The following is an 83659-nucleotide window of genomic DNA, read 5'->3' as shown; positions in this document are numbered from 1 at the left end:
GTGTCGTTCCCACGACTCTCAGCGCCCTCTTGAGCGCGGAGCCCGCCGGTGCGCAGAGCGCCGCGCAGCCCGACGAGGAGGCCGCGACGCGTCTGGACACGCTGCTGGCGGGTGAGACGAGCATCGCCGAGTTTTCGTCGATCATCGACGACCCGTCGCTGCTGACCGCGCCCGAACGCTCCGACCTCTTGCAGCTGATCGGCGCCGGCTGGCGCGACGAGCCGAACGCGTGGCAGGCCGCGCTCACCGCACACGCCGAGGCGACAACGACCACGCTGACGTCGGTCGCGATTCAGGAGCCGAGCACGGTGCAACTGGTCAGCCCCGAAGCGGTGCTGCCGTTCTTCGTGCGAAACGATCTGCCGTTCGCCGCCAATGTCGTCCTCGTCTCGACTCCCGACAATCTGCGCCTCGATGTCGAACGGACGCTCACGGTTCGAGCCGAGCCCGGCGTCAACACGCGGGTCGAGGTTCCCGTCCGCGCGCGGGTGGGCAGCGGCGAGGTGACGATCGAACTGCGGCTCCTGAGCCCCACTTTCGAGCAGGTCGGGCCCGTCCAGCGCGCTCAGGTGACCGTGCGCGCCGAGTGGGAGCGCATCGGCATCATCGGACTGGGCGCCATCATCGTCCTGCTGCTGGGTGCGGGTTTCATCCGGACCATTCGCCGACGTCGCCGCACACGCGCCGCCGAGGGTGTGGACGGGCCGACGATCGACCAGGGCACGACCGAAGAGAACACGGCACGCGAGCCGGAGCCTGATCGACCCGTGGACCGCCGCGATGAGTAGTCTCGGGCGCGCCAGCGCGATCCTCGGGGCGGGCACCCTCGTCTCGCGTCTGACCGGGGTCGTGCGCTCGATCGTTCTCGTGGCCGCCCTCGGCTCAGTCGGCAGTGGTGCCGCCGACGCCTTCACCATCGCGAATCAGCTCCCGAACAACATCTATGCCATCATCTCCACCGGCATCCTCACCGGGGTGCTCGTTCCCCAGATCGTGCGCGCGGCCAAGCACGCGGATGGTGGGGGAGCTTTTGTCTCCAAGCTGCTGACGCTCGGCACCGTCGTCCTCGTGGTTGTGACGGGCCTCGCCACCCTGGCGGCCCCGTTGCTGATGCAGCTCTACGCGAGGTTCACCGACGAACAGTTGGCTCTCGCCATCGCCCTCGCGTACTGGTGCATCCCACAGCTCTTCTTCTACGGTCTCTACGCCCTGGTCGGCGAGACACTGAATGCCCGCCGCGTGTTCGGTCCGTACACGTGGGCGCCGATCGTCAACAACATCGTCTCGATCGCCGGTTTCGTCACGTTCATCGTGCTGTTCGGGCCTGAGCGCAACGACGTCCTGACATGGACGCCCGACATGATCACGCTCTTGGGAGGCACCGCGACTCTCGGAATCGCCGTACAGGCGGGCGTTCTGCTGCTGTTCTGGCGACGTTCGGGCCTGCGCTTCCGCCCAGACTTCGCCTGGCGCGGGATGGGCCTGCGAACGATGGGCACCCTCGCGTGGTGGACGTTCTGGATGGTCGTAGTGGGGCAGGTCGCGGGCCTCATCCAGACCCGCGTGGTCAGCGCGGCCTCCGACGTCGCTGCTTCCGCAGCGACCATGGCATTCGCGTGGTTCATCTTCATCCTCCCGTACTCGGTGATCGCCGTATCGATCGGGACCCCGTACTTCACACAGCTCAGCGAGCATGCCGCGGCCGGACGAGAAGACGACGTTCGTGCCGACCTCGGCACCAGCATCCGAACGATCAGCTTCTTCCTTGTGGGCGCCCTCGCCGCGGTCGTGGCGGCAGCAGTTCCCGTATCGCGCATATTCAGCAACAGTGCCTCGGATGCCGTGGCCACCGCTTTGGTGCTCGGTGCTTATCTCGTGGGTCTGGTTCCGCTGTCGATCCTGTACGTCGTGCAGCGGACCTTCTATGCGTATGGCGACACGTTCCGCCCGTTCGTCTTCACGCTCGTGCAGGCCGTTCTCGTCGTCGTGACCGCACTGCTCGCCGGCGCCATTCTGCCGCTGGAATATCTCGCCGCGGGAATCGCGCTGGGCCAGTCTCTCGCCGGCATCGTTCAGCTCGTGATCGCCGTCTTTCTGCTCCGCGGCCGGCTCGGCCGGCTCGGCCTTCGTGCACCCGCGCTGGCTCTGGGACGATTCTTTGTCGCCGGGGTGCCGGCGGCCGCCATCGGTTGGGTTCTTTTCCTGCTTCTCGGGGGCTTTGATGGGTGGACGACCTCGTCCATCTATCTTGGCGTCGGCGGCGCCGCGCTCGTCGGCGGGGTGACGCTGGCGGTGTACATCGCGATCCTGGCGGTCATGCGTGCGCCCGAGCTCGCGGTGGTTGCGCCTCTCCTCCGCCGGTTGCGTCGGCGTTGAGCTAACGAGTACGGCGATCACGCCGCGTTCCAGCACGTGGAATTCACCGAGGGCTGGAATGCTGCCGGTCTACCATGGGTTGAAGCCCAGAGACAAGCAAAAGGGAGAAACACAGTGCGTCACGTGATCATCATCGGATCGGGTCCTGCGGGCTTCACCGCGGCTACCTATGCGGCACGCGCAAACCTCTCACCCCTCGTTGTGGCGAGTTCGGTCGAGGTCGGCGGAGAGCTGATGAATACGACCGAAGTCGAGAACTTCCCGGGCTTTCCCGAGGCTATCCAGGGCCCCGAACTGATGGCCAAGATGCAGGAGCAGGCCGAAAAGTTCGGCGCCGAGATCCTGTACGACGATGTCGTCGAGCTCTCGGTCGACGGACCCGTCAAGCGTGTGAAGCTTGGCAGCGGCGCAGAGCACGAGGCCGCCGCCATCATCTACGCCACCGGTTCTGCGTATCGCAAGCTCGGGCTGCCGGGTGAAGAGCGACTCTCCGGGCACGGCGTCTCCTGGTGCGCCACGTGCGACGGCTTCTTCTTCCGCGACCGCGTCATCGCCGTCGTCGGTGGCGGGGACTCCGCCATGGAAGAGGCCACCTTCCTGACACGCTTCGCCTCCAAGGTGTACGTCATCCACCGGAAGGACACCCTGCGGGCGTCGAAGATCATGCAGGAGCGCGCCTTCGCGAACCCCAAGATCGAGTTCATCTGGAACGCCGAGGTCGCGGATATCCTCGGTGACGAGGCAGTTTCCGGCGTCGTGCTGCGCGACACAACGGATGGCACCACCCGCGAACTGCCCCTCGAGGGTTTGTTCGTCGCGATCGGCAACGACCCGCGCACACACCTCGTTCACGACAAGCTCGAGCTCACCTCCGAGGGAACGATCTGGGTCGATGGACGGTCGTCACGCACCTCCGTGCCCGGTGTTTTCGCGGCCGGTGACGTCATCGACCCGACCTACCGACAGGCAGCAACAGCCGCGGGCTCGGGAACTGTCGCCGCGCTCGACGCGGAGCACTACCTGGCTGCGCTCGACGATGCGGGAGCACCCGAAGAAGATGTCGCGCAGATCGATGGGCTGCCCGAGGCAGACCCCGTCAGCGTCGGCTGAGTCGAGCCGCGGAACATTCGAGGGCGTCTCGACGTTCCTGTACCTGAGACTTCCGAAAGAAGGAGAAGAGTATGACCGCCAAAGCCACGACCTCCAGCACGTGGGAGCAGGACGTTCTCAATGCCGAGGGCCCCGTACTAGTCGATTTCTGGGCCGAGTGGTGTGGTCCGTGTCGCATGGTCGCCCCGGTTCTGGATGAGATCCAGTCCGAGCACCCCGACAAGATCACCATCCTCAAGCTGAACGTCGACGAGAACCCCGATCTCGCCATGAAGTACCAGATCACGTCGATTCCGGCGATGAAGGTCTTCCAGGGTGGCGAGGTCAAGACAACGATCATCGGTGCCAAGCCGAAGTTCGCGCTCGAGAAGGATCTCGCCGCGTTCATCGGCTGATATCTGCTTCAGCAGCTACGAGAAAGGCCCCGGCTCTCAGAGTCGGGGCCTTTCTCGTAGCTATGACAGCAGTGCTGATTTCATCAGTCCGATCCGAAGCCGTCGACACCCATTTCACCCAGGATTCTGTTGAGATCCTGAATGGTCGAGAAATCGATTTTGACCTGGCCTTTACGTGCGGTCAATGAGATCTGGACGCGGGTATTGAGCCGGTCTCCCAGGCGACCGGCGACCTCGTCCAGATGGCCACGGCGGGCACCGGCCTGAGGCTTCGTGGCCCGCTGGGGAGCGTCCGGGCGCCCCTTGACGATGGCCTCCGCGGCGCGAACCGAGAGGTCTTCGTTCACGATCTTGTCAGCGAGGCGCTGGATGGCCTCGTCATCGGGAAGGCCCAGGAGCGCGCGAGCGTGTCCCGGGCTGAGAACGCCCGCGGCCACCCGCTGTTGCACCGGCACCGGCAGGCGAAGGAGCCGGATCGTGTTGCTGATCTGGGGACGCGAGCGGCCGATGCGGGTCGCGAGTTCTTCTTGCGTAATGCCGAAGTCCTCGAGGAGCTGCTGGTAGGCGGAAGCCTCTTCCAGGGCGTTCAGCTGTGAACGGTGCAGGTTCTCGAGCAGTGCGTCGCGCAGAAGGTTCTCGTCGGCGGTGTCTCGGACGATCGCAGGGATGCTCACCAGGCCCGCCTCGCGAGCCGCACGGGTTCGCCGCTCGCCCATGATGAGCTCGTACGTGCCATCCTCGGCGCGGGGCCGAACCACAACAGGCTGCAGCACGCCGAACTCGCGCACACTATGGACGAGTTCTGCCAGGTCATCTGCGTCGAAGTGCGTACGAGGCTGCCGCGGGTTGGGGACGATTTCTTGCGGGTTGATGTGCGCCAGGCGGGCGCCCGGCACTGCCACGAGTTCTGCGAACCGCTGCTCCTCGACGACCTCTTCTTCTGCGGGGAGCGCTTCGACAGCCTCCATGCGACGAGCTCCGGGGAAGAAGACGTCGACCGGGCGACTCTCAGCCTCACTGGTCGGGATGAGCGCACCGATTCCGCGGCCCAGTCCCGTTCTCTTCGTGGACATCAGAGCGTGCCTTCCTTATTGGTGTTCTCAGCGCCGGACGCCGCGGGAACATGCTTGCTGATCTCGATCGCGGCCTCACGGTAGGCGACGGCACCCGCCGACTGCCCGTCGTACGCGATGACGGTCTGTCCGAAGCTCGGGGCCTCCGAAACACGTACCGACCGGGGAATCACCGTCTGCAGCACCTCGCCGGGGAAGTGGGCGCGGACCTCATCGGCAACCTGCTGCGCGAGGCGGGTACGCCCGTCATACATGGTGAGCAGAATGGTGGACACCTGAAGACCCGGGTTGAGGTGTCGCTGGATCATGCCGACGCTTCCGAGAAGCTGTGTAAGCCCCTCCAACGCGTAGTACTCGCACTGGATCGGGATGAACACCTCGTCCGCTGCCGTGAATGCGTTGATGGTCAGCAGCCCCAGCGACGGGGGGCAGTCGATCAGCACGTAATGGATCGGAAGAGCACTCGTTGCGAGGTAGTCCTGAAGTGCGCCGCGAAGTCGGTGCTCGCGGGCAACCTGAGACACGAGTTCAATCTCGGCACCCGCAAGATGAAGCGTGCTGGGCGCGCACAAAAGATTGGGAGACTCGGGGCTGACCTGCACGATGTCTGCGAGGGGAAACTCATCGATGAGTACGTCGTAGACACTCGGCGTATCTGCGTCATGGGGGATACCCAGGGCGGTTGACGCGTTTCCCTGCGGATCAAGGTCGATCACCAGGACTCGTGCACCCAGGGAGGCGAGCGCGGCCGCGACATTGACCGTGCTGGTCGTCTTACCGACCCCGCCCTTCTGATTGGAAACGGTCAGGACGCGTGTCTTGTTCGGTAGTTCGATCGCGACTCCCTCCAAAGCTCTACGCCGTGCGCTGAGGTCTGCAATCTCTCGTGCCAGCGGGGTGTCATCTATCAGTTGCGCGGATGATCGGACATCCGAACGTCGGGCATGTTCCACGTGAAACGCTCCACTCGCGGCAGGGGGACGACCTCTACTCTAGGTGCGCACTTCAGCCGGAAATCACATCCGTGCATCATGAGACTTCCCTCATGAACGTCCTCCCTGGTCGCACGGCGTTTCACGTGAAACGCGGCGTGTCGATGTTTTTCGGTAGGTGCACCAAGCCGGCCTGCTGTTTCACGTGAAACGCAGGCACCATCCGATATGCGCGCCGCTGGTTGAGCGAGTGAAGCGCGAAGAAAGAGCCGCCACATCCTCGGCTTCACGTTTCTGACTCGCGCTGCACGATCACTCACCAGCGAGATTCGGATAACTCTGACGTCCGGGCACCAAAGGTCGGCGTTCTGTTTCACGTGAAACGCAGGGCCCATTCGACAGCATCGCCGCCCGTTGGGCAAGCGGAGCGAAGCGAGAAAAAACGACGCCGTGAGATACGGGCGGTTCGCGTTTCGACGTGCGCTGCGCGTTGACTCACCGACCTAGGCCAGGAATGGCTACGTCGTTTCACGTGAAACGCAGGCGCCTTTCGACAGCAGGGCCGTCCGTTGAGCGAGCGAAGCGAGACGAAACGCACCTGCATGAATCTTCAGGTTCGCGTTTCGACTCCGGTCACACCCTCGCTCAGTGAGCAAATCCGTCCGTTGAGCGAGCGAAGCGAGACGAAACGCACCTAGACAGATCCCCCGAGCAGTCGCGTCGACCCTCCTAGGTCCACGTTTCACGTGGAACATCGCACGAACCTACCGCGCGGCGGTGCCCACGGTCCCACGGAACAGCGTGGTTGGCTGATCCAGAACGCCGTCGCCCCACGACTCAACCCTCGCCTCGCTGATCCGAAAGCGTCGAATCTGCTTATCCGCTGCATCGATCTCAGCCTGAACCGATGCGCCCTTCATGAGAATGAGCTGCCCACCCGGCGCGACCAGGGGAGCGGTGAGAGGGATCAGGGTACGGAGGGCGGAAACGGCACGCGCAGTCACCGCGTCGAAGCCGGCCTTCGCCGGGTAGTCCTCCGCGCGTGCGCGCACGACCTCGACGTTATCGAGACCCAGCAGACCCACTTGCTCGTCAAGCCAGGCAACGCGACGCTCCATGGGCTCGATCAAAACCCAAGAGACGTCAGGGCGAGCGATTGCCAGAACGATGCCCGGAAGTCCCGCGCCTGAGCCGATATCCGCAACACGACTCTGTGCGTCGAACGCACCCGCGGCAATCGCGCTGTTCAGAATGTGTCGCGACCACAGCCGCGGAGGTTCCAGCGGACCGATCAACCCCCGCTGCTCACCGTGTTCTGCGAGCTGCTTCGCAAACACCCGCGCGAGATCTATGCGATCACCGAAGACATCCTCGGCGGCCTGCGGCTCCGCTTCTACGTCGATCACCGTTTCACGTGAAACGGCTCAGGACCGGCGAATGACAGTGTGCCGATCGGCACCCTCGCCATACGATTCCGACACAAACCCGCGATCGGCGACGATGTCGTGGATGAGCTTGCGCTCATAACTCGACATCGGGGGAAGCGAAGCCTGCCCGGCTCCATCTTCGAGGCGCTCAATGGCACGGTTCACCAGCTGCTCGAGTTCGCCTTGGCGTGTGTCGCGCGAACCTCCGACATCCAGGATCAGACGGGAAAAGCGACCCGTCTTGTTCTGCACGGCCAAGCGAGTCAGTTCCTGAAGGGAACGTACGGTCTCGGGGTCCGACAGAACGGAGAGCGTCGTGCTGCCCGCCGATGCCTCGACAGAAACGTAGGCGCGACCCGCACGAACATCGAGTTCGATGTCGCCATCGATGTCAGCGATGTCGAGCAGCTCTTCAATGTAGTCCGCTGCGACATCGCCCTCCTGCTCGAGGTGCGCGAGTGAGGCAATCTCGTCGGGAGCGGATTCCTGAGGGATCTGTGCGTCAGATGTAGTCGTCATGTCGTGAGCTCCTCGCGCCGTCAGCGGCGCTTCTTGGGGTTCTGCTTGGCGTTCTTCGTCGAAGATCCCGCCTGTCCTGCTGCCGGGGGCGGCGTCAGCGACGAGGGCTCGTCCGATGCATTCGCCTTCTCGGACGCCGATCCTGTGGATGCGCCACCCACGGTCGCGCCGGCCGGAGCCGAGGTTCCGTTGGCAGAGGACGATGCCGGGGGAGCGGATGCCGTGGCCGGGGTGCCCGGACGCGTCTGCTTCTTCGCGCGCTGCTTACCCACGGGCTGCTGTCGCTTGGGGGCGACGGCCTTCTTCTTCTCGGCCTCGGCCAGAAGACGTGCCTGCTCTTCGACGTACCGCTCCATCGAGACGATCTTGCCCTCGGAGTTGATGGCCTTACCCTTGCGCGCGAGACGCTCCTCGCGGGCCTTCGCGGCATCCGATCCCGGGGTCGGCATTTCGCGGATGACGATGAACTGCTGGACCATCGTCCACACGTTGCTGACGAACCAGTAGATGACGACACCCAGCGGAAAGAAGACACCCGAGAAGATGAAGGCCAGCGGGAGGATGTAGAGCATGATCTTCTGCATCTGATACGCCTGGCCGGTCTTGGCCTCGGGCGACAGGTTCTTCGAGATGATCTGCAGCTGCGTGAAGAACTGCGACGCGATCATGAGGATCACGAGAACAACCAGGATCCCGACGGTTGCTTCCCAACCATCCGGTCGTGTCTCCCACGCACCGGCGAGAGTGTCATGCAGGGAAGCGACGCCGAACAGCTTGGCGTCGAAGAACTGTTGCGTCAGCTCGGGAGTCAGCACGCCCACGCCACCCACGCCATCGCGAACGTGCTGTCCAATCGACGACAGCACGGAGTACAGCGAGAAGAAGATCGGCATCTGTACCAGGAGCGGTAGACAGCTCGAGACCGGGGTCGTGCCGTGCTTCTTATACAGCGCCATGGTCTCGCGACTCATGGCCTCACGGGAGAGCTGATCGCGCTTGCCCTTGTACTTCTCCTGAACTTTTCGCAGTTCAGGGGCAATTTCCATCATCTTTCTCTGGCTCTTGATCTGCCTCACGAAGAGGGGGATCAAGGCAGCACGCACGACGATCACCAGCCCGACGATCGACAGCACCCAGGTGATGCCATCCGCAGCGCCGAACCCCAGCGAGGTCCACACCCAATGCCATGCGACGAGGATCAGCTCGACCACCCATTTGAGTGGCCAGAGGACGATTCCGATGAGATCCGGCACGGATCAGTCCTTTCTTCGGGGCGACGGAACGACGAACCCGTGAAGGGTCAGCTCATCCCGGAAGTCAGTGCGCGGGCGGACATCGTCGATGCCACCCTGCGCCCACGGATGGCATCGTGCCAATCGGGTTGCAGCCATCACGGACCCACGAACGACGCCGTACTGCTGGATGGCACCGACCGCGTAGGCCGAGCACGTGGGGTAGTACTTGCAGACATCCCCGTAGATCGGAGAAATAGTTGCGCGATACGCGATCAGTGCAGCAATCGCGGCATTGCGGGGGACCAGGCAGGTGGCTCGCCAGCCGCGTGCCACATCAAAGTGGCCGTCACCGGTCATCGCCGTGGGGAGGGGGGCGCTCATGCCCGACCTCGTCGTAGACACCGCAGTACTTCGGCTCGCAACGTCGCGAAATCAGCATCCGCCGAGACGTTCAAAGCACGGATCACGACGTCCCGACCCGGATCGAGCTCAGCGAGAGCTTCGTGACAGACGGCCTTCAGCCGACGTCGCACCGTGTTACGTACGACCGCGTTGCCAACGGCCTTGGAAACGATGAATCCGAAGCGCACGTCGTCATCCGATCGCGCCATGATGTGCGTCACCGTGTGCGCCCCGGCGCAGCGAGTGCCCCGACGGACGACGGATCGATAGTCGACACCGAGGGTGAGGCGATTCGCTCGGGAGAGCACCAGGATGGGTCAGGCCGAGACTGTGGTGCGACCCTTGGTGCGACGCGCCGAAAGGATGGCGCGTCCCGCGCGGGTGCGCATCCGAGCGCGGAAGCCATGCTTCTTGGCGCGACGACGGTTGTTGGGCTGGAAAGTACGCTTGGTCATAAGAGTCACTCCGGGAGACGAGTCGCCGGGACGTGGCGACCGGAGACGATGCTAGGCGGAAGAAGGATGCCGCGAGGGCATAAGTCAACCTGGTAAGAATACGTCCTTCGAGAGTAGGTCACAAACCGAGCGTGAGCGCGAGGCATTATCCCCACCTCGAGAACTCCGGCGTGGCACCGACACGCCGCCAGGTCCTACAGTGGATTTTGCTCCGCCGCACCGCCTGGCTAGCGTGGGCGCGACAGTTATCCACAGGTCCGAAGATGGCGCTACCGCCCCCGGACAAGGTTGCTGACAGATAGCCGCGAATCCCCGGGGGACCCATGTCACAGCACGATGTTCCAGACATCTCGATCTGGGCGGCCGTGCTCGACTCGCTCACGGAGGACGACCGGATCACTCCACAGCTCTATGGATTCTTGAGCCTGGCCGTCCCTCAGGGGGTCATGGCCGGGACGCTGTATCTCGACGTTCCCAATGATCTGACGGCCGCACAGTTCAACAAGAGGATGCGTCCCTCCATCCTCGAGGCGCTCTCACGCATCGATCATGCATCCGGCGCCGTGACATTCCGGGTCGTCGTCAACCCCGATCTCGCCGAGGCCCACGTCGTTCCCCGCTCGAGCCCCGCCGTTCAGACGGCTCAGGACGCCCCGGCGCCGGCGCCGGTTCAGTCAGGTTTGCGTTCCTACGTCGACGCGCCGCCCGAGACTCCCGCTTCGGCCTCGCGCAACGACACCCGCCTGAACCCCAAGTACACGTTCGACAACTTCGTCATCGGGCAATCCAACCGTTTCGCCCACGCCGCGGCCGTCGCCGTCGCCGAAGCTCCGGCCAAGGCCTACAACCCGCTCTTCATCTATGGAGAATCGGGTCTCGGTAAGACGCACCTCCTCCACGCGATCGGCGACTACGCCCTCAATCTCTATACGGGCATTCGTGTTCGCTATGTCTCGAGCGAAGAGTTCACGAACGACTTCATCAACTCGATCGCCAACAACCGCGGATCCGCGTTCCAGGCGCGATACCGCGACGTCGACATCCTGCTGATCGACGACATCCAGTTCTTGCAGGGCCGAGCCGAGACCCAGGAAGCCTTCTTCCACACCTTCAACACGCTTCACGACCACGACAAACAGGTCGTCATCACGAGCGACCTACCGCCCAAGCACCTCACCGGGTTCGAAGACCGCATGCGCAGCCGCTTCGAGTGGGGCCTCATCACCGACGTTCAGGCGCCAGACCTCGAAACGCGTGAGGCCATCCTGCGGAAGAAGGCTCAAAGCGAGCGACTGCAGGTACCCGATGATGTCCTCGAGTACATCGCCACCAAGGTGTCGAGCAACATCCGAGAACTCGAGGGTGCGCTCATCCGGGTTTCGGCATTCGCCAACCTGAACCGCTCATCCCTCGATGTGCAGCTGGCTCAGACCGTTCTGCGCGACATCGTCGATCAGGATGATGCGAACGTCGTCTCGCCGACAGACATCATCACGGCGACCGCGCAGTACTTCAAGCTATCTGTCGACGACCTGTACGGCTCGAGCCGCTCGCAAGCCGTTGCCACCGCACGACAGATCGCAATGTATCTGTGCCGCGAGCGGACGAGCCTTTCCCTGCCCAAGATCGGTCAGCTTTTCGGCAACCGCGACCACACCACCGTCATGTACGCGTACAAGAAGATCAGTGACCTGATGAAGGAACGTCGCTCGCTGTACAACCAGGTCACCGAGATCACGACGATCATCGGCCGCGCGGGCCGCTGATCCACGGATGTGACCGACGGATGCCTTGTCGGTCACGCTTCGCGCTGCCGTATATGCCGCGATACGCGCTTGACACGCGACGATCCGAACCGCCAAGATGCCGATTTCACATTGTGGATAACCTGTGGATAAGCCTCACGGAATACGTCCAGACTGTGCACTCTTGGGGTTCTCCTGTGGAGAGTGCGCGAAACTCCACGAGGCACCGCTCCCGCGTAAACCCGGGCATTCGCAGCTCGTCCACAAGTCACACGCGTGTAGTTCCATACTCCCGACAGGCAAGTCAGGAGTTATCCACATGATCCACAGGCGTTAACACCATTAACTACTTCTTCTTCTGAGAGATCGATTCCCCTCACCTTTACGGCGCAGGCTGTGGGACGAGCGACGACTCACGACATCGATGGCCCGGCACTAGCATGGGTAAGCCCAGACCTGGGACGACAAAACATCCACAGGACAACCTTCCACAGGACAACCTTCCACAGGACAAAGGAGTGACCGTGAAGTTCCACGTGAATCGCGATGTCTTCAGCGACGCGGTCTCTTTCGTTGTGAAGCTGCTCCCGCAGCGGAACCCGCAACCGATCCTGGCGGGTGTTCTGATCGAGGCGGGTCCTGACGGACTCTCCCTCTCCGCATTCGACTACGAGGCCTCCGCCCGTACCGTCATCGAAGCGACTGTCGACAGCCCTGGCACGATCCTCGTTCATGGTCGCTTGTTGTCCGAGATCGCCAACCGCCTTCCGAATGCGCCGATCCAGGTCGTCGTCGACGATGACGGCGGAATCGTTCTGAGCTGTGGTTCCGCACGGTTCACGCTCCCCGGGATGCCCGTCCAGGAGTACCCCGCAATTCCCGAGGTCACGGCCGAGCCGGGTCTCGTGCCCGCCGAGGATTTTGCGACCGCCATCGCTCAGGTCGCGTTCGCCGCCTCGCGCGATGACGTGACTCCTGTGCTGACGGGTGTGCAACTCGAGGTTTCGGGAACGACCCTGAGCCTCGTCGCGACCGACCGCTACCGCGTGGCACTACGTGAGATCCCGTGGGATGGTGCCGCTGCGCGGGATGGCGAGGCATCCGCACTCGTCCCCGCCCGCACCCTGCAGGAAGTGGGCAAGACATTTGCGCACGGGGGGGACATCCGCATCGCCTTCTCGGGTTCGGGCGACCGCGAGATCATCGCGTTCTCGTCGGGTGACCGCACCGTCACCTCGCTCTTGATCAAGGGCAACTTCCCGCCCGTCCGTCGGCTTTTCCCGGACCAGAATGCTCACCACGCCGTGGTCAACACGGGCGAACTCATGGAAGCCGTCCGGCGCATGCAGATCGTGCTCGATCGTTCCGCTCCTCTCCGCTTCACGTTCTCGTCTGAGGGCGTGACGATGGATGCCTCCGGAGGAGACCAGGCCCGTGCATCCGAATCCGTCGACGCACACCTCGACGGTGAAGACGTCGTTCTCGGCCTGAATCCGCAGTATCTGCTCGAGGCGCTGACCGCCGTCCGCAGCGAATTCGTCCGCATCACGTTCACGTCGTCCGACAACGCCAACAAGCTGAGCCCGGTGCTCATCACGAGCCAGACGTCGGTCGATAAAGCGGGCGCCGACACCTTCAAGTACCTTCTGCAACCGAATCTGCTGCTGCGCTGACGTGATCGTCGAGCACGTCAGCCTGGTTGATTTTCGTAACTACGCGACCGCGGAAGTCGCGTTGGTCGCGGGACCCAATTTGTTCGTCGGCCGGAACGGACAGGGCAAGACGAACCTCGCCGAGGCGATCGCCTATGTCGCCACCCTCGGTTCGCACCGGGTTTCGGGTGATCAGGCCCTTGTCCGCGCGGGCGCGGAATCGGCGATTCTGCGGATTCGTGTCGCGCACGCCGAGCGAAGCGTCCAGCTCGAGGCGCAGCTGAACCGGACCGGACGCAATCGCGCGCGGGTGAACGGCGTCGATGTTCGCCCGGCCGAGCTTCCGCGCTACGCGCAGGTTGTCGTCTTCGCTCCCGAAGACCTGGGTATCGTGCGCGGTGATCCGTCCGCCCGACGCCGCTTCGCGGACCAGCTGCTCGTGCAGCGTTCTCCGCGGATGGCCGGGGTCCTTGCGGACTATGACCGGGTCCTGCGTCAGCGCGGGGCACTCCTCAAGTCCGCGCGAGCGCGCGGAATCCGGGGGGATGCGCTGTCGACACTGGACGTGTGGGACGACAAACTCGTCGCGCTCGGGTCGGAGATCATCGACGCGCGTCAGGTGCTCGCGAGCGAACTCGCGGCACCGATCGAGGCCGCATACGCCGCGATTGCCGGCGAGGACCACCACCCGGAGCTCGAATGGGTGCTGTCGGTTCGCGGCGCGGACCCGGAAGATGGCGACGAAGCCGGAAGTACGACGCCGATCGGGGCAACGGCGGAACTCTTCCGCGAGGCGTTGGCGCAGAAGCGCACGGCGGAGCTGGAACGTGGGCTCACCCTCGTCGGTCCGCATCGCGACGACCTCCGTCTGAGTATTCGGGGTCTGCCGGTCAAGGGCTACGCCTCGCACGGTGAATCGTGGTCGGTCGCCCTCGCCTTGCGGCTCGCTTCGGCGCAACTGTTGCGCGCCGAGTCGCGCAGTGGCGATCCCGTGCTGATTCTCGATGACGTTTTCGCTGAGCTGGATGCCCAGCGGCGCGCGCGGCTGTCCGACCTCACGGCCCAGTTCGAACAGGTCATCGTGACCGCAGCCGTCTGGGAGGACGTGCCCGAGGCACTTCGGCTTCGGACGGTCCGGATCGAGAACGGGCGCATCGTTCCCGATCCCTCCGTTCCGCCCGATGAGGCATCCGGTGTCTGAGGAGGACTCTCCGCCGGCGGGGGAGGAGACGGTCGAGGCCCCTTCCCTGACGGTTGCGACGTACTTGCGATTGCGGGGGATCGCGGCACCGAGATCACGCAAGCGTCGCAGGATTCGGGATGCCGAGGGCGAGAACGTTCCGTTTGCGCCGGGACGCGATCCCCATGGTCTCGGGGATGTCATGGCCGATCTGACCCGGGAGGCCGGCTGGAATACGCATCTGGCGAGCGAGGACGTACTGCGACGCTGGGCGGATGTCGCGGGATCTCAGACCGCGGAACACGCTCGTCCGGTCTCGCTCGAGGGCGGAATCATGACGGTTCAGTGCGATTCGACGGCGTGGGCGCGGCAGCTCTCGAGTCTGCGCGCCGAGATCCTGACGCGGATCATCCGCGAGCACCCGGATGCGGGCATCACGGCGGTGCGCTTTGTGGGGCCGGACGTTCCCTCGTGGAAATGGGGCCCCAGGACTATTCCAGGGCGCGGTCCACGCGATACCTACGGCTGAATGAGCATTTGGGGTGCCGCAAGCGATTTCATCCCCGGAGAGAGGCGTGTGATGCGAAATATCGGTCCTCGCTCCGATAGACTGAGAGAGACGACTTTCCCTATTTGGAGCGCTTCTTCTCTATGATTTCTGACTCATTCGATGGCGCTCAATCCGGCAGCAAGACCTCGCCCGAACCTCACGCGTACGGCGCGGACGAGATTCAGGTTCTCGAGGGGCTCGAAGCGGTACGCAAGCGCCCCGGTATGTACATCGGTTCGACGGGTCCCCGAGGGCTGCATCACCTGGTGTACGAGATCGTCGACAACTCTGTGGACGAAGCACTGGCCGGCTACTGCGACACGATCGATGTCACGATCCTGCCCGACGGCGCGGTACGCGTGATCGACAACGGGCGAGGCATCCCCGTCGACATCCACCGCACCGAGGGAAAATCGACCGTCGAGGTCGTGCTGACCGTTCTGCACGCGGGTGGCAAGTTCGGCGGCGGCGGGTACGCGGTGTCCGGTGGTCTGCACGGTGTCGGATCGTCGGTCGTCAACGCGCTTTCGTCGCGCCTCGAGGTCGAGGTTCGACGTCAGGGATATGTCTGGCGCCAGTCTTACGGCGGAGGCGGTGTACCCAAAGCGCCCCTCGAACGCGCTGAAGAGAGCTCCGAAACCGGGACGACGATCACGTTCTGGCCGGACGAGACAATCTTCGAAACGGTCGACTTCGACTACGACACACTCCGCACCCGCTTCCAGCAGATGGCCTTCCTGAACAAGGGTCTGCGGATCGACCTGCACGACGAGCGGCCCGAGAAGGCGTACGACGAAGAGGTCGAGGGTCAGCTGGTCCTGCAGCAGCCGACCGATAGCTTCCTCTACGAGCGCGGCCTCGTCGACTATGTCGAATATCTCAACAAGGTGCATAAGGCCGAAGCGGTCAACGACGTCATCATCGACTTCGAGTCCGAGGCTCCGGACAAGAAGATCGCCATGGAGATGGCGATGCAGTGGACGACGAGCTACACCGAGAACGTGTTCACCTACGCGAACACCATCAACACGCACGAGGGTGGCACGCACGAAGAGGGTTTCCGCGCCGCTCTGACGACCCTCGTCAACAAGTACGCGCGTGCGAACAACCTTCTCAAGGAGAAGGACGAGAATCTGTCGGGCGATGACGTCCGCGAAGGCCTGACGGCGGTCATCTCGGTCAAGCTCTCCGAGCCGCAGTTCGAGGGTCAGACGAAGACCAAGCTCGGTAACACCGAAGCCAAGGCCTTCGTGCAGAAGGTCGTCGGCGATCAGCTCGGCGATTGGTTCGACCGCAACCCGACGCAGGCCAAGAACATCATTCGCAAGGCGATCGACGCGGCGACCGCCCGACTCGCTGCGCGCAAGGCCCGCGAGACGGCACGACGCAAGAGTGTGTTCGAGTCGGCGTCGATGCCCGACAAGCTCAAGGACTGCACCAGCAAGGATCCCTCGATCAGCGAGATCTTCCTGGTGGAGGGTGACTCGGCCGGCGGTTCCGCGGTGCAGGGACGCGACCCCCACACGCAGGCGATCCTCGCGCTCCGTGGAAAGATCCTGAACGTCGAGCGCGCGCGCATCGACCGTGCTCTCGGCAACAACGAGATCCAGGCGATGATCCAGGCGTTCGGCACCGGCATCGGCGAAGACTTCGACATCGCCAAGTCGCGGTACCACAAGGTCGTTCTGATGGCTGATGCCGACGTCGACGGCCAACACATCACGACCCTTCTCCTGACCCTCCTGTTCCGCTACATGCGCGGGCTCATCGAGGCGGGGTATGTGTATCTCGCGCAGCCACCGCTGTACCGCCTGAAGTGGTCGAACTCGGCACACGAGTACGTCTATAGCGACCGCGAGCGCGACGCGCTGCTGACCGCCGGTTTGGCCGAGGGCAAGCGAATCCCGAAGGACAACGCGATCCAGCGCTACAAGGGTCTCGGTGAGATGAACGACAAGGAGCTCTGGGAGACCACGATGGACCCCCAGACCCGCACGCTCTTGCAGGTGACGATCGAGGATGCCGCGGCCGCCGACGAGATCTTCTCAACCCTGATGGGCGAGGACGTCGAATCCCGACGCACATTCATTCAGCGGAACGCCAAGGATGTCCGGTTCCTCGATATCTAGATCCGCCATCTAGGTCCGACATCCGGATCCCGCCGAACCTGACGCAGACGAAGAAAAGACGACATGACTGACGAAGACCGCCCCGACGCAACGCCGGTTCACGATCACGGCCGGATCGACCAGGTCGACCTGCAGTCCGAGATGCAGCGCAGCTATCTCGACTACGCGATGGCCGTTATTGTCGGCCGCGCACTGCCGGACGTTCGTGACGGGCTGAAGCCGGTCCACCGCCGCGTGATCTATGGCATGTACGACGGCGGCTTCCGTCCTGACAAGGGCTTCTCGAAGTGTGCCCGTGTTGTCGGCGAGGTCATGGGTCAGTACCACCCACACGGTGACTCGCCGATCTACGACGCGCTTGTGCGTCTCGTGCAGCCGTGGTCGCTGCGCTACCCGCTCGCCGACGGTCAGGGCAACTTCGGGTCTCCCGGCAACATGGGGGCGGCCGCGCCCCGCTACACCGAGACCAAGATGGCGACGCTCGCGCTCGAGATGGTGCGCGACATCGAAGAAGAGACCGTTGACTTCCAGGACAACTACGACGGTCGCACGCAAGAGCCGACGGTTCTGCCCGCGCGTTTCCCGAACCTGCTGGTCAACGGCTCCGTCGGTATCGCGGTCGGTATGGCGACGAACATCCCGCCGCACAACCTGCGCGAGGTCGCCGACGGTGTGCTGTGGTCGCTCGAGAACCCGGATGCCTCGCGAGAAGAGCTTCTCGAAGCCCTGATGCAGCGGGTGCACGGTCCAGACTTCCCGACCGGCGCGCAGATCCTGGGTGTACGCGGGATCCACGAGGCGTACCGGACGGGACGCGGCTCGATCACGATGCGCGCCGTCGTTTCGGTGGAAGAGATCCAGGGCCGCACGTGCCTGGTCATCACCGAACTGCCGTACCAGGTCAACCCCGACAACCTCGCTATCAAGATCCGCGACCTCGCCCGCGACGGCAAGATCTCGGGCATCGCGGACATCCGCGACGAGACCTCGGGCCGTACGGGTCAGCGTCTCGTGATCGTGCTCAAGCGCGATGCGGTCGCGAAGGTCGTGCTGAACAACCTGTACAAGCACACGCAACTGCAGGAGAACTTCGGCGCGAACATGCTCGCGATCGTTGACGGTGTGCCCCGCACGCTCTCGCTCGACGCTTTCGTGTCGCTGTGGATCACGCACCAGATCGAGGTCATCGTTCGGCGGACGACCTACCGCCTGCGTAAGGCCGAAGAGCGTATGCACATCCTGCGCGCCTACCTGAAGGCGCTCGACGCTCTCGACGAGGTCATCGCGCTCATCCGTCGTTCGCCGTCGGCCGACGAAGCGCGTGTGGGCCTTCAGAAACTCCTCGACATCGACGACCTGCAGGCTCGTGCGATCCTCGAGCTGCAGCTGCGGCGCCTCGCGGCCCTCGAGCGTCAGGCGATCATCGATGAGGCCGAGAAGATCACGGCGCAGATCGTCGACTTCCAGGACATCCTCGCCAGTCCCGTTCGTCAGCGCACCATCGTCCGCGATGAGCTGACCGAGATCGTGGCCAAGCACGGCGACGACCGCCGCACCGAGATCCTGATGGGCTTCGACGGCGACATGTCGATGGAAGACCTGATCCCCGAAGAAGAGATGGTCGTCACTGTCACCCGTGACGGCTACATCAAGCGCACTCGCAGTGACAACTACCGCGCCCAGCATCGCGGCGGCAAGGGCGTGAAGGGTGCGCAGTTGCGCGCAGACGATGTCGTCGAGCACTTCTTCGTCACCACGACTCACCACTGGCTGTTGTTCTTCACGAACAGAGGCCGCGTGTATCGCGCCAAGGCGTACGAGCTGCCCGAGGCCGGACGCGACGCCAAGGGACAGCACGTCGCCAACCTGTTGGCGCTGCAGCCGGGCGAAGAGATCGCGCAGGTGCTCGACATCCGCGATTACAGTGTTGCGACCCACCTGGTGCTGGCCACGCGCGGCGGCTTGGTCAAGAAGACGCGTCTGACCGAGTACGACACGAACCGCCAGGGCGGCATCATCGCGATCAGCCTGCGCGAGGGCGACGAGCTCGAGAGCGCGCTGTTGGTCGAGGCGGACGACGACATCCTGCTCATCTCGCGTCACGGCATGTCACTGCGCTTCACGGCGGACGACGATGCGCTGCGTCCCATGGGTCGCTCGACGGCCGGGGTCAAGGGCATGTCGTTCCGCGGAAACGACAGCCTGTTGTCGGCGAGCGTCGCCCCCCAGAACGGCGGCGCTGCCGGTCACTACGTCTTCGTTGTGACCGACGGAGGCTACGCCAAGCGCACCGCGGTGGCCGAATATCGGGGTCAATCACGAGGCGGACTCGGCATCAAGGTGGCCAAGTTGAGCGACGATCGGGGTGTGCTCGCGGGCGGTTTGATCGTGGGTGAGGACGACGAGGTCTTGGTGGTTCTTGCCAGCGGCAAGGTGGTACGCTCCTCCGTGGCCGAGGTGCCCGCCAAGGGTCGCAACACGATGGGTGTCGTGTTCGCCCGTCCCGGCGACGACGACCGGATCATCGCGATCGCCCGTAACGGGGAGAGGAGCGTCGACGTGGAGCAGCCGGTCGAATCCATCCCCACCGACATCGCCGAGTCGACACCCGTTACGCCCACGGAAGAGAGTTCTGACGCATGAGCACCGTTGCCGACAAGCTGGCCAAGAAGTCGAGCCGACAGGGGAGCTCCAAGCAGGTCCGCCTGCGACTCGTCTACATCGACTTCTGGTCGGCTGTGAAGCTGTCGTTCCTTGCTGCTGTCGCGATCGCCATCGTGACCGTGGTGTCGTTCTTCCTGATCTTCATGGTCGTGCAGACGACGGGCCTGATCGGACAGTTCGACGAGTTCTTCCAGAGCTTCTCCGAGAACGGAGTCCGCATCTCCGATCTCGTGGGCCTACCGCAGGTCATGGCGTTCGCCGCCGTGGTTGCGATCCTCAACCTGATCGTCGTCACGGTGCTCGGTGCTGTGGTCGCGGGTATCTACAACCTCGCGGTGAAGATCACGGGCGGCCTGCTCGTCGGATTCACCTCGAACTGATCGCGGCGGATCACACCACCCCGCTGGTTCCCAGCAGGGAACCGATCAGCCACGTCACGGCCAGCGCGAGCGTTCCTCCGACGACCAGTCGGAGGACGGCGCGGCCGCGGCTCGCACCACCGAGGATGGCGGAGACCCATCCGGTGATGGCGAGTGCAATCAGCACTGCGCCGAAGGTGACCGGCACTCGCCAGTCGGGCGGCGGAAGCAGTATCGCCAGCAGTGGCAACAGGGCGCCCACGGTGAACGCCACGGCCGAAGACAAGGCGGCCTGCCAGGGGCTGACCAGATCATCCTGGTCTATGTGCAATTCGACTTCGAGATGAGCCGCGAGAGCGTCGTGCTTCGTCAGCTCCTCGGCCACTCGCCGGGCCGTCTGGTCCGTCAAACCTCGCGACCGGTAGAGGCCCACGAGTTCTTCGAGCTCTTCTTCGGGCATATCGCGCAACTCAGCCGTCTCTTTGGCGATCAGGGCGCGTTCGCTGTCGCGCTGGCTACTCACCGAGACGTACTCGCCGAGCGCCATCGAGATCGCGCCGCCCACGAGCCCCGCGATTCCGGCAATGAGGAGGGCCGACGAGTCCGTGGTTGCACCGGCAACCCCGACCACAAGCGCGGCGACAGAAACGATGCCGTCGTTGGCTCCGAGCACGCCCGCGCGGAGCCAATTGAGGCGCTGACCGATACCGCCCGAATGTGCCTCGCCGACGTGACCGGCTACCTCATCTGTCATGGGCTCAGTCAATCGCTTCGGCATGCAAACGACAACGCCACCCGCGATTCGCGCCGAGCGCGCAGGTCGGGTAAAGTCTTGGAGGTTGCGGGGCTATAGCTCAGGCGGTTAGAGCGCTTCACTGATAATGAAGAGGTCCCAGGTTCAAGTCCTGGTAGCCCCACCAATCCGTCCCCGCGGGGCCTTAGCTCAGTTGGTAGAGCGCCTGCTTTGCAAGCAGGATGTCAGGAGTTCGATTCTCCTAGGCTCCACAGTTTTTCTGGTCAACAGCGACTGAGGATGGTGCCGTGGCCATGGACATCCGAGTCGCGGCCTATGGCGTCATTCTCGACTCCTCCGGCCGCGTCCTTTTGGCCCATTGGAACGAGGGTCGTCGCGCCGCGTGGACGCTGCCGGGCGGAGGGCTCGAAGAGGGCGAAGATCCGACGGATGCCGCACGCCGCGAGATCCGGGAAGAGACGGGCTACCGCGTAGCGGTCGGCGACCTCTTGGGTATCCACTCCCGCGTCATCCCGGCCTCGCGCAGGATCCCGTTGGGACCGCCGGATCCCCTCCACGCTTTGCGCATCGTTTACCGGGCGCGAGTCACGGGTGGTCGACTGCGCAATGAGGTGGGCGGATCGACCGATCGAGCGGACTGGTTCACGCTCGCGTCCATTCGCTCGCTGCATCGCGTCAAGCTGGTGGATATAGCGCTCGGCATGGCCGGACTGATCTGACTCGTCAGCCGTTCGGTTGCGAGATGTCGGCCACGGTTGCACCGAGCGCACGGAGCAGGGCGTCTGAGTCGGCGAAGAGGCTGTAGCCGTGAGCGCCGGCTCCGAGAGCCACGCGCCCCGAGATGTTCTCGTCGGCGTAGACGGGCCACGCTGTCGAACTCCCGAGGGGAACGATCGTGCCGCGTTCATATCCGGTCGCAGCGAGGGCTCGTTCCGGATCCGGCAGTTGCAGCTTGTTCACGCCCACGACGGCGCGCAACTTCGCCCACGCGATCTGCCGATCCCCGGGAATCAAAGCGAAGAGGTAGGTGTCGTCACTTCGTTTCACGACGAGAGTCTTGACGATGTTTCGTGGCTCAACGCCCAGCAAGCCGGCAGCCTCATGGATGCTGCCGGCTTCCGGACGCTCGCGGATCTCGATGTCGAGACCCAGATCGGATGCCGCCGACCGCACACGTGCGGTGGCGGCATCCGGATCACTCATCGGGGGAGCGAAGCGGGTCGTCCGCGACCCAAAGCTCGTCGTCGGCACGCAGTGTCTGCCACGCGGCGTACAGCACACCAGCAGCGGCGATCACTCCGAGGACGATCGCGATGACACTGCCCGTGCTCATGCCGGGCTTCTTGGGCTCCAGCACGGCGAGCTTCTTCGACAGGGCCTTGGTGGCCTTCTTGCTGTACGAATCCGCATTCTTACCGAACGTGCGGGCGTCAGGTAGCGAGAATCCGCGGCCACTCGCCAGGCGGGAACGGGTGTCGTTCGCGGCGTCCCATACGGAAAGCGCGCCCCCCACGACTCCGCCGACCGCCGGCACGACGCGGTGTTCGAGGACGTCACGACTGACCTTTGCGCTCTTGTGAACCACGGGCATGACGCGCTGTTCGTACGTCGCCTGGACGGCGGGGCCGACCTGCTCACGTGAGTAGTTTCCGAGCTGACGGCTCGCTTCACGGGCGATACCTGCGGCTTCTCCTACGAGCACCTGCTGCGTCTGCCACACTTTGTTGGCGGAATCCTGCAGCTTGCGGAGCTCTTTCTTGCGCTTACGACTCAGGCCCACGGCTGCCTCCTTGTTCGTCGGGGGCGACGATGCGCCCCTCCCCATCTTGCCACGGTGAGCCCGCGAGGCCAGAGTTCGCGGCAAACTCCTATGCCAGAATGGATCAATGCCGCATCACACCGCTGTCGCCACACTCCACACCAACCACGGCGACATTGTCGTCAACCTTTACGGTGACCACGCTCCCCGCACGGTTCGCAACTTCATCGGGCTCTCCGACGGAACCGGCGAGTGGACCGACCCCGCCACGGGCAAGCCCGGCGAAGGCGCCCTGTACACCGATGTGGTCTTCCACCGCATCATCCCCGGTTTCATGATCCAGGGCGGCGACCCGCTCGGACAGGGCACCGGAGGACCGGGGTACAACTTCGACGACGAAATCAGCCCCGAGCTCAACTTCAACGCGCCCTACGTGCTGGCCATGGCCAACGCGGGCCTGCGTCGCAACGCCATCACGGGCAAGGCCGAGGGCACGAACGGCTCGCAGTTCTTTATCACGACCGACCCGACCCCGTGGCTGCAGGGCAAGCACACGATCTTCGGGGAGGTCGCGGACGACGCTTCGCGCGCAGTGGTCGACGCCATCGGTGCCGTCCCCACAGCGGGCGGCGACCGGCCGATCGAGCCCGTCGTGCTGCAGTCGGTCGACATCGCTACGGTCTGACGCATCGCGTGAGCACTGACGGGGCACATAATCCCGAGGACTTCTGCTACCGGCATCCCGATCGCCGGAGCTACGTGCTCTGTCAGCGCTGCCTCCGCACCATCTGCCCCGAGTGCCAGACACAGGGAGCGGTCGGGGTCATCTGCCCCGAGTGCATGAAAGCACAGCGGGCGGACACACCGCCGGCCGTCCGGCGCGCACGCGCATCGGTCCGCGCAATGAGCGGTCGTCCGTGGGTGACGTATTGGATCATCGGGGTGACGGCCGCCCTGTTCGTGCTCGACTACATCCCCGGGCTCGACCTGAAGAGCGCGTTCTTGTTCAACAGCGCCTACCTCGATCCTTCGCTCGGGTTCTTCCAGCCGTGGCGAGTCTTCACCGACATGCTGGCGCACTCCGGGCTCTGGCACGTCGGTCTCAACATGCTGGCCGTCTGGATGATCGGACGAAGCCTTGAGCCGCTGCTCGGCCACATCCGATTCCTTCTGCTGTACCTCCTCTCGGGCCTCGCGGGTTCGGTCGCGGTCGCGCTGCTCGCGCCGCTGACGTCCGTGATCGGTGCATCGGGAGCGGTCTTCGGATTGCTCGGCGCGCTACTCGTGATCGGTCGGCACATCGGCGCCAACATCACCGGCATCCTGATCATCGTCGGCATCAACCTGGTGATCGGGTTCTTGCCGGGCTTCTCGATCTCGTGGCAGGCACATGTCGGCGGTCTCGCCGCGGGGGCGCTCGCGGGTCTGATCTTCGCGCGAACCCGTCGTGCCGATCAACGTGGGTTGCAATACGGTCTGCTCGCCGGGCTCGCCGCGGTGCTCCTGGCGCTCTGCGCGGTGCCCGCGCTCATCGGCTGAGAGCCGTTGTCCACAGGGTTCTGCACAGCTGTGGAGAATTACACGCGTGTAAGTAGTTCTCTCAGCGCCAACGTGTCGTCATCAAAAAGCCGATGAGGGCGATGCCGAAGCCGATGGCCAGATTCCATGCGCCGATACCAGGAACGGGCAGTGTGCCGTTACTCAGGTAGAAGACGAGAACCCAGGCGAGGCCTAGGAGCATAAAGCCGACCATGACCGGCAGGAACCAAACGGGATTGGGGGCGTCGACGTCGCGACGGGGCGCGCCGGGGTCGACGTCGTCAGATCGGGACATGAGGGCCATTGTAGCGGGGAGGCCGTGCACAGCACTCAGCCCCACACAGCACAGTGGCCTAGGATCGGCGCGTGGATATACGCGAACCGGGGGGACAGCGAGCAGCTGCCGATCCGGCGAGCTCGGAGACGGTCGTACCCTCGGACGCGGCCACACGGCGGGGTCATGCTCGGCGCGCTCGCAAGATCAGTGTCATCGGGGTCGCCGGCGAGTTGCTTCTGACAGCGGGCGTTGTCGTGCTGCTGTTCGTCGGGTGGCAGATGTGGATCGGCGATCAGATCGCGGCGGCCCAGAACAGGGCGGATGCGCTGGCACTCGCGGAAGAATGGCAAGACTCTCCGCCACCCATTGCGGACCCGAGCCCGTCTGCGACAGTGGCGCCTGACGAGCCTGAAGAGCCCGCCGCACCCATCGAACCCGTCATCGCGGCCGAGCCCGACGATGGCGAAGAGTTCGGCATCATGTATGTCCCGCGCTTCGGAGCGGACTTCGCTGCGCGCATCGGTGGCGGCGTCTCGCGTGCCCGCACCCTCGACACGATCGGAATCGGGCACTACCCGGGCACCCAGATGCCGGGCGAGGTCGGCAACTTCGCCGTCGCCGCCCACCGCACCGGTTTCGGCGGGGCGCCGTTCTACGCGATAGACGAGCTGCGCGTCGGTGATTCGATCATCATCGAGACCCAGGACGGCTGGTACACGTACCGCTTCCGCACGCTCGAGTACGTGCGGCCTTCGGCGGTGGACGTACTGGCCCCGGTGCCGCAAGACACGCTCACGGGTGCGGGTGGGCGCTACTTGACCATGACGAGCTGTTCGCCCAAGCACACCATCGCCGAGCGCATCATCGCGTACTCGGTCTTCGAATCCTTCCACCCTCGGGCGGACGGGCCTCCCGAGGGTGTACCTGGGGCGCCTGTCTCTGAATCGGCGGTGTCCTGATGTACGGCGCACTGTGGCGTGTACTGCCCGGTCCGTGGTGGATCCGGACGCTGATTCTGCTCGTGGCTGCTGCGGCGATCGTCTACGCGTTGTTCTTCTACGTCTTCCCCGTCGTCGCGGTATGGATCACGCCCGAAGAGGTCACGGTCCAGTGACGTTCCGCGTTCTGGTCGTCGACAACGACGACAGCTTCGTCTTCACGCTCGTCGACTATCTCGCCCAGCTCGGCGCGCGGGTGGAGGTCGTCCGGAGCCGGGACATCCCGGTTGGATCCGTACGAGACATCGTGGGCAAGCACGATGCGGTTCTGCTCTCGCCGGGACCGGGGTCACCGGGCGAGGCCGGCGCCTCCATCGAGATCGTCCGCGCCGCGGAAGAGATGCGGATGCCCCTGCTCGGTGTCTGTCTCGGGCACCAGGCCATCGCCGAGGCCTTTGGTGGCGTCGTGTCTACGGCCGCCGAGCTGATGCACGGCAAGACCTCGACCGTCGTGCACGACGGCAGCGGTCTGTTCGACGGCATCGTGCAGCCGTTCACCGCGACGCGGTATCACTCGCTCGCCGTGCTGGAGGGTTCTCTTCCCTCCGAACTCCGCGTGACCGCGCGAACAGATGGCGGCGTCATCATGGCGCTCGAACATCGCGAAGCGCCGCTCCGCGGCGTTCAGTTCCATCCCGAGAGCGTGCTCACCGAGGGAGGGCACCGTCTGCTCGCGAACTGGCTCGCCGAGTCGGGCATGCCTGATGCTGTCGCCGCGGCGGACGGCAAGCATCCGCTCGTCGGCTCTGCGTAGCCGGCTCTTCGCTCTCAAGTCGCGGCCCGCTCCGCGGAGCGTGGTTACGGGGCGACGCCCGTGCAGACCGTCAGCGCGATCGTCGAACCGACCGCTGCTTCGCCCGGCGGAATCGACTGCTGCGTGACGATCTCGGGATCCGTCGCTACACAGCTCGGGTCTTCGATGCGGCTGACCGTAAGCTGGATGCTCGGCCCGGTGATGCTGTCCGTCGCCGCCTGCAGTGTGAATCCGACGTAGTTGATGATCGGCACCCGCCCGGTCGCGGTCACGAGGTTGACCGTCGACCCGACGATGACGCTCTCTTCCGCGACGGGCGATGACGAGATGACCGTGCCCTCGCCCTTGCCCGGCACGCTTCGCGACGTGATCTGCCCGACCGTGAGCCCGGCTGCTTCTATCGCGGCGCGGGCGTCTGCCTCGGACAAGCCCTCGAGGGGCGGGACAGGTGTCGTTTCCGCGCCCGTCGAGACGTACACGGTGACGTCCTGGCCCACGGTGACGCCGACGCCCGCCGCCGGGACGGTGCGCACGACCGAACCCTCGGAGACGGTGTCACTCGCCTCATCACGGCGGACCGCATTCAGGTCTGCTTCGGCGAGGGCGCTGTTCGCTGCCTCGTACGTCTGACCGACGACGGAGGGGACGACCCGGGCCGTAGAGGGAACCTCCGATTGCGGCTGGATCGTGACGATCCAGAAGAAGAGAGAGATGATCACCACCGCGAGCACGGCGACCCCGGTCCAGATCCAGGCCGCGGGAGGTCCGCTCTGCGTGCGGGCCATGGTGTCGTCGGTGCTCAACTGACGCAGCGAGCGTGCGGTCTCCGCCGCCTGGCGGGGGTTCGCGCCGTACAGCTCGGTGGTCAGTGCGCCGAGCTGACGCTTGCTGGGTGCGGCGCCGCCGACAGCCGCCGACAAAGCGCCGCGGAACTGCTCGGCAGACTGGTATCGCTGGAACGGATCCTTCGCGAGTGCACGCAGCACGACCGCATCGAGCGCGCGTGAGACGTCGGGATTGAGTTCGGAGGGAGCATCCGGTGTCTCGCTCACGTGCTGGTAGGCCACCGCGACCGGGGACTCGCCCCGGAACGGAGCGCGACCGGTGAGGAGCTCGAACAGCACGACGCCCGTCGAGTACAGGTCGGCGCGTCCGTCGACGGCCTCACCCTTGGCCTGCTCGGGAGAGAAGTACGCGGCCGTACCGAGGATCGCGGTCGTGTCGGCGACGGTGGACGACGAATCCGAGACCGCTCGCGCGATGCCGAAGTCCATCACCTTGACCTGTCCCGCGTCGGTGATCATCACGTTGCCGGGCTTGATGTCGCGGTGGACGACACCCGCGCGGTGCGAATACTCCAGCGCCTCGAGGATCCCGTCGACGTAGCGCACGGCGTCGGCCTCGGGAACCGGGCCGGCGTCGATGACATCCTTCAGAAGGGCGCCCTCGACGAGTTCCATCACGATGTACGGGACCGGATGCGTCGATCCGTCGCCGTCGCGCTCGGTTTCTTCTCCCGCGTCGAACACGCGCACGATCGTCGGGTTCGCCATCCGCGACGCCGCTTGGGCCTCCAGGCGGAATCGCGTGCGGAAGGCCGCATCGTCTGCCAGCTCGCGCTTGAGCATCTTGATCGCGATGGCGCGACCGAGTGTCAGGTCGTAGCCGCGGTAGACGGAAGCCATTCCCCCGCGCCCGACGAGCTCGTCGATGCGATATCGACCGGACAGCACGCGTGGCTCATTCGTCACGGGGTACTCCTCGTCGATGGGGAAGGGGGACTTCCTAGCCTAGGCGGCGGCTATGGATCGGATTGCGGCGACGCGACGGAGCGGGTCAGGGCGCCGGTGGAGTCGGCGTGGCCTCGGCCGCGGTGATCGTTGCCGCGGCTTCCGGCGAATCCGGGGAGTTCCGGTCGCCGCCCGGTCCGCCCGTGCACGTCACCGTGTACTTGACGATGAGCGACTGGCCCGTGTTCTCGCTGACCTCGATCGGTGCGGTCCGCTGGTTGGCGGCGATCACGATCGACGACTGCCCGTTCGAGAACAGGCCGTTCGAGGCCGTCAGGTTGTACGAGAGTACCGACCCGGTACCCGCGGCGCAGCTGTACCCCGACCACTGGACGTCGACGGTGTCATTTGCCGTGACGGTGGTGACGGGTGCTCCGCCGTCCTGGATCGTCGGGGCGCCGGGAGTGTTCATCGGGGTGATCGAGGCGTACCGCGTCAGCTCGATGGTCGTGCCCTGGGCGACATTGGGGCCGGAGGGGTTCACGTCGTAAACGAGCCCCACTTCACCCTCCGTCGTCGCCGCGTTGCCGTCGACGCACGAGGAGTTCATGCCGGCGTCCGTCAGGATCTGACGCGCCGCCTCGCACTCCTGGCCGACGAGATCGAGCGCGTCGACATTCACCGTCGTGGGCGTCGGCACGGGCTCGGTGCTCGAGGTGGACGGAGTCGGCGCGGTTGACGAGGGTGAGCCTGTCGGATCCGCGCCGCCGCCCTGGTTCGCCAGCAGCGCCCAAACGGCACCGCCCAGTACGAGCAGCAGCAGAACGATCAGGGCGACCAGGGGCCAGGTCCACGGGCTGCGCTTGCGCGGCGGGGCTTCGTCGACCGCCGTCGCCGTGGCTCCCGTGGCATCACCCGGCGTGAGAAGGCGCGTGGCGGCATCGAGGGGTGCCGCAGCGGTCAGCAGTTGAGTTGCCTCGTCCGTCGCGACGACACCCGTGGCGATCGCCGGGATCGCGGCGGCGGCCGCCGCGATGTCCCCGCGACGCAGGGCGGTGGCGGCGCGCGCGACGACGGCGGTGGAGCTCGGGCGGTCGTCCGGCTTCTTCGCGATCATGGCGAAGACGAGGTTCTGCACCGGGACCGCGACGGTGGGCGGCAGCGGAGGTGCCTGCTCGTTGATCTGCGCCATCGCGATCGCGACCTGCGACTCGCCCGTGAAGGGACGCTTGCCGGCCAGGCATTCGTAGGCGACGATGCCGAGCGAGTAGATGTCGGTCGCCGCTGAGGCCGGGTGGCCCGAAGCCTGCTCGGGCGAGAGGTACTGCACGGTTCCCATGACCTGGCCCGTGGCCGTCAGGGGCACCTGGTCGGCGATGCGGGCGATACCGAAGTCGGTGATCTTCACGCGACCGTCGGGCGTGATCAGCAGGTTGCCCGGCTTGATGTCGCGGTGCACGAGGCCCGCCGCGTGGGCGGCCTGGAGAGCGGCGGATGTCTGAGCGACGATATCGAGCGTCTTGTCGGTCGACAGGGTGCCGTCGCGCTCGAGGATCGTCGACAGGGCCTCGCCGGGAACGAGTTCCATGACGAGGAAGGCGCTGCCGTTCTCTTCGCCGTAGTCGAAGACGCTCGCGATGCCCTCGTGGTTGACGAGGGCCGCGTGCCGAGCCTCGGCGCGGAAGCGCTCGAGAAAACCCGGGTCGCCCATGTACTCGTCTTTGAGGATCTTGATCGCGACGGTGCGGCCGATGACGTGGTCGGTGGCCTCCCAGACCTCGCCCATGCCACCGATGGCGATGCGCGAGATCAGTTCGTAGCGGCCGCCGAAGGACACTCCCTGTGTGGGTCTCATCGCTCCAGCACCGCCTCCATGACCGCCTTGCCGATCGGGGCCGCGAGCAGATTCGATCCGCCTTGCTGGCCCCGCCCTGCGCCGTTCTCCAGCACAACCGCGACCGCTACCTGCGGGTCATCCGCGGGCGCGAAGCCCGTGAACCAGAGGGTGTACGGAGCGGTCGCACCGTTCTCCGCCGTGCCGGTTTTTCCAGCCACCTCTACGCCGTCTATTCTTGCACCCGACGCCACGCCGTTCTGGACATTCGCCACCATCATCTGGGTCATGGTTGCTGCATCCTCTTCACTCAGGGCGGTTGCAAATTCGGTGTCATCGAAGGTCTGTTGCACCGACAGGTCGGGGCCGATCACGCGGTCGACCATGCGGGGGTTCATCACGACGCCGTCGTTCGCGATTCCGGCCGAGACCATCGCCATCTGCAGCGGGGTAGCGCGGACATCGCCCTGCCCGAAGCCCGTGAGAGCCGTCGGGGCGTCCTCGAGCGCACGCGGGTACGTCGACGCGGTTGATTCGAGCGGCATCGTGAACGACGAGTTGAAGCCGTACTTCTCGGCCTCTTCGCGGATCGCGTTGTCGCCCAGTTCTACCGCGAGCTGCGCCATCGGGATGTTGCACGAGAGGCGGAGGGCGTCGGCCAAGGTGACAGTCTCGCCCGGCCCGCAGGTGCCGCCGCCGGAGTTGTTGATGAAGTCGGACGATCCGGGCAATTGCCATTGCGCGGGGTTTGCGAACGTCGATTCGGGCGTGTAGCGACCCGAAGACAGTGCGGCCGAGGCGACGACGAGCTTGAACGTCGAGCCCGGCGGGTTGAGTGTCCCCGCGATGGCGCGGTTCGAGAGGGGACGCAGAGGGTCGAGGTCGAGCACGTCGAAGGCTTCATTGACCTCGGACGAGCTGTGCGCGGCGAGCAGGTTGGTGTCGAAGCTGGGGGTCGTGACCATCGCGAGGATGCGGCCGGTGGACGGCTCGATCGCGATCACCGCACCCTCGTAGCCCTGCAGGGCATCCCAGGCGGCCTGCTGCGCGCGCGGCAGAAGACTGGTCGCGACATTGGAGCCCTGAGGCTTCTGGCCCGTGATGATCTGATCGAGGCGCTGCAGGAACTGCGACCCCGACGTGCCACTGAGCTCCTGGTTCATCGCGCTCTCGAGCCCGGTCCGGGAGTTCAGCAGCGGGTTGATGTACCCCGTGACGGGGGCCCACATCGCCGCATCGGTATAGACCCGCTGGAACGAGTAGATGTCGTCCGAGGGCACCGAATACGCGATGGCCGCACCATCCGCGATGATCGCGCCGCGCTGCACCTGGTAGGCGTCGTACAGCGCACGCGTGTTCGCGGGATTCTCGGCGAGGGCGTCGACCTGAACGACCTGGATCCAGCTGGTCGCACCGAACAGCGCGAGGAACATCGCGAGGATGACGACCGATAGGCGGCGAAGTTCTTTGTTCATCCGATGACCACCCGGGGACGTGAGCGCACGGCGTCCGAGATGCGCAAGAAGAGAGCGACGATGAGCCAGTTCGCGACGAGGGACGAGCCACCGGCAGCGAGGAAGGGCGTGGTCAGCCCCGTCAGCGGGATCAGGCGGGTCACGCCGCCGACCATGATGAAGACCTGCAGGGCGATCGTGAACGCCAAACCGGTCGCGAGGAGCTTGCCGAAGTCATCCTGTCCGGCGAGTCCGATCCGGATGCCTCGGCTGACGAAGAGCATGTACAGGCACAGGATCGCGAAAACACCGATGAGACCGAGCTCTTCGCCGAGGCTCGGGACGATGTAGTCGCTCTGCGACAGCGGCGTCAGATAGGGACGACCCTGGCCGAGCCCCGTGCCGATCAGGCCGCCCTGCGCGAGTCCGAAGATGCCCTCGACGAGCTGGAAGCTGCCCCCGGTGCGTTCGATGACCTCGGGATCGAAGGCGTGCCACCAGGCCGAGATGCGCGACCCGACGTACGTCATGACCTGCGAGGCGATGAACACACCGGCGAACGCGAGGCCCAGCCCGATCACGACCCAGCTGGTGCGGCCCGTCGCGGTGTAGAGCATCGCGATGAACATGCCGAAGATCAGTACGCCGGTGCCGAGGTCGCGCTGCAGCACGATGATCGCGAGCGAGACGACCCAGATGATCAGCAGCGGCCCGATCTCGCGTGCACGCGGCCAGGTCATGCCGAGAAAACGGTGGCCGGTTGAGGTGAGGCTCTCGCGCGTGCGGACGAGGTAACCGGCGAAGAAGATCGCCAGGGCGATCTTCGCCAACTCAGCGGGCTGGAAACTGAAGAAGCCACCGATCGAGACCCAGACTGCCGCGCCCGTGCCTTCCCGAGCCAAACCGGGGATTGCCGGCAGGAGCAGCAGAACGAGCCCCACGAATCCCGAGACGTAGGTGTATCGGAAAAGCACGCGGTAGTTGCGCAACAGGATGACCACGGCCACGGCACCGGCGACGGCGATGCCGGTCCAGGCGATCTGGCGGGTGGATGCACCATCCCAGCCCTCGGCGTCGATGGCGATATCGATGCGGTAGATCATTGCGAGGCCGAGGCCCGTGAGGGTCGTTGCAATCGGTACGACGATCGGATCCGCGTTGGGTGCCCGGAACCGCAGCACGATGTGCAGCGTGAGTACCAAGACGGCGAGGGCACCGAAATAGTAGAGGATCGTCCACTCGATGCCACCGATCGCACCCAGCTGCACGAGGGCGACCGCGGATCCGCTCACCGCAAAGGCGAGCAGCAGCAGACCGAGCTCGCGGTTGCGCTGGGTCTGAGGCATCCGGAGCGTGCGGAGCGCCTTCATGACGGTCGTGTCGGCCTTGAGTTCGGCGGTATCGCCTTGTTGGGTCGAGGTCACGGGTTCACCCCCAATGGCTCGGTTGTGGCGCGCAAACGTTCGACGATCTCACGGGCCTCGGTCAGCGTCTCCGCCGAAACGGTCGACTCGACCGCCTGTCGCGTGAATTCGTCCAGGTCGTCGAGATCGATGCCCGTCTCTTCGTAGACCTCGGACAGCGAGATCGGGCCGATGTCCTGCTGAATGCCCCGGTAGACGACGACCATCTCATGATCGGCACCGACGAAGAATCGCGTCTGCGTCCACGAGTATGCGAGGAATGCGCCGACGACGAGCAGCGCGGCCACGACCACGGCGCCGACGATCCAGCCGATCCGGCGACGACGGGCACGGCGACGGTCTTCTTCGATGAGTTCTTCGAGAAACTCGGCCGCCGGCTCGAAGTGCGTCGGTTCGTTCGCAGCCTGACGATTGGGGTGCAGCCAGCTGCTGCGACCCGGGCGCGCGGCGGGAACATCGAAGTCGAGCGGGGTCGACGCCGAGCCGACGATGGTCGGCGTTCCCACCACGACGGGATGAGATCCGCCCACGTCGACGATGACGATGGTGACGTTGTCGGGTGCGCCGGCGTCGAGGGCCTGCTTCAGCAGCACGTCGGCGGTGCGCTGGGGTGTGAGCCCCTGCGCGAGGGCCTTCGCCGTGTGGGGATCGTCGACGACGCCGGAGAGACCGTCCGAGCACAGCAGCCATCGGTCACCGGGCTGAGTCGCCATGATGAACGTGTCGACGTCGGGGTGGGCGTCCATATCGCCGAGCACGCGCATGAGCACGGAGCGCCGGGGGTGGAAACGCGCCTCTTCGACGGTGATGCGGCCCGAATCGACGAGGCGCTGGACGAAGGTGTGGTCGGTCGTGATCTGTGTGAGCTGATCGTCACGGAAGAGGTAGATGCGCGAGTCCCCGATGTGGGCGATGACCGCATGGTCGTCGATCATCAAGAGCGCGCTCACCGTGGTGCCGAGCCCCGAGAGCTCGGGCCGCTGCTCGACCGTATCGATCAGAGCGGATGCCGTTTCGGTGATCGTGTCGCGCAGCACGCGCTCGGCTTCGGCGGTGCTCGCGAAGGGCCGATCGAGGTCTTCGAGGTGCCGGATCGCGATGGATGATGCGACATCGCCGCCCGCGTGACCACCCATGCCGTCGGCGACGACATAGAGGTTGGACCCGGAATAACCCGAGTCCTGGTTGTTGGAGCGCACCTTGCCCGTGTGGGACAGGGCCGCCGCGGAGCCCTCGAAGACCATCAACTACTTCCGCAGCTCAAAGGTGGTCGCGCCGACCTTGATCGGCGCGCCGATCGTCACCGGGGTAGGGGCCTGTACGCGGGCGCCGTCGTGCCAGGTGCCGTTCGTCGAATCGAGGTCCTGAATCATCCACTGCTCGCCCCACAGCACCAGGCGCGCGTGATGGCTGGAGGTGTAATCGTCGCGGATTACCAGGCCCGATTCGCTCGAGCGACCGATCGTCAGCGGTTCGTTCGTCAGGGGGAGTTCGAGCCCGGCCTTCGGCCCGGAGGTGATCACGATGCGTTGGACCGATTCGGTGGTCGCGGCGCCGCCCTTCTTTCCGGGACGTGAGGGAGAGGGTGGCGCCGCCGGGGCGGGCGTCGATGGGGCGCGTGGCGCGGCGGGGGGAGGGACCTGCGCGGTGGCTGAAGCAGCTGCCCCCGCGGCGCCTGCTCCTGCGACGGCGGCTTCATCCGCGGGCTCAGGCATCCGTCGCACGCGAACGCCGAAGAGATCCGCGCGCATCGAATAGACGACGACGAAGACGAAGGCCCACAGCAGGAGAAGGAAGCCGATCCGCAGCAGGAGGAGTGTGAGCTCGCTCATCGCGCCCCGTTTCCGCCGAGCGCGTCGAAGGCTCGGGTCACATCGGCGGGCGGCGGTGGCGGCGGCTTCGGGGGTCGCGCCTGCGCGACGACGCGGAAGACGATGTCGGTGCGTCCGATCCGAATCGTCGAGTCCGGCTCGAGCGCGGCCTGCGTGACGCGTTGCCCGTTGAGGGAAGACCCGTTGGTCGATCCGAGGTCGCGGACCATGGCGCGCTCGCCGTCCCACAGGATCTCGACGTGCTTCCGGCTCGTGCCGGCGTCGGGGATCGTGATGTCGGCGTCGCTGCCGCGGCCGATCACCGTTCGGCTCGAGGTCAGGGGGTGACGTTTGCCATCAATGTCGACCACGGCACGCCACGAAACGCGGCCCTCTTCGGTGGTGGAGCTGACGCGCAACGTTCCCGCCGCGAGATTCGGGTCGATGCCAAGTCGGATGCTGACGGCACCCGCAAATGTGTAGCCCTGTGCCTTCGCGTGCTTCTGCACGAGCGTGTCGAGCTCGGTCAGCAACGTGTCGCCGAGCGCCACCATCTTGGAGTGGTCGTCGGGCGAGAGCTCAACGATGAAGGTATTGGGTGCGAGGATGCGGTCGCGGCTGACGACCGCGGCCTTCTTGTCGAGCTCGCCGCGCAGGGCGGAGGCGATCTCAACGGGTTGGATGCCACTGCGAAAGGTGCGCGCGAACGCACCGTTTACGGCGCGCTCGAGACCCTTCTCGAAGCTGTCAAGTAGACCCACGGGGCTCCTCAGGCGGGGCGGATGGTAGGCCCATCGTAGTCAGCGAGGCTGGATAGGCCCCGACGATCGGGGAGTTGTGCACGATAGGGCTGTCCGTCGCGGGAGGAGATCGGCGCGAGAGGAGGGCTCTACTGCGTTCATGGTCCTCCTCAGCCGCCGGAATCCTCGTCTCGCGCTGCCGTAGACCCGTGATATTCTCGCAAGGTTGAGTTTTGGGGCGTTCGTCCCGAGATTCGCGCGAGTGGCGGAATAGGCAGACGCGCTGGCTTCAGGTGCCAGTGCCCGAAAGGGCGTGGGGGTTCAACTCCCCCCTCGCGCACCAGAGATGTCGAGAGGTTCGAGACATCCGGTGGCGCAGCTGGCCCAGAGTCCTTCGGGATTACTGGGCCAGAGTCGTATCAGGCGAGCGGATGCTGCTCGCGCACGATCCGCTCTGCCTCATCTGCGTCGCGCGCAAGGAATGCGTCGCGCAGGCGCACGAACGAATCGGCGCGCAGGATCGGATCATCGGGGTGCGGGGTCCACCCGACGAGTAGGCGCGCGACGGGCAGGTGGATCTCGCGGAGCGTCTGGATGAGCATCCGATTGCGCGATACATGCGTGATTCGCCGGAACAGCGCGACCATGAGCGTCGACAGCTCACGCGGATCGGCGTCGGCGGCCGCGACCGCGACCTGATCGAGGATCTCGCTGATCTCCGCGAGCTCCTCATCCGTCGCTCGCATCACGGCAAGACGGGCCGCGACTCCGCTGAGCTGACCGATGTACTCGATGGCTTCCGCGCGGCTGGAATCGTCGGGAATCGTCACCCGGGTATAGCGGTGGGCTGCAATCTCGAGCAGGCCCTGATTGGCGAGGCGTTGGATGGCCTCACGTACCGGGGTGCGGGAGATCCCGTACAGGTCGGCGATCTCGACATCGCGGATGCGCTCGCCGGGCGCCAGGCGCCCGTCGAGGATGGCGCGAGCGAGCAAGGCATATACGTCGTCGGCCAGCGCGGAACCGCTGGCCTCGAGGCGTTCAGCGGGTGCATCAAGGGGCATTTCGGGTGCCTTTTTCGGGTAAGGCACGGCGGAAACCCGCCGCTTGAATAATTCGAGTCATCTTACGCACGGGCGCAAGGTACCGGCAGTGAGGGTCGCCTTCCTCGCGAGGAGCGGGGCCCGCGAGAGGACCTCCGTGGTCACGTTCGGGCAACGTTTGTGTCTCCTTCTTCCGAAGGCATTGCGCGATGTTGCCCTGATCGGGGTAGCGTGGTACCACAACCCCGCGGATCTTCGGACTCGCGGACTATACCCGCGTGGCTCCGGCTAGCGCGGCTGAAGAGAATGGCAAGGCATGTCTAGCACGGGAACCGTCAAGTGGTTCAACGCCGAAAAGGGTTTCGGCTTCATCGCCCCCGATGAGGGTGGCGCCGACGTCTTCGCGCACTACACCGCTATCCAGGCGGGCGGCTACCGCTCGCTCGAGGAGAACCAGCGCGTGGAGTTCGAGACGGCTCAGGGCCCCAAGGGTCTGCAGGCCGAGAACATCCGCCCCGTCTAAGGGCGAATCACACAAGGACGCACTCCGGAGCTCACGCTCTGGGGTGCGTTCTGCTTTTCCGGCGTGGTCTCAGTCGTGGCGGAGCATGTCGACTCCGGCAGCGGCGAACTGGCGGAGGGTCGCGTCCGGCAGGAACGCGCGCGTGAGCCCCGCCGCGATCCGGGTCAGGTCTCCCTCGTCGCGGTACAGCAGGTAGATGGGCTCGTAGCGCGGATTGAACTTCGTCTTGAAGCGGTGCAACGACCGGAACCCGTAGACGGGCTCGAGCGCGCTCGAAAGCGAACCCAGCAACTGGGCGATCGCGCCCTCGTCCGGTGTCACCTCGTGCGCGAGAGGTGCGCCCGATAGCGAGAGCGTCAGCGCACCCTCCGCCGCGAAGTCCCGCGCGGACGATCCGATCAAGAACTCCATGACCGGCCCGAAGCCGCCCTCGCGGCGACGCATGAGGTCCAGGGTCCAGCCGTGCACAGCGCCGCCGGGTCCGTAGACCGGCAGCCACGACAGAAAGCCGTCGACGTCGCCATTCGGGGCGATCGCGAGCGCCAGACGCACGTCGGGATCCGCAGCCTCTTGCAGGGTGCCGAGCGTGAACCGCATTTCGGGCAGGCCCTTGTCGCCGACCCACGACTCCGAGATCGCGCGCAACTGCTGACGCACGCCCCAGGGCTCCTCGGCCAGCGTCGTGAGTCGGAATGTCATCCCGTCGCGCTCGCCCCTGTTGAGCGCCTGGCGCACGTACGACCAGGCTTTGCCGGTGAACTCTAGCCCGGGCAGATCGACGATCGTGTCATCCGCGATGATCAGCGCGCGCCATCCGTCCGGCATCGCATCCCGGGTGACCTGGCTGCAACTGAAGAAGCACGGGATGAGTCCCTGGCCTTCGGTTGTACGGACATACGTGCTCACAGAATCGGGGACGGATGCCGGGGGCCCGAGCGGATCGGCGAGAGCGATCGCGACCCCGAGCCGCGGCTGGAAGGCGACCATGCCGTCGCCGGTGCGCAGGTAGCGAAGCCCCTCCCACGTTGCCATCCACGAGAGGTTGCCGCCGCCCTCCGCGCGGATCAGTGCGCGGACATTGTCGGTCGATACCGCGGATCCCTCACCGATGCGTCGGCGGCGGGTAGCGCGGAACGCCCGACGGGCCATGATGAGGTAGACGAAGAACAGCGCCCACAGCAGCGAGGTGGCGAGTGCGACATCCGGGTCGCCATAAACGTCGTAGACCTCGGCGGGGAAGAGCGCGAACAGGGTGATGATCGCGGCGGCGACCAGCAGGTTCACACCGGCCCACAGGACGGTGAGAATCCATGCCCACCGACGACCGAGACGGAGCCCGCGCGACACGAGCAGCACCACGACCGTGTCGATCGCCACGTCGAGCCACGGACCATCGAGCGGCGCGGTCGGCCCGAACGGCCCGTTCGTGGGCAGCAGCAGCGACAGGATCTGGATGACCGCGAGCGAGAGGATCACCGCGAACGCCAGCAGCCGCTGTTCGCGAACGGTGGTGCGCTGGATGCGGAACGAACGGTCGATCACGAGCACCAGCGTGATCGCGAAGGCGTGTTCGACATCGGCGAGTGAACCCAGCAGCAACAGGCTGATCGCCGCATACGCGAAGACGATGACCCAGCCGCGCTGGCGCCACGGCGCCGCGAGCAGACCGATGGAGGCGGCGATGCAGGCCATCGTTCCGCCGGACGCGCCGACATCGAGCTGCCCCGCGAGGGTTATCGCCCAGGGCCAGGGCAGGAGGCGGCCGAACATCAGGAACGCCGCCGCGGCGAAGATCGCGAAGAGCTGACCGAAACCGAAGTACAGCAGCGCGATGCGCGTACCCCGCTTCATCTCCAGGAAGCCGAGGCCGGCGAGGCTGAGAAGCGTGGGGATGTAGACGACGGGATGCGCGACGAAGAACGTGCCCGTGAAGGGTGTCCACCACCGACCCGCTTCGAGCGCGGGCAGACCGTACGCGACCGCCTCGAACCAGGGCTGTTCGGTGACCGGGCGCCAGAGACCCTGCCCGACGATGCCGACCACGACGATCAACACCAGCAGCGTCAGCGTCCCGGGCATGGCGCGGACGAGCCGCGCGAAGGTGCGTGCGGGGTGCGGATGTTTCGGGTCGCTCACGCTGTCAGGGTAGCGAGGGATGCCCGCCCCGGCGCCCTACGCGCCGGGAAGCAGGAGCGCGCGGAGGGCGTCCATGTCATCCGCGACGGCGGAGGCGCCCTCGGACTCGTGCGGCCAGCTGAAGCCCCAGCGCACGAAGATGACAGGCACGTCATGCACCGCGCCGCCCTCGACGTCGTGGTGTCGGTCGCCGATGAGCACGGGTCGGGACGTGTCGACTCCCGCGGCCTCGAGCCGGCGCAGGGCCTCGGCCACGATGTCGGACTTGGCACTCAGTGTCCGCTCATCGGGGGTTGCGCCCACGATGGTGGTGAAGTCGTCCGTCAGCCCGAAGAACTGCATCAGCTCTCGCACCTGGTTCTCGGGCTTGCTGCTCGCGGTCGCCTGGGGAACCCCATCGCGGTGCAGATCGTGGATCAGGTCGACGATGCCGGGGAAGGTCCGCGCCCCTGTCGTGTAGCCGTCGCGGGCCCCGAGCTCGCGATACCACGAGACCGCCGTCGTCGCCTCTTCGGGCGACATCCCGGCCTGGGCCTGGAAGGACTCGAACATGGGCGGACCGATCCAGTGCACCAGCTCGGCGCGCGTCGGCGCGGGTCGGCCGAAGTGCTCGAGCGTGATGGTCAGTCGGCGCAGGATGCCGTCCGAGGCATCCACGATCGTTCCGTCGACATCCCAGAGGATGCAGGACCAGGGGCAGATGTCGGGCATGAGATTCAGCCTACGGGGAGCCGCTGATCCGCCCGGACGGGTCAGAACAGGCGGGGGACCCCCGACTCGATGCCCTTCATGTCGTCGTAGTCCAGGGTGACGCAGCGGATGCCTCGGTCCGTCGCGAGGACGCGCGCCTGCGGCTTGATCTCTTGCGCGGCGAAAACGCCCGTCACCGGTGCCAGGTGAGGGTCGCGACCCAGCAGGGCGAGGTAGCGCGTGAGCTGCTCGACGCCGTCGATGTCTCCCCGACGCTTGACCTCAACCGCGATCGTTCCGCCGGCGGGGTCTCGCAGCAGCAGGTCGACCGGCCCGATCGCCGTCGGGAACTCCCGTCGAACGAGCGTGACGCCGTCACCGATGAGTTCGACCTGCTCGGCGAGCAGCCGCTGCAGGTCGGCCTCGACGCCATCCTTCTGCAGGCCAGGATCGGCGCCGAGCTCGTGGGACGTGTCGTGGATGATCTCGTAGATGTTGACCAGCAGGGCATCGCCCGACTTGGCGTGCGTGACACGCCACTGCTCGATGACGCCGGCTTCGCGGGCATCGTCGCCCGGCTGTTGCGATACCAGCGAGCACGGCGGACTCATCCAGTTGAGCGGCTTGTAGCTGCCGCCATCCGAGTGCACCAGCAGACTCCCGTCGCTCTTGTGAACGAGAAGACGGGTGGCGAGGGGTAGGTGCGCGCTGAGACGGCCGGAGTAATCGACGGAGCAGCGGGCGATGACGAGACGCACCCGTCCACGGTACCCGTCGGTGCCCCCGTGCCTTGCCACGAAGGTGCCCGGGGGGCGGGCTGAGAACCCGCCCCCCGGCGATGGCTACTGTGCGTCGATCGGCAGCAGGATGTCCTTGACCGACGGGTCGGTGCGGAGGAACTCCTGCACGGCCGGGTCTTGGAATGCCTGGACAAGTTTCTTGATGTTGTCGGTTTCGGCGTAGTCCGAGCCGATCGTGAGCTGTCCCGCGAACTCGTCGGGTGCGGCGGGGGCGTAGATCTGCTTGTCGATGTCGATCTGCGCCGCGAGGTAATACTCGGTGTAGCCCACTGCCGCGTCGAGATCGGGAAGCGCTCGCGACTGGGCAGCGAAGTCCAGCAAGACGAACGTGAGGTTCTTGGGGTTGGCAACGATGTCGTCCTGCGTGGCGTAAGCCTTGTCGACCGATGGATCGAGGGTGATCAGGCCCGCGCGTTCAAGGACCCAGAGACCCTGTGCCTCGTTGGCGGGGTCGGAGTAGAGCGAGATCTTTCCGCCATCCGGGATCTCGCTGATGTCGTCGTACTTGTCCGACCACACGCCGAAGCCCCATCGGAAGACGGGAACCGCGGCCGTCTCTCTGAAGTCCGGGTTGGCCTCGAGAACCTGGCTGAGCCAGAGCTTGTGCTGGTAGATCGTGCCGGCGACCTCGCCCTCGCTCACGGCGCGGTTGATGGTGTTGCTGTCGGCCAGACCGCGGAAGGCGATCGTGAGGCCGTACCGGGGAGCGACCTCTTTCGCGATGAACTCCACGAGCGCCTGCTCCGAGGCGTTGCCCTCGGCGGTGGCGATCTCGAGCGTTGCCCCAGCGATCTCGTTGGGGGACTGGGTCGGGTTGAGAAGCGGCACCACCACGGCGGCGCCGATCACGGCCACAACGGCCGCGCCGCCGACGATCCATGGCCAGCGCCGACGGGTTTTGACCGCGAACCCGTGGTCGTTGTCGTTCGGCGGTGTGGTGCGGGTGTCCTGTGTCGTTGTCATGGCAGATATCTCCTGGGGTGTTGTGCGAGTTTGGGGCTAGGGGGTGGGCTGAAGACGACTCGGCTGAAGAGAACGCCGCGTGCGGGCGTGGGGCGTCGTGAGGAAGACGAAGGTGTCGCCGAGCTTTTGCACGGCCGCGACGAGCAGAACGAGCACGATGATCGTGGCCAACATGACCCCGTTGTCGAAGCGCTGATAGCCGTAGGTCACCGCGACGTATCCGATTCCGCCCGCCCCGATGCTGCCCGCGATCGCGGAGTACTCGATCATCGCGATCGTGTTGATCGTGATGCCGCCGATGATGCTCGGAACGGCCTCGGACAGCTGCGCGGTGCGGATGATCTGGAGGGGGGATGCGCCGCTCGCCGTCGCGACGCGCGCCAGGTTGGTCGGGACGCCCCGCAGCGAGTTCTCGACGATGCGGGTGAAGAAGGCGATGCCAGCGATCGACATCGGGACGACCGCGGCGGCGATTCCGATGTTGGTGCCCGTGACGAATCGCGTGAACGGAACGATCGCGGCCATCAGAATCAGGAACGGCAGCGAGCGACCGATGCTGACGATTCCGCTCAGGACGGCGTGCAGCCGCGGCCGCGGGAAGAGGCCGTGTGGCGCGAGATTGTGCACGAGCGCGCCGAGCGGGATTCCGACGAGGACCACGATGGCCATGACGATCCCGACCATGATCAGTGTGTCGAGAAGCGCCGGGAAGATGAGGGCGGGAATGTCCGCGAGGGGGACATTGTCGATACGCCTCATGACGACACCGCCTCGGGGGCAACCGCCCCGGAGGGGACACCCGCGCGGACCGGTTCTTCCGGTCGAGCATCCAGGCCGAGGTCCTCCAGTGCTTGCCGCACACGCTCGCCGTCGGAGTGGGCGACACCGATCACCGCAGAACCGACGGTCGACTGATGAAGCACCTCGACGGACGCGCCGAGCAGCGACACGGGAACGCCCAGAGTCTCGCCGAGCCGCGACATCCAGTCCGTCGGGACGTGCGCGGAGCGATACGACACGACCCAGGTCGATTCGGACTCTCCGGCGACCGCGTGTGCGCGGCGGGGTTGGAGCGCGCGCCCGAGTTCTGAGTCGGCGTCGTGCAGGAGTTCGACGAGGCGCCCGGATTCGACGATACGTCCGTGATCGAGACGCGCAACGGAGTCGGCGATGCTGCGAACAGTGTCCATCTCGTGCGTGATGAAGATGATCGCCAGGTCTAGGTCGTCGCGGAGCTCTTTGATGAGCTCGACCACGGACGCCGTCGCCTCGGGGTCCAACCCGCTCGTCGCCTCGTCCGAGATCAGCACACGGGGGCGGAGCGCGAGGGCACGTGCGATGCCGACCCGTTGGCGCTGGCCGCCCGACAGCTCGTGCGGGTAGCTGCCCGCTTTGGCGGCGAGACCGACGCGATCGAGCAGCTCGGCCACTCGGCGCTTCGACTCGACAGGGGTGACGCCCAGATACTCCAGAGGCAGCGCGACATTCTGGGCGGCGGTGCGACGGCTGAAAAGACCGTCGTGCTGGAAGATCGTGCCGATCCTGCGACGGGCGACGCGCAGTTGCTTGGCGTTCAGGTGGGAGAGATTGTCGCCATTGACGATCACGGCCCCCGAGGTCGGCGCCTCGAGCAGGGTCGCGCACTGGGCGAGGGTGCTCTTGCCCGCGCCGCTCGGGCCGACGACCGCGAAGATCTCGCCGGACGCGACGGCGAAGTCGAGGCGGTCGAGCACTGTCGCGGTCCCGAAGGTCTTGGTGAGCTGCTCGAGACGAATCATCGCGTCGCCGGCCCTGGTTGGTTGATAGGAGGCATGCCGCCGACCGTAAGGGCGCCACGCAACGTCGGGACAGCCGAAACGACGCCGTAGGTAACCATGTGACGCAGTGCGTAGCCGTGTGACGTTTTGTGTTGTCTGCGCTGGCGTGAGCTGCCGGCGTGCCCGACGATTGCCCGATGACTCGACAGATCCGTTTCAATGCCTTCGACATGAACTGTGTAGCCCACCAGTCCTCGGGCATGTGGCGCCATCCGGACGATCGCTCAGCGAACTACAAAGATCTGAGCTACTGGACGGAGCTTGCCCAGCTGCTCGAGAGCGGAAACTTCGACGGCATCTTCATCGCCGATGTCCTCGGCACCTACGACGTGTACGGCGGCACGAACGAAGCCGCGATCCGGCATGGTGCCCAGGTGCCCGTGGGCGACCCGGTTCTTCTCATCTCGGCCATGGCCGCGGTGACCGAGCATCTTGGATTCGGCGTCACGGCCGGCACCGCGTACGAGCACCCCTATCCGTTCGCTCGCCGGATGTCGACGCTCGATCACCTGACGAAGGGTCGCGTCGGATGGAACGTCGTGACCGGTTACCTGCCATCCGCTGCTCGCAACATGGGCAACGACGATCAGCTCGAGCACGATGAGCGTTACGAGCACGCGGACGAGTACCTCGAGGTCCTCTACAAACTGTGGGAGGGGTCCTGGGAAGACGACGCGGTCATTCGCGACCGCGAGTCAGGTGTCTTCACCGACCCGCAGAAGGTCCACGAGATCGGCCACGAGGGCAAGTACTTCACCGTCCCGGGGATCCATATCTCCGAGCCGTCGCCGCAGCGCACGCCCGTGATCTACCAGGCCGGTGCCTCCTCACGCGGCATCGAGTTCGCCGCGGGCAATGCCGAGGCGATTTTCGTCGCCGCCCCCACCAAGGCCGTTCTGAAAAACACCGTAAGCAAGATCCGCGACGCCCTCGAGGCCGCTGGTCGCGATCGATACTCGGCTCGGATCTACACGCTGCTGACGATCATCACCGACGAGACTCCCGAAAAAGCACAGGCCAAGCACGAGGACTTCTTGCAGTACGCGAACCACGAGGGCGCCCTCGTCTTCATGTCCGGATGGATGGGCATCGACCTGTCGCAGTACGAGCTCGACGAGCCGGTGGGCAACGTCAAGAGCAACGCCATCCAGTCCGTCATCGCGAACTACCAGGAGTCGGCGGAGAATGGTGAGACATTCACCGTGCGGGATATCGCTCGCATCAGCGCCATCGGTGGGCTCGGCCCCACGCTCGTGGGGTCCGGCACAGAGATCGCGGATCAGCTTCAGGAGTGGGTCGCCGAAACGGATGTGGACGGGTTCAACCTCGCCTACGCGATCACGCCGGGCACCTTCGAGGACATCGTGACGTACGTGATCCCCGAGTTGCGCGCCCGCGGTGCGTACCCGACCTCCTACGTCGAGGGAACGCTGCGCCACAAGCTGCACGGCAACGGCGATCGCTTGCCCTCCGAGCACAAGGGTGCGGGCTATCGGGTGGGTGCTCTCGCGATCTCGTGAGAGTCGCTACAGCGTGGACGGGTCGTCGGATGCCGCCGGGCTTTCGTGGCGCCGACCCTCGCCGACGTGCGCTCCCGGAAGTGGGCGGGTGGCTCCGGACGCGAAGCCGGATGCAACGATGAGCGCGACCAGGATGTAGAGGGTGTTGAGTAGACCGATGTGCTCGCTGACGAACCCGAGCAGCGGCGGCCCACACAGGAACGCGATGTAGCCGATCGTCGCGGCGGCGCTGACGCGGGCCGCGGCGCGGGCTGGGTCGTCGGCCGCTGCCGACATCCCCAGCGGGAAGCCCAGCGAAACGCCCGCGCCCCAGAGCGCCGCACCGACGAAGACGAGGGGGATCGACGGCGCGAGGATGAAGAGCAAGAGACCGACCGTTGCCGCGGCCGCGAGAACGCGCAGGGTCGCGACGCGCCCGAACCGATCGACCAGCGGCCCGCCCGCGATGCGCACGACGGTCATGCTCACCGAGAACACCGCGAGCCCCGCCGCACCCAGCGCCTGGCTGGCGCCGTGGCCCTCGACCACGGTCAGCGCGAGCCAGTCGTTCGCGCCGCCCTCGGCGAAGGCCATGCCGAGCATCACGATGCCGAGCGTGTAGGTGCGCGGTTCGCGCCACGCCGACAGGGACTCGTGCAGGCGTGCACGCCAGTCGCGGCGCGGTTCACCCGACGGCGTCGGGTCCATGGCCACGATCCGGGCGGGCACGTTGGCGATGCTGACGAATGCGATGACGAGGATCACCCCGGCCATGGCCGCGGTGTGGACCAGGACGTTCAATCCCCACGTCACGGCGAGCACACCGATGCCCGCGCCCAGCACGGTTCCGAAGCTGAAGAAGGCGTGGAAGAGCGGGAGGAGTGTCTTGCCGAGTTGCTTCTCGATCACGGCGCCGTCGACGTTCATCATGACGTCGAGCGATCCGTTGCCGAGGCCGAAGAGGGCGAGGCCGAGTACGACGGCCCCATAGGAGCCCAGGGCATCCGTGCCGATTCCGATGATCGCGACGCCGATCGCGATGACGATCATCGCGACGAACATGCCGCGGCGTGCCCCGAAACGCGCGAGCACGATCGAGCTGAGCGACAGCCCGACGATCGAGGCAATTCCCGCCATGAGCAGGACGAAGCCGATCTGGATGTTGTCGATCTGGAGGGCTTCTTTGATGGCCGGAACCCGCGACGCCCACGTGGCGATCGAGAGTCCGCTCGCCGTGAAGATGGCGAAGACCGCCGTGCGCCAGCGCAACAGGGCGCGGTGGTCGAGGGGTGCGGCGAGTTCGGACATGGGCAGAGTCTATCGAATCGATTCGACGCTGCCCGGCCCGTACGGGGTACCATCGGTGGACCAATCCCGAACCCGGAGGAGCGATGGCTGCCGGAAGGCCCACGATCGCCGATGTCGCGCGTGTTGCTCAGGTGTCGCCGTCGACCGCGTCCGTGGTCTTCAGCGGCAAAGCCTCGGTGACGGATGCGACCCGCGCCCGTGTTCTCGAGGCCGCGGCGTCGCTCGGGTACACGGGCCCGGACCCTCGAGCCGCGTCGCTCCGTCGCGGGAGTAGCGGCATCGTCGGCGTGGTCTTCGAAGAACACCTCGGCGCAGCCTTTCGTGATCCGATCAAGGCGGTCATGATGGACGGGCTCGCCGAGGGGGTCTCGCCGCTCGGAGCCGGGTTGCTGCTGCTTCGCGATGATGCCGGAATCTCTCCGGACGTCGATGGGTCGGGCGCGGGCGCCGCGCACCCCGCACAGTCGGCGCCGAGTCTGCGCTCTGCCCCCGTCGACGCCGTCGTGCTGGTCGGATGCAGCGGACGTCTCGCAGACTCGCTCGAGGCCGTTCGCGGCCGGGGAATCCCCGTCGTCGTCATCGAAGGTGATGCCGGCCCCGGTATCCCGCGCGTCGAGTTGGACAATCGTGAGGCCCAGCGCCACGCCGCGCGCCACCTGCGCTCGCTCGGTCACGAGAACGTCGTGCTGCTGACCCTGCCCTTCGACGCGCGACGCTGGCGGGGATGGGTCGCTCCGGATGACTCCCGCGTCCCCGTCGTGGATGTCACGCGCGAACGACTCGCCGGTGCCCGAGACGTCTTCCCCGCGGTTCGCGTCTACGCGGCGGGCGGCAGCCTGATCGACGAAGGGCTCGCGGCCGGCCGAAGCATCCTGTCCGACGCGCACAATCGTCCCACCGCTGTCATCGCGCAGAGCGACCTGCTCGCGGCGGGCGTCGTCCGCGCCGCGGAAGAACTCGGTCTGTCGGTGCCGGCAGATGTCAGCGTGACGGGATTCGACGGCATCACCGTCGACGGATTCGCCCCGTACGAACTCACCACGCTGGTGCAACCCGCGGCGGAGAAGGGACGTGCCGCGGGCACGATCGTCACGCGGATGATCGAGGGTTTGGATGCCGCGTCGATCAGTTTCACCTGCACGTTCCGGCAGGGCAACACGACGGGTCCTCCGCCGGGCTGAGGGATTCCCGAGGACTTGTTCGAGGTCCGCGCGTCGTAGCACCGTAAGATAGGACCACTGTCCATTCCCTGAGCCACCCCGGCCGACATGACCGAGGAGACGCCCGTGCTGCTGATCCTCGCTGCGTTCGCCGTCATCTCGTTGGCAATGCCGTGGCTCGTTCGGACCCTCGGATCGCGGGCGTTCTACATCGCCGCAGCGATGGCGGCGGTGGCGTTCGTCGAGGCGGTTCTGAGGACGCCCGACGTCATCGCGGATCGGACGCCCTTCGAGTCGTTCGAGTGGATTCCCGCGCTCGGCATTTCGCTGTCGATGCGCATGGACACGCTCGCGTGGGTCATGACCCTCGTTGTCACCGGCGTGGGCGCGCTCGTGCTGCTCTATTGCCGCTGGTATTTCCGCGACAAGCCGGAGGGCCTCGGACAGTTCGCGGCGGTGCTGCTCGCATTTGCCGGAACGATGTACGGCTTGGTGCTGACGGACGACATCGTCGTGCTGGTGATGTTCTGGGAGATCACGAGCATCCTGTCGTACCTGCTGATCGGGTACTACCACCGCCGGGCCTGGAGTCGCCGCGCCGCCCTCCAAGCCCTCCTGGTCACGACCCTCGGCGGACTCGTGATGTTGATCGGGGTCGTGCTGCTGGTCGTCGACACGGGTACGTCGAGCCTGTCCGGCATCCTCGAGATCGCGCCGAGCGGGCCGGTGGTCGATGCCGCGCTCGTGCTGCTCCTCGTCGGCGCACTCAGCAAGTCGGCGATCTTCCCCTTCCACTTCTGGCTGCCGGGCGCGATGGCCGCCCCGACCCCGGTGAGCGCGTATCTGCACGCCGCCGCGATGGTGAAGGCCGGGATCTACCTGCTTGCCCGCCTCTCGCCCGTGTTCGCGGATGCCCCGCCGTGGCGGCCGATCGTCATCTCGCTGGGCGTGCTGACGATGCTGATCGGAGGCATCCAGGCGTTGCGCGAACGTGACCTGAAGCGCATCCTCGCCTTCGGTACCGTGAGCCAGCTCGGGTTCCTCACCGTTGTCCTCGGCTTCGGAACGCGCGACGCGGCGCTCGCCGGCCTTGCGCTGCTGCTCGCGCACGCGCTGTTCAAGTCCAGCCTGTTCCTGATCGTCGGTGTCATCGACCGCCAGCTCTCCACGCGCGATATCTCGGAGTTGTCGGGCCTCGGCCGTCAGGCTCCCGTGATGGCGACCTTCGCGTTCATCGCGATCGGATCGATGGCCGGGGTGATTCCTACGCTCGGCTTCGTCGCGAAAGAGGGCGTGCTCACGGCCCTTCTCGATGAGGCTCAGGGCGGCTCGGCCTGGGGCCTCGTTGCTCTGATCGGCATCCTGATCGGATCCGTGTTCACGGTCGCCTACGGCATCCGATTCCTGTGGGGCGCGTTCTTCCGTAAGCGGGACGTGCCGGTGACCGAGTGGCCCGACCCGCCGATCGGCTTCCTCGCGGCTCCCATCGTCCTCTCGGGTCTGTCGATCGTCGGTGGTTTTGCCGCACCGTGGCTGGATGTCGCGCTGCAGGGTTACGCCGACACCGCGCCGGCTTCGACGCCCGGAGTCGCGGCCCCCGAGTACGCCTACCACCTGGCGCTCTGGCACGGGCTCGAGCCCGCTCTGTTCCTCTCGCTCGCGACGCTGGTCGGCGGTGCGCTGGTCTTCGCTCTCGCGCAGGCGACGCGGTGGGATACCCGTCGGAGACTCGTGCGATTCACGGCGTCGGATGTCTATTACGAGGTCGTTCGTCAGGTCGACCGCCTCTCGGTCGCCACGACGACCCTCACGCAGCGCGGTTCGCTCCCGATCTATGTCGGCACGATCTTCGTGGTGCTCGTCGCCGCCGAGACGACCGTGATGCTCGCCTCACCGACGTGGCGCGCGCAGCTCGATGCGTGGCAGTCGCCCATCCAGCTCGTCGCCGCGCCCCTCATGATCGCCGCGGGTATCGCCGCGGTGCTCGCCCGCAAGCGGTACACCGGTGTTGTGCTCGTGTCGGTGACGGGGCTCGGCATGGTGCTGCTGTTCGCCACGAGCGGGGCGCCCGACCTCGCCCTCACGCAGATCCTCATCGAGACCGTTACGCTCGTCGCCTTCGCCCTGGTGCTGCGCCGCCTCCCCGCGCAGATGGGCGATCACAACGCCTCCGTCGCCCGGGTTCCGCGAGCCATCCTGGCTATCGGTGTCGGCGTGACGATGGCCATGGTCGCCGCGATCGCGACCGGCGCGCGCATCGAGGCACCGATATCGGAATCGTGGCCGCCGCTCGCCTACGAGCTGGGACACGGGCGCAATGTCGTGAACGTGGCTCTGGTGGACATCCGTGGGTGGGACACGATGGGCGAGCTCTCGGTGCTCGTGCTCGCGGCAACGGGAGTCGCATCCCTCGTCTTCGTCACCGATCGCGCCGACAATCTGCAGCGGCTGACCTCGGGCGTGCCCACGATGCCCGCTCGCCGCCGGCGTCGTCCGCTGGTCGAGACGCTCGCCGGCCCGCGCCCGCAGTCCGCGGCTAACGCGGGCAGCCCGCAGACGTGGCTTGTCGGTGGCCAGCGGATGCGCCCCGAAAATCGCTCGATCATCCTCGAGGTCATCGTGCGCGTGCTGTTCCACACGATCATCGTCGTCTCGATCTACCTGCTCTTCGCCGGCCACAACCTGCCGGGTGGCGGGTTCGCGGGCGGGCTCGTCGCGGGCATGGCGCTCGTCATGCGCTACGTGGCCGGTGGACGGTACGAGCTGGGAGCGGCCGCCCCGACGGATGCGGGCCGCCTGCTCGGGGCGGGCATGGCGATCGCCGTCGCCTGCGCCGTCGTCCCCCTCTTCTTCGGTGCTCCGCCGCTCACGAGCGCGTTCGTCGAGGCCGAGCTTCCGATACTCGGACACGTCGAATTCGTGACGACGACGATCTTCGACGTCGGCGTGTACCTCGTGGTCGTCGGTCTCGTGCTCGACGTGCTGCGCAGCCTGGGTGCCGAGGTCGACCGACAGAGCCAGCCCGCGCGCACCGGGGAGGTGGTCAGCTGATGGATGTTTCGCTGACCCTCATCATCGTCATGGGCGCGCTCTTCGCGTGCGGCGTCTACGCGATGCTCGAGCGCAGCCTGACGCGCGTCTTGATCGGGTTCCTGCTTCTGGGGAACGCGGCGAACCTGCTGCTGCTGATCGTGATGGGACCCCCGGGAATCGCCCCGTTCTTCGGGTCGGGCGAGACATCCGAGATGTCCGATCCCTTGCCGCAGGCCCTCACGCTCACCGCGATCGTCATCACCTTCGCCATCTCGGCGTTCCTGCTGGCCCTGATCTATCGGTCCTGGCAGCTCGGTCAGGCCGACACGGTCATGGACGACGAAGAAGATGTCGCCCTGCGCGAGCGCGGTGTCCAGTCCGAGGACGCGATGGATGACGAGGGATCGACGGATGCCGAGGCGCCCACCGATTTCGTGGGTGTCGAGACCGCCCCGATCACGGTTCTGCACAGCCGCGACTTCCCGGGTCTCGTGGACGACGCACCGACCGACAAGCCTGCCGCGCGACGTCAACGCGAGGGGGGTGAGGACTCGTGAGCTCGCTGGTCCCGCTCCTCGTCGCGCTGCCGCTCATCGGTGCCGCCCTCACGCTCGTGTTCGGGCGTCGTCGACGCCTGCAGGTGATGGTGTCGGTCGTCACCCTGGTCGCGGTGCTCGTCATCGCCGCGATCCTGCTGTACACCGTCGATCAGGGCGACCCCATCGCGGTCTCGGTCGGCGGGTGGCCGATCCCGTTCGGTATCGTGCTCTACGTCGATCCCCTCGCCGCGCTGCTCGTGCTGGTGTCGAGCATCGTGCTGATCGCGGTCCTGCTCTTCTCGATCGGCCAGGGCGCGGCGGACGGCGACGAAGAGACGCCGGTCTCGATCTTCTACCCCTCGTACCTGATCCTCGCGGCGGGCATCTTCAACGCCTTCATCGCGGGCGACCTGTTCAACCTGTACGTGGGGTTCGAGATCCTGCTGGTCGCGTCGTACGTGCTGATCACGCTCGGCAGCACCGAGTCGCGCATCCGGACGGGCGTCGTCTACATCGTCGTCTCGCTCGTGTCGTCGATCCTGTTCCTCTCGGCGATCGCCGCGATCTACGCATCGCTCGGCACCGTCAACATGGCGCAGATCGCGGCCCGGATGGGCGAGCTGCCGCAGGACGTCCAGCTCGTGCTGCACATGCTGCTGCTCGTCGCCTTCAGCATCAAGGCCGCGGTGTTCCCGCTGTCGTTCTGGCTGCCGGACTCCTACCCGACCGCGCCCGCCCCCGTCACGGCCGTGTTCGCGGGCCTGCTGACGAAGGTCGGCGTCTACGCGATCATCCGAACCGAGACCCAGATCTTCCCGAACAGCGACATCAACATGCTGCTGATGGTGATCGCGTTGGCGACCATGATCGTCGGGGTGCTGGGCGCGGTCGCGCAGGCGGAACTCAAACGCATCCTGTCGTTCACGCTCGTCAGCCACGTCGGGTACATGATCTTCGGGCTGGCGATCGGCACCGCTGCGGCCTACGGCGCGACGATCTACTACATCGTCCACCACATCATCGTCCAGACGACCCTCTTCTTGGCCGTCGGACTGATCGAACGCCGGGCCGGCAGCACGTCGATCCTGCGCGTCAAGGGTCTGATGAGGGCCGCACCTGTCATCGCTGTGCTCTACTTCATCCCCGCCGTGAACCTCGGCGGCCTGCCACCCTTCTCGGGGTTCGTCGGCAAGTTCGCCCTCTTCGACGCGGCCGCGCAGGTCGGTACGCCGGTCATGATGGTGCTCATCGTCGGCGGCATCGTCACCTCCCTGCTGACGCTCTACGCGCTCATGCGCGCATGGAACCTGTCGTTCTGGCGAGAGGAAGAGGATTCGACCGAGACCGAGGCTCGCATCGCGTACCTCGGGCGGTCGACGGGGGCGGCCGTCGAGACCGAACGGCGCGTCATCCCGCGCATCATGACGGCGGCGACCGGCGGGATGGTCGCGGTCACGCTCGCGCTGACGATCTTCGCCGGGCCACTGCTTGACATCTGCATGCGCGCCGGCGAGGTGCTGACGCATCCGGTGACCATCACTCAGATCGATGAGGAGGCCGCACCGTGAGCCCCGACTCCCGCGCCTCGCACGCGCGCCACATCTGGGCGCAGCTGCCGTTCTTCGGGTGGCTGATCGCGCTGTGGATGTTGCTCTGGGGTCAGTTCACGTGGCTGGCGTTCTTCTCGGGGCTCATCGTCGCGATCGTCGTCACGCGCATCTTCCGGTTGCCGCCGGTCGACCTGTCTGGGCGGCTCAACCCCTGGTACGGCCTGGTCTTCGTCACGACGTTCCTCGCGGCGCTCGTGCGCGGCTCTCTGCTCGTCGCGTGGCAGGTGCTGGACGTGCGCCGCCAACCGGGTGTCGCCGTCATCGCCGTCCCGCTACGCACCGACGATGACCTGATCATGACCCACACCGCGGTCACGGCATCGCTCATCCCGGGCTCGATCATCCTCGAGGCGGACCGTGATCGTCGTGTGCTCTACCTGCACGTGATCGGGGTGCGTAACGAGGCGGATGTCGAGCACCAGCGACGAGCCGTGCTCGGCTGGGAGGCGCGGATCGTCCGAGCCGTCGGCTCGCGCGAGCAACTGCGCGTCATTCGTGACGCCACCGTCGACACCCCACGACAGGGCGGGGCCACCGTATGAACGTGCTCGTCGTCATCATCCTCGTGGTCTTCGCGATCGCGGCGCTGCTCGCGCTGATCCGCATCGTGATCGGGCCCTCGATCCTCGACCGCGTCGTCGCGAGCGACGTCCTGTTGACCGAGATCATGTGCATACTCGGGGCCGACATGGTGATCAATCACCACACACGGTCCTTGCCCGTGTTGCTGATCATCGCGGCCGTGGGTGTGTTCGGGTCGATCTCGATCGCCCGCTTCGTCGCGCGAAGGGACAACCCGAGATGACGGACCTCGACTGGCTGGCGATCGCCGACACCACCGCCCTCGTGCTGGTCCTGATCGGCGCCCTGTTGTGCCTGACCGCATCGATCGGTCTGCTGCGCTTCCGGGACGTTCCGAGCCGCCTGCACGCGGCCACCAAACCGCAGGTTCTCGGGCTGCTGCTGATCTGCATCGCGATCGCGCTGTCTCTGCGGGCATGGCCCGTCGCGGCGTTCGTCGTCCCGGTATTTCTGATCCAGCTCGCCACGGCACCGCTGTCGGCGCACATGGTGGGCCGAGCGGCCTACCGCAACGGCACGCTGGACGAGGGTGCGCTCGTCGTCGACGAGCTGCGCGACTCGCGCGAGACGCCCCCGGCCGCGGGCGGCTGACGACTCAGTCGGTGCCGGAGTCGAACGCGGCGGCCTCGGATGCCTCGTCCACCGCGTCGGCGAGACGTTCGCGGTCGGCGTCGAAGGGCGCCGCGTGCTCGGTGATCTCGTCCGCTTCGCCGGCCTTCAGGTTGCCGACGAGCGCCGCCGTTGCTCCGCCGATCATGCCCATGGCGGCGTACTGCTCGAGGCGGGTACGCGAGTCGGCGATGTCGAGATTGCGCATCGTCAACTGGCCGATGCGGTCGGTCGGACCGAATGCGGCATCGCCGACGCGTTCCATCGACAGCTTCTCGGGACCGTACGACATGGCGGGGCCGGTGGTGTCGAGGATCGTGTAGTCCTCGCCGCGACGCAGGCGCAGCGTGACGGTTCCGCTGATCGTCGACCCGACCCACTTCTGGATCGACTCGCGCAGCATGAGCGACTGCGGCTCGAGCCAGCGGCCCTCGTACATCAAGCGACCGAGGCGGCGACCCTGCTCGTGATACGTCGCGAGGGTGTCCTCGTTGACGATCGCGTTGACCAGGCGCTCGTAGGCGGTGAAGAGCAGCGCCATGCCGGGGGCTTCGTAGATCCCGCGACTCTTGGCCTCGATGATCCGGTTCTCGATCTGGTCGCTCATGCCGAGACCGTGGCGTCCGCCGATCGCATTCGCCTCGCGGACGAGCTCCACCGGGTCGCCGAACTCGCGGCCGTTGATCGCGACGGGCCGTCCGGCCTCGAACGTGATCGTGACGTCCTCCGTGGCGATCGCGACGGATTCGTCCCAGAACCGCACGCCCATGATGGGCTCGACGGTTTCGAGCGACACGTCGAGGTGCTCGAGGGTCTTCGCCTCGTGCGTCGCGCCCCAGATGTTCGCGTCGGTCGAATAGGCCTTCTCGGCGGAGTCGCGGTACGGGAAGCCGTGGGCGACGAGCCATTCGCTCATCTCTTTGCGTCCGCCGAGCTCGGTGACGAAGTCGGCATCGAGCCACGGCTTGTAGATGCGCAGGCGGGGGTTGGCGAGCAGGCCGTAGCGGTAGAACCGCTCGATGTCGTTGCCCTTGTAGGTGGAGCCATCGCCCCAGATGTCGACGCCGTCCTCCTTCATCGCGCGCACCAGGAGGGTGCCCGTCACGGCGCGACCGAGCGGCGTGGTGTTGAAGTACGTGCGGCCGCCCGAGCGGATGTGGAAGGCGCCGCAGGCGATCGCGCTGAAGCCCTCTTCGACGAGCGCGGCTTTGGCGTCGACCAGGCGCGAGACCTCGGCGCCGTACTCGAGGGCCCGACCGGGGATCGCCTCGACGTCCGGCTCGTCGGGCTGGCCGAGGTCGCCCGTGTACGTGCAGGGGATCGCGCCCTTGTCGCGCATCCACGCGACGGCGACGGAGGTGTCCAAGCCACCGGAGAAGGCGATGCCGACGCGCTCGCCGACGGGCAGGGACTGAAGGACCTTCGACATCCTTCGAGTCTACTGAGAGGCGCGGTCTGCCCGAGACGACGCCCGTCGGCGACCGACCCACACCACGAGCAGACCGACGGCGATGATCGCGAGGGCGATCGCGACGACGTACACCGCGACCCCCGCGTAGCCGGGAGGCTGGAGCGCCGGATTGTGGGGATTGAGGAACGGGTAGGGGTACCAATACGGCTCGCCGTTGGCGGGAGAGGTGACCAACGGGCCGCGCACGAGGGTGTAGACGACCCACGCGATCGGATAGACGACGATGATCCACACAGCACGCCACGGCAGGGCTCGTCGCCGCGGGGCGAGGAACAGGTCGAGCACCAGCACGATGGGCACCGCAACGTGCATCACCTCGTTCGACCAGGCAACCGTCTCACCCTGCGGCAGCTGAATGCCCCGCAGCAGCAGGTTGTAGACGATGCCGGTGATCACCATGTAGGTGGTGACGCAGGCGAGCAGAACGGCGAACCAGCGCGGCTCGACATCCGTTCGTGCGTGACGCGTCCAGAACAGGATCGCCCCGATCGTGAGCGTCACGGCGGCGGCGACGTTCGACTGGATCGTGAAGAAGCTCAGGAAGTTCGCAATGACCGTGCCGATCTGGTGGCCGTATTCCGTCGTCGCGGCCTCGGCGTTCGAGACCGTACGGACGAGTTGGGCGATGACGGCGGCGATGCCCACGATGGCGGTCAGGATGCGGACGACCGCCCAGGCCTGAGACCAGGCCGCGGATCGGAGCAGGGTGGAAGACATGGCCAAACACTAGCGGCGGCCTCGCGTCCCCGATCGGTGCCGGACGACCTCGATAGGATGGTGTCTTACCGTCCTGACAAGAAATCCGGGGGCCCACCATGCCAGGAATCGTGATCGTCGGCGTGCAGTGGGGCGACGAAGGCAAGGGCAAAGCCACCGACCTGCTCGGTGAGCGTACCGACTGGGTCGTGAAATTCAACGGCGGCAACAACGCCGGCCACACCGTTGTCATCGGCGACGAGAAGTACGCGCTGCATCTGCTGCCCTCGGGCATCCTCTCGCCCGGCGTCATCCCGGTGATCGGCAACGGTGTCGTCGTCGATCTCGAGGTGCTCTTCGCCGAGCTCGGCGCGCTCGCCGCCCGCGGCGTCGACACGTCGAAGCTCCGGGTCAGCGCCAACGCGCACATCATCACGCAGTACCACCGCACGCTCGACAAGGTCACCGAGCGCTTCCTCGGCAAGCGCCAGATCGGCACCACGGGACGCGGAATCGGTCCGGCGTATGCCGACAAGATCAATCGCGTGGGCATCCGCGTGCAGGACATCTTCGACGAGAACATCCTGCGGCAGAAGGTCGAGGGAGCGCTCGATCAGAAGAACCACCTCCTGGTGAAGGTGTTCAACCGTCGCGCGATCTCGGTCGACGAGGTCGTCGAGGACATGCTGTCGTACGCCGACCGCCTGCGGCCCATGGTCGCCGACACCGGACTGCTGTTGAACGACGCGCTCGACGCGGGCGATGTCGTCGTCTTCGAGGGCGGCCAGGCCACGATGCTCGACGTCGACCACGGCACGTACCCGTTCGTCACGTCGTCGTCCGCCACCGCCGGCGGCGCCGCCACGGGCTCCGGCGTGGGCCCCAACCGACTCGATCGCATCGTCGGAATCGTCAAGGCGTACACGACCCGCGTCGGCTCCGGACCCTTCACCACCGAGCTGTTCGGCGACGAGGGCGACTGGCTGCGCTCGCGCGGCTTCGAGTTCGGCACGACCACGGGTCGCCCGCGCCGCGTTGGCTGGTACGACGCCCCCATCACGCGATACGCGACGCGGATCAACGGCATCACCGACCTGGTGCTGACCAAGCTCGACATCCTCACCGGTCTCGAGCAGGTTCCCGTTTGTGTCGCGTACGACGTCGATGGCGAGCGATTCGACGAGGTTCCGGTCAACCAGTCGGACTTCCACCACGCGACGCCGATCCTCGAGTACTTCCCGGGTTGGTCGGAAGACATCTCGAAGGCGCGCACGTTCGAGGACCTTCCGGTTGCGGCGCAGGATTACGTGCTGGCGCTCGAGGGCATGAGCGGCACGCGCATCTCGGTGATCGGTGTCGGCCCCGCGCGCGACCAGGTCATCGTGCGACACGACCTCGTGGACTGACATGCGGTTCTGGGTCGGGGGGTACTCCTCCGACATGGAAGGCACTGCCGAGGGCATCGGCCTGCTGACCGCGGGCGAGGATGGCTCCCCCTTCGCATCCGGCCCGCTCTCGTTTCGCGGTGCGGTGCGTCCGGCGCTCGCGTCGCCGTCGTGGATCGCGGCCCACCCCCGCCTGGACGTCGTTTATGCGGCGCTCGAGGGTGAGGGGCGGGTGGCCGCGCTGGCGCGAACCGGGGACACGTCGTTCACCGGCCTCGGTCCGTCTGTCGAGGCGGGCGAGGCGGTGTGCCACATCGCGGTCAGCCCTGGGGGCGAGTACTTGCTCGCGAGCTGCTGGGGCGATGGCCGGGTGGTGCGGATCGCTCTCGATGGCAGCGGACGCCCGACCGGACGCGCGGTTGCGCAGGCGGCGCGCGATCCGTACGGCGTCGTGGGCGCTGACCCGCGCGATCTGCCTCGCGAGGATGTCGACGACGAACCCCAAGACCCGCGGGTGGCGGCGGAACGACGCGAGGAGCGGATGTCGGGGGTGCCGGCCGACCGGGATGCCGACCGGCGCCAGGCCGCGATCGGACTCGCCGACGCCGCGGCGGCCTTACGGGCGGCTGCCGGCGCCGAGTTCGCCCACCTGATCCCTGATCACGACCGACCGACCGAGCCCGATGTGCATGGTGGCACACTGCTGACCCGCGCGGTCGACGCGGATCAGCCCGCACGAACCTCCCGTGCGCACGCGGCGGCATTCCTCCCCGACGGTCGAGCACTCACGACCGACCTCGGTTTCGACCTGGTGCGGGTGTGGCGGACAGCCGCGGGTCGCTTGGTGGCCGATCACGACGTCACCCTGCCGCGCGGGTCGGGCCCGCGGCACCTGGTCGTGCACCCGAGCGGCTTCGCCTATGTGCTGACGGAGCACTCGGCCGAGGTGTTCGTGCTGGGCGCCGACCGGGCAGGACGGTGGAGCGTGCGCGGCAGCGTCCCGGCCGCGGCGCTCACGCTTCCGGATGACGCGGGTGCTGAACTCGCGGCATCCCATGATCGTGCGTTCTTGTATGCCGGGCTGCGGGGGAGCGACACGATCGCGGTGCTGCGGGTCGTGGGCGACGGCAGCAGCCTCGAGCCCGTTGCGCTCGCCGAGTCGGGGGTCACCTGGCCCCGGCATCACCTGGTCGTGCGAGACACGTTGCTCGTCGCGGGGCAGCGCTCGGACGATGTCGTGTCGCTCTCGCTCGACATCCGCACTGGTGTGCCCAGCAAGGTGCGGCAGCGGGCGAGCGTTCCGTCACCGACCCGCATCCTGCGCGTCCGCGACTGAGGCCCCGCGCCCGTCCGCCCCGCCAACCCGCCCGGGCCAGCCCGCCCCACACGCCGAAACACCCGATTTGCCCCGAAACACCCTGTGTCGCGGGGTGTTCCGGGGCAGAATGGGTGTTTCGCCGGGGTAGAGCGAGAGCGGCTAGAGCTTGGCGTCCTGGCGCGGCACCCACACCTGCTTGATGATCAGCAGGATCGACGCCGAGACCGGAATCGCGACCAGGGCACCGATCAGGCCGAGCAGCGTGCCGCCGACGAGCGCGCCGATCACCACGAGGGCGCCCGGGATCTCGATCGTGCGGTTCATGACGCGGGGCGTCAGTACGTAGGCCTCGATCTGGATATAGGCCAGGTAGAACCCGGCGAACAGCAGTGCTGTGAGCGGGTCGGAGAACAGGGCGATGACGCTCGCGATGATCCAGTACAGAACGGGACCGATCAGCGGGATCAGGGTGATCAGGAACGCAATCACGGCCATCAGCGCCGGGAAGGGCAGGCCGAGGATCAGATGCAGGATGAAGGCGAAGATGGCGTTGGCCGTCGCCAGCACGACCATGCCGATCAAGTAGCCGCCGATCGACCCGGTGATCTGCTCGGTGAGGTCGCGCAGGCCCGGGCGGTTGCGGGCAGGCGCCAGGCGGTAGAACGCGGCCTTGATCGCCGGCATCGACGCGATGAAGTAGAGGGTCAGCACGAGCGTGATGAACGCGCCCGAAATTCCCGAGACGATGCTGATCCCGACCTGAACGGCGCCGCCACCGATTGCGGCGATGTTGCCGGGGTCGGTGATGAACGACTCGAGGTTGTTCAGCAGGTCGGGCACGGCCGCGCCGAACTGGCCCTGCAGGTAGGCGAACCAGTCGGATTGCTCGGCGGTGCTGATCAGACCCGGGATGTCGCGCACGAACTGCGAGATCTGCTGCACGACCGTCGGGATCACGAGCCACAGGATGCCCACGAGCAGCAGCGCGATACCGAGGAACACGATCGCGATCGCCCAGCCGCGCTTGACCCCGCGACGCATCAGCCAGTCGACGACCGGCTCGAGACCGAGGGCTGCGAAAAGGGCGAGCACGATGTAGATGATGACGGTCGCCAGGTTGCTGACCGCCAGGCCGAGCAGAAGGGCCGCGAGGCCACCGAGCGTCAAGGTGAACCCGACCGTGAAGGGCTGGTCGATGCGTGCCCAGAACGATCGGATCCCCGACGCGGGCGTGTCGGATGCCGGGGGCACGGGATCGGTCGTGGCGTCGCTCATGGTCACACCATACTGGGCGGTGTCAGGGGATGGTGGGCGGTGTCGTCGGACGCCAGGATCGCCGCAGCGAACGACTGGTGGGGCCGGTAGCCTCATGGGGAAGGAGGGCCCCGTGACCCACGAAAGCGATCCGCGAAACGAGCTGCTGCGCCTGCGGGCCAGCATCGACAACATCGACGCCGCGCTCGTCTACATGCTGGCCGAACGCTTCCGCTGCACCAAGCAGGTCGGCGTGCTGAAGGCGACCCACGAGATGCCGGCCTCCGACCCCACGCGCGAGATCGAACAGGTGGCTCGTCTGCGGCGTCTCGCCCTCGACGCCGATCTCGACCCCGCCTTCGCCGAGAAGTGGTTCAACTTCGTCGTGGCCGAGGTCATCCATCACCACGAGCAGGCGGCTAACGGGCGCTGAGTCGGCCGCCTCGGTCTAGCATTCGTGTCATGTCCAGCGATCTGCCCATCGGCACCCTGATCGGTACGGCCGAACCGACGACCGCGAACGTTCTCGCGACCCGACTGAACCGACACACGTTCTGGTGCGGACAGAGCGGGTCGGGCAAGACCTACGCCCTGGGCGTCCTGCTCGAGCAGGTGCTGCTGCATACGCGCCTCCCGCTGGTGATCCTCGACCCCAACTCCGACTTCGTTCGCCTGGGCGATGTGCGCGAGGGTGCTCCCGCCGAACAGGCCGCCGAACTCTCGACCCGAGACATCCGGGTCTTCCGCCCCGGACACCCGGACCATCCGTTGCACGCGCGTTTTCTAGGCATGCCCTTGCGCTCGCGCGCCGCGCTCATGCAGATCGATCCGATGGCCGACTTCGATGAGTACAACGCGATGCTGCGCTTCGAGCCCGAGATGCCCTTGGTTGAGAACGGCGATCTCGTCGGTCATCTGCGTTCGGGCGAGGGCGCGATACGGCACCGACTCGCGACGCGACTCGAGAATCTCGGGGTCGCCGACTGGGACCTCTGGGCGTGGGGCAAGCGGGCCGTCACCGACGACATCGATGAGCGTCCGGATGCGACGGTGCTCGATCTCGGTGGGTTCTCGACGCAGGCGGAGTCACGGGCCGCGGCCCTTGCCGTGCTGGATCACCTGTGGGAGCACCGCGAGGAGCGCATCGGACGCCTTGTCGTGATCGATGAGGCTCACAACCTGTGCCCGCCAGACCCGACAACGCCGGTCGAGCGATTGCTCACCGAACGGATCGTCCAGATCGCCGCCGAGGGACGCAAGTACGGTATCTGGTTGCTTCTCTCGACGCAGCGTCCGACGAAGGTCCACCCCAATGCACTCTCGCAATGCGACAACCTGGCGCTGATGCGCATGAGTTCGCCCCGGGATCTTGACGATCTGTCGGCGGTATTCGGCTACGCGCCGCAGTCGCTGCTGGAACGCTCGCCCGGTTTCGCGCAAGGCCAGGCACTGTTCGCGGGCGGTTTCGTCACCGCGCCGACGCTGGTGCAGATGGGCGAGCGTCTGACCCATGAGGGCGGCAGTGACGTGCGGGTGCCGCTGCGCTGACGAGCCGGGCCCTGGCGCGCGCTACGGAACCGCGCGCCGCAGCGGGATGAACGACGTTCCTGCGAGCACCGCGATGACGAGGATCGACCACAGGGCGAGGCTCAGCGCAGTCTGTCCGGCGAACCAGCCGAAGATCGCACCCCACGAGTCGGTCCGCCCGATCAGCCACATCGCGGCGACCAGCACCGCACCGATCGTGATCAGCGTCGCGGTCAGCCAGAAGGCCCCGAACCGCTTGTAGAGCGTGGCCGACCAGAAGCCGATCGAGAAGAACGTCATCGCGAGCAGGAAGTAGAACGCGAACGCCGCCAGCGGCCCGCCCTGCCAGATCTCCACGCCGTAGAACATCCAGCCGTTCATGCCCCAGCCATCCGTCGCCCGCTCGATCAGACCACCGATCACGAAGACGACCGAGAGGATGGCCGCGGTGATCGCCGCGGTCAGGTACGTGCCGAGGAAGAACTCGCGTCGGGTCACGCTCATCGCCTGCGAGAACGGGAAGGTGAGGGTGAGCGATTGCACGCCGACGACAAGGAAGTACCACAGTGGCGCCTGGGCACCCCCGCCGACCTTGACCCCGTCGCCAGGAATGAGCGCATATACCGCCAGCGAGAGGACGAAAGCTCCCGCGAGCACGAGCAGCGGGATCCAGATGTACGTGTTGCGGTTGATCAGCTGCATCCGGACGACGTTCAGTGTGCGGCTCATCGCAGGGCTCCCTCATCGATCGGGGCGGCGGCGGACTCCGCCGCGTGCTGGGTGATACGGACGATCAGCTGCTGCAGCGAGACGGGTGCGGCATCGAGCCCTGCCGCCGCAAGATTTTGACGATCCTCCGCTGTCAGCGCGCCGAGCACGGTCACCGAGCTGACCCGGCCGAGGCTCTCGCGATGGATGACCTCGCGGCCCGCGACGAATGCGTCGACCGCCGCCGAGTCGCCCACGATGTTGGCGGCGCGGTCGCGCACGGCATCCGTCTCTTCATCCATCACGATGCGCCCACGATCGATGACGAGGACGCGCTCGAGCAGGTTCGAGACCTCGTCGATCAGGTGCGACGACAGGATGACGGTGCGCGGATGCTCGGTGTAGTCCTCGATCAGACGGTCGTAGAAGATCTGCCGCGCGACCGCGTCGAGCCCGAGGTAGGGCTCGTCGAAGAACGTGATCTCGGCGCGCGACGCCAGGCCGATGATGACCCCGACGGCCGAGAGCTGCCCGCGCGAGAGCTTCTTGATCGCCTTCTTCTGCGGTAGCTGCAGCTCGTCGATCAGGCGGTCGGCGAGGTCCTGGTCCCAGTTCGGGAAGAAGAGTCGGGCCGCACCGAATGCGTGCTTGGGGAGAGCATCGTCGGGGTACTTCTGGCTCTCGCGCACGAAGCACATCCGCCGCAGCACCCGGGCGTTCTCATAGGGGTGCTCGCCGAACACGCGGATCTGCCCGCTTGTGGCGAAGTTCTGCGCGGTGAGGATCGACATGGCGGTGGTCTTGCCGGCGCCGTTGCGGCCGAGCAATCCGTAGATCACGTCCTTCTCGATCGTGAACGACACGTCGTCCACCGCGAGGGTGTCTCGGTATCGCTTAGTCAGGTTCTGCACCTCGATCACCGGGTTCATGGCATGGTCCTTTCGGAAGGCGCGGGAGTGCTGTCGTCGGCGCGCTCGCGGATGAGCGCGACGAGGTCGTCGGGTCCGAGACCCAGTCGGTGAGCTTCGGCGAGGAGGGGTTCGAGGTAACGATCCGAGAACGCTCCCCGCCTGACGGCGAGGACGCGTTCGCGGGCGCCGGCGGCGACGAACATGCCGATGCCCCGTCGCTTGTAAAGCACGCCCTGGTCGACGAGCATCGAAACTCCTTTCGCCGCGGTCGCGGGGTTGATGCGGTAAAACGCCGCGAGTTCGTTTGTCGACGGGGCCTGGGATTCTTCTGCAAGACTGCCGTCGACGATCTGGTCCTCGATGCTCTCGGCGATCTGCAGGAACAGGGCCCGGCCTTCTTCGATCACACATTCCTCCGGCCAGTGGGTTAGTTAGTTACATGAGTAAGTAACCATATGACCCCGAATCTGTCAAGATATGACTGAAATCGACCGTTTTGCGCCCGCTCAGATTTGCCCCATTTGCCCATGTCTGATGGTCTGGAACCAGAGGCCATGTGGCCTTCACGACCAGTCCGCGCTCGTTAGACCCCAACCCGATGGGTGTGTCAGCGAAGCGTACGGTCGGCGATCTGGGCGGTAGACCCGATGTCCACCGCCGGTGTCGCGAGAGTCCCGAACGGGATGCCCGCAGGCCGAGGATCGCCCACCCGGGCGTGACCGATGCGATCCCGTGAGCGCTGGGACGCCGAGGTAGCAACACGTGTCAACCGCGCATGCCATCGAGGCTCAAGGTCTCTACAAAGTCTTCGGCCGCAACCCCAAGCAGGCGGTCAAGCGTTTAGCCGCCGGCGAGAGCCGCACCGAGGTCGAGGACGCCGGCACCGCCGCCGTGATCGACGCGAGCTTCACGGTCGAGCGCGGCGAGATCTTCGTGATCATGGGGCTCTCCGGCTCCGGCAAGTCGACCATCATCCGCATGCTCAACGGTCTGCACGACGCCACGGCCGGCACGATCACCGTGCAGGGCCAGGCGGTGACCGACATTCCCGCCGGCAAGTTGCGAGACATCCGGCGCGATCGGATGTCGATGGTCTTCCAGCACTTCGCACTGATGCCGCACCGCACCGTCGCCGCGAACGTCGCCTACCCGCTCGAGCTCCGAGGCGTCGCCAAGGCCGAGCGCCTCGCGAAGGCAGAAGAGATCCTCGCGATGGTGGGTTTGAGCGGGTGGGGCGACAAGCTTCCCTCCGCACTCTCCGGCGGGATGCAGCAGCGCGTGGGTATCGCGCGCGCGCTCGCCGCCGACACCGACATCCTGCTGATGGACGAGGCGTTCAGCGCGCTCGACCCATTGATTCGCCGCGAAATGCAGGAGCAATTGCTGTCGCTGCAGCAGAAGCTGCAGAAGACGATCGTCTTCATCACGCACGACCTCAACGAGGCGATGTTCCTCGGCGACCGGATCGCCGTCATGCGCGACGGCCGCATCGTGCAGATCGGCACGCCCGAAGACATCCTCACCGACCCGGCAAACGACTACGTCGAGCAGTTCGTGCAGGATGTCGATCGGGCCCGCGTGCTCACCGCCGCCAACGTCATGGAGCGTCCGCGACCCACGGTCAGCGACAGCGGCGGACCGCGCACCGCGCTGCGTCAGATGCGGGATGCGTACTCCTCGGCCGCATATGTCGTCGGCCGCGATCGGCGCCTGCTCGGCATCGTCACGGACCGCGACGCGGTCAAGCTCGTGCGCCGTGGCGAGAATTCGCTCACGTCGGTCCTGTCGCCGGTGCCGCAGAGCGTCTCGCAAGACGAGGTCTTGATCAACCTGTTCGTCCCCGCCGTCGAGTCGCAGCTGCCGCTCGCCGTGACGGATGACGAGGGGCGCCTCGTCGGCGTCATCCCGCGCGTCACCCTGCTGGCGGCCCTCGGTCCCGGCATGAATGAGACCTCGGAGATCACGATCCTGCCGCAGCCCATGCCCTCCACCGAGATCGATGCGCTCTTGGCGAGCTCGACCGACGGAGCGCCCGCGGTCGAAGCGCCGGCCGGCAACAGTGAGGCGGTGCGCTGATGGATGGCTTCCGCATTCCTCTCGGAGACTGGATCGATACGGGCGTGGACTGGTTGCGCGACAACCTCGCGTGGCTCTTCGACATCATCACCGTGGTCGTGCGCTTTCTGGTGGACAGCCTCACCGACGGCCTCGTCGCGATCCCGATCTTCGTCGCGATCGCTCTCTTTGCGCTGCTCGGCTGGTTCTTCCGCTCGTGGCAGATGGCGCTCGGTACCGCGCTGACCTTCACGCTGATCGTCGCGATGGACCTCTGGGAGCCCGCGATGCAGACGCTCTCGCTCGTGCTGGTCGCGACGCTCGTGGCGCTGGCCATCGGAATCCCGCTGGGGATCTGGTCGGCTCGCAACGACACGGTACGGGCCATCCTCAAGCCGGTGCTGGACTTCATGCAGACGATGCCCGCCTTCGTGTACCTGATCCCCGCGATCACGTTCTTCAGCATCGGCGTCGTGCCGGGTCTGGTCGCAACGGTCATCTTCGCGTTGCCCCCGGGTGTGCGCCTGACCGAGCTCGGTATCCGCGGCGTTGACTCCGAGACCGTCGAGGCGGGGCATGCGTTCGGTGCCACACCGGGACAGATCCTGCGCGGCATCCAGCTGCCCCTCGCCACGCCCACCATCATGGCCGGCGTCAACCAGGTCATCATGCTGGCCCTGTCGATGGCCGTGCTCGCCGGCATCGTCGGCGCGGACGGCCTCGGCAAGATCGTCGTGCAGTCGGTGTCGACGGTCAACCTTTCGCAGGGCGTCGAAGCAGGACTCGGTGTCGTCATCCTCGCGGTCTTCCTCGACCGCGTGACGGCAGCGCTCGGCAACCCGGGCGATTACCCCCGCTCGCTGCGAGGTGTCTGGCGGCGTCGCCGCACGGCACAGAGCAGCGACTCTCGCCGCGATGCAGGCGGCGGCTCGAATGCCGCAGCAGACCAGGCGGAGCGTGAGGTCGCTTCACCGCGACGCGCTCCCGTCGGTGGCGGCGTCCTTTGACCCGCCGCCAGAAGAAACACAACTGAAAACCCATACGAAACGCATGAGAACACGCATGAAGATGAAGGGAAGCACCATGAGAAATCGCAAGCTGACAGGAATCCTCGCCCTCGGCGCGGCCGCAACACTCACGCTCGCCGGATGCTCGGGAAGCGCCGGTGACAACGGTGAAGGAACCACGGGCACCGAAGAGGACATGGGCACGATCACGCTCGGGTTCCTCCCCTCGTGGACCGACGGCCTGAGTACCGCCTACCTGCTGGAGAACCAGCTCGAGAAGATCGGCTACACGGTCGAGATGCAGGAGCTCACCGAGGCGGGTCCCCTCTACGCCGGCCTCGCGCAGGGTGACGTCGACATGTACCCGTCGGCCTGGCCCGAGGTCACGCACGCCGAGTACATGGAAGAGTACGGCGACAGCATCGAAGACATCGGCGCCTACTACGAGGGCGCTGTGCTGACGATCGCGGTTCCCGACTACGTCGACATCGAATCGATCGAAGACCTCAAAGGCAACGCCGACATGTTCGGTGGACAGATCATCGGAATCGAGCCGGGCGCAGGCCTGACCGGCGTGACGCAGGACGCGATGATCCCCACGTACGAGCTGGGCGACGAGTACGAGCTCGTCACCTCGTCGACCGCGGCGATGCTCACCGAGCTCGAGAACGCGATCGCCGCCGAAGAGAACATCGTCGTGACGTCATGGCGCCCCTTCTGGGCCAACGACGCCTACAACCTGCGCGACCTCGAAGACCCCCTGGGCGCCATGGGCGAGACCGAGGGACTGCACTTCCTCGGCACGAGCGACTTCTCGGAGCGCTTCCCCGAGGCGGCCGAGCTGATCGCCGGCATCCAGCTCGATGACGAGCAGTACGCCTCGCTCGAGGACATGGTCGTGAACGAGTACGAAGAGGGCCAGGAGCCCGAGGCCATCGAGGCGTGGCTCGAGGCCAACCCCGACGCGTTCTCGACGATCATCACCGACTGATCTGTTCTGGTCTGTTGTCGAATGAGCGGGTCCCGGCTTCGGTCGGGGCCCGCTTTCGTGTTGGATGATGTCCCACTTTGCCTCGGAATGCGCCCGATATAGCGGTGGGAAGTGGGACACGATGGCGGGAAAGTGGGACATGGGCCGGAGGTGGGCGCGGGTGACGGTCAGTCGGTAGGGGGTCGGCGGAGCCTTTTGACGTCCGTGCGCTGCTTCTTCGCCGTGAGACGGCGCTCCTTCGCGCCTCGGCTGACCTTCGTTGCGCGTCGCGGCGGTGCGGGTGGGCGCAACGCATCGGCCACCAGGGTGGCCAGCCGCTCGCGCGCCGCATCCCTATTCCGCAACTGGGCGCGGTGCTCGGATGCCGCGATCGTCAGGACACCATCGACCAGGCGACCGCCCAGGCGCTCGAAGAGCCGCTCGCGTTGCAGAGTCGGCAGGATGGCTGAGTTCGCGACATCCCACACGAGTTCCACACGCGAGTCCGCCGTGTTGACGCCCTGACCCCCGGGTCCCGACGACCGCGAGAAGCGCCACGACAGTTCGGACTCGGGGATGATGAGCGCTGCGTTCACCCGAAGACCGGGTCGATGGGCGGCGGACATGGTTCCATCTTCCTCCCGCCGGCCGACCCGACGCCCGACGGCTCAGCTCGAGATGACCACGGCCGTGCCGTAGGCGACGACCTCCTGGAAGTTCTGGTCGAGCTCGTCCGAGTCGTAACGCATGGCGAGGACGGCGTTCGCGCCCTTCGCCTGCGCCTGCTCGATCAAGCGCTGCACGGCTTCGGCGCGCGTCTGCTCGAGCTGCAGGGTGAGCCCTTTGAGCTCGCCGCCGCCGAGCGCCTTGAATCCGGCACCGATCTGCGCACCGATGTTGCGGGCGCGCACGGTCAGGCCGCTGACCTCGCGGAGGTGATCGTGGCGCCGGGGACGTCGTTCATGGTGGTGACGAGAATGGGGAAGGCTCCTGCCGTGGCTGGGGAACGAATATGCGCCCACGCTAGCGCGAGCCGTTTGCCGGCGCGTGGATACGATGCTGAACATGCTGGGATTCGCCGACCGCTTGGAGTCCCGGCCCCGGCGCATCCTCGTCGCGGGCGTCGCGGGAGCGGGCAAGACGACTCTCGCAGCCCGGATCGCAGCAATGGTGGAGGCGCCGCACACCGAGATCGACGGATTGTTCCACGGCCCGGACTGGACACCGCGCCCCGTCTTCATGGATGACGTGCGAGAGCTCGTGAGTGCGGACACCTGGACCACCGAGTGGCAGTATTCGTCGGCACGGCCCCTGCTGGCTGAGCACGCGGACCTCGTCGTGTGGCTCGATCCTCCGTTCCTCGCGGTGACCCTGCCGCGCGTCGTTCGCCGCACCCTGCGCCGTCGCCTCCGCCGCGAGGTGCTGTGGAACGGCAACGTCGAACCGCCACTGCACACCTTCTTCACGAATCGTGAGCACATCGTCCGGTGGGCGATATCAACGCGGAACAAGCACCGGATGCTTGTCGGTCAGCTCGCTCTCGACCGCCCGGACCTGCGCATCGTGCGCTTGCGCTCGCCGCGAGAGGTCGAGGCGTGGCTGTCGGGGCCGCTGGCGGAGACGACGCGCTGAGCGCCACGGGGCGGTTCAGCTCCTCATGGCTCGTCCGGGCCGCCGGAACGTCGAAGTTGGCCCGTCGCGGCGATGTGGCCGGGAGGGGGCTGGCGAGAGGCTGAGCATGTCCTCGAACGCGAGGAACCGACACGAGGAGGAAGCCATGCCGCTCATTCAGGTCAAGCTCATCGAAGACGTCTTCACCGCGGAACAGAAGCAGCGGATCGTGCGCGAGCTCACGGATGCGATGGTCGCCATCGAAGGCGAGAACATGCGTCCGGTCACGTGGTGCATCGTCGAAGAGGTGCACAGCGGAGATTGGGGAATCGCCGGCAACCCTCTCACCACGTCGGATGTGAAGGCGCTCGCCGCGGGCGTCGCGGCCTAGTCGAACGGCGCTGGCGGTGTCATCCTGAAGCGTGGCATCCCAGGAGCCGGTCGATGAGGGACGTGTGGCCGCCGTCGCGCCCCGTGGTCGCGATCTGATCACTCCGCGAGAGCGCGAGGTGCTTCGACTTGTGGCGACGGGCATGACCACGGGCGATGTCGCGTCAGCCCTGGTGATCAGTGAGCACACGGTTCATCGGCACGTTGCGAACATCCTGACCAAGCTGGATGCGCCGACGCGCGCCGCCGCGGTCTCGATCGCCGCTCGAAGCGGGCTGATCTAGCCGAGACCGGTTCGCTCTTCCCGGCCTCCGATCAGGGCATTGAGAGCGGCCACAAGTTCGTGAGTGGGCTTCTCGCCGACGGCGGTGCTCAGGGGCTCGCTGAACCACTCATGCCATACGGCGTCTACCTGATCGGCGGTGACGCCGCCGTTCTGCGCGAGCAGGACGGCGATCGGACGCGCCTCGAACGCGTATTCATCGGCCGGGACTCCGTCCGGCCCGCCCGGTTCGAGAGAGTACGGGTCCAGCCGGGTGAGCAGACGAAGCACTTCACCGAGGAGCGCTACGTCGGGATCGCTCCCATCCGTCATGCGTGCGGGCGGGGCCGCGTCACGCGGCCGGGGGGCGGCGTCGAGGCTCGCGACGGAACGGGCCACGAACCGGTGGGGGGAGCGGATGCCGGGGCGACCGCGGGTTCGGCAGTGTCGGCGGGATGCTCGGGGGGAGGGGGCGGCGGTACCGAGTCATCCGTCGTGTCCACTGCCCCGGACTCCGCTGCCGGCGGCTCGCCCGCTGTCAACTCGAGGGCGACGCGGTTCTCGAGGACTTCGATGGCCTCATCCGACACCGAGATCAGGCCGTCGAGTTCCTCACGCACGCGTCGATAGGCGAGCTGGCGCTCGGCGGGGGTTGCCGCTTGATCCACCGCCACGCTGAGGAGCTGCTTCGCCGTATCGAGGCGCTTTCGCTCGACCTCGGTGAAGGTGCCGTCACGCAGGCGCCGGGCATCGCGCTCGGCGATATCGAACGCCGCCTCGTATTCGTGCACCGCGTCGCGGTACTCCACGAGTTCGTCTTTGCCGACACGCGCTTTGGGAGACTCCGGCCGGAGTCCGTCGGCTTTCCGTTTGGCGCGGAGGAACGCCGCCGTCAGCGGCTGACGTCCATCGCTCATCGCGGGAAACGCGATCAGCTTTGCCACGTCGAGTTCATACTCGAGCCAGCGGGACGTGACCGCGTCGTGCGCGTCGAAGAGACGCTGCAGACGAGCGACCGGGGTGTCGCTCGTGCGCGACCCCGAAGCATCCGTCACCGCAGGTTGCGCTCGCGCCGCGACCTGTGCCGCACGCAATTCGCTCTTGGCCCGCATGATCTCGAGCCGCCGTTTGTGGCGACGCTCAAGCGCCTTCTGCCAGGCTCGACCGACGCCCCCTGCCACGCCCATCAGGGGGAAGATCAGCCACCAGTAGGAGCCGAAGAACTGCCAAGGTTCCACCCCGTCATGCTACGCGCGCGACAGCACCCGAGCGGCGTCAGGCCGGTCCGGCCGCCGCCTCAGCGCTCGCGGCGCGACGCTCCAACGCCCGCGAGATCCGCATGATCGCCTCGCGCACGATGGGCCGGGGCATCGCGAAGACGAATCTCGTGTACCCGATGCCGGCCACACCGCACGCCGCGCCGTCCGTCATCGCAACGCCCGCTTCTTCTCGGAACCACTCTCCGAGGTCGCCCTCGAGTCCGGTCTGACGGAAGTCGAGCATCGCGATGTAGCTTCCTTCGGGCTTGATCAGCCGCGCCCCGGGGAGGTGTTCGGTGACGAGGTGCTCGAGGAGCTGACGGTTGCCATCAAGATAGTCGACGACGTTCTCAAGCCAGGGGCCCCCGGCCGAGTAGGCCGCGGTGTTCGCGAGGACGCCGAGCGTCGCCGTGCCGTGGCCTGCCCACATGCCGAACGTCTCCCACAGCGCGGCATCCTGATCATTCGACAGGATGACCTGCGCGCACTTCAGCCCGGCGAGGTTCCAGGCCTTGGAGGCCGATGCCGCCGTGATGGTGTGCGAAGCGGCCGTTTCGGAAACGGAGGCGTAGGGGATGTGCTGGGCCGAGCCGTAGACGATCGGAGCGTGGATCTCATCCGAGAAGACCCGTCCACCCGCGGCGGCTACCGTTTCCGCCACCTGGATCAGCTCGTCGCGCGTCGAAACGGTGCCCAACGGGTTGTGCGGGTTGCAGAGCACGAACAACTCGCCCCCGTCTTCGAAGGCGGCGCGCACCCCGTCGTGATCGATGACCCAACGACCGTCGATCTCGATGCTCGGGACCTCGATCACCCGACGCCCGAGCAGCGGCGGAACCATCAAGAACGGCATGTAGGCCGGGGTGGGGACGATGATCGCCGAGTCCGGCTTCGTGAAGTGCTTGATCGTCAGCTCGAACGCCGCGATGACATCGGGCACGTGATGCACGCGCTCCGGGGGAACCTGCCATCCGTACCGGTCGGCATACCAATCCGAGGTGGCGCGAGCGAGGTCGTCGGAGAGTTGCATCGGGAGGTATCCCGTGACACCGCGGTCGAGTGCGGTCTTCAGGGCTTCCTTGATGGGCGGCGCGAGGCCGAAATCCATCTCGGCGACCCACGCTCCGATCGTGCCGGGAAAGTTCGTCCACTTCACGCTTCCGGCGTTGCGCAGATCGTCCTCTGTGAGGGCATCGAAGTCGAGGGTCACGGCACTGCTTTCTCTCGTCAGGGGATCCACTTACAGCTTCAGCGTGAGATGAGGGCTCTCCATTCCCCTCAGTCCGATGAGCGTCGCGGGATCGGCCAGATCGGTTTCCGCTTATCGGCCGCGGGCGGGTCGTCGTTCGGCGTTGATCCGGGGACGGACGACTCGGGTGGCGCGGATGACTCGGGCGGTGCGGGCTGTGCGGATGCGGGCGGGGGTGAGGAGTCCGGGGTGGGCGGGACATCCTCCGCTCGCGGATTCCGTTTGGCAGCGCGCCAGATGGCGTCGCGCGCGGACTCGGTCGCTGCCGCCGCTGCTGTGACGGCCGCCGCGCGCGCGTTCTCGACGAGGTCATCCCAGGCGCCGCGCAATTGCGGCGGAACATTCGAGCCGACGCCCGGTGCGTGTGCGCCATCGGATGCGGCCCCCGGCGGACGACCGGATGCCCCCGCCGCACGCCATGCGGCCGCCTCGGCGGTATGGAACGCTGCCTCGAGTTCGGTCACCGCGGTGCGGTAGCGCGCAAACTCTTCGGGCGTCAGCGTGGGTTTGCCCGGGCGCGGCCGGAGCCAGCGCGCGGCGTCCATCGCGGTCAGCAGCGCCGCCGTCGCCGGCACCCGCGCATCGCTCATCGTGGGGAAAGCGATCGCTTTGGCCGGGTCGGTCTCGTACGCCATCCAGCTCGACAGCACCGCATCGTGTTCGGCCACGAGCCGCGATAGCGGCAGGTTTTCGTCGCCCCGAGGCATCCGGCGCATCAGTGCCTTTGCGGCTTTGACCTGCACGCGACGCCCACGCAGTCCCGTCTGCGCCGATCGCAGCTCGCGCTGAGCCTCTCCCACCGCATGCCGCGCGGCCTCGATCTCGCCGACCGACCCGCGCCCGCTCTGACGCGCACTTTTCGCGACCAGCAGCGTCGCCTGCGCGCTCTTCGCCTGGGCCCGAGCGGTGAACAGGCGCACCCGCGCAACCGCCAGTTCGTGCTTCGCGCCGGCGTACTCGAGTGCCCGTGCGCGCTGGCGGCGGCCATAGCGAATCCCGGCGAACGAGGCCGCACCGCCCGCGATCACGGTGGGCCCCAGCCACCAGAACTCCGCGGCGAACGCGAAGAAAGGGTCCATCCCGCCATGCTAACCGCGCGCCTGGATATGCGTGCGGGCAGGGTTGCGTAGAGAAGGGCCCCATACCTTCGGATCATGCGAGTCTGGAGCGCACCACGTCTGTTGGGAGTGCCATGTTCGCCATCACCGAAGCCGTCACGATCAACCGTTCGCCCGAGGACGTGTTCGCCTATTTCTCCGATGGTCGCCATCGCCCGGAATGGGACACGACTGTCGTCTCGGAGGAACTGACATCCCCACCACCGGTTGGAGTGGGGAGCACCATTCGAACGCGGATGAGTGTGCTCTCGCGTCGCATGGACTTCGTGTGGCGGGTCAGCCGATTCGACCCACCACTGCGGATGGCGACGGTCAGCATCGAGGGCCCGATGCCGACGTCTGTCGAATTCGCATTCACCGCGGTGGAGGGGGGATGCCGCGTCCGTGCCGCCATCGAGGGCCATCCCGCGGGGATGATGCGACTCGCCGAGCCGCTTATCGCGGAATCGGTGCGCTCCACGCTCGCCGCCGCGCTCGAGCGCGCAAGATTACTGCTCGAGACGACCCATCCGAGCAGACAATGACCCACGCGGGCCTCAGCCGAAGATGAGCGCCAGAACCGTCGCGCCGCCGCCGGTGACGAGCAGAGCGATGATCACGACCCATGCCACGACCCGGACGCGCTTCTGACGCTTTTCGCCGTAGCTTTCGAGTTCGTCGTTTGACATGTCGCTCCTAGGCCATCGGGGGAGTGGTCGGGGCTTCGAACTCGCCGATCGTCGCGCCGAAGGCCGCGGGCAACGTGCCCCGCCAGAGCCGGTTCAGCTCGTCGATACCCATTGTGAAGACATCCTGGATCTCGAGCTCGGCGCCGCGGGCCGGAGCGATGTCCGTCACGCCGATGCGCAGCACCGGGTAACCGCGTCCCTCGCACAGGCCCTGGAACTTGACGTCGTCCTCGCGGGGGACGCTCACCAGAACACGACCGGTGGACTCCGAGAAGAGGGCCGCCGAGGCATCCACACCGTCGCGCTCGATGATCTCGCGCAGCCAGACGCGCGCGCCGACGCCGAAGCGGATCACGCTTTCGGCGAGAGCCTGTGCCAGGCCACCGCCCGACAGATCGTGGGCGCTCGAGATGAGACCCTGCTGGGATGCCGCACGCAGGAGCTCGGCAAGGGTCTTCTCGTCGCCGAGGTTGACGCGCGGGGGTCGGCCGCCGAGGTGATCGTGGACAACGCCCGCCCACTCGGAGCCGCTGAGCTCCGTGGACGTGATGCCGAGAAGGTAGATGTTCTCGCCCTGATCCTGCCAGCCGCTCGGCACGCGACGCGCGACGTCGTCGATGACGCCCAGGACTCCGACGACGGGCGTCGGATAGATCGGCTGGTCACCGGTCTGGTTGTAGAAGCTGACGTTTCCGCCCGTGACGGGGATCTCGAGTTCACGGCACGCATCCGCGATGCCCTGGACGGAGCGCTGGAACTGCCACATCACCTCGGGGTTCTCGGGGCTGCCGAAGTTCAGGCAGTCCGTCACCGCGGTCGGGACCGCGCCCGCGACGGCGACGTTGCGGTACGCCTCGGCGACCGCGTGCCGCGCGCCCTCGTAGGGGTCGAGCTGGCAGAAGCGGCTGTCGCAGTCAGTCGCGATCGCAAAGCCCAGGCCCGACTCCTCGTCGACGCGGATCATGCCGGCGTCGTCGGGGAAGGCCAGGGCGGTGTTGCCCATGACGTAGTAGTCGTACTGGTTCGTCACCCACGACTTGTCGGCCAGGTTCGGGCTCGACAGCAGCTGGGCGAACTGGGCCCGGAGTGTCTCACCGTCGGTCGCGCGGGGCAGGGCGCTCGCCGAGTCCTCCCGCAGCGCGTCGATCCATGCGGGATAGGCGACGGGGCGTTCGTAGACGGGGCCGTCGACCGCGACGGTCGCGGGGTCGACGTTGACGATCTCGTGACCGTGCCAGTGGATGACGAGGCGCCCGTCGCCGGTGACCTCACCCAGGACGCTGGTCTCGACATCCCACTTGCCCGTCACCGCGAGGAACGCCTCGAGCTTTTCGGGAGCGACGATCGCCATCATGCGCTCTTGCGACTCGGACATCAGGATCTCTTCGGGGGTCAACCGAGGGTCGCGCAGCAGCACCTCTTCGAGGTCGACCTTCATGCCGCTGCCGCCGTTGGCAGCGAGCTCGCTCGTGGCGCACGAGATGCCGGCGGCGCCGAGGTCCTGGATCGCCTCGACCAGCTCGTCGCGGTAGAGCTCGAGGCAGCACTCGATCAGCACCTTCTCGGCGAACGGGTCGCCGACCTGTACGGCGGGCCGCTTGGTCGGGCCACCGTCGGCGAACGTGTCGGAGGCGAGGATGGATGCTCCGCCGATGCCGTCGCCGCCCGTGCGGGCACCGAACAACACGACCTTGTTGCCGGTGCCGCTCGCGTTCGCGAGCTTGATGTCTTCGTGGCGCATGACGCCGACCGCGAGCGCGTTGACGAGCGGGTTGCCCTGGTAGACCGAGTCGAAGAACGTCTCGCCGCCGATGTTGGGCAGGCCGAGGCAGTTGCCGTAGAACGAGATGCCGCTGACGACGCCGTGCACCACGCGCGCCGTGTCGGGGTGGTCGATCGCGCCGAAACGCAGCTGGTCCATGACGGCGACGGGGCGAGCGCCCATCGAGATGATGTCGCGGACGATGCCGCCGACGCCGGTTGCCGCACCCTGGAACGGTTCGATGTAGCTCGGGTGGTTGTGCGACTCGACCTTGAAGGTCACGGCCCATCCGTCGCCCACGTCGACGACGCCGGCGTTCTGGCCCATGCCGACCATGAGCTTTTCGCGCATCTTGTCGGTCATTTGGCGGCCGAACTCGCGCAGGTAGATCTTGCTCGACTTGTACGAGCAGTGCTCCGACCACATGACCGAGTACATTGCCAGCTCGGAGCTGGTGGGCCGCCGGCCGAGGATCTCGCGGATGCGGTCGTACTCGTCGGGCTTGAGGCCGAGGGCCTCGAAAGGCTGGGTGCGCTCGGGCGTCGCCGCGGCGTTTTCGACGGTGTCGACGACGGGCGTCGCGGGGGCATTCTGGGTGGCTGTCGTCACGCGGCTGAGCTCCAAAAATCGCGGGATGCCGGACCGGCCCAGTCTAGCCGGGGGTTCGGGCCGGCTCCGCTGTCACAGAACGACGCTGATCGGCGCTGTGAAGGTCGATCTGCGACAGCGGAGCGGATGAATGCGGGCGAACTGTCGGTAACGCGGTGGGATGACACTGGATGTCACGCGTAACGGGCATGCGTTGAGAGCATCGAGCCGCCCTTGTCGTGACACTTTCCCGAGACGCCTTGCTCGAACTCGAGTCGGGCGTAGAGCGACCCGCGTCCGACGCGCTTTATAGACCTGGCTTTGAGTGGTTCGTCGACGACGGTCACTTCGATCCGCTCTTTGCCCGCGGGCGATGTGAAGGAATCCGGGGAGAGCGAAGACGCCGCGGAGGGCGCCGTGGGCCGAGGAAGGCGCCGCAGACGACGTCAACGCCGGGGATGCGGCCGAAGACGAGGAGGAGAATGCCGCGGAGGCGGATGTCGAGGCAGCGGCCGCGGCCGCGGATGTTGTCTCGCGAGGGGCCCGACGTCAGGTTGTCTCGTTGGTCATTGCCGCGTCGATTCGCTGAATGAAGTCGTTCGCCCACTCTGCCGCAACTGCGACATCTGGGATGACTTCCACACCCTCAGAGGATGCGTCGTAGAGGGTGTCCCAGTTGTCGTTCACGACCACGACGGGCGGCCACTCATGCGCCGCGCGGTAGGTGAACAGGCGTGTGCAGGTCACGCGCACTCGGTCGAGGTCGAGGTCCTCTTCGCGTTCGAGCAGCTGCAGGTCGATGAGGTCATGTGCGCGCTCGCTATCGGTAGCGGTAGCCGCGTGGAGCTTCTGCGCAATCTGATGGTCACTACGCATCACGCTGACCGGCTCCGGTCGGGGAAGCCCGACAGACTGGAACAGGTCCGCTAGGTCATCTGCAAGCGCAGTCTCCGGCTCGTCAGCGTCGCCGATCTCGTTGTGGCCAAGCTCGAACTTGACGGTGCACCAGGGCTTTCCGAGGTAGTCAAGCTTTACGTCGAACGGCTGCATGATGTACGCACTCGGGACGCCTGCCGGCTTCGGTGCTGTGCGTTCGATGAGCCGCCCAGTGAAGCCCGCCCACCCCGTGCGCAACCGCTCCTCGAAGTCATTGATGAACTCCACGATCGTGCCCGATCGCGCGGCGTCGAGGTCTTTCGTGAATCGGGTGGCCCGGCCGTAGCGGAGCGCCATCGCACTTCCACCTTTGATGGCTCCGGCCGGGAGCATCTGGCCGACCACGACCAGCGCCATCCCTACAGTGCGTCTATTCACCGACCCTTCGTTACCCTCGATGTTGATGAGTCGCTGACGTAGCGAACTGAGGTTCGCCGGGGCTGTGTCGTACGTCACGCGGCCATTGCCTCTCGCACGCGCGACATCTCTGCAGTTGTCAGATATCCCTCTGCGCGTGCTCGGGTGGCGGCTTCGATGAGCCGTCCGGCCTGGACGCGGCCCTGACATTCGAGGAGCGCATCCACCACGGACTGCGCGGCGATGCCCTCGTACACGGTCAGCTTTGCATCTGCAGGAGCAGGGGTGAGCGTAATGCGCGCGGGCACCGTGCGCCGAGTGCGCTTTGGGGTTGCGACGGTGATGCTCCGCGGGTTCACATCGGCAAGGCCAAGGAGTGCGAGTACCGCCTCGCCCCGCAAAAACGCACCCTCTCCCGCACGTAGTGTTGCCTCTGCGTACTCGTCGAGGGGGGTGTGCGGGATGGTCTCGTCCCGGTACAACCCGTAGGCGATGTGTGCGAACCTGTTGCGCGTAGCGAGCTTCACCAACTCGACTTTGGGGACGCCAGCGCGCTCCGCGGCGCGCGTGGTGACATACCCGTAGTTGTCGGCTGCAATCTCGTGGACGACGTCGCGATAGGTTGTCTGAGGCATGTCAAAACTATACCACTTACGGTATAGTTTTGACATACTGTCACCTTGACCCAACAACTCGCGTGAGTGTTGCAAGGCTTCGTGCGACCCTGTCTCGACATTGTCTCGACGGCATCGGCGGGGTTGCTGGCCAGCGTGTTGTCTGCCACCGGAAGAGAGCTGATCCATCGAGAACTCGTTCCAGCGGCGACTCCTCAACGGAAGAACGTTGGGATGACCGCTTCGATCCTTGTTTCGAGGTCATCTAAGATCACAGTTGGCCATCCGAAGTATGAAGTCGTGTACGTCAGCGCGTTGTAGAAGGCTGCAAGCGCGGCCCGCGCCTCCTTCTCGGTGGAACCGATATCGGCCTGAAGGTAGGCGACTCTGTGACCGTGCTCAGGATCGCTGTACCACCCGCGGCGCTGCCGAGCCGGGTAAAGAGTCGGGTGCGTCATGTTCGAGAGATAGCCGTAGATCCCAGACGCCTGCTCCTGAGTGATGGCGCCACCCGCGGCTTCAGCCAGGGCATACATGTCTTTCACCACGTCTTCGAGCCGCGGAAGGTTCTGACCGTGGAGTTCGTACCTCCCAAGACTCTCCATCGTCGTGTCGGGGAACCGTGCGAGAGTCTCGCGCTGGATCGTCTTGTAGTCCTCGGCGGCGTCGGAGTAGCTCATGTGAGTCTTGCCGTGCATGTATCCCGAGTTCTTCTTGGCCTCCTCTGCGCTCTTCCGTTCTTCGAGGTAGCAGCGAGCGAGACGATCCTCAGCCGACTCTCCCTCCTCCCCAAGGACCCAGACAGCATGGGCGCAGTTCTCGATGACCGCTCGAACGAGGAGGGGAGGCGAGAAAAGGATCTCGCCACTGGTGTAGAGGCTTGCGAGGCCCCCCATGTGGCCACTCGCGGCGAGAAGGAAGGTCTGAGCGACTTCAGCGAGCAGCCGATGGCCGGTCTCGCCGCGGGGTTGGGAAACCAATGGATCTGGCGACGGGAGTGCGGCCGCGTCTCGCGCGGCGGGAGAGCCCGCGGCGGGAATCCAGTGATGAGTGTCCGCCGTCTCGTGGAAAGCAGCGCGACACAACAAGAATAGGTTCGCGAGTTCGTCGAGTCGCGCGCTCAACTCGGGCGAGCTGGACTGCCAGTGGATCATGATTACGCCTCGTGTGTAGTCGGGCCAGGTTGCGAAGTCTCGTCCATGCGCGAGCCGGTGGCCACGATCAGACGACCAGGCGGACTGTCCTCGCCGCGTCAGCGGCTATGCAGGCGCCCATCTGCTGAGCTGGTCCGTCACCGACGGGGCGCCTTTGACCAGCTGGGTGCGCCAGTCGAGCTGACGGCGGTGCTGAAGGAATCCAACGACGACGATCTCGTGCACGCCGAGCCGATCGGCCTGTGCAGACACCCAGCTTTGGCGGAGGGGGCGGGGTGGGGCGGGAAGGCCGCCTGGGATGGCCCAGTCGCCGGCGAGTTGGTTGGTAGCGTTCTCGTCGCCCATCGTGTGCGCTTCGCCGTCGTCGATGAGGATGATCCCGCCAGGGCGCACGTCGCCGCGGACAAGATGCGCGAGCTCGTGCAAGAGCGTGAACAGAACCTTGTCCAGGCGTTTTCCACGCCCCGAGATTGCAATCACAGGCTGGGCCTCATCGTCGTCGAGGAGGAATGTTGCCCCGTTCATCTTGCTGCCGGGAAAAGCTTCAACGTAAACGAGTCGCACCCCGACCTCGGCGAGTAGTGTCGCGAGGTCGGCGAACACAGAGACATCTCGCACGCGGCGAGCGAGGCTTTCGGCGAGAGCTGCGACGGCTTCCATGTCAAGCGGCGCGACGGTGAGTGTCCGCGCGGTTCGACGGGCGACTGCAAGCCACGCCTTTTGGGTTGGCGTAAGAGGCACGTCTGGGTTCGAGCGCCGCGCAGCAGCGGCGAACACCGGTTCGTCATCGATCGATTCGATCTCAAATAGCTCTCGGATCTCGTCTTCGAGTTCGTCAAGACTGTTGCCAGTGACATAGCCGTACTTGCGGAGCACCGCGATCGGCGCAAGCTGGTTCAGCTGAGCACGCAGCCTCACATTGCTCAGCTGGCTCTGGGTCTTAGTGTCCTGCGCCTGACGAGAGAGCAAGTATTGGTTCTGTATGTTCAACCAGAACTCTGCCGACGGGCCAAGTGCCGCTGCGATCTGGGCGGCCGACTCGCGGGTGATCTCCTTCTTCCCCGACATGATCTCGGAGACAAACTGCGTGGGCCGGCCGAGGATCTCGGCGAACTCCGTCTGAGACCAGTCGCGCTGTTCGAGCTCCTCCGCGAGGATCTCGCCGACCGGGACCTGGTCGGCCAAGTACTTTTCCATGTGCTCCTCCTTAGTCCTGTTCGACGGCTTCGATGACAGCAACGGCACCGCTATTGACACGCGGGTACGAAACGCGCAGACGGTGCTCGTCATCGATCCGCAGTGTCGCGCCGGACGCCACCCCACTGGGCGCAGACAGGACACGCAAGCTCAGCAGTGCTTCCAAATCGGCGGGACTCGTCGCGGCGGAAATCATCTGCAGGACCCGTCGATACCGACGCAACAGTGGCGCTGGCCAGCCATCCGCGCCGGACACCGTCTCATACGCGAGGTGTTCCAACTCCTCGTCCCCGAACTGCAGTTGCAATGCGCATTCCGCTCTTCACCCCTGGACTGATACGGCAACGATATCCGAAGTACTCCTGTGGGGAAGGATCTCCTCCTGCGTGTCATGCTAGCATAAGAACATCACCCCAAGGGTGATAGCCTGATAGCAAGTAACGAGATAACCGAGGAGCTCCCATGACCACGCAGCAGGACCTCGCAGCGGCGAGCAAGAAGAAGGACCGGAAGATGACGATCACGATCGACTCGAAGAAGTACACGGTGCGGGATGACGACTGGGAGGCGCGTGCACTGTTGCTCCTGGCCGGACTGGATCCGGCGGAGTACGACCTGGCGCAGATCAAGCGCAACGGCACGCTGAAGCGGTTCAAGGATCGGCAGATCGTGAAGGTCGAGGACGGCGACGAGTTCGAGTCCGTCAAGCAGGACGGCCCGGTCGCCTGATGGAGACGCCGCGGCACGGCATCGACGGGTTCATCGCCGACCTCGCCGACTGGGGAGCCGAGGCGCGGATCGTGGGGGCCTGGGTGGTCTTCCCGGTGCGTGCACCGGGCGGCGCGCGAGAAGGCGAGATGCTCGAGAGCGCGGTGGCGGTGAACGAGCTGCAGTCTTGGCCTCTGATCCCGCCGCACTGGGTGCACTTTCCGTCGTCCGTGATCCTGCCGCAGGTGCACACCGACCAGTCAGACACGCAGACGGGATGGACGCGACACTCGCGCCAGATCGAGCGGTGGGAGCAGGTGACCGAGCCAGGGCGGGCCTGGCTCGGTCACGCCCGCGCCACCCTGGCAGGAGCGTTCTGATGGGCGGGCGGCGCTATTCGGTCGCGATGTCTGCCGCGATCGCCGAGATACTCTCGGCGCACCTGGAACGACAAGACGGGCAGGAGGACGTGGTCCTCGCCACGTACGCGCCGTCAACGGGACGCGAGCGGACGACGGCGCTGCTGCGCCGCGTATTTCTGCCGCGGGCGGGCGACCGGCACGTGCATGGGAACGCTTCGTTCACCTCCGACTACGTGATGCGGGTCACTGAGGAAGCCGCAGCCGCTGGTGAGGGGCTTGTGCTGTTGCACTCCCACCCACGCGGGACGACGTGGCAGTCGATGAGCAAGACGGACCGGGCGACCGAGTCAGGATATGCGGGGCTCGGAAGTGCCGCGACCCGGCTCCCCGTGATCGGCATGACCTGGGGTGGAGAGGGGGAGGTGTGGTCGGCAAGGTTCTGGTTCTCTCGGGTGAATGCAGTCGACGCGGAAACAGTGCGAGTTGTGGGGACTACATTCGCCACCTCATTCAATCCGGCCCTGCTCCCGCCGCCGGCAACAACACCCGCGCAGATCCGGACAGTAAGCGCATGGGGTACTGTCGTGCAGGCAAACCTCGCCCGGCTCCGGGTGCTGGTGGTGGGTGCCGGCAGCGTCGGGCTGGACGTGGCTCAGCGGCTGGCCGCGTCGGGGATCCGCACCGTCGGAGTGATGGACTTCGATGCCGTGGAACCTCGCAACCTCGACCGGATGATCGGTGCCAGCCGCCGCGACGCCCATGACCGGGTCGCGAAGGTCGACGTCGCCGTCCGGCTGCTACGGGCGCAAGCCACAGCAGCGAACCCAGATGTCCGCGGGCACGAGATGTCGATCTGCGACCCGGAAGGGCTTCGGGTCGCGCTCGACTACGACATCATCTTCTCGTGCGTCGACAGACCCTGGCCGAGAGCGGTGCTGAACCAGATCGCCTATACGGATCTCATCCCCATCATCGACGGCGGCATCAACATCGAAGTCGCCGACGACGACACATTCAACCGGGCGACCGCTCGCGCGCACACACTCGTGCCGGGCGAGCCATGTATGACCTGCACGCGTCAGCTGAACCCAGCGCGGGTGGCCCTCGACCGCGAGGGGCTGCTCGATGACCCCGAATACATTCGGAAGTCCGGCATCGACCTGGAACGCGCTGGCCAGAACGTCGCGACACTCGCCGCGATGGTCAGTGGCCTACTGCTCACTCAATTCGTAAGTTTGACCGTCGCCCCCGGTGGACGCGGAGCGCCAGGGGCGGTCTGCTTCCACTACCGTCCGCACGTCCTCGAGCATCTTGAAGACACCTCGGCACCGTCGTGCCTGTGGGAGACCGCTCTCGCTGCAGGAGACGCACGCATCCCGGTTGCGACGGGAGACTCCCGTGCCGAGGCGATCGTTCTGAGGCGACGACGCGTGGCGCGCACACTGCCCGGACGCCTCCGAGGAGTACGACGGTGGGTCGCTGACCGCTGGGACAACTGAGCTCCCCGACGATTGCCTCGACCGCTCGCGCCGGCGACGGTACATCCGGCACCAACGGACCACACACTCCACTAGCTTCTGACCAAAACGCATACACCGAGGAGAAACGCCGTGACGATCCCTGTGACACTTCCATCCTTCAGCTGGCCATCAAAGAAGGCGGCCTTCGACGAATTCAGGCGTCTCCACACCGGCGGCCCCTACGCCGTTTACGACCGCATCACCGACCCGTCGCATGACCTGATGCTCCGCGAAGTGCTCGATCTCCATCCCGACGCGTCCGAGAAGATCGGGGCGGGAGTGGACCACTTCTATGTAGGGCTGACCAGCGACGGCGACAAGTTCAACGTGCGACCTGACGCCACAGGCATCTGGATCAAGCGTGTTGACGGATCCGATGTGGACTTCAGCTACCGGACCTGCATCAGCAATCACACGGCCGAGTCTGATGCGAAGGAAGGCCTACGTCTCGCCGTTGAAGAACGCAGATTGGCATACCGCGAGGATCGCGAAGCGGATGGCACGTTGGCGAGCGACATCTCTGGCACCATGTTCTCCGACCGCAGCGAAGCACAGGTCATCTACGACGAACCGTCCTGGGGTCAACTTACGTACCGCTTCGCCGAGGGGGAGGGCGGATGGGACCGCGTCCTAGTCCACTCAGGAAATGGTGAGGTCCTCATCGGAAGCCACCTCATGGACGGCGCCGTCCATACGAGATGGCTCGAGTTCTACGACCTTCATGCCAACCGCCGGCTCGCTACTGCCAGTGAGGCCGCCGCCCGCCCGCGTCCTCCACAAGACGCATGGACACCTTGAGAGCCAACACGTTCTCGGCTGGGCTCGTGAGCTCCAACTTCCACTCCCCACTTCGGTAATCGATCGTCCGATGGCGACCTCGACGACTGACGACGTCAAAGATCAGTGGTCGACTCCATTTTGCTGGAGGATCTCCCGGGGTGTCGTGCTGGCTCATCGGCTCCTCGGTTCACGAGCGCTATGTGGGCTCTTCGCAATTGAGGGTGTAGTCGGCG

General features: G+C 66.1%; 85 protein-coding genes, 3 tRNA genes and 1 pseudogene. 44 read left to right on the top strand and 45 right to left on the bottom strand.

What is annotated here, in order from left to right; translation table 11 throughout:
* The 4 genes from MIC448_RS04820 to trxA all read left to right on the top strand — a co-directional run.
* Nucleotides 1–788, top strand: a 788-nt coding sequence (locus tag MIC448_RS04820; RefSeq protein ID WP_036296740.1) for a DUF6049 family protein, incomplete at its 5' end; no start/stop codon positions are given.
* Nucleotides 781–2376, top strand: a complete 1596-nt coding sequence (murJ, locus tag MIC448_RS04815; protein ID WP_036296738.1) for a murein biosynthesis integral membrane protein MurJ — start codon at nucleotides 781–783, stop codon at nucleotides 2374–2376. The genes MIC448_RS04820 and murJ, both read left to right, overlap by 8 nt.
* Before the next feature lie 114 nt (nucleotides 2377–2490).
* Entirely contained in the window at nucleotides 2491–3486 is a 996-nt protein-coding gene (gene trxB, locus MIC448_RS04810) for a thioredoxin-disulfide reductase (RefSeq protein ID WP_036296735.1), read from the top strand.
* Nucleotides 3487–3557: 71 nt separating this feature from the next.
* Nucleotides 3558–3881: a thioredoxin gene (trxA, locus tag MIC448_RS04805; RefSeq protein ID WP_036296732.1), complete on the top strand. Its 324-nt coding sequence runs from the start codon at nucleotides 3558–3560 to the stop codon at nucleotides 3879–3881.
* Between the two features lie 83 nt (nucleotides 3882–3964).
* Here the strand turns inward: trxA and MIC448_RS04800 are convergent, their stop codons facing one another.
* The 8 genes and pseudogenes from MIC448_RS04800 to rpmH form a co-directional block, all read right to left on the bottom strand.
* A complete protein-coding gene (locus MIC448_RS04800) occupies nucleotides 3965–4954 on the bottom strand; it encodes a ParB/RepB/Spo0J family partition protein (RefSeq protein WP_036296729.1) in 990 nt (329 codons plus the stop codon).
* The gene (locus tag MIC448_RS04795) at nucleotides 4954–5907 is read right to left on the bottom strand and encodes a ParA family protein (RefSeq protein ID WP_036296726.1); all 954 of its coding nucleotides are present in this window, start codon (nucleotides 5905–5907) and stop codon (nucleotides 4954–4956) included. The genes MIC448_RS04800 and MIC448_RS04795 overlap by 1 nt, the downstream gene beginning before the upstream one ends.
* Nucleotides 5908–6650: 743 nt before the next feature.
* Entirely contained in the window at nucleotides 6651–7292 is a 642-nt protein-coding gene (rsmG, locus tag MIC448_RS04790; protein ID WP_036296723.1) for a 16S rRNA (guanine(527)-N(7))-methyltransferase RsmG, read from the bottom strand.
* A gap of 18 nt (nucleotides 7293–7310) precedes the next feature.
* Nucleotides 7311–7832: a R3H domain-containing nucleic acid-binding protein gene (locus MIC448_RS04785; protein WP_036296720.1), complete on the bottom strand. Its 522-nt coding sequence runs from the start codon at nucleotides 7830–7832 to the stop codon at nucleotides 7311–7313.
* A gap of 245 nt (nucleotides 7833–8077) precedes the next feature.
* Nucleotides 8078–9085 (bottom strand): annotated as a pseudogene (gene yidC, locus MIC448_RS04780) (membrane protein insertase YidC); the annotation flags it as partial.
* A 3-nt stretch (nucleotides 9086–9088) separates the two neighbouring features.
* Nucleotides 9089–9448: a membrane protein insertion efficiency factor YidD gene (yidD, locus tag MIC448_RS04775; protein ID WP_036296717.1), complete on the bottom strand. Its 360-nt coding sequence runs from the start codon at nucleotides 9446–9448 to the stop codon at nucleotides 9089–9091.
* On the bottom strand, nucleotides 9445–9777 hold the full coding sequence (gene rnpA / locus MIC448_RS04770; RefSeq protein WP_036296713.1) for a ribonuclease P protein component: 333 nt from the start codon (nucleotides 9775–9777) through the stop codon (nucleotides 9445–9447). The genes yidD and rnpA overlap by 4 nt, the downstream gene beginning before the upstream one ends.
* Before the next feature lie 9 nt (nucleotides 9778–9786).
* A complete protein-coding gene (gene rpmH, locus MIC448_RS04765) occupies nucleotides 9787–9924 on the bottom strand; it encodes a 50S ribosomal protein L34 (RefSeq protein ID WP_081766188.1) in 138 nt (45 codons plus the stop codon).
* A gap of 323 nt (nucleotides 9925–10247) precedes the next feature.
* Between rpmH and dnaA the strand changes: the two genes are divergently transcribed.
* The 7 genes from dnaA (at nucleotide 10248) to MIC448_RS04730 (ending at nucleotide 20224) form a co-directional block, all read left to right on the top strand.
* Nucleotides 10248–11690: a chromosomal replication initiator protein DnaA gene (gene dnaA / locus MIC448_RS04760; protein ID WP_036296710.1), complete on the top strand. Its 1443-nt coding sequence runs from the start codon at nucleotides 10248–10250 to the stop codon at nucleotides 11688–11690.
* 503 nt (nucleotides 11691–12193) lie between these two features.
* Nucleotides 12194–13342, top strand: a complete 1149-nt coding sequence (gene dnaN, locus MIC448_RS04755; RefSeq protein WP_036296795.1) for a DNA polymerase III subunit beta — start codon at nucleotides 12194–12196, stop codon at nucleotides 13340–13342.
* 1 nt (nucleotide 13343) lies between these two features.
* Complete coding sequence (gene recF, locus MIC448_RS04750) at nucleotides 13344–14522, top strand: DNA replication/repair protein RecF (protein ID WP_036296707.1); 1179 nt, start codon at nucleotides 13344–13346, stop codon at nucleotides 14520–14522.
* Between the two features lie 181 nt (nucleotides 14523–14703).
* Entirely contained in the window at nucleotides 14704–15030 is a 327-nt protein-coding gene (locus MIC448_RS16360) for a DUF721 domain-containing protein (protein ID WP_243419902.1), read from the top strand.
* Between the two features lie 122 nt (nucleotides 15031–15152).
* Nucleotides 15153–17180, top strand: coding sequence for a DNA topoisomerase (ATP-hydrolyzing) subunit B (gyrB, locus tag MIC448_RS04740; RefSeq protein WP_051513141.1), 2028 nt, complete (start codon nucleotides 15153–15155; stop codon nucleotides 17178–17180).
* 63 nt (nucleotides 17181–17243) lie between these two features.
* Entirely contained in the window at nucleotides 17244–19823 is a 2580-nt protein-coding gene (gene gyrA / locus MIC448_RS04735; protein ID WP_036296703.1) for a DNA gyrase subunit A, read from the top strand.
* The gene (locus tag MIC448_RS04730) at nucleotides 19820–20224 is read left to right on the top strand and encodes a DUF3566 domain-containing protein (RefSeq protein ID WP_036296699.1); all 405 of its coding nucleotides are present in this window, start codon (nucleotides 19820–19822) and stop codon (nucleotides 20222–20224) included. The genes gyrA and MIC448_RS04730 overlap by 4 nt, the downstream gene beginning before the upstream one ends.
* A gap of 10 nt (nucleotides 20225–20234) precedes the next feature.
* On the opposite strand, the gene MIC448_RS04725 is transcribed toward MIC448_RS04730, so the two are convergent.
* Entirely contained in the window at nucleotides 20235–20957 is a 723-nt protein-coding gene (locus tag MIC448_RS04725) for a VIT family protein (protein WP_036296697.1), read from the bottom strand.
* Between the two features lie 89 nt (nucleotides 20958–21046).
* Between MIC448_RS04725 and MIC448_RS04720 the strand changes: the two genes are divergently transcribed.
* The 3 genes from MIC448_RS04720 to MIC448_RS04710 all read left to right on the top strand — a co-directional run bounded on the left by MIC448_RS04720 (nucleotide 21047) and on the right by MIC448_RS04710 (nucleotide 21676).
* Nucleotides 21047–21123, top strand: a tRNA-Ile gene (locus tag MIC448_RS04720).
* Between the two features lie 12 nt (nucleotides 21124–21135).
* Nucleotides 21136–21208: transfer RNA gene (locus MIC448_RS04715), tRNA-Ala, on the top strand.
* A 42-nt stretch (nucleotides 21209–21250) separates the two neighbouring features.
* Nucleotides 21251–21676 (top strand): NUDIX hydrolase, encoded by a 426-nt coding sequence (locus tag MIC448_RS04710; protein ID WP_036296694.1) that lies wholly within the window; start codon nucleotides 21251–21253, stop codon nucleotides 21674–21676.
* 4 nt (nucleotides 21677–21680) lie between these two features.
* Here MIC448_RS04710 and MIC448_RS04705 read toward each other — a convergent pair whose 3' ends face one another.
* Entirely contained in the window at nucleotides 21681–22160 is a 480-nt protein-coding gene (locus MIC448_RS04705; protein ID WP_036296691.1) for an aminoacyl-tRNA deacylase, read from the bottom strand.
* Nucleotides 22153–22737, bottom strand: coding sequence for a hypothetical protein (locus MIC448_RS04700; RefSeq protein WP_036296688.1), 585 nt, complete (start codon nucleotides 22735–22737; stop codon nucleotides 22153–22155). Before MIC448_RS04700 ends, MIC448_RS04705 begins: the two co-directional genes overlap by 8 nt.
* A gap of 106 nt (nucleotides 22738–22843) precedes the next feature.
* Between MIC448_RS04700 and MIC448_RS04695 the strand changes: the two genes are divergently transcribed.
* Complete coding sequence (locus MIC448_RS04695; RefSeq protein WP_036296685.1) at nucleotides 22844–23401, top strand: peptidylprolyl isomerase; 558 nt, start codon at nucleotides 22844–22846, stop codon at nucleotides 23399–23401.
* 218 nt (nucleotides 23402–23619) lie between these two features.
* Entirely contained in the window at nucleotides 23620–24255 is a 636-nt protein-coding gene (locus MIC448_RS04690; RefSeq protein ID WP_036296789.1) for a rhomboid family intramembrane serine protease, read from the top strand.
* Nucleotides 24256–24316: 61 nt separating this feature from the next.
* Here MIC448_RS04690 and MIC448_RS04685 read toward each other — a convergent pair whose 3' ends face one another.
* Nucleotides 24317–24550, bottom strand: a complete 234-nt coding sequence (locus MIC448_RS04685; protein ID WP_036296787.1) for a cell division protein CrgA — start codon at nucleotides 24548–24550, stop codon at nucleotides 24317–24319.
* Nucleotides 24551–24621: 71 nt separating this feature from the next.
* Here MIC448_RS04685 and MIC448_RS04680 point away from each other — a divergent pair, with 71 nt between their 5' ends.
* From MIC448_RS04680 to MIC448_RS04670, 3 genes are read left to right on the top strand one after another with little or no spacing between them, the layout of a single operon-like run.
* Nucleotides 24622–25491, top strand: coding sequence for a class E sortase (locus MIC448_RS04680; protein WP_306342082.1), 870 nt, complete (start codon nucleotides 24622–24624; stop codon nucleotides 25489–25491).
* Entirely contained in the window at nucleotides 25491–25646 is a 156-nt protein-coding gene (locus MIC448_RS04675; protein ID WP_036296682.1) for a hypothetical protein, read from the top strand. Before MIC448_RS04680 ends, MIC448_RS04675 begins: the two co-directional genes overlap by 1 nt.
* Nucleotides 25643–26284: an aminodeoxychorismate/anthranilate synthase component II gene (locus MIC448_RS04670; RefSeq protein ID WP_036296679.1), complete on the top strand. Its 642-nt coding sequence runs from the start codon at nucleotides 25643–25645 to the stop codon at nucleotides 26282–26284. The genes MIC448_RS04675 and MIC448_RS04670 overlap by 4 nt, the downstream gene beginning before the upstream one ends.
* 44 nt (nucleotides 26285–26328) lie before the next feature.
* On the opposite strand, the gene pknB is transcribed toward MIC448_RS04670, so the two are convergent.
* The 7 genes from pknB to MIC448_RS04635 all read right to left on the bottom strand — a co-directional run bounded on the left by pknB (nucleotide 26329) and on the right by MIC448_RS04635 (nucleotide 35298).
* Nucleotides 26329–28035 carry a Stk1 family PASTA domain-containing Ser/Thr kinase gene (pknB, locus tag MIC448_RS04665; RefSeq protein WP_081766185.1) on the bottom strand — a complete coding sequence of 569 codons (1707 nt, stop codon included), beginning with the start codon at nucleotides 28033–28035 and terminating at the stop codon, nucleotides 26329–26331.
* Nucleotides 28036–28120: 85 nt separating this feature from the next.
* The gene (locus MIC448_RS04660; protein WP_036296676.1) at nucleotides 28121–29869 is read right to left on the bottom strand and encodes a serine/threonine-protein kinase; all 1749 of its coding nucleotides are present in this window, start codon (nucleotides 29867–29869) and stop codon (nucleotides 28121–28123) included.
* Nucleotides 29866–31323: a penicillin-binding protein 2 gene (locus tag MIC448_RS04655; RefSeq protein WP_036296673.1), complete on the bottom strand. Its 1458-nt coding sequence runs from the start codon at nucleotides 31321–31323 to the stop codon at nucleotides 29866–29868. Before MIC448_RS04655 ends, MIC448_RS04660 begins: the two co-directional genes overlap by 4 nt.
* On the bottom strand, nucleotides 31320–32672 hold the full coding sequence (locus MIC448_RS04650; RefSeq protein WP_036296779.1) for an FtsW/RodA/SpoVE family cell cycle protein: 1353 nt from the start codon (nucleotides 32670–32672) through the stop codon (nucleotides 31320–31322). The genes MIC448_RS04655 and MIC448_RS04650 overlap by 4 nt, the downstream gene beginning before the upstream one ends.
* A 50-nt stretch (nucleotides 32673–32722) precedes the next feature.
* Entirely contained in the window at nucleotides 32723–33970 is a 1248-nt protein-coding gene (locus MIC448_RS04645; RefSeq protein WP_036296670.1) for a PP2C family serine/threonine-protein phosphatase, read from the bottom strand.
* Between the two features lie 3 nt (nucleotides 33971–33973).
* The gene (locus tag MIC448_RS04640; RefSeq protein WP_036296667.1) at nucleotides 33974–34558 is read right to left on the bottom strand and encodes an FHA domain-containing protein; all 585 of its coding nucleotides are present in this window, start codon (nucleotides 34556–34558) and stop codon (nucleotides 33974–33976) included.
* Nucleotides 34555–35298, bottom strand: a complete 744-nt coding sequence (locus tag MIC448_RS04635; RefSeq protein ID WP_036296664.1) for a DUF3662 and FHA domain-containing protein — start codon at nucleotides 35296–35298, stop codon at nucleotides 34555–34557. Before MIC448_RS04635 ends, MIC448_RS04640 begins: the two co-directional genes overlap by 4 nt.
* Before the next feature lie 235 nt (nucleotides 35299–35533).
* Here MIC448_RS04635 and MIC448_RS04630 point away from each other — a divergent pair.
* Nucleotides 35534–35620: transfer RNA gene (locus MIC448_RS04630), tRNA-Leu, on the top strand.
* A gap of 76 nt (nucleotides 35621–35696) precedes the next feature.
* Here the strand turns inward: MIC448_RS04630 and MIC448_RS04625 are convergent.
* Nucleotides 35697–36341, bottom strand: coding sequence for a GntR family transcriptional regulator (locus tag MIC448_RS04625; protein WP_036296660.1), 645 nt, complete (start codon nucleotides 36339–36341; stop codon nucleotides 35697–35699).
* A gap of 295 nt (nucleotides 36342–36636) precedes the next feature.
* On the opposite strand from MIC448_RS04625, the gene MIC448_RS04620 reads away from it, so the two are divergent.
* Nucleotides 36637–36843 carry a cold-shock protein gene (locus tag MIC448_RS04620; protein ID WP_036296657.1) on the top strand — a complete coding sequence of 69 codons (207 nt, stop codon included), beginning with the start codon at nucleotides 36637–36639 and terminating at the stop codon, nucleotides 36841–36843.
* A gap of 69 nt (nucleotides 36844–36912) precedes the next feature.
* Here the strand turns inward: MIC448_RS04620 and MIC448_RS04615 are convergent, their stop codons facing one another.
* The 6 genes from MIC448_RS04615 to MIC448_RS04590 all read right to left on the bottom strand — a co-directional run bounded on the left by MIC448_RS04615 (nucleotide 36913) and on the right by MIC448_RS04590 (nucleotide 43210).
* Nucleotides 36913–38979 (bottom strand): bifunctional lysylphosphatidylglycerol flippase/synthetase MprF, encoded by a 2067-nt coding sequence (locus MIC448_RS04615; RefSeq protein ID WP_036296653.1) that lies wholly within the window; start codon nucleotides 38977–38979, stop codon nucleotides 36913–36915.
* 36 nt (nucleotides 38980–39015) lie between these two features.
* Nucleotides 39016–39690, bottom strand: a complete 675-nt coding sequence (locus tag MIC448_RS04610; protein ID WP_036296651.1) for an HAD hydrolase-like protein — start codon at nucleotides 39688–39690, stop codon at nucleotides 39016–39018.
* 41 nt (nucleotides 39691–39731) lie between these two features.
* On the bottom strand, nucleotides 39732–40427 hold the full coding sequence (nucS, locus tag MIC448_RS04605) for an endonuclease NucS (RefSeq protein ID WP_036296648.1): 696 nt from the start codon (nucleotides 40425–40427) through the stop codon (nucleotides 39732–39734).
* Between the two features lie 84 nt (nucleotides 40428–40511).
* Nucleotides 40512–41432 carry a MetQ/NlpA family ABC transporter substrate-binding protein gene (locus MIC448_RS04600; protein ID WP_036296645.1) on the bottom strand — a complete coding sequence of 307 codons (921 nt, stop codon included), beginning with the start codon at nucleotides 41430–41432 and terminating at the stop codon, nucleotides 40512–40514.
* Nucleotides 41433–41468: 36 nt separating this feature from the next.
* Nucleotides 41469–42191 carry a methionine ABC transporter permease gene (locus MIC448_RS04595; protein ID WP_036296643.1) on the bottom strand — a complete coding sequence of 241 codons (723 nt, stop codon included), beginning with the start codon at nucleotides 42189–42191 and terminating at the stop codon, nucleotides 41469–41471.
* Nucleotides 42188–43210 (bottom strand): methionine ABC transporter ATP-binding protein, encoded by a 1023-nt coding sequence (locus MIC448_RS04590; RefSeq protein ID WP_081766184.1) that lies wholly within the window; start codon nucleotides 43208–43210, stop codon nucleotides 42188–42190. The genes MIC448_RS04595 and MIC448_RS04590 overlap by 4 nt, the downstream gene beginning before the upstream one ends.
* Before the next feature lie 176 nt (nucleotides 43211–43386).
* Here MIC448_RS04590 and MIC448_RS04585 point away from each other — a divergent pair, with 176 nt between their 5' ends.
* Nucleotides 43387–44769 carry an LLM class flavin-dependent oxidoreductase gene (locus MIC448_RS04585; RefSeq protein ID WP_036296640.1) on the top strand — a complete coding sequence of 461 codons (1383 nt, stop codon included), beginning with the start codon at nucleotides 43387–43389 and terminating at the stop codon, nucleotides 44767–44769.
* 6 nt (nucleotides 44770–44775) lie between these two features.
* Here MIC448_RS04585 and MIC448_RS04580 read toward each other — a convergent pair whose 3' ends face one another.
* Nucleotides 44776–46056: an MFS transporter gene (locus MIC448_RS04580; RefSeq protein ID WP_051513138.1), complete on the bottom strand. Its 1281-nt coding sequence runs from the start codon at nucleotides 46054–46056 to the stop codon at nucleotides 44776–44778.
* An 83-nt stretch (nucleotides 46057–46139) separates the two neighbouring features.
* On the opposite strand from MIC448_RS04580, the gene MIC448_RS04575 reads away from it, so the two are divergent.
* From MIC448_RS04575 to mnhG, 7 genes are all read left to right on the top strand, one after another.
* Nucleotides 46140–47237, top strand: coding sequence for a LacI family DNA-binding transcriptional regulator (locus tag MIC448_RS04575; protein ID WP_036296637.1), 1098 nt, complete (start codon nucleotides 46140–46142; stop codon nucleotides 47235–47237).
* 105 nt (nucleotides 47238–47342) lie between these two features.
* Nucleotides 47343–50267 (top strand): Na+/H+ antiporter subunit A, encoded by a 2925-nt coding sequence (locus MIC448_RS04570; RefSeq protein ID WP_036296770.1) that lies wholly within the window; start codon nucleotides 47343–47345, stop codon nucleotides 50265–50267.
* On the top strand, nucleotides 50267–50806 hold the full coding sequence (locus MIC448_RS04565; protein WP_036296635.1) for a Na(+)/H(+) antiporter subunit C: 540 nt from the start codon (nucleotides 50267–50269) through the stop codon (nucleotides 50804–50806). The genes MIC448_RS04570 and MIC448_RS04565 overlap by 1 nt, the downstream gene beginning before the upstream one ends.
* Nucleotides 50803–52356: a Na+/H+ antiporter subunit D gene (locus MIC448_RS04560; RefSeq protein ID WP_036296633.1), complete on the top strand. Its 1554-nt coding sequence runs from the start codon at nucleotides 50803–50805 to the stop codon at nucleotides 52354–52356. Before MIC448_RS04565 ends, MIC448_RS04560 begins: the two co-directional genes overlap by 4 nt.
* Nucleotides 52353–52940, top strand: coding sequence for a Na+/H+ antiporter subunit E (locus MIC448_RS04555; RefSeq protein WP_036296630.1), 588 nt, complete (start codon nucleotides 52353–52355; stop codon nucleotides 52938–52940). Before MIC448_RS04560 ends, MIC448_RS04555 begins: the two co-directional genes overlap by 4 nt.
* Nucleotides 52937–53203 carry a monovalent cation/H+ antiporter complex subunit F gene (locus MIC448_RS04550; RefSeq protein ID WP_036296627.1) on the top strand — a complete coding sequence of 89 codons (267 nt, stop codon included), beginning with the start codon at nucleotides 52937–52939 and terminating at the stop codon, nucleotides 53201–53203. The genes MIC448_RS04555 and MIC448_RS04550 overlap by 4 nt, the downstream gene beginning before the upstream one ends.
* Nucleotides 53200–53571 carry a monovalent cation/H(+) antiporter subunit G gene (gene mnhG / locus MIC448_RS04545; RefSeq protein WP_051513136.1) on the top strand — a complete coding sequence of 124 codons (372 nt, stop codon included), beginning with the start codon at nucleotides 53200–53202 and terminating at the stop codon, nucleotides 53569–53571. Before MIC448_RS04550 ends, mnhG begins: the two co-directional genes overlap by 4 nt.
* 4 nt (nucleotides 53572–53575) lie before the next feature.
* On the opposite strand, the gene argG is transcribed toward mnhG, so the two are convergent.
* Both argG and MIC448_RS04535 read right to left on the bottom strand, forming a co-directional pair.
* Nucleotides 53576–55018, bottom strand: coding sequence for an argininosuccinate synthase (gene argG / locus MIC448_RS04540; protein WP_036296624.1), 1443 nt, complete (start codon nucleotides 55016–55018; stop codon nucleotides 53576–53578).
* 9 nt (nucleotides 55019–55027) lie between these two features.
* Nucleotides 55028–55777, bottom strand: coding sequence for a Pr6Pr family membrane protein (locus tag MIC448_RS04535; RefSeq protein WP_051513134.1), 750 nt, complete (start codon nucleotides 55775–55777; stop codon nucleotides 55028–55030).
* 98 nt (nucleotides 55778–55875) lie between these two features.
* Here MIC448_RS04535 and MIC448_RS04530 point away from each other — a divergent pair, with 98 nt between their 5' ends.
* Nucleotides 55876–57162, top strand: a complete 1287-nt coding sequence (locus MIC448_RS04530) for an adenylosuccinate synthase (protein WP_036296622.1) — start codon at nucleotides 55876–55878, stop codon at nucleotides 57160–57162.
* A gap of 1 nt (nucleotide 57163) precedes the next feature.
* The gene (locus MIC448_RS04525) at nucleotides 57164–58477 is read left to right on the top strand and encodes a beta-propeller fold lactonase family protein (RefSeq protein WP_036296619.1); all 1314 of its coding nucleotides are present in this window, start codon (nucleotides 57164–57166) and stop codon (nucleotides 58475–58477) included.
* A gap of 141 nt (nucleotides 58478–58618) precedes the next feature.
* Here MIC448_RS04525 and MIC448_RS04520 read toward each other — a convergent pair whose 3' ends face one another.
* The gene (locus MIC448_RS04520; RefSeq protein ID WP_051513143.1) at nucleotides 58619–59734 is read right to left on the bottom strand and encodes an AI-2E family transporter; all 1116 of its coding nucleotides are present in this window, start codon (nucleotides 59732–59734) and stop codon (nucleotides 58619–58621) included.
* A 112-nt stretch (nucleotides 59735–59846) separates the two neighbouring features.
* Here MIC448_RS04520 and MIC448_RS04515 point away from each other — a divergent pair, with 112 nt between their 5' ends.
* A complete protein-coding gene (locus tag MIC448_RS04515) occupies nucleotides 59847–60146 on the top strand; it encodes a chorismate mutase (RefSeq protein WP_036296758.1) in 300 nt (99 codons plus the stop codon).
* Nucleotides 60147–60175: 29 nt separating this feature from the next.
* A complete protein-coding gene (locus MIC448_RS04510; RefSeq protein ID WP_036296617.1) occupies nucleotides 60176–61261 on the top strand; it encodes an ATP-binding protein in 1086 nt (361 codons plus the stop codon).
* Between the two features lie 21 nt (nucleotides 61262–61282).
* Here the strand turns inward: MIC448_RS04510 and MIC448_RS04505 are convergent, their stop codons facing one another.
* The 3 genes from MIC448_RS04505 to MIC448_RS04495 are packed head-to-tail and all read right to left on the bottom strand — an operon-like array spanning nucleotide 61283 to nucleotide 63266.
* The gene (locus MIC448_RS04505; RefSeq protein ID WP_036296614.1) at nucleotides 61283–61969 is read right to left on the bottom strand and encodes a hypothetical protein; all 687 of its coding nucleotides are present in this window, start codon (nucleotides 61967–61969) and stop codon (nucleotides 61283–61285) included.
* Nucleotides 61966–62877: an ABC transporter ATP-binding protein gene (locus MIC448_RS04500; protein WP_036296611.1), complete on the bottom strand. Its 912-nt coding sequence runs from the start codon at nucleotides 62875–62877 to the stop codon at nucleotides 61966–61968. The genes MIC448_RS04505 and MIC448_RS04500 overlap by 4 nt, the downstream gene beginning before the upstream one ends.
* Nucleotides 62874–63266 carry a GntR family transcriptional regulator gene (locus MIC448_RS04495; protein WP_036296609.1) on the bottom strand — a complete coding sequence of 131 codons (393 nt, stop codon included), beginning with the start codon at nucleotides 63264–63266 and terminating at the stop codon, nucleotides 62874–62876. The genes MIC448_RS04500 and MIC448_RS04495 overlap by 4 nt, the downstream gene beginning before the upstream one ends.
* Nucleotides 63267–63621: 355 nt before the next feature.
* Here MIC448_RS04495 and MIC448_RS04490 point away from each other — a divergent pair, with 355 nt between their 5' ends.
* The 3 genes from MIC448_RS04490 to MIC448_RS04480 all read left to right on the top strand — a co-directional run bounded on the left by MIC448_RS04490 (nucleotide 63622) and on the right by MIC448_RS04480 (nucleotide 66912).
* Nucleotides 63622–64935 (top strand): glycine betaine/L-proline ABC transporter ATP-binding protein, encoded by a 1314-nt coding sequence (locus MIC448_RS04490; protein ID WP_036296606.1) that lies wholly within the window; start codon nucleotides 63622–63624, stop codon nucleotides 64933–64935.
* Nucleotides 64935–65921 (top strand): proline/glycine betaine ABC transporter permease, encoded by a 987-nt coding sequence (locus tag MIC448_RS04485; RefSeq protein WP_036296604.1) that lies wholly within the window; start codon nucleotides 64935–64937, stop codon nucleotides 65919–65921. The genes MIC448_RS04490 and MIC448_RS04485 overlap by 1 nt, the downstream gene beginning before the upstream one ends.
* A gap of 76 nt (nucleotides 65922–65997) precedes the next feature.
* Complete coding sequence (locus MIC448_RS04480; protein ID WP_036296755.1) at nucleotides 65998–66912, top strand: glycine betaine ABC transporter substrate-binding protein; 915 nt, start codon at nucleotides 65998–66000, stop codon at nucleotides 66910–66912.
* Between the two features lie 167 nt (nucleotides 66913–67079).
* Here MIC448_RS04480 and arfB read toward each other — a convergent pair whose 3' ends face one another.
* Complete coding sequence (arfB, locus tag MIC448_RS04475; RefSeq protein WP_036296601.1) at nucleotides 67080–67517, bottom strand: alternative ribosome rescue aminoacyl-tRNA hydrolase ArfB; 438 nt, start codon at nucleotides 67515–67517, stop codon at nucleotides 67080–67082.
* Between the two features lie 42 nt (nucleotides 67518–67559).
* Entirely contained in the window at nucleotides 67560–67802 is a 243-nt protein-coding gene (locus MIC448_RS04470; RefSeq protein WP_243419901.1) for a YbjQ family protein, read from the bottom strand.
* 154 nt (nucleotides 67803–67956) lie between these two features.
* Between MIC448_RS04470 and MIC448_RS04465 the strand changes: the two genes are divergently transcribed.
* From MIC448_RS04465 to MIC448_RS04455, 3 genes are all read left to right on the top strand, one after another.
* Nucleotides 67957–68523: an AAA family ATPase gene (locus tag MIC448_RS04465; RefSeq protein WP_199484408.1), complete on the top strand. Its 567-nt coding sequence runs from the start codon at nucleotides 67957–67959 to the stop codon at nucleotides 68521–68523.
* 145 nt (nucleotides 68524–68668) lie between these two features.
* Nucleotides 68669–68893, top strand: a complete 225-nt coding sequence (locus MIC448_RS04460) for a tautomerase family protein (protein ID WP_036296598.1) — start codon at nucleotides 68669–68671, stop codon at nucleotides 68891–68893.
* Between the two features lie 31 nt (nucleotides 68894–68924).
* A complete protein-coding gene (locus MIC448_RS04455) occupies nucleotides 68925–69176 on the top strand; it encodes a response regulator transcription factor (protein WP_036296595.1) in 252 nt (83 codons plus the stop codon).
* On the opposite strand, the gene MIC448_RS04450 is transcribed toward MIC448_RS04455, so the two are convergent.
* The 4 genes from MIC448_RS04450 to MIC448_RS04435 all read right to left on the bottom strand — a co-directional run bounded on the left by MIC448_RS04450 (nucleotide 69173) and on the right by MIC448_RS04435 (nucleotide 72741).
* Nucleotides 69173–69487: a hypothetical protein gene (locus MIC448_RS04450; RefSeq protein WP_051513132.1), complete on the bottom strand. Its 315-nt coding sequence runs from the start codon at nucleotides 69485–69487 to the stop codon at nucleotides 69173–69175. The genes MIC448_RS04455 and MIC448_RS04450 overlap by 4 nt on opposite strands.
* Nucleotides 69484–70392: a hypothetical protein gene (locus MIC448_RS04445; protein ID WP_036296592.1), complete on the bottom strand. Its 909-nt coding sequence runs from the start codon at nucleotides 70390–70392 to the stop codon at nucleotides 69484–69486. Before MIC448_RS04445 ends, MIC448_RS04450 begins: the two co-directional genes overlap by 4 nt.
* 37 nt (nucleotides 70393–70429) lie before the next feature.
* Nucleotides 70430–71623, bottom strand: a complete 1194-nt coding sequence (locus MIC448_RS04440; protein WP_036296588.1) for a MalY/PatB family protein — start codon at nucleotides 71621–71623, stop codon at nucleotides 70430–70432.
* 68 nt (nucleotides 71624–71691) lie between these two features.
* Nucleotides 71692–72741 (bottom strand): hypothetical protein, encoded by a 1050-nt coding sequence (locus MIC448_RS04435; protein ID WP_051513130.1) that lies wholly within the window; start codon nucleotides 72739–72741, stop codon nucleotides 71692–71694.
* Between the two features lie 113 nt (nucleotides 72742–72854).
* Here MIC448_RS04435 and MIC448_RS04430 point away from each other — a divergent pair, with 113 nt between their 5' ends.
* A complete protein-coding gene (locus tag MIC448_RS04430) occupies nucleotides 72855–73304 on the top strand; it encodes an SRPBCC family protein (protein ID WP_036296585.1) in 450 nt (149 codons plus the stop codon).
* A 12-nt stretch (nucleotides 73305–73316) separates the two neighbouring features.
* On the opposite strand, the gene MIC448_RS16550 is transcribed toward MIC448_RS04430, so the two are convergent.
* The 6 genes from MIC448_RS16550 to MIC448_RS04405 all read right to left on the bottom strand — a co-directional run bounded on the left by MIC448_RS16550 (nucleotide 73317) and on the right by MIC448_RS04405 (nucleotide 80149).
* Nucleotides 73317–73448, bottom strand: coding sequence for a hypothetical protein (locus MIC448_RS16550; protein WP_269800311.1), 132 nt, complete (start codon nucleotides 73446–73448; stop codon nucleotides 73317–73319).
* Nucleotides 73449–73455: 7 nt separating this feature from the next.
* The gene (gene purL / locus MIC448_RS04425) at nucleotides 73456–75819 is read right to left on the bottom strand and encodes a phosphoribosylformylglycinamidine synthase subunit PurL (protein ID WP_036296582.1); all 2364 of its coding nucleotides are present in this window, start codon (nucleotides 75817–75819) and stop codon (nucleotides 73456–73458) included.
* 528 nt (nucleotides 75820–76347) lie between these two features.
* Nucleotides 76348–77112 (bottom strand): nucleotidyl transferase AbiEii/AbiGii toxin family protein, encoded by a 765-nt coding sequence (locus tag MIC448_RS04420; RefSeq protein WP_199484407.1) that lies wholly within the window; start codon nucleotides 77110–77112, stop codon nucleotides 76348–76350.
* A 74-nt stretch (nucleotides 77113–77186) separates the two neighbouring features.
* Nucleotides 77187–77726 carry a hypothetical protein gene (locus MIC448_RS04415; protein ID WP_036296576.1) on the bottom strand — a complete coding sequence of 180 codons (540 nt, stop codon included), beginning with the start codon at nucleotides 77724–77726 and terminating at the stop codon, nucleotides 77187–77189.
* Nucleotides 77727–77920: 194 nt separating this feature from the next.
* The gene (locus MIC448_RS04410) at nucleotides 77921–78601 is read right to left on the bottom strand and encodes a hypothetical protein (RefSeq protein ID WP_243419900.1); all 681 of its coding nucleotides are present in this window, start codon (nucleotides 78599–78601) and stop codon (nucleotides 77921–77923) included.
* A 363-nt stretch (nucleotides 78602–78964) separates the two neighbouring features.
* Nucleotides 78965–80149, bottom strand: a complete 1185-nt coding sequence (locus MIC448_RS04405) for a HigA family addiction module antitoxin (protein ID WP_243419899.1) — start codon at nucleotides 80147–80149, stop codon at nucleotides 78965–78967.
* 369 nt (nucleotides 80150–80518) lie between these two features.
* Between MIC448_RS04405 and MIC448_RS04400 the strand changes: the two genes are divergently transcribed.
* From MIC448_RS04400 to MIC448_RS04385, 4 genes are all read left to right on the top strand, one after another.
* The gene (locus MIC448_RS04400; protein ID WP_036296566.1) at nucleotides 80519–80785 is read left to right on the top strand and encodes a hypothetical protein; all 267 of its coding nucleotides are present in this window, start codon (nucleotides 80519–80521) and stop codon (nucleotides 80783–80785) included.
* Complete coding sequence (locus tag MIC448_RS04395) at nucleotides 80785–81144, top strand: hypothetical protein (protein WP_036296565.1); 360 nt, start codon at nucleotides 80785–80787, stop codon at nucleotides 81142–81144. The genes MIC448_RS04400 and MIC448_RS04395 overlap by 1 nt, the downstream gene beginning before the upstream one ends.
* Nucleotides 81144–82625: a ThiF family adenylyltransferase gene (locus MIC448_RS04390; RefSeq protein WP_036296563.1), complete on the top strand. Its 1482-nt coding sequence runs from the start codon at nucleotides 81144–81146 to the stop codon at nucleotides 82623–82625. Before MIC448_RS04395 ends, MIC448_RS04390 begins: the two co-directional genes overlap by 1 nt.
* Before the next feature lie 111 nt (nucleotides 82626–82736).
* On the top strand, nucleotides 82737–83444 hold the full coding sequence (locus tag MIC448_RS04385) for a DCL family protein (protein ID WP_051513128.1): 708 nt from the start codon (nucleotides 82737–82739) through the stop codon (nucleotides 83442–83444).
* Nucleotides 83445–83659: the final 215 nt, after the last annotated feature.

This window comes from Microbacterium sp. C448 (assembly GCF_000582705.2).
Classification (GTDB): Bacteria; Actinomycetota; Actinomycetes; order Actinomycetales; family Microbacteriaceae; genus Microbacterium; species Microbacterium lacus_A.
Note: the sequence above shows the minus strand (reverse complement) of the source record. Positions and strands in the feature narration are given on the sequence as shown.

What these genes read in the sequence shown, in the direction of transcription:
- murJ (WP_036296738.1), top strand. Translation starts at nt 781, where the DNA reads ATGAGTAGTCTCGGGCGCGCCAGCGCGATCCTCGGGGCGGGCACCCTC.
- trxA (WP_036296732.1), top strand. Translation starts at nt 3,558, where the DNA reads ATGACCGCCAAAGCCACGACCTCCAGCACGTGGGAGCAGGACGTTCTC.
- MIC448_RS04800 (WP_036296729.1), bottom strand. Translation starts at nt 4,954, where the DNA reads ATGTCCACGAAGAGAACGGGACTGGGCCGCGGAATCGGTGCGCTCATC.
- MIC448_RS04785 (WP_036296720.1), bottom strand. Translation starts at nt 7,832, where the DNA reads ATGACGACTACATCTGACGCACAGATCCCTCAGGAATCCGCTCCCGAC.
- yidD (WP_036296717.1), bottom strand. Translation starts at nt 9,448, where the DNA reads ATGAGCGCCCCCCTCCCCACGGCGATGACCGGTGACGGCCACTTTGAT.
- rpmH (WP_081766188.1), bottom strand. Translation starts at nt 9,924, where the DNA reads ATGACCAAGCGTACTTTCCAGCCCAACAACCGTCGTCGCGCCAAGAAG.
- dnaA (WP_036296710.1), top strand. Translation starts at nt 10,248, where the DNA reads ATGTCACAGCACGATGTTCCAGACATCTCGATCTGGGCGGCCGTGCTC.
- MIC448_RS16360 (WP_243419902.1), top strand. Translation starts at nt 14,704, where the DNA reads ATGGCCGATCTGACCCGGGAGGCCGGCTGGAATACGCATCTGGCGAGC.
- gyrB (WP_051513141.1), top strand. Translation starts at nt 15,153, where the DNA reads ATGATTTCTGACTCATTCGATGGCGCTCAATCCGGCAGCAAGACCTCG.
- gyrA (WP_036296703.1), top strand. Translation starts at nt 17,244, where the DNA reads ATGACTGACGAAGACCGCCCCGACGCAACGCCGGTTCACGATCACGGC.
- MIC448_RS04730 (WP_036296699.1), top strand. Translation starts at nt 19,820, where the DNA reads ATGAGCACCGTTGCCGACAAGCTGGCCAAGAAGTCGAGCCGACAGGGG.
- MIC448_RS04725 (WP_036296697.1), bottom strand. Translation starts at nt 20,957, where the DNA reads ATGACAGATGAGGTAGCCGGTCACGTCGGCGAGGCACATTCGGGCGGT.
- MIC448_RS04710 (WP_036296694.1), top strand. Translation starts at nt 21,251, where the DNA reads ATGGACATCCGAGTCGCGGCCTATGGCGTCATTCTCGACTCCTCCGGC.
- MIC448_RS04705 (WP_036296691.1), bottom strand. Translation starts at nt 22,160, where the DNA reads ATGAGTGATCCGGATGCCGCCACCGCACGTGTGCGGTCGGCGGCATCC.
- MIC448_RS04695 (WP_036296685.1), top strand. Translation starts at nt 22,844, where the DNA reads ATGCCGCATCACACCGCTGTCGCCACACTCCACACCAACCACGGCGAC.
- MIC448_RS04690 (WP_036296789.1), top strand. Translation starts at nt 23,620, where the DNA reads ATGAGCGGTCGTCCGTGGGTGACGTATTGGATCATCGGGGTGACGGCC.
- MIC448_RS04685 (WP_036296787.1), bottom strand. Translation starts at nt 24,550, where the DNA reads ATGTCCCGATCTGACGACGTCGACCCCGGCGCGCCCCGTCGCGACGTC.
- MIC448_RS04675 (WP_036296682.1), top strand. Translation starts at nt 25,491, where the DNA reads ATGTACGGCGCACTGTGGCGTGTACTGCCCGGTCCGTGGTGGATCCGG.
- MIC448_RS04660 (WP_036296676.1), bottom strand. Translation starts at nt 29,869, where the DNA reads ATGAGACCCACACAGGGAGTGTCCTTCGGCGGCCGCTACGAACTGATC.
- MIC448_RS04655 (WP_036296673.1), bottom strand. Translation starts at nt 31,323, where the DNA reads ATGAACAAAGAACTTCGCCGCCTATCGGTCGTCATCCTCGCGATGTTC.
- MIC448_RS04650 (WP_036296779.1), bottom strand. Translation starts at nt 32,672, where the DNA reads ATGAAGGCGCTCCGCACGCTCCGGATGCCTCAGACCCAGCGCAACCGC.
- MIC448_RS04645 (WP_036296670.1), bottom strand. Translation starts at nt 33,970, where the DNA reads ATGGTCTTCGAGGGCTCCGCGGCGGCCCTGTCCCACACGGGCAAGGTG.
- MIC448_RS04640 (WP_036296667.1), bottom strand. Translation starts at nt 34,558, where the DNA reads ATGAGCGAGCTCACACTCCTCCTGCTGCGGATCGGCTTCCTTCTCCTG.
- MIC448_RS04625 (WP_036296660.1), bottom strand. Translation starts at nt 36,341, where the DNA reads ATGCCCCTTGATGCACCCGCTGAACGCCTCGAGGCCAGCGGTTCCGCG.
- MIC448_RS04620 (WP_036296657.1), top strand. Translation starts at nt 36,637, where the DNA reads ATGTCTAGCACGGGAACCGTCAAGTGGTTCAACGCCGAAAAGGGTTTC.
- MIC448_RS04610 (WP_036296651.1), bottom strand. Translation starts at nt 39,690, where the DNA reads ATGCCCGACATCTGCCCCTGGTCCTGCATCCTCTGGGATGTCGACGGA.
- MIC448_RS04600 (WP_036296645.1), bottom strand. Translation starts at nt 41,432, where the DNA reads ATGACAACGACACAGGACACCCGCACCACACCGCCGAACGACAACGAC.
- MIC448_RS04595 (WP_036296643.1), bottom strand. Translation starts at nt 42,191, where the DNA reads ATGAGGCGTATCGACAATGTCCCCCTCGCGGACATTCCCGCCCTCATC.
- MIC448_RS04590 (WP_081766184.1), bottom strand. Translation starts at nt 43,210, where the DNA reads ATGATTCGTCTCGAGCAGCTCACCAAGACCTTCGGGACCGCGACAGTG.
- MIC448_RS04585 (WP_036296640.1), top strand. Translation starts at nt 43,387, where the DNA reads ATGACTCGACAGATCCGTTTCAATGCCTTCGACATGAACTGTGTAGCC.
- MIC448_RS04580 (WP_051513138.1), bottom strand. Translation starts at nt 46,056, where the DNA reads ATGTCCGAACTCGCCGCACCCCTCGACCACCGCGCCCTGTTGCGCTGG.
- MIC448_RS04575 (WP_036296637.1), top strand. Translation starts at nt 46,140, where the DNA reads ATGGCTGCCGGAAGGCCCACGATCGCCGATGTCGCGCGTGTTGCTCAG.
- MIC448_RS04565 (WP_036296635.1), top strand. Translation starts at nt 50,267, where the DNA reads ATGGATGTTTCGCTGACCCTCATCATCGTCATGGGCGCGCTCTTCGCG.
- MIC448_RS04550 (WP_036296627.1), top strand. Translation starts at nt 52,937, where the DNA reads ATGAACGTGCTCGTCGTCATCATCCTCGTGGTCTTCGCGATCGCGGCG.
- mnhG (WP_051513136.1), top strand. Translation starts at nt 53,200, where the DNA reads ATGACGGACCTCGACTGGCTGGCGATCGCCGACACCACCGCCCTCGTG.
- argG (WP_036296624.1), bottom strand. Translation starts at nt 55,018, where the DNA reads ATGTCGAAGGTCCTTCAGTCCCTGCCCGTCGGCGAGCGCGTCGGCATC.
- MIC448_RS04535 (WP_051513134.1), bottom strand. Translation starts at nt 55,777, where the DNA reads ATGTCTTCCACCCTGCTCCGATCCGCGGCCTGGTCTCAGGCCTGGGCG.
- MIC448_RS04530 (WP_036296622.1), top strand. Translation starts at nt 55,876, where the DNA reads ATGCCAGGAATCGTGATCGTCGGCGTGCAGTGGGGCGACGAAGGCAAG.
- MIC448_RS04525 (WP_036296619.1), top strand. Translation starts at nt 57,164, where the DNA reads ATGCGGTTCTGGGTCGGGGGGTACTCCTCCGACATGGAAGGCACTGCC.
- MIC448_RS04520 (WP_051513143.1), bottom strand. Translation starts at nt 59,734, where the DNA reads ATGAGCGACGCCACGACCGATCCCGTGCCCCCGGCATCCGACACGCCC.
- MIC448_RS04510 (WP_036296617.1), top strand. Translation starts at nt 60,176, where the DNA reads ATGTCCAGCGATCTGCCCATCGGCACCCTGATCGGTACGGCCGAACCG.
- MIC448_RS04505 (WP_036296614.1), bottom strand. Translation starts at nt 61,969, where the DNA reads ATGAGCCGCACACTGAACGTCGTCCGGATGCAGCTGATCAACCGCAAC.
- MIC448_RS04500 (WP_036296611.1), bottom strand. Translation starts at nt 62,877, where the DNA reads ATGAACCCGGTGATCGAGGTGCAGAACCTGACTAAGCGATACCGAGAC.
- MIC448_RS04485 (WP_036296604.1), top strand. Translation starts at nt 64,935, where the DNA reads ATGGATGGCTTCCGCATTCCTCTCGGAGACTGGATCGATACGGGCGTG.
- MIC448_RS04480 (WP_036296755.1), top strand. Translation starts at nt 65,998, where the DNA reads ATGAGAAATCGCAAGCTGACAGGAATCCTCGCCCTCGGCGCGGCCGCA.
- arfB (WP_036296601.1), bottom strand. Translation starts at nt 67,517, where the DNA reads ATGTCCGCCGCCCATCGACCCGGTCTTCGGGTGAACGCAGCGCTCATC.
- MIC448_RS04465 (WP_199484408.1), top strand. Translation starts at nt 67,957, where the DNA reads ATGCTGGGATTCGCCGACCGCTTGGAGTCCCGGCCCCGGCGCATCCTC.
- MIC448_RS04460 (WP_036296598.1), top strand. Translation starts at nt 68,669, where the DNA reads ATGCCGCTCATTCAGGTCAAGCTCATCGAAGACGTCTTCACCGCGGAA.
- MIC448_RS04450 (WP_051513132.1), bottom strand. Translation starts at nt 69,487, where the DNA reads ATGACGGATGGGAGCGATCCCGACGTAGCGCTCCTCGGTGAAGTGCTT.
- MIC448_RS04435 (WP_051513130.1), bottom strand. Translation starts at nt 72,741, where the DNA reads ATGGACCCTTTCTTCGCGTTCGCCGCGGAGTTCTGGTGGCTGGGGCCC.
- MIC448_RS04430 (WP_036296585.1), top strand. Translation starts at nt 72,855, where the DNA reads ATGTTCGCCATCACCGAAGCCGTCACGATCAACCGTTCGCCCGAGGAC.
- MIC448_RS16550 (WP_269800311.1), bottom strand. Translation starts at nt 73,448, where the DNA reads ATGTCAAACGACGAACTCGAAAGCTACGGCGAAAAGCGTCAGAAGCGC.
- MIC448_RS04415 (WP_036296576.1), bottom strand. Translation starts at nt 77,726, where the DNA reads ATGCCTCAGACAACCTATCGCGACGTCGTCCACGAGATTGCAGCCGAC.
- MIC448_RS04410 (WP_243419900.1), bottom strand. Translation starts at nt 78,601, where the DNA reads ATGGGGGGCCTCGCAAGCCTCTACACCAGTGGCGAGATCCTTTTCTCG.
- MIC448_RS04405 (WP_243419899.1), bottom strand. Translation starts at nt 80,149, where the DNA reads ATGACGAGCACCGTCTGCGCGTTTCGTACCCGCGTGTCAATAGCGGTG.
- MIC448_RS04400 (WP_036296566.1), top strand. Translation starts at nt 80,519, where the DNA reads ATGACCACGCAGCAGGACCTCGCAGCGGCGAGCAAGAAGAAGGACCGG.
- MIC448_RS04395 (WP_036296565.1), top strand. Translation starts at nt 80,785, where the DNA reads ATGGAGACGCCGCGGCACGGCATCGACGGGTTCATCGCCGACCTCGCC.
- MIC448_RS04390 (WP_036296563.1), top strand. Translation starts at nt 81,144, where the DNA reads ATGGGCGGGCGGCGCTATTCGGTCGCGATGTCTGCCGCGATCGCCGAG.